Below are 115,343 nucleotides of genomic sequence, written 5' to 3'. Positions count from 1 at the left end.
GGAAGGGTTGTTAAAGCAGCGTTGGATCGTAGATGGCGAAGTGTCTGATTCTGCGCTCTACGGCCTGCTGGCGGCAAATCGCTAACTGCGGCTTTCTCATGCCAGTCAAAAATACTGTCCGACTTAATGAAAATTTTGTCATTTTCTCTTTTCACACTGCTGTTACCATTTCAAGCCTACAATAATGACAGGTATCCACCCGCATCACATGCGTGGCACAGGTTATCTGCAACACGATTGATTTTTCAACGCCATTGGTTTTGAAAGCAATTGATTTGCAAGCAATTGACCTGCAAAACAGTTGCTCTTCAAAAGAATGTGATTTGAAAACAATAGACAGGGGAAAATATATGTCAGGCTTAGTGAATGGCAAATGGGTTAACGGCGATGTTGCGGCTGAAGAGATCAAAAACGGGGCATTCCATCGCGAAGAAACTAAATTTCGACAAACCGAGTTGGTGCCAGAGGCCGGTCGTTACCAGCTTTTTGTTTCCTATCTCTGCCCGTGGGCATCACGCACGCTGATATTTCGCAAGCTGAAAGGGCTGGAGAACATTATTTCGCTCTCGATTGCCAATCCGCGTATCGCAGATAACGGCTGGGAATTTGCAACGCCACAGGATGCCGGTGAGCATGCAGGCGAGATTCACTATCTGCACCAGTTATATACCGTGAGCGTACCCGACTATACCGGAAAAGTGTCCGTGCCTGTGCTGTGGGATCGGGTGGAAGGCCGTATCGTGAACAACGAATCGGCGGATATCATCCGCATGCTGAACAGCGAATTTAACGACCTGACCGGCAATCACCTCGATTTCTACCCATCGGAACTGCACAGCGAGATCGACCGCTGGAACGAAACCGTCTACCACAACGTCAATAACGGCGTGTATAAGACGGGATTCGCCAAAACGCAGGAACACTATAACGATGCAGTCACCACGCTTTTCACCACGTTGGACGAACTAGACGATCATTTGGGCAGTCATCGTTACATACTGGGCGACACGCTGACCGAAGCCGACTGGCGTTTATTTGTGACGCTGATACGTTTTGACGTGGCTTACCACGGCGCGTTCAAATGTAACCTGAAACGTATTGCCGACTATCCACACTTATCACATTACCTGCGCGAACTGTATCAGTGGCCGGGTATTGCGGAGACGGTCAATATCGACCACATCAAAGCGGGTTATTACGGCATTGCCTGGCTGAATCCGACACAGATCGTACCGGTTGGCCCACAGGTTGATTTATACCAGCCGCACAACCGCGAAACCCTCGGCACATCCCGTACCGCCACGCGTTAATACAGCGAAATCTGGCCTGCTCTGTTTATGGCAGGCCATTCTTTATTTAGGTCAAAAAATTGATTTACGTCAAACAATAGGCCCACGTTTCGTGTGCCGTCTACTGCAATTTCCCCCTATTAGCGCTAGAATCCTCCGCCTTTACTGCTCCCGCCGTGGAGCAGCCTGACTTGTGATCAGAATCGAGAGATACCATGTTTAAACCGGAACTGCTTTCTCCGGCCGGTACGCTGAAAAATATGCGCTACGCCTTTGCCTATGGCGCGGACGCGATTTATGCCGGTCAACCTCGCTACAGCCTGCGCGTGCGCAATAACGAATTCAACCATCAGACGCTGGCGCAAGCCATTAACGAAGCGCATGAGCTGGGCAAGAAATTCTACGTGGTCGTTAACATCGCGCCACACAATGCCAAGCTGAAAACCTTCCTGCGTGATCTGCAACCCGTCATCGAAATGGGGCCGGATGCGCTGATCATGTCCGATCCGGGTTTGATCATGCTGGTGCGTGAAAACTTCCCACAGATAGATATTCACCTTTCCGTTCAGGCCAACGCGGTCAACTGGGCGACGGTGAAATTCTGGCAACAGATGGGGCTGACGCGTGTGATTCTGTCACGCGAACTGTCGTTGGAAGAGATTGCGGAAATTCGCCAGAACGTCCCGGATATGGAACTGGAGATTTTCGTTCACGGTGCCCTGTGCATGGCCTACTCAGGCCGCTGCCTGCTGTCCGGCTACATCAACAAACGCGATCCAAACCAAGGCACCTGCACCAACGCCTGCCGCTGGGAATATAAGGTTCAGGAAGGTAAAGAAGACGAGGTCGGGAACATCGTCCATCAGCACGAACCTATCGTGGTGAAAAACGTTGAACCGGCGCTAGGCATCGGTGAACCGACCGACAAAGTCTTTATGCTGGAAGAAAATCTGCGCCCCGGCGAATACATGAGCGCATTTGAAGACGAGCACGGCACCTACATCATGAATTCCCGCGATCTGCGTGCGATCCAACACGTTGAGCGCCTGACGCAAATGCAGGTCCATTCACTGAAAATCGAAGGCCGCACCAAGTCATTCTATTATTGCGCCCGTACCGCACAGGTGTATCGCCGCGCCATCGACGATGCTGTCGCAGGTAAGCCGTTCGACTCGACATTGCTGGAAACGCTAGAAGGTCTGGCACACCGTGGCTACACCGAAGGCTTCCTGCGTCGCCACGTGCATGAAGATTACCAAAACTACGACTACGGCTATTCCGTTTCCGATCGTCAGCAGTTTGTCGGTGAATTCACCGGCGTTCGTCGCGATGGTCTGGCTGAAGTCGAGGTGAAGAACAAGTTTTCCTGCGGCGACAGCGTGGAAATGATGACGCCAAACGGCAATATTCAATTCATCATCGAATCGATGCAGAATGTCAAAGGGCAGCCGACCGAGGTTGCGCCGGGTAACGGCCATATTGTTTATCTGCCGGTGCCGGACGATGTCTCTCTCGACTATGCGCTATTGCTGCGCAATCTGCCGGGCACCACTACGCGTAACCCTAACGCGGAATAATCCCGTAATATCGCCGGATGCACAGCCATCCGGCGATGTCCTAATCAAACAGCGCTTCCTTACGGTACCCCCCCACCATCGCCTTTTCCCGGCCACGAGTAAGTACGCTTAACCGTCTGAGGTTATCGTTACAAAGCTCAGGGTTTTTTAACGAATATTAGAAACAGATCACATCAATTCGCTGGTCTTGTGGTTAGTATTGCGTCGCTGAGAAAACATAGAACGAAAAATAAGCGTAGTGATACTACTAGGAACCACCTCCTTGGCCAGCTCAATCTCCCTTGAGCTGGCTTTTCTTTTTCTCTCGATCACGTATTTCCCACCGCAAACATACCCTAAATAATTCGAGTTTCAGGACAAAACGTTAGCGTTTTGAACAGCGCTTGCGCTGACCCCGAAGGGGTGAGGCCATAAGGCCAAATAACGCGGCAAGAGAGGGACAAATTCGTCGGGAACGAATTTGACCAGCCGACGGCTGGCCTCCGGTGAGAGACTGGATGTCTCTCATTTCATCCCGATGAGCTTACTCAGGTAAGTGATTCGGGTGACTGACAAATCTGCCAGAGGTAGATTTAAACGCTGCTTGCAGCGGCCCCAACGGGGCGAGGCACACACCAGTGTGCCGAGTAGCGCTGCCAACGCACATGCAACTTGAAGTATGACGGGTATATTCACCGATTCTTCTGATGTCTACCTGCCGATTTAATGACTATGATTAACTGCAACGTTTCGTATTAACAACATCGCAGCCAGAGAAAGACGACATGGAAAAAAATCCAATCACACTGCTGATTTTGAATGGGAAAAGTTCAGGTAATGAAGAACTTCGCGAAGCCATCGGTGAGCTACGCAAGGACGGCTCTACGCTGCATGTCCGCGTCACCTGGGAATACGGCGATGCCAAACGCTATGTAGAAGAGGCCATCCAGCTCAACGCGGATAACGTAATCGCCGCGGGTGGCGACGGCACCGTCAATGAAGTTGCCGCAGCGTTAGCGGTGCAGCCAGAAGCGGTTCGCCCATATCTGGGGATTGTGCCGCTGGGTACCGCTAATGATTTTGCCACCAGCTGTCAGATTCCGATGGAGATGCACAACGCGTTGACGCTGGCGATCAAAGGCCGCGCCACCGCCATTGATATCGCTAAAGTGAACGACAAACACTATTTCATCAATATGGCGACGGGCGGCTTTGCCACGCGTATTACCACTGAGACCCCCGCCAAGATGAAGGCGGCACTGGGGAGTGCTTCTTACGTACTACACGCGCTTTTTCGTATGGATATGCTGCAAGCCGAGCGCTGTGAGATTCACGGGCCGGATTTTCACTGGGCGGGCGATACGCTAGTTATCGCAGTAGGGAATGGCCGTCAGGCCGGTGGCGGACAGCAGCTTTGCCCAGAGGCGCTGATCAACGATGGGCTGCTGGAACTGAGCGTGCTGTCTGCAACGGAGTTACTGCCCAATATGCTTCAGGCCTGGTTTACCGGCAGCGAAAACCAGAACATGATTTCCGCAACCCTGCCCTGGCTGGAGATCACCGCCCCCGATGATATGACATTTAATCTGGATGGCGAACCGCTCACCGCTAAACGCTTCTGCATTGAGGTGCTTCCCGCAGCGATTCACTGTCGGCTACCGCCCCAGTGCTCGCTGCTGGAATAGCGGCGCGTTTTGATTATTCTCGCTTCAGGCGATTACTGTTTGCCAGATACAGCGTCACCACCAGCAGCAGGATCGCCGCGGAATACACCAGCGTATCCGACGGGCTTTTGTGATCGACAATAATCAGGCGAATGATGGCCGTAATGCCGATGTAGATAAAATAGCGTAGCGGGAAGTGATAGCCGGACTGGAAATACTTCACGATCAGCGCAATAAACTCAAAATAAAGGAAATAGATCACGATGCCTTCTATCAGTTGATAGGAGGAATCTTTCTCGCTGGAGATCAATAGCACCTTCGCCAGATGAAACGTTTCCTTAACTAAAAAAATCACCAAAATGGTTGCCAGCGCCAACAGGCCGATATTGAGTATCGTCTGAAGCGCCTTGGCAGCCATCGCACTGCGAGCAGAACCTGCCATATGTTATCCCCACATCCCATTTCATATTAACGCTAAGATTTCAGAGCAAAATAACCGGACACACTCGCACTGTCACGCCGAAATACGCTTAATTTAGTTTGAAATTACTGACAAATATGTCACGCAAAATACAAGTCGATTTACTTATACCCGTCATACTTCAAGCTGCGTGTGCGTTGGCTTCACTTACTCACCCCAGTCACTTACTTGAGTAAGCTCCTGGGGATTCGTGCGATTGCCGCCTTCACGCCACTCGAATTATTTAGGGTACGCAATATTTACCACCAGTGATGGAAGTGATGAACGGGGCCGATTCCGTGCCCAACCTCCAGCGTGTCGGCCTGCTGTAACGCCAGCTGTAAATACGCCTTCGCCGCGTTGACCGTCTCGCCCCAGCTATCGTGACGTGGTCGCAGCGCCGCCAACGCGGCAGACAGCGTGCAGCCGGTACCGTGCGTATGACGTGTATTAATACGTGGGGAGCTAAAACGCTGTGGTTCAGCCTGCCGACTGAACAACCAGTCCGGGCTTTCCGCTTCACTAAGGTGACCGCCTTTCATCAATACTGCCTGACAGCCCATCGCCAGCAGCGCTTCCCCCTGTTCGCGCATGTCCCGCTCGTTGGCGGCAGGCGACGTATTCAACAGCGCAGCGGCTTCCGGCAGGTTGGGCGTAATCAGGGAAACCAGCGGCAGCAGCTCACGACGGATCGACTCTACCGCCTCCGGCGCGAGTAGCGGATCGCCGCTCTTCGCCAACATCACGGTATCCAGTACCACGAAAGGAACCGCGTAATGACGCAGGCGCTCGGCAACAGTTTCGACAATATCGGTCTGCGCCAGCATACCAATCTTGGCGCTATCGATACGCACATCGCTCAGTACAGAATCCAACTGTGCCGCGACGAAATCCGGCTCAATCCGGTAGACCGACTGCACGCCACGCGTATTTTGCGCCACCAGCGCGGTAATGACCGACGTGCCGTAAGCACCCAGCGCAGAAAACGCTTTTAAATCCGCCTGAATACCCGCCCCACCACTCGGATCGGTACCTGCAATCGTCAACGCATTGATACGTTTCATGCCAGATCCTCCGCGCGCAGGGTATAGAGTCGATCGAGGAAATTAGGGATAAAACTTCCTGTGCCTTGTGACACTGAAGCCGCCTGCTGCCCTGCTAACGCCATGACATAGCATGCCGCCGCAACATGGGATAAGCGATCACCTTCCAGAGAAGAAAATCCCGCGACCACCGCAGACAGCGCACAGCCCGTACCAACCACGCGCGTCATCATGCTATCACCACCCGTTACCGCGATATCGCGCTCACCGTCTGTGACATAATCCACCGCTCCGGTCACCGCGACAATCGTCCCCACCTGCCGAGCCAGTTCACGCGCAGCAGGAAGCGCAGCCAACGAATCATCAGCACTATCCACACCTCTTCCCTGCGCAGCTAACCCGGCAAGCGCCATGATTTCGGACGCATTACCGCGAATCGCCGCGGGTTTCCATGCCAGCAATTCGCGGCAAAATTCAGTACGAAAGGTTAAACCGCCTACAGCAACCGGATCGAGCACCCACGGCGTACCCGCCTGATGTGCGCTGTTCACCGCCGCTCGCATCGCTTCAGCACGCGTACGATCCAGCGTCCCGACATTAATCAGCAGCGCATCGGCGACTGCACTAAACTGCGCGGCTTCTTCAGGATCGACCACCATCGCAGGCGACGCATTCAGCGCCAGCAGTACGTTAGCAGTAAAAGATTGCACCACATCGTTGGTCAAGCAGTGCACCAGCGGTGAAGCAGAACGAAATTGGGTGAGTGATGTTGCTGCCTGAGCGGCAGAAAAGTCGGCGGGTTGCGTGTTCATAGGTCTCCCAACCGGCGTGGAAGAAGGCGGCAACCGGTGGGCATACCGTGACTTCCCTACGCTGGCATTATCCAGATCAGGTGGTACGGGTATTTCTCAGCCTTCACAAAGAAGGGCACCCCGAGTCATTACAGTAAATTCCTGTATACTAGCAGATTACGTGAACTGGCTTGTTCGCACAAGTTTGTGTTCCAATAACCGATTACATCGACTATATAGAAAAATAATTGCTATTTTCCCAAGTTCACTACCCATATTTCAAAGTCATAACACATAATAACTGAATGTATTTTTTAATATCACATGGGGAAATATTCATGCATGCATTTGAAATATATAAACTGCAACCTATTATAAATCTTTAGCACAAATTAAAACCAATAGCCACCATTCGGCATATCGCAATAGTAAACACTCTAATGAAAATATATTTCATGCACTTACTTCTCACACAGCCAACAAGAATATAAGATTATATCTATATATTTTTTATTTAATGAGCCATGTTTTATTTTTAAAAAACATCAACAGTGAGATGAAAATTAAGTAATAAACTCACTCAGCCATATATTATATTATCCATTGTGAGCATAGAAATAAAAACCCGATAAAATCTATTAACTTATAAACCCCAAAAGAAAAACAAAACATCAAAAAATATCTCGACGCGAATAAAATTTTATAATTTATTAATAAGAATGAAAGCCACATTAAGTCGAGTAACATGGCTAATCCTGCAGAATAGTAGGATAGAAAAACCATCAGTTATTTATTTTTTTCTTATAACCCTAAGCTCTTTTAATTTACGAAATCCACTTTCAGTTAGAGTCCACCATTCCCTATCTATATCTATTAGACCAACTGCAACAAAATGAAACTTTATGGTTTTAATATCATCGTCATCTATTATCACATTATATCCAATAATACCCGCCGCCTTTAAAATTAATCTATTAAGAGATTTACTGACATCATCATAGCTACAACCATCGCCCATCGACACAGCTATACTATTAAAAATTCTAGCAATTGATATAGTTACAACGCTGTTCGTAGGGATTTTGAAATTATTACTAACCAAGCTATAATGAAGAGGAAAACTATCTGAAAAATCTGCCACATCATCCCCAAAGTCACTTATTGAATTGTTAGACTTTAACTTTTCCAACTCTCTATTTAATAAATCGACCTCATCTCTAGCCTTTATTAACTCAGATAAATTCTCTTCGTTTGAGATGCGATTTGCTCTAACCCACCCTATTGCCGGATGCATAGTACGTGCATGCATAATTCCTAATGCCACCTTTCCTGGAAGTTCATTTGCATCAGTCCAGAACTCTACTAGTCTTTTCGTTTTCACCTTATTTCTAAAGGATTGTAATTTATTTATCAGTACAGGATCTTGCTCAGAATTCTGAAATGTAATTTTTTCTGGACTACCATGAATTAATGCCACAACTTTTATATTTTTTGAAACGGCATAGTCATATTCTTTTTCGGTGAAACTGATTCCATCTTCATCTAAACTACCATATCTTCCACCAATGATAAGAAGGTAATAATCGCTATAATCAATAATACGCTGAATAAAATTCCACTGTTCCTCATCAGCGGCAGGAAAATGTTCCATCCCGGCAGGGATACAATCCATTTTCATTAGAGTAAGCATTATTGAATGGCGTTCTTCGATTAGGTCAGTATAGGTAGAACTTACAAACACCTGATATCTTTTATCCATCAGAATCTCCAGAGTGCACTAAGCAGAGTAAAACCAGTATCATAAGATAAATCAGCATGAAGAGAGAACAGCAAGGACGAATAATTTCTGTGTAAGTCTGAATAAGCTCAACAGAAACTCTCTTATCTACTCAGCATTTTAGTCTTTTTAAAGCTATCGATAACGCAGGAAAATTCAGAAGATATAACTCTTCCAACTTTAACCTGAGCTAACTAAGGCATTAAAGCAAGCGCTCCCCCCTCCCGACACAAAATGAAAAACCACAGGCACGTTGTGACATAGAGAAAAACGTCATAACCCTTTAGACTGGTTAATCAAACCCATACTGAGGAAATTGTGATGACGATAATCAAGAGTTATGCCGCACCGGAAGCTGGCGCAGCGCTGGAGTTGTATGAGTTTGATGCGGGTGAACTGCAGGCGGAAGACGTCGAAGTCGTGGTTGATTACTGCGGCGTGTGCCATTCCGATCTCTCTATGATCGATAACGAATGGGGAATGTCGAGCTATCCGCTGGTTGCCGGGCATGAAGTGATTGGTCGTGTGCACGCATTGGGTGACGCGGCGAAGAACAAAGGATTAAAAATAGGTCAGCGCGTCGGCATTGGCTGGACAGCACGTAGCTGTGGGCACTGCGATGCCTGTATCAGCGGTAGCCAAACCAACTGTCAGCAAGGCAGCGTGCCAACGATTCTGAATAAAGGCGGTTTTGCCGATAAGATTCGTGCGAACTGGCAGTGGGCTATCCCGCTTCCTGATTCCATTGATATCGAATCGGCAGGTCCGCTACTGTGCGGCGGCATCACCGTCTTCAAACCGCTGTTAATGCACAATGTCACTGCGACCAGCCGCGTCGGCGTGATCGGTATCGGCGGTCTGGGACATATTGCGATTAAGCTCCTGCATGCGATGGGCTGTGAAGTCACGGCGTTCAGCTCAAACCCGTCCAAAGAGCAAGAAGTACTGGCGATGGGTGCCGATAAGGTCGTCAACAGCCGCGATCCGCAGGCGCTGACTGCACTGGCAGGCCAGTTCGATCTTATCATCAACACCGTGAGCGTCGATCTGGAATGGCAGCCCTACTTCAACGCGCTCGCCTATAACGGGAAGTTCCATACCGTCGGCGCGGTGATGAAGCCATTTAGCGTTCCGGCTTTTACACTTATCGCAGGCGATCGCAGCGTTTCTGGTTCTTCTACGGGTTCTCCGCATGAGCTACGTTCTTTGATGAAGCTCGCCGCGCGTGCCAGCGTGAAGCCACAGACGGAACTGTTCCCGATGTCGAAAATCAACGATGCCATCCAGCACGTGCGTGACGGTAAAGCCCGTTATCGCGTCATACTGAAAGCCGATTTTTAATCGGTAAAGACGCCTGAGCGATCGGGCGTCTGCTTTTTGCACATAAGTCAGATTAACGTCATTCTCTGGACCACACTGCTCGGCACCACGCGACTGAATGTATTCAACAGGTTTCATGATAGGATTGAAAGGTGATACAAGAGGAGACTCGCAATGCCTTTTAAAGAGTATGACCACGACTTTATTGATAAGAATAAAAAGGCTTTCTCGTCTGTAAGGTTTGCCCTTTTATTGTCTGTGTTAATCATTATATTTAATCTCCTGTTCTTCAAGCATCGAGATTTTCAGGAGCAGTTACACAATAATCCGGGGTCTTATACGGATGCGATTGCGCTGGTTTTTCTTTTTTTTATCTTGTCATGTACCAGTAAAATCTCGCTTAACCATACTTCAGCCTTATCTATTCGGCTTGGGCTACATGTCTGGATATGCTCCGCCACATTTGACTTCATGGATGAGTTTATCTATCAGCCCAAGCTAATTGGATATTATGTTGAGGATATGCTGAGAATCATTGGTATGTTTGGCGTCGGATTCGGTGTTTATACCCTGATACAGCAAATCAACAATAAGTATGTCGAAGCCAGAATACAGTCATTCAGCGATGAACTCACACAGCTCCCTAACCGTCGATTTTTTATTAACGAATTAAAAAAACTCGAAGCGAAAACACCCTATTTATTTATTATCGACATCGATAATTTCAAAGTCATCAATGACAAATACGGGCATACGAAAGGTGATGAGATATTAAGTAAGTTCGGCCATATTCTTTCCCGTTTCGATAACAGTGAAGTGGTCGCCACGCGAATAGGTGGGGAAGAGTTCGCCATTATTCTGTATGGCGGGACACAGGCTCGGGCAGAGAAGCTGGCAAGAGAAGTCTTAAAAAATGCGAACAAAATCATTATTAAAAATATGCACCATCTTTCTGTCAGCATTGGAGCGGGGAAAAAGCAGCTTCAGGAACCCACAGAACACTTTATGAAACGCGTGGATGTTGCACTTTACCAAGCCAAAAATACCGGCAAAGGCAAAGTGGAATGGGCTCTGGAGCCGAAAGAAAAAACGCAGTAACCCAACGTAACCTCATTCGATAACACGGTCGCACGGACGCGCCACCGCCCTTAATCATCATAAAAAATTACTGAAACGACATTCCCGCCACAGAAAGCCATCGTTCAAACCACCCATCATTCTGTAACAAAATTAAACACATCCTGATTAATCAACTTGCTGATCAGCGTGTACTCTTTTATAGGTAGAACATAAATACATTAACCCCACGACACATTCAGTAAAAGGAAGACTAATGAAAGCAGCCATCGTTACGAAGGATCATTCCGTTGAGATTCAGGACAAAAAACTGCGCCCTCTCCAACATGGAGAAGCTCTGTTAAAAATGGAATGCTGTGGCGTATGCCATACCGACCTGCACGTCAAAGACGGTGATTTCGGCGATGTAACCGGCATCACCCTCGGCCATGAAGGTATCGGTATCGTTAAAGAAGTGGGCCCGGGTGTGACATCACTAAAACCCGGCGATCGCACCAGCGTAGCCTGGTTTTATCAAGGCTGTGGCCACTGCGAATATTGTAATAGCGGTAACGAAACGCTGTGCCGCTCGGTGAAAAATGCAGGTTATTCTGTCGATGGTGGAATGGCAGAAGAGTGCATCGTCGTTGCCGATTACGCGGTAAAAGTGCCGGATGGTCTGGATTCTGCCGCGGCGAGCAGCATTACCTGCGCAGGCGTGACGACGTACAAAGCGGTGAAAGTCTCGCAAATCAAACCGGGACAGTGGATCGCCATTTATGGCCTGGGCGGATTGGGTAATCTGGCACTGCAATATGCCAAAAATGTCTTTAATGCGAAAGTCATCGCGATTGATGTGAACGACGCACAGTTAGCCTTTGCCAAAGAAGTGGGTGCAGATCTGGTCATTAATCCGGCCAAGGAGGATTCCGCCAAGATCATTCAGGAAAAAGTCGGCGGCGCACATGCCGCCGTGGTCACCGCCGTTGCCCGTGCGGCATTTAACTCCGCTGTGGATTCTGTTCGCGCAGGCGGGCGTATTGTTGCCGTCGGCCTGCCACCAGAGTCAATGGATCTGAATATTCCGCGTCTGGTGTTGGATGGTATTCAGGTATTGGGTTCGCTGGTCGGCACGCGTGAAGATCTGAGAGAAGCGTTCCAGTTTGCAGCCGAAGGGAAAGTAAAACCGAAAGTGACCCTCCGTCCGCTGAAAGACATCAACACTATTTTCGCTGAAATGAAAGGCGGGAAAATCACAGGCCGTATGGTGATCGACCTGTCAATGTAAGCAGTGGTTAGCAAGCGGGTATTAAGCGGGATAACATTATCCCGCTTAATACCGCTTATTTTTCTTCATATCTTAGCTAAACGTTTGTGTATTACCGGGGCACACAAGCTGCTTACTTTTAATATGGTAAACCTCGACATCAGGACGTGTGAAAAAGGCAATTTCCCACGGATTCTTGGTAACGAATTCATGACGCACTTTTTCATAGAGCGGATTGTCGCGCGCGATAATAAACGCTTCCCCTTCAATAATGGTGTAGTTCCATTCAATTGCCCGCTCGAAGGTATAATGGCTGCGCTCATCCATTGCAAAAAAGCAGTGCGGATTACGTTTGAGCAGTTGAGATTTAAAGGTTTCGGGGAATGTAATCAGGAAGATATCGTTATCCACGGACGACAGAAATGCTAACACCGTGGTATGCGGCTGCTCGGCCGCCATGGTGATTAATACACCGACCTTGTTGGAGAAATCCTGCTTTTCCGTTGGCGGAAAATCTACCATCGGCGTCAGAGGCACTGGCATCGACGGGCGATCGTCTTGTGGAAACTGATAGGCCGGCTCACGGATGTCCAGCACCGGCGTGAAACCGTGTAAAAGCTGGCATTCTCTCGGTTCGAGTACCACCCAATCGCCTTCGCTTGCTATCACGCGCCCTTTGTAAGAAGCGCGATAAACCTGAATATTGGCATCAAACTCATCAACCCCAGAGCGATTATCAAGGTGAATGGTTGCCAGGTCGCCAACGACAAACTCATGTCCGTGCGGGAAAAAAACGCGCAGGCTGTTATCCGCATTGGGATAGACGCCGCAAATATGGATGACCATGCCACCCTGCTTATAACCCGCCAGTACACCGAGAGTTTGCTTTCCTAGATAGCTCACGAGACTCATACATCACGCCTTATTCAGATTGGGCTTCAGAGAGGATGCCGACCCTGATTCGTTCGGGCCGTTCCAACAACGGTCAGGAATCTGAGAAAAACCATCAGTCTGGCCGTATGACTTCCTACCTATCAACGGAGAAAGCGCTGAAAACTTTAGGCTTAATACCTATCTATTTAAAGGGCTATAACCCAGAAAGCGTAAACAGCGCGGTCATAACGGCAACCGACAGTACTCCAATCCACACTTTCCATTTTTTCATCTGTCGGGTTCTCATTTCGCTGCAAAAGCGCATTGCTTTAGCGGTTATTTCAGCACCAGCATAGCGATTCCCACACCGACCAGCATCAAACAAAACGCGCCGCGTAGATAAGCTACTGGCAGCTTATGGGCCACCGCAACGCCCCAAGACACGCTGACAATCCCCCCCAGCGCCAATGGTAAACCGATACTCCAATCAACGTTACCCGCCTGCGAATAGGATAACAGCGCCGCCAGTGCGCCCGGCACCACAAGAATCAGTGCCATACCCTGCGCCTGCGTTTGTGCAAAGGCAAACAGCGTAACCAGTACTGGCACCACTACCAAACCGCCGCCGACGGTAAAAATACCAGACATAAACCCACTCGCGACACCGAGCAGCGGCAGATATTTGGTCGACAAGACAATCTCTGACGTTTGGCTGCGCTTTTTGTTATACCACTGCCAGATATAGTACGCCGCCAGCACCAGCAGGAAAGTGGCAAAGGCGCGCTGAAGGTTGTGAACATCAATCGATGAAGCGATGTGAGCGGCAAGATAGGCCGATCCCGTCGCAAAAGCACACATAGTCAGCGCCACCCGCGTATCAATGCGGTTACGCTGGCGATAGCGCAGAAAACCAATCAGCACGTTTGGCGTTATCATCACCAATGCGGTTCCCTGTGCCATATGCTGATCCATCCCGAATAACACACCCAGAATCGGAATCGCGATAAGCCCACCGCCAATTCCCAGCATTCCTCCACAAAATCCCAGCCCGATCCCCAAAAGCAAACACAATAAAATATCGCTGAACATCATTAAGCTAAACATAAAAAATGCGTGACCTATATATCATAAGACTATCTGGAAAACCGCGTTTCAGGCCGGCAGGCAGACAATGGTTTTAGGGTAAATACTCAGCGATTTCGATCAGGTTAAGATCGGGATCGCGCAGGTAAATAGAACGAATTGGCTGCGTTGCGCCGGTTCGCAGCACTGGCCCTTCATGAATCGGCCAGCGACAACGAGTCAAATGATCAATCATCTGCTCCAGCGGTATCGAAGCAATAAAGCACAGATCAAGTGAGCCAGGAACAGGCAAATGCGCCTTGGGCTCATGCTCTGCCCCGCGCAGATGTACATTGATTTTTTGATGACCAAAATGAAAAGCTACGCGCCCGCTTGCAAATGTTTCCTCCCGCATTTGCAGTACATCGGTATAAAAATGCCGGGTCGCAGCAAGATCAACACAGGTCAATACCAGGTGATCGACATGATCGATAAGTGACACTTATAAGCTCCATCTTAAATGAGACTTCACACATCCTAGGAGTAACGTGGTCTTTTGATAATCACTGAATCGTCAATGACCCTTTCCTGTCAGGAAAACCTCCAACTGTGTTAGCCTACAGCGTGACATAAGACATGTGACGACATGCTGCGCGGAATCAAACTGCCAGCTATTGTGCTGCTTTCCAGCCCGACTGAGAACTCTCAATAAACCATGATTAATCCTGCGCATTTTGACCTTCAGTCGCTCCGCATATTTTTGCAAGTTGCCCAGACGGGCAGCCTGACCAAAGCCGCAGAAAAGTTTCACATCACGCTTTCGGCCTTGAGCAAGCGTATCGCCGAGCTGGAGCGTACCGTGGACTGTGCGCTGTTTATCCGAATGCCGCGTGGCCTGACGTTAACGCCAGCAGGTAAGGAATTGGTCAATCTCGCGGGCAATGTGTTGAGCAACGTGGAGCGAATGGCGAGCGAAATGAATGACTACGCCGTTGGCGTGCGCGGTCACGTACATATGTGGGCAAATACTTCAGCGATTATTCAGTTTCTTCCGCAGGATCTGGCGTCATTTCTTCCGACACGGCCGCTCGTTCGTATTAACCTAGAGGAAAAGCTCAGCAAAACCGTGGTGACGGCACTCGCGATGGGTGAGGCCGATATCGGCATTTTCGTGGACAATGTCGGCTCGCAAGGAGTCGAGAAAATTCCTTACCGTAAGGACAAGCTTGTCGTACTCGTTCCGCCCCAACACCCGCTTTCCGCACTGTCAGACGTGAGCTTTAACGACACATTGGGCTACGATTACGTCGGCCTCAATAGCGGTAGCTCTTTGCTGAAACAGCTGAAAGACGCCTCGGATGAACTGGGAAGAGTGCTGCGCCTGCGCGTGCAGGTCAGCAGCTTTGACGGTATTTGTCGCATGATCGAAGCGGGACTGGGCATCAGCGTCTTGCCGGAGGGCGCGATTCGCCCGGAAGTGCTTGGCACCGGGTTACGTGCCATCAATCTTACCGACGAGTGGGCTTCACGCCAGCTCTGGCTGGGCGTGAAATCCGGCGCAATTCTGCAACCCGAAGTGATCAATCTGCTGACGCATTTGCGCCAATGTGGGGAGTAAGGAGGAAATCTACTTTCAGCCTTCGTCGCGACCCGTTTTTTCATATCCGAGGCGGCCAATAAAGGGTAAACGCAGCGCGGGCGGATTGACATCTACGCCCATGTTCAGCCCTAGAATATTAGCTTCAATGCCCTCTTCGACCCCCATCGTGATACCCAGTACGCCCAACAGTGAAATCTGCACGCCACTCCCTGATGGCGACAGCCCAACGGGGCGCGTTATCGGGCGGTAATCTTTACCAATCGCATTGGCTGGCATATCCAGCTTGAGCGCGGGCACTTCGCGGCCAATATGTGCCAGAAACGTATTGCTATTCGGCCCCGGCCAGGCGTGATAGGTATTCGGCCACGGGTAGCTTTTAATGGCGGCCTCAATCTGCGGGATCATCGCCTCCGCCTTGTCACCACGGTGTTCTACCAACAGCTTAGGCATCGCCCCGTACCAGTAAGCATCCGCCGCCGAACGATTCAGACGGACGACGTTATCACTTCCCCAGCTTACAACCTCGTAGCGACGATATTGGGTTTCCCCTGCTTTCTTGAAAATGATCCACGGATGCACCGCCACCAGCCCGCGCCAGCCGTAAGTCGGTGCCGCATAAACCTGCACGATAGCGGTCTGGCGGAACTGCACAGGGTTCGGCGCTAGCCCTGAAGAATCACGTTTGGCAGACCACCAGGTTTGCCCACTAAACGTCTCGCCGTTGCGCGTCGACTGCGCCCAGCTTTGCCAAAAAGACAGCAACAGCACACAAATAAACCCAATCCCCAAGAATTTGAGGTACGTCATAGGCCAACTAGCTCACTGAAAAGAGGTGGAACGGAATCGATGCACATGCGGGCGAGCGCCCACAGTGAAAATCGGTCAAAAAATCATTTCGCTAGTTTACTGCCAGTTGGCGGTAAGGTTAAGACATTCGGCGAAACCTTGACCTACTTTTACGTTATGCAGAGGCTAGCAGGTGAAAATCTTCCTTTTATCCAGTCTTGATGTCACATTCTATATACGACACACGCTACGTTAAACATGCTAAGGAACAACGAGATGAACGATAATGCGTCTCTGGCAGCCGCTTTCTATCAGGCCTTCAATACCAATGACCGTGAAGCTTTCGACCGCCTGCTAGCAACCGACTGGATCAATCATCCTGCCGATCCGGGCCACCCTAATACACCTGCAGGGTTCAAACGCGCGGTGTCACATACTCATGCGGCTTTCGAAGACTTTCATATCGATATCGAGACCGTGGTTGCCGAGAACGATTTGGTGGTTTGCCGGATTGCCATGAGTGGCCGTCATATCGGTGATTTCGACCGCTGGAAAGCCTCCGGTCAGCAGGTACGTTTTTCTGGTATGGATATGCACCGTATTAAGGGAGGACGTATCAGTGAAACCTGGCACTTTGAAAACTTCGATGGATTAAAAGCGGAAGAAACCGCCTGACTGGCTGAGTCTGCTATCAGCGGTTACCCGAGTGAGATAACATTTACTCAGGGCGAGTAATCCAACAAAAACAAGTGAATGTAAAAATGATTTGCACAGAAAATTACAGAAAAAACGAAAAAGAAGCCGGTAAGGCGCTGGATGCGTACACGGAAAATAAGCTAGGAGATAAGTTCTGTTTCAAAGAGAAGAAGCTAAGCCTCATTTATAAAGAAGGCGATCACGTTGTTGGTCGAATCGTCGGATCCATATTTTTCAATTATCTCCAAATAGAGATGATCGTCGTGGATGATCGTTGCCACGGAAAAGGTATCGGAGGAGAGTTGCTGGCTGCCGCAGAAAAAATGGCTTCAGAGGAAGGCTGTGTCTTCGTCTATTTAGAGTCAATGAGCTTCAATGCTCCCGGTTTCTATGAGAAGAAAGGATATAAAATTATTGAAAAGGTTGAAAACTCCCCCTTACCAGGGGAATCACATTACTTTTTTATCAAGTATCTAAAAAAATCATCACAGAAAGTAGCATAAGAAAATGTAAAACCATTACCATGAAAATAATATATTTACGAAACATAATCATTAAACAATCAACAAACATGCTTCAGTTTATTTTAATTTCTCCATGCCATTAAAAAACTACCAACTATAATAAATCTGAAAATTCAATTAACAACACACCCGTGGTAGAAAACGGAGAAATTAAATGATAAAAAATAATAAGCGTATTAAGCCTATGATATGTGCATTATCATTGGTCGCATTAACACTAGGCTCAGCGGTTTCGCTCGCCTGTACGCGGTTCGTTTACCTGGATGGCGATGCCAATCCGATTACCGCACGTTCAATGGATTGGGCATTTGATACCGAAACCAACCTCTGGATTTTCCCACGAGAATTAAAGCGTTCTGGTGCCGCAGGCCCACACTCTCTGGTATGGACATCAAAATACGGCAGTGTCATTGCCTCTGCTTTCGACAGTAACGCAAATATGGCCTCCACAACCGATGGCGTGAATGAAAAAGGGTTGGCGGCTAACGTACTCTGGCTGGTGGAATCTGAATATCCTAACACCGCACCGACGGCAAAAAACCCGGGCTTGAGCATCGCAGCGTGGGCACAATACGTGTTGGATAATTTTGCTACCGTCGATGAAGCGGTAACGTCGCTGCAAAAGGAAAAATTTACACTGGTAACCAAAAGTATGGATGAAAAGGGGAAAAAGGCAACGCTTCACCTCTCCTTATCCGATTCATCCGGTGACAGTGCAATTATTGAATATATCGACGGCAAGCAGGTCATTCACCATAATAAGGACTATCAGGTGATGACCAATTCTCCGACTTTCGATCAGCAGTTGGCGCTGAATGCCTATTGGGATCAGATAGGCGGCAATGTGATGCTGCCGGGAACCAACCGCGCCGCCGATCGCTTTGTTCGCGCCTCATTCTATGTAAAAAATGTTGCCCCCAATAAACTCATTCCAGGGGTGGCTGAAAAAAGTAAAATAGAAAAAGATAAAGCGGACTTAGCGGCCGCATTCAGTATTATACGTAATGCATCCGTTCCTTATGGTTATTCCTTACCAGACATGAAGAATATTTCCTCAACGCGCTGGCGCACCGTTATAGATCATAAATCGCTACAATACTTTTTTGAATCTGCCGTATCGCCTAATATCTTTTGGGTTGATTTGAAAAAAATCAACTTTGCGCCGCGCGGAGGTAACGCCGCCAAACTAGATTTGGGGCCTGACCAAAGCATCATTTATTCTGGGGAAGCTTCCGGAAAATTCAATGCAGCTACGCCGTTTAAATTCGCAGGACTATAACTCGGGAAGTTATTTTTCGATACGCTGTTTATTCCACGATGATATTAAAGCGCCATGATCCCATGGCGCTTTCTTGTTATTATCATTAGTTATGGATACAATATATTGCGTTATAACGCCTTCGCATTCCCTGCCCATTCGGTATAGAAATGGCTCGAACAAATCCCTGGCTCAATCGATTTTATTTCTGTTTTGACTAATCCCAAATTGACAAACGGATCGTCGTCCAGAATATCTTCCATATCAGAAATCTCTAACCCGCAGGCTAAAATAAACCCACCGGCGCCATCGTCCAGCGGGCCAGCAAAAATAACATTTCCCTTTTTAATATTATCAGCTAGCCATTTTTTGTGTGCGTCAATACTCTTTTCAAGTTCATCTTTCGGGCTGGTGTAATACAGTGTAATGGCATAGAGCATGATTACTACCTCAATAATTATTGATCGGCTATATATTGTTTAAGCTATGGATGTAATCACAGAATGGATAGAGGACTTCGCATTTTGGATTTCACGATTCTTGATTTCATCCCCTTTTGAAGCGCCTTCCACACGGACAAAATGAATATCGGTAATACCAAGAAACCGGAAAAAGCCCTGAAGATAGCGTTCCTGGAAATCCATATCTAAAAAAGGCGGTGTGGTATAAAAACCACCGCGGGACGAAATCACAATGACCGTTCTTCCACCCGATAAACCTACTGGGCCTTTCTCTGTATATTTAAAGGTCTTCCCCGCCTGTGCAAGACGATCCAGCCACGATTTCAATTGGCTCGAGACGGAAAAATTATACATCGGCGCACCAATAACAATTACGTCATGCGCCAGAAATTCCGCGACCAACGTTTCAGATAATTGGTGTTCCCGCAGCGTTGCCTCGTCCACTGAAGCCGATGGGATCGTACGAAATCCCGCAGCAATCGGCCCGGTTAAGTGGCGTATTTCATCCTTAACCACATCACGATAAGAGACGACAGCGTTCGGATGCTGCTGAACTAATTGATCGACAACGTCAGCAGAAATCTGTCGGGAAACGGAACCATTCTCAAGAATACTGGAGTCTATATGTAAAATGTTCACAATAACTTCTCCTACATTGAGTTTCAGAGCTCACTCATTTAACTGCTTTAGCCGCGCTATCAATAAAATCCGCGACGACTTCCGGGTGTGACACCAGAGACATATGGCTGGACGAAATAGACTGTGTCTTTGCTCCGATATGACTCGCGATTGCTTTCTGAATTGATGGGTTTAATGCCTTGTCATTCTCCGTTAGCAAATACCAGGTTGGTTTATTTTTCCATGCCGCCTGCTGAATACGATCGCCAAACGCTTTTGCGGCAATCGGTTGTTGCACCGCAGCCAACGCCTGTGCTTTGTCTAGCGGTACATCGCCCGCCATAACCGCACGATACTGCTCAGGATTATCTAGCCAAATTAACCCGTTGGCATCGGGCACCATGCCTTCCATCGGCGCTTTCAGGCGCTGCAATAAATCAGAGGCTGACTCTCCGCTGTCTGGCACAAGAGCAGATAAGTAGACAATACCGCGGACATTGGGAGAATTGCCGGCCTCAGTCACGACGACTCCCGTCCATGAATGTCCTACCAGCAGCACATCACCCTGCTGCCTTTGCAACACACGGTTCGTTGCTTCAACGTCATCCGCTAAAGAGGTGAGAGGGTTTTGCACCGCAGTAACGTGATATCCCATCCCTTGTAGTCGGGCCGTGACAGCAGACCAACTGGAGCCATCGGCAAAAGCACCGTGGACCAAGACGATATTGTTAATTTTTGCCGCCTCCGCAACATTGTGAACGCTGGCAGATAGCACCAGACCTAACGCGATAGCCAGATGGCCAAGCCATTTAATTCGGTAATGCGTCATACGCACTCCTCAGAAAGGTTGATACGACTGCCAATTTCCCCGATGAGTGTTGTCACTCTTTGGGTAACTAATGGTTGAATTTTAATCGTGGTTGATATTTGTGGTAAGATGGCAAACTTGACATAGTTCATGCAAAATCCGCCAAATATTGTCTGACTGGAAAATTCACTATGCACATCTCTATTCTGGCACTGCCGGGCAGTATGCAGTCGGCGATATCCGGGCTTTCCGATATATTCTGGATGGTCAATCAGGCACTGATTACACAACCTGACAACGCGCTTCCCTCTTCTGCACCGTCGTTTAAAACATCCATTATTAGTGTGGACGGCAAGCCAGTGCGTGATGCTCAGGGCAGGCTAATTCACGTAGACAGTTCATTCGACGCAGTTGGTAAATCGGATGTCGTATTGGCGACCGGAATGATGCTCGGGCCTGACAAATTACCGCTGTCGGCGTCATCCGTCAGTGAATCCGCAATTTGGCTCAAGGAGCAATATCGGCAAGGTTCTCTGATAGGCGGTGCCTGTGCGGGTGGTTTTATTCTGGCTGAAGCTGGGCTGTTGGATGGTCGGTTTTGCACCACAACATGGTGGCTCTACCACACTTTTAAACAGAAATACCCGAAGGCAAAACCGGTGTGGGGCAAAGCGCTGGAAGAGCAAGATGGCATTATTACCACCGGAGGACCATTATCCTGGGTGGAACTTGCCCTGCATATTATTCGCCGCAGCGCAGGCCCTAAGATTGCCAAACTAGCGGCGGATATTGCAGTAGCGGATAGCCAGCCCCTCTCTCAACGTATTTATGCCCCGCAGGGGTTTATTAATACCGTACATCCCCTACTGCTGCGTGCTGAACAGCTTATCCGCTACGAGAACCCAGCGATCACCGCAGAAGAATTAGCCAGCGCCCTGAATTTTAGTGACCGAACGCTTCACCGAAAGCTCAAAGGACTCACCGCTGAAAGCCCGAAAAACTTTATCACCCGCGTCAGAATCGAAATGGCCTGTCTGCTGCTTGAAAACCCGATGACCAATATCAAGCAAGTTGCCGCTGAATGTGGTTACAGTGAAGACACTGCTTTCAGACGTGCCTTCTCCCAGCAGATGGAGATGACGCCGACCCAGTTCAGAAAATGGGCGCTATTGAGAAATAATAAACCGAACGCGTTAGATAATGAGGATAGTGATTAAGGCTGTGGCTCTGGAAGACACGAACTACCGTCTTGATTTACGCCATCGCTACACATTGCTATTCACCGTTCGAACAAGCGTATAAAAATGACGTTCGTGGTGCTAGCAACTATTTATCCCAGATGTATTACAACGGGCAGTATGTTGAGGCAATAGGAAAAGCGTTAACACTCACGATTAATACTCGATTTCCCATGCTGATAGCCCAACCCCTGGGCTATTTAGCCTTTTCAACGTATTCATCTGCGTGGCTAAACAGAGCGCTCTAACGCACAGAGAGGAAATAAGTTCCGGCTTAGAACATCTCGTCTTCCGTATACGTGGAGATGAACAGCAACATGGGAAAATGGCCTCAGGCGACTATCACGGATTCAGTTTTCACTGTTTCCCTGAAAGGGCCATCAACGACTGATGTCGCTCCAACAATTATTCATCGTCACGTTCTTTTCTTGCTCGCTGACGTTCATAGAACTCATCTTCAGCCGCAATGATTTCATCAATAAGTGAACCCATATCCACCTCATGCGTCGCTTCGACGAAGAGACCGGTTAGCGCTGTTTCTGGTGTCAATTTTCCGTCTTCATATAACATCCAGATTTCTTGCGCATACCGCGTTTGCAATAATTGTGGCGCGAACTGACCGTAGTAAGCGGTGATGTTATTAACATCACGTGTAAACATTGATTCTGCATGGTTGTTGGCGGCGGCGTCCACAGCTTGTGGCAAGTCGATAATTACCGGCCCCTGCGCATCGAGCAGTACGTTAAACTCCGATAAATCACCATGTACAATACCTGCACACAACATGCGCACGATATTGCGGATCATTGTATTAAAATCAGCAACTGCAGTCTCTTCCGTGAGAGTCACATCGCTAAGACGTGGAGCAACAGCGCCCTCAACATCTGTGACCAACTCCATTAACAGCACACCGTCAAGACAGATATAGGGCTGTGGTACGCGAACACCGGCATTAGCAAGGCGGAACAATGCATCGACTTCCGCCGTTTGCCAGGATTCCTCTTGTTGCTTGCGTCCGAATTTTGAGTTTTTTTGCATTGCACGGGCATTACGCGTGTTACGGACTTTGCGCCCTTCCTGGTACTGCACTGCCTGTTTAAAGCTACGCTGCATTGCTTCTTTGTACACTTTGGCACACTGGATTTTGTCACCACATAAAACAGTGTAAACGTCAGCTTCCTTGCCGCTTTTCAAGCGTTGGAGCACATTGTCTATCAGGCCATCATCGACCAGAGGTTGTAGTCTGTTTGGGATTTTCATGCGGCTTTACACCTTATTTCAGCCGCTTTTCGTATCAATAACAAAGACGGTGATACTGGAAAAAATGGCAGAGTCTGAAGAAAGATTTTAATTTTACCAATAATCACCGGATTTTGCTTGCCTACTCCCCGTTGAAATCCTCTTCTTTGCTTCATTCGGCCATTCATGTGCCTCTGAACGAGTCATCCCGCCAACACCATATAGATAAAAGGTGATAGTTTCTTGTCTGCCGTGGATCGAGTCGTTGTAGCGAAATGAGATCTCTTTGGGGCGTTTATTTAACGCTTCAGTGATCAGACGTTCACCTTTCGGCCAGTACTGCGAGCGCGTTTGCCAATGTGGATGATGCCAGCCCTACAGCTCTGGAAACGGCCGCCAGCGTCATCTCTTTTTCCTTAATCCCGCGATAATATCCGCCGGGTGCCAGTCAGTGTGATCTATTCCATTTCCCTCCACCTATCAAAAATCATTTTTGATTTCCCGTGTGGATAGGATCATTTTTTGTGATGAGTAAGACCACAGACGATGAGTCACATCTTTAACGGATTAGCCTGTGTCTAGCTAAACCGCTGCCGTATTTTAGGCCGGCGCACGAGGATGGGGCAAACGCTTAGGGCATATCAAATCACAGTAGCCCCATGTATCTAGGGATGTAAAACAACATGGAAAACTGACGTTAGACTATAACTATTATTCTGGAGATACCCTATATTACTTGAGTACATAACGTGACAAAGGACCTACGAATACTCCAGTAATACCCCATCCCCCAAGAGGCAAAAATTCTTTCTAATATTAGAATGGTTTTAATATCTTGAAAATTTCTAAAACTGTGACATTCTAGGTAAGGTTAATTTGTAAAAAACGTATCTTGTACGCCCAAACTTAAACAACAGATCGGTTCGTCCAAGGAAAGAAGGTTAAGTCAAATTCAAGAAATGTTGCTTTGCTGACCTAATGCCGAACCAAAACTAAACCTCGTGGTCTCCTGCTGATTGGTTTAAATATTGGGTAAATTTCTGCTACAGAGTATGATTACCACTTTGAGAAAAGGACTCGCTATGCATGACACGACGTCTGGATATAAAAAAAGCTGTGCTGATGAACTAGATTTTTCATCTATCAATCAATATCATGAATCGACAATGCAAATTAGCAATCAGTGTTTCGAATATAAAAAATTATGTGTTGGCGCTCTTGGCATAATTATAGCAGCAATGTTGAAAATTGGACCAGAAACAAGTCTGGTACAACTTTCTCTGACCTGCCTTTTTATTACCATCGGATTTTGGATGTGTGATACTACAGCATATTATTATCAAAGAGTGAATCGGCAAAAAATCCATGATATTCAAAAGAAAATTTCAAATAGAAATTCTGGGCAGAATGAAGTAGCAACTCAGCTTAAAAATTCTTGGGCTGTAGCTATTTTTAACAAATCAATGATACTTTACATATACTGCACAGCAGTATTTATATTTACTTTTTCAATCTCCATAATTATTTTTTTATTAAAAAACTGCATTAACAGTTACTCAGCATGAAAATATTCATTAGCTACACAACTAGAGATAATGTAATAACAAACGATTTTCTTGTTGAATTAGAATCAAAAATATCAGATCTAGGATGTTTATATATTGATCTTTTGCATAATAACTCTGAGGATAAACAAGCAAGGGTTGAAAATGAACTTCAACAAGCAGATATTTTCCTCCTACTGAATACAGCCTCTACTGGCATTTCACCATGGGTGAAATGGGAGATAGAAACGGCAAAGTCGAATAACATCTACAATATAAAAATCAACATCCCCACTTCAAACAAAAACATCATCTTCAATGAAATTCGTTTAGCCATTACAAATGCAATTAATCGGAAAAGTAAGCTGTAAAAATAAATTGGGTTCCCAGGAAAACCCCATAATTTAAAAACCTGTAATATTAATAATATATTACTCACCAATGTGAGTATAATTTTCTTATAAAAAAACACCAGCAGCAACAAAGCATGCTGGTGTTTTCACTGGTACAAAAATTAGAAAGAACTTATTCCCACTCAATCGTTGCCGGTGGCTTGCCCGATACGTCATAAACGACGCGGGAGATGCCGTCGACTTCGTTGATGATGCGGTTGGATACACGGCCGAGGAAGTCGTATGGCAGATGTGCCCAGTGCGCGGTCATAAAGTCGATGGTTTCTACCGCGCGCAGCGCGACGACCCAATCGTATTTACGGCCATCACCCATCACGCCTACAGAGCGAACTGGCAGGAAGACGGTGAAGGCTTGGCTAACCTTGTTGTACAGGTCGGCTTTGTGCAGTTCTTCGATGAAGATCGCATCCGCACGACGCAGCAGGTCACAGTATTCTTTCTTCACTTCACCCAGTACGCGCACGCCCAAACCGGGGCCAGGGAACGGATGGCGGTACAGCATGTTGTACGGCAGACCCAATTCCAGACCGATCTTGCGCACTTCGTCTTTGAACAGCTCTTTCAGCGGCTCAACCAGACCCAGCTTCATCTCTTTCGGCAGGCCACCCACGTTGTGGTGTGACTTGATTACGTGCGCTTTGCCAGTAGCAGACGCCGCAGATTCGATCACATCTGGATAGATGGTGCCTTGCGCCAGCCATTTCACTTCGGCTTGCTTGTTAGCTTCTTCATCGAACACTTCAACAAACACGCGGCCAATGATTTTACGCTTGGCTTCAGGCTCATCTTCACCCGCCAGCTCGTTCAGGAAGCGATCTTCTGCCGCCACATGAACAATGTTCAGACCAAAATTATCGCCGAACATTTCCAGAACCTGATCGGCTTCGTTCAGGCGAAGCAGGCCGTTGTCGACAAACACGCAGGTCAGGCGGTCACCAATCGCACGGTGCAGCAGCATCGCGGTAACGGAAGAATCCACGCCGCCAGACAGACCTAGAATCACGTGGTCGTTACCCACCTGCTCGCGAATACGGTTCACCGCATCGTCGATAATCTTGGCTGGCGTCCACAGAGCTTCACACTGGCAAATATCAAGGACAAAACGCTCTAACATGCGCTGACCTTGACGCGTGTGCGTCACTTCCGGGTGGAACTGCACGCCGTAAAAACGTTTTTCTTCGTTAGCCATGATAGCGAACGGACAGGTATCCGTGCTGGCAACGGTCTCAAACCCTTCAGGGATCGCCGTTACTTTGTCGCCGTGGCTCATCCAGACATCCAGCAGCGGTGCGCCCGTGGCACTCAACGCATCCTGAATATCACGCACCAGCGCGCTATTAGTTTTAACTTCGACCTGCGCATAACCAAACTCGCGCTCGTTGGAACCTTCAACGTGGCCACCCAACTGCATCGCCATCGTTTGCATGCCGTAGCACACGCCTAATACCGGTACACCAGCGTTGAAAACGTATTCTGGCGCGCGCGGGCTGCCAAATTCGGTGGTGCTTTCCGGGCCACCGGACAAGATGATCCCGTTCGGATTAAACCCGCGAATCTGCGCTTCCGTGACATCCCATGCCCACAGTTCACAGTAAACGCCCAGTTCACGCACGCGACGTGCGACCAGTTGCGTATACTGCGAGCCGAAATCCAGAATAAGAATGCGGTGTTGATGAATGTTTTCAGTCATGAGGAGCGTGTTCCAAAAAGCTAAAAAATAAGTAAACCCGGCGAATAGCCCTAAAAAGGTAGGCAATAGTACCGGGTTTATCGGGTTAAATCAGCCCGCAAATTACCTTATGAACCCATACGGTAGTTTGGTGACTCTTTAGTAATGGTAACGTCGTGAACGTGGCTTTCCTGAATGCCAGCGCCGCTGATGCGCACAAACTCAGCCTGCGTACGCAGCGCGTCGATGGTGGCGCAACCGGTCAGCCCCATACAGGAGCGCAAGCCGCCCATCTGCTGGTGAACGATCTCTTTCAGGCGACCTTTATAGGCTACGCGACCTTCGATACCTTCCGGCACCAATTTGTCAGCAGCATTATCGGTCTGGAAGTAACGGTCTGATGAGCCTTTGGACATCGCGCCCAGTGAACCCATACCGCGATAAGATTTGAATGAACGACCCTGATACAGTTCGATTTCACCCGGTGATTCTTCCGTACCTGCCAGCATAGAACCGACCATGACACAGGCTGCGCCTGCTGCGATGGCTTTGGCGATGTCGCCGGAGAAGCGGATACCGCCGTCGGCGATGACCGGAATACCCGTGCCTTCCAGCGCTTCAACTGCATCGGAGATCGCAGTAATCTGCGGTACACCCACGCCAGTAACGATACGGGTCGTACAGATAGAGCCAGGGCCGATACCGACTTTTACTGCGCTAACGCCTGCTTCAACCAGCGCTTTCGCCCCAGAACCCGTTGCAACGTTGCCGCCGATGATTTCGAGGTTCGGGTATTTAGCGCGTGTTTCACGAATACGCTGCAATACGCCTTCGGAATGGCCGTGTGAGGAGTCGATCAGCAGTACGTCAACGCCGGCAGCAACCAGCGCATCAACACGCTCTTCGTTACCTGCGCCAGCACCAACCGCCGCGCCTACGCGCAGACGACCGTGTTCGTCTTTACAGGCGTTGGGTTTACGTTCTGCTTTCTGGAAATCTTTTACCGTGATCATGCCGATCAGGTGGAATTGATCGTCAATCACCAGCGCTTTTTCAACGCGTTTTTCGTGCATTTTTTGCAGCACGACATCACGCGCTTCGCCTTCTTTAACGGTGACCAGACGCTCTTTCGGCGTCATGAACGCGCTAACCGGTTTTTCCAGATCGGTAACAAAACGCACGTCACGACCGGTAATGATACCGACCAGTTCGTTGTCTTTTGCTACAACCGGATAACCCGCAAAGCCGTTACGCTCAGTCAGTTCTTTCATTTCACGCAGCGTCGTTTCTGGCGTGACTGTTTGTGGATCAACCACAACGCCGCTTTCATGTTTTTTCACGCGGCTAACTTCTTCAGCCTGACGTTCAATCGACATATTTTTGTGAATAAAGCCCAAACCGCCTTCCTGCGCCAGCGCAATGGCCAGGCCGGATTCGGTAACGGTATCCATTGCTGCGGACAGCATAGGAATATTCAGGCGAATGTTTTTCGTCAACTGCGTAGACAGATCGGCAGTATTAGGCAGAACAGTAGAATGAGCAGGAATCAGGAGGACGTCGTCAAACGTCAGTGCTTCTTTAGCGATACGTAGCATGGGCAATATCTCACCAAGGTGGATGTAAGAATAGATAAAATATTGCCGTGGCATTATACAGAGCGTAATCGGTTGCCTCCAGCATTATTTTACTAAAATGCTTGATTACCTGTTTCAGGTAGGTAGTATCAATCGATTAAGTGACTGTTTTAAAATTTGATCTGGCTCACAATGTCTCAATTTCCCTCCTCTGCAATTTTTACCGTTAGCCGCCTGAATCAGACGGTTAGACAACTGTTGGAAATGGAAATGGGCCAGATTTGGCTCTCCGGCGAAATTTCCAACCTTTCTCAGCCCTCATCCGGCCATTGGTATTTCACGCTGAAAGACGAACGGGCACAGGTGCGCTGCGCGATGTTCCGCACTAGCAACCGTAAAGTGACGTTCCGCCCGCAAAATGGTCAGCAGGTTCTTATTCGCGCGAGCATTACGCTGTATGAACCCCGTGGCGACTATCAGCTGCTGGCGGAAAGCATGCAGCCTGCTGGCGACGGCCTGTTACAGCAACAGTTTGAACAGCTTAAGCAGCGTCTCGCCGCCGAAGGGCTGTTCGACCAGCAGTTTAAGCAAGTGCTCCCCTCTCCCGCCAAACAGGTCGGTGTGATTACGTCAGCCAGCGGTGCCGCCCTGCACGATATCTTGCAGGTGTTACAGCGTCGCGATCCGTCGCTGCCAGTTATTGTGTACCCCACGTCGGTGCAAGGGGCAGAAGCGCCGCTACAGATTGTCCGCGCCATCGAACTGGCTAACCAGAGAGATGAGTGTGACGTATTAATTGTTGGGCGTGGCGGCGGTTCGCTGGAAGATCTCTGGAGCTTTAACGACGAACGCGTAGCTCGCGCTATCTTCGCCAGCCGCATTCCAATCGTCAGCGCCGTCGGCCATGAAACCGATGTCACCATTGCCGATTTCGTCGGCGACCTGCGCGCACCTACGCCGTCCGCCGCTGCCGAGTTAGTGAGTCGTAACCAACTTGAGCTGTTGCGCCAGATCCAGTCCCAGCGCCAGCGTCTGGAAATGGCGATGGACTACTACCTTGCCCAGCGCAATCGAGAGTTTACCCGTCTGCACCATCGCTTACAGCAGCAACATCCGCAGCTCAGGCTGGCACGTCAGCAGGCTCAGTTGGTCAAACTGCGCCAACGGCTGGATGATGCCATGCAACAGCAACTTCGGCAGACCTCGCGCCGGAGTGAACGCTTACAACAGCGTCTAATGCAACAGCAGCCGCAGACCCGAATTCATCGTGCACAACAGCGTTTGCAGCAACTTAGCTATCAGATGCAGAGCGCGGTCGAACGTCAGTTGAATCAGAATAAACAGAAGCTGGGCATAGCCTGTTCACGACTGGAAGGCGTTAGCCCGCTGGCAACGCTGGCACGCGGCTATAACGTCACCACAGCACCGGACGGTAAAGTGCTGAAAAACGTCGCGCAAATTACCCCCGGTGAAACATTGAAAACCCGTTTGCAGGACGGTTGGGTGGAAAGTCAGGTCACGACACTGGTTCCAAATCCAAGTTCGGTGAAAAAACGGCGAAAACCCTCATCTCAGTCATAAAAATCACGCGATTAGCATAAAATGTACGGCATGGGGATTTATCCTAAAACGACGGCGATCCCCCATTCTTGCCCCTGGCATCTGAACTATACTCATTTCTAGCTCACTAAAATTTATGCCCGTCATACTTCAAGCCGCATGTTCGCGGTGAAGCAGGTGGGATAACAATACAGTGAGCTTTATTGATCGTCTGTGTTACCCCTGATGAGCGTTTTCAAGGAGATGAGGTATGAAGTCCAGACCGATTTGTAGTGTGATCCCCCCTTATATTCTGCATCGTATTATCGCAAACGGTACCGACGAGCAGCGCCACTGCGCGCAACAAACGCTGATGCACGTTCAATCATTAATGGTCAGCAACAATCCGCGCCCGGAACCTCATGAGAAATTGCCCGCTGGGCAGGCAAATCGTGATATCCACGATGCCGAACAGCAGCAACAGTTGCCTGGCAAGCTGGTACGTGGTGAAGGTCAATCAAGCAACGGTGATGTCGCCGTAGATGAGGCCTATGACTATCTAGGCGTAACCTATGACTTCTTCTGGAAGGTTTTCCAACGTAACTCGCTGGACGCTGAAGGGCTGACACTAGCTGGCACAGTACATTACGGCCAGGATTACCAGAATGCCTTCTGGAACGGGCAGCAGATGGTGTTTGGGGATGGTGACGGGAAAATATTCAATCGCTTCACGATTGCGCTTGATGTGGTTGCGCATGAACTCGCTCACGGCATCACCGAACATGAAGCGGGGCTGATTTATTTCCGTCAGTCCGGTGCACTCAATGAATCGCTGTCCGACGTCTTTGGTTCCATGGTCAAACAGTATCATTTAGGGCAAACCGCTGAGCAGGCCGACTGGTTTATCGGTGCTGAGCTTCTGGCAGAGGGTATCCATGGCATGGGGCTACGCTCTATGTCTCATCCAGGCACAGCGTATGATGATGAGCTGTTGGGTATCGATCCCCAACCCTCCCACATGAATGAATATGTGAACACGCGTGAAGACAACGGCGGCGTACATTTGAATTCAGGTATTCCCAACCGAGCGTTCTATCTGACAGCCATCGCGCTAGGCGGTCATTCCTGGGAAAAAGCGGGCCGAATCTGGTACGACACGCTGTGTGACAAAACGCTACCACAAAATGCGGATTTCGAGATTTTCGCACGCCACACGATTCAACATGCAACCCAACGCTTTAACCACACCGTTGCTGACATCGTCCAGCAATCGTGGGAAACCGTGGGCGTGGAGGTACGGCAGGAGTTCTTATGAAAACGCTACCGGATCTCAACGACGACGCCACTATTGAACTGGCGCGTGAAGGAGGTTTTGCCTGGATCCCTAAACTGGCGGGGACGCGACACTTCGCGCTCGCCAGCGTCCCTTCATCCGAACGGGCGCGTATTTGTAATGCGATCCGTGATGCTTTCCCTCAGGCTCGCGAACCCGGCGAACCTGAGGGTCCAGGCCGTGGCGACCAATTTTATTACCGTATCAGTATTCGCTACAGTCACCCGCAGCAGAATCAGTATGCCGATATTATCTTGCTGATCCCTGAAGACAGCGCGCCGCCGGAGTTGGCTGATCTGTGGCGCAACGGCCTACCGCAGTAACAGCGGATTAGTAGTAACGCTGAATTTAATCGGCAAGCGTGTAGCTAAACACTACCCGTCGCTTAGAAATCATCCCGTGCTGCTGGCAGAAATAATCCACCGCGCCGCAGGCTTTCAATTCCTGAAGCAAGTGCTTACATTCAGGACAGGCAGCCTCACGCAGATAACGCAGCTGGCAGGCCTCGCACAGGAAAGCCCCATCAGTCTGCCACATCATCGTGTTGTGACAATCAGGACAAAGCACATCCATATTTTCCCCCGTTGCGGTTATCAGTGGCTCACTAATCGCTATCAGGCATTAGATAACGCTGAGCGAACGCAGCACATACAACCCAATGGCAATCATGAAAAATGCACCAACCGTCGTCAGCCCAATGATATTCGCCGCCAGCGTCGCATTTCCGCCCATCGCACGCGTCATGGCATAGCTACCTGCTGCGGTTGGCGTTGAGGAAAACAGAAAAATAATTCCCAGCTCAACACCGCGAAAACCAACAAGCCATCCACCTACGGTGAGCAGTCCCGGTACAACGAATATCTTCGCAACGGAAGACAACACAGCAACATTGGATGAGCGGAACATGCTGCGCCACTCCAGACTGGCACCCGCACACAGCAGCGCCAACGGTAACGCCATAGAGGAGATAAAGCCGCCAGTTTGCTTAATCACACTTGGCATCGGCAGGTGGCTTTGCCCATATGCTGCCCCGAGAAGCAGACCAATAATCAGCGGGTTTGTCACAATTCCCCGCAGCAGTTGGCTTACGGGGATTTTTTGCTCAGGGGATTGCCGCTGCAAGCTACGCGTTAACGTGATAACGGACAGCGCATTGAACATAATTACTGTCACCATCAGATACATTGACCCGACAGCAACGCCCTCTTCACCATAGGCGCTCATCGCAAAAGCCAGCCCCATGACCCCCGTATTCGAACGGAATCCCCCTTGCACAAAGATGCCACGTTCCTTTGGATCCTTGACTAGCCTCACCGCCGCGATTTCCAGCAGCAGAAACGTCGCTAATGTCCCTATCGTCCCATAAACCACCAGTGGCCACTGGCTTGCGAAAGACGTGTGATTACCTGCAACACTAAAAAACAGCAGACAGGGAAGAGAAAGGTTGAATACAACCCGCATTGCCGTATCACAAAACGCATCATTAAGGAGATTAAACTTGCGTAACGCGATACCTATCAACAACATAAGCACATTAGGCATCGTGACGTTGAATGCAAAACTCCAGGTTTCCCAGGACATGACTTTCCTTAATTATTATTCGTTTCGTCTCTGACAAAACGGGGCGAATATTGCTATTCGCCCCGTTAATAAATCACTTACTTTTTTTAAGATGCGACATCAAGCGCTTGCGCTTGCGTAGCTGAGTTGGCGTCAGCTTGTTGCGCTTGTCTGCAAAGGGGTTTTCCCCTTCTTTAAACTGAATACGAATCGGCGTGCCCATCACTTCCAGCGAACGGCGATAGTAGTTCATCAGGTAGCGCTTGTAGGAGTCCGGCAGGTCTTTCACCTGATTACCGTGGATCACCACAATCGGTGGGTTATAACCCCCAGCGTGAGCATATTTCAGCTTCACGCGACGACCACGCACCAGCGGTGGCTGGTGATCGTCTGATGCCATTTGCATGATACGGGTCAACATGGCCGTACTCACGCGGCGGGTGGCGCAAGAGTACGCTTCGGTAACAGATTCAAACAGGTTACCTACGCCGCTACCGTGTAGCGCGGAAATAAAGTGAATACGGGCAAAATCGATAAAGCCGAGGCGCAGATCCAGCGTATCTTTCACTTGGTCACGTACTTCCTGCGACAGGCCATCCCATTTGTTCACCACGATCACCAGTGAGCGCCCACTATTGAGGATAAAGCCCAGCAGCGAGAGATCCTGATCGGAAATGCCTTCACGCGCATCGATGACCAGCAGCACTACGTTGGCATCTTCAATCGCCTGCAACGTCTTGATGACGGAGAATTTTTCTACCGTTTCCGTGACTTTTCCGCGCTTACGTACCCCAGCGGTATCAATCAGAATATATTCACGTTCGTCGCGCACCATAGGGATGTAGATACTGTCACGCGTCGTGCCCGGCATGTCGTACACCACCACACGCTCTTCACCCAGAATACGGTTAGTCAGCGTAGATTTACCCACATTCGGACGCCCGACAATCGCCAGTTTGATCGGCAAATCTTCAGGATTAAAATCGTCTTCCGCTTCTTCTTCGCTGGCCTGCTCTTCCGCTTCTAACGCTGCCCAATAAGCCGCGTTCTCTTCTTCTTCGGTTAGCTCGACCGGCTCTTCTATTTCATCTTGTACGAACGGCAGCAGAACCGTTTCCAGCAGCGATGTCACACCACGGCCATGAGATGCAGCGATAGCGTAAACTTCGCCCATACCGAGTGAATAAAAATCTGCCGTGACCATATCTGGGTCAAGACCATCAGTTTTGTTAGCAACCAGCACCGTCGTCTTTTCGCGGCTGCGTAAATGCTTGGCAATGCCTTCATCCGCAGGCATCAACCCCGCGCGAGCATCGACCATGAACAGCACGATGTCCGCCTCTTCAATCGCCACCAGCGATTGACCGGCCATACGCGTTTCCACACCGTCTTCCGTACCATCGATACCACCAGTATCGACGATAATAAATTCATGCCCTTCCACTTCTGCACGACCATACTTGCGGTCACGAGTCAGCCCAGGGAAATCCGCCACCAATGCATCACGAGTGCGCGTTAAGCGGTTAAATAGCGTGGATTTCCCCACATTCGGGCGCCCGACCAGCGCGACGACAGGTATCATTGTTACAACCTCATTACTTATATTTCAATACGTTACAGCGAAACACTCGCTGACGATAAAAAGACGAAACGGCCCCTGATAGTGTCAGGAGCCGTTATGGGAACGCATCCAAAAGCGCTGCGCTCCAAATCAATACGGGGTTACCTAGCGAGTGAACGCGTAGACATCACCGTTTTTCGCCTGAATCAGCAGCTTGTCGCTGGCAACTACAGGCTTGCTCAGGAAACCAGAGCTATCCACTTTTTGTTGCGCCACAAAGCGGCCATCTGCCGTATTCAGCCAGTGCAGATACCCTTCGGCATCACCCACAACCAGATAACCGTTATACAGCGCCGGAGCCGTTAGGTTACGGTGCAACAGATCGCTTTGGCGCCACAGGCTCACGCCGCCGTTGGTGTTCAACGCCACAACGCGATCGTCCTGATCGACCAGATAGATGCGGTCGCCGTCAATGAGGAAATCATGCACTGAACCCAGTTCACGCTTCCACAGAACCTGACCAGAACGCAGATCCAGCGCGGTCATGTTGCCATTGTACCCTAGCGCGTAAACCACTTCGCCCGCGACAACTGGCGTCGTGTCAACATCGTTCAGACGATCGATTTCGGTTGCGCCACTCGGCTGTGAAATACGCTGTTGCCAGATGAGCTGACCCTGATTGATCATCACGGCATTCACACGACCGTTGTCACCGCCGACAATCGCCGCACCAAATGCGGTTGTCGGTGCAGATTCACCACGCAGAGACAGCGTCGGCATATCGAGGTTAACGCTCCACTTGATTGCGCCATCGGCTTCATTCAAGGCCTGCAACATACCGTTGCTGGTGTGAATCAGCACGACACCATCGCTAACGACAGGACGAGACAGCGCTTCACCTGCCACTTTCGTCTGCCATACTGGCGTACCATCTTCCGCATTCAGCGCATAGACCTGCGCCTTTTCGCTGCCGACATAGACATGGTTACCAGAAACCGTTACCCCACCAGACAGCAGCGCCGGGTTATTGCGAGAGAAGAAATTGGTCTTCTCTGACAGATCCGCGCGCCAAATCTCTTTGCCGTCACTCAGATCCATCGCTTTCACCGTGCCACGACGATCGGCGGCAAAAACGCGATTATCCTGCCATGCTGGGTGAAGGTTGGAATAAAACTCACCAATCCCACTTCCCACCGAGCTGTTCCACACCTTGGTTGGCGTGAACTGGTTTTCCACCTGCGGCAGTGGAGACATAGTGACGACATCTTCTTCGCTGTTAAACAGCGAGCATCCGCTCAGCAGGGCAACAGAAACCAGTCCTACCAACAGTGTTTTACGCAATTGCATGGAATTCCTCTTAGCTGGACAGGTTATTCAGTTTCATGCGCAGTAACGCTTGCTGTGCCTGCGATGGATTGGAAGACAACCCTTTGTTGTAGGCATCGCGCGCAGCCTGATTATCCCCTTTGCTAGCCAGGATATCGCCACGCACTTCAGCAGCCTGTGATGCCCAGCCTTCCAGCTTGATGGCATCCAACGTTTTCAGTGCGTCATCCGCTTTGTTTTCCTGTAGCTGAACCCGCGCCAAACGCAGATTCACCACCGCCAGCAAATCGGCATCTTTAGTTTGCGACTGTGCCTGTACCAACTGCTGTGCTGCTTTAGCAAAATCTTTCTGATCAACGTAATGACGAGCCAGTTCCAGAGAAGCGAGCGCACCATAGGTATTCTTATTCTCGGCCGTAAATTTCTCTGTTGAAGCAATTGCTTCAGCTTTACCTTCGGCCAATTGCTCCGTTACCTGCTGATAAGACGCAGATGCCGCCTGCACGCTGTCATTTTGATGACTTTGCCAGAAACGCCAGCCAACCAGTGCACCGACGCCCAAAACAACACCGACAACTAACGCCTTTCCGTTCTCCGCGAGGAAACGACGTAGTGCATCAACCTGCTCATTCTCTGTGGTATAGACTTCCACGGTGTCTCTCTCCTCAATCCAGTAACGTTGCCAGCCGCGATGCGACGTCGGCCTGTGCCAATGTATCCTGCTCGCCATTACTCAGGTTTTTAACTACAACCTGACCGGCCGCCACTTCATTTTCGCCTAATACCAATGCGACGCGTGCGTCCCATTTATCAGCGCGAGCGAATTGTTTCTTAAAGTTGCCACCACCGTAGTTGGTCATCAGCTTCAACTGCGGCAGCGCATCACGTAATTTCTCCGCCAGTTGCATTGCGGCAACCTGCGTTCCCGCACCGGAAGAAATCAGATACGCATCTACGCCTGACTGTGCTTTGAAATCCGGGTTCACAGACTGAACCAACAGAACCAAACGTTCCAGTCCCATCGCAAAACCGACCGCTGGCGTCGCGTGTCCGCCCAGTTGTTCCACCATACCATCATAACGCCCACCGGCACAGACCGTGCCCTGAGCACCCAGACTGGTCGTCACCCACTCAAATACGGTGCGGTTATAGTAATCCAAACCACGGACCAGACGCGGATTAACGGTATATGGGATACCGGACTGCGTTAAAAGTTCACCCAGCGCTTCAAAGTGTGCACGCGATTCGTCATCCAGATAGTCCGTCAGCACTGGCGCGTCATTCAGCAATTCTTGAATCTGTGGATTTTTCGTATCCAGAACGCGCAAAGGATTGGTGTACATCCGGCGCAGGCAGTCTTCATCAAGCTGATCTTTATGCTGTTCGAGGAACGCCACCAGCGCTTCGCGATAGCGGGCACGCGCGTCTAACGAACCAATCGAATTCAGTTCCAGTTTCACATGATCGGAGATGCCCAGCACTCGCCACCAGCGAGCCGTCATCAGGATCAGTTCGGCATCAATATCCGGCCCTTGCAAACCAAAAACTTCACAGCCTAACTGATGAAACTGGCGATAACGCCCTTTCTGCGGACGCTCGTAGCGGAACATCGGGCCGACATACCACAGCCGCTGTTCCTGATTGTAGAGAATACCGTGCTCAATACCGGCGCGAACACAGCCTGCTGTCCCTTCTGGGCGCAGCGTTAGGCTATCGCCATTGCGATCGTCAAAGGTATACATCTCTTTTTCGACGACATCAGTCACTTCACCGATAGCGCGCTTAAACAGCGGCGTTTGCTCGACAATCGGCAAACGAATTTCATTATAGCCGTAGCCACTGAGCACCTGTTTCAGGCTGTTTTCAATACGCTGCCACAATGCCGTTTCGGCTGGCAGGTAATCGTTCATGCCGCGAATGGCTTGAATATTTTTTGCCACGTCAGTTCTCTATGCGTTTTTCAAAAAATAAACCCGATTATAGAGGGATTGTCGTCGCATCTTCAATGCGGGGCATCCCCATCGGGTTCAGGAATCGTGAATTATGCGGGTGACGGCATACCGTCACGCCGTCAGGGTTACTTATCCACCAGATTGACAGTAATACGCTGATTTTCGTCCATCATGGAGGCTTTCGCGCGGATCTTGGCTTCTAACTGATCGATCATCTGTTCGTTATCGAAGCGCTCTCTCTGCCGCACGCCGTCTTCATAGAAGCCGCTCTTATTGTGCCCACCTGTTACGCCAATGGTAGACACCAGCGCTTCACCGGGGCCATTTACCACGCAACCGATAATCGAAACGTCCATCGGCGTGATGAGGTCTTCCAGCCGTTGTTCCAGCGCGTTCACTGTACCGATCACGTCAAATTCCTGACGAGAGCATGTCGGACAAGCAATGAAGTTGATTCCACGTGCCCGAATGCGCAGTGACTTCAAGATATCGAAACCGACTTTCACTTCTTCAATCGGATCGGCCGCTAATGAGATACGCAGCGTATCGCCAATACCTTCAGACAGTAGCAAACCGAGGCCAATAGCCGATTTCACCGCACCGCTGCGCGCGCCACCCGCTTCGGTGATACCAAGGTGCAGCGGCTGATCAATACGTGATGCCAGTAAGCGATAGGATTGCACCGCAAGGAAAACATCCGAGGCTTTAACGCTGACTTTAAACTGATCGAAGTTCAGGCGATCAAGGATATCAACATGGCGCATCGCCGATTCCAGCAATGCTTCCGGCGTTGGTTCGCCGTATTTTTCCTGTATATCTTTTTCCAGCGAACCGCCGTTAACACCAATGCGGATCGGGATATTGTTGTAACGTGCACAGTCGACAACCGAGCGAATACGCTCTTCGTTACCAATATTGCCGGGATTGATACGCAGACAGTCGACACCGTATTCCGCGACTTTCAGCGCGATGCGGTAGTCAAAATGAATGTCGGCGACGAGCGGGACATTCACCTGCTGTTTGATAAGCTTAAAGGCTTCCGCCGCGTCCATAGTCGGCACGGAAACGCGGACGATATCGACGCCAACACGCTCCAGCGCTTTGATTTGATTGACAGTTGCTTCAACGTCGGTGGTTCGGGTGTTGGTCATGGATTGCACCGCAATCGGCGCACCATCACCAACAGGCACCTTGCCGACGTAAATCCGTGTTGATTTTCGACGGGTTATGGGTGCAGCGTTATGCATTACTTCATCTCCAACATTGCAGTCTTACCTGAACAACACGTTATTCTGCGGTCAACGTCAGGCGTGCAACCTGACTGCTGCGCACGAATCGGGTTAAATCGACTGGCTTACCTTGAAATTGAATCTGTACCGCAGCAGGTGCACCAATTTTTAGCTTATAGGGTGACTGACCATCCAGATTCAGCGTGCCGCCATTGCGCTGCATGCCACTGAACAGTGTCTTACCGCTGGCATCCGTGACTTCCAACCAGCAATCGGCAGTGAAAGTCATTACCAATGCATGCGCTGCAGAGACTGGGTTGCTATCCGCTACCGTAGCAGTCGGTGCAACTGCCCCAGCGCCTAACAATGCGTTACCCGCAGCCTGCGGCTGTGTGGCGTTCGCCTGTGAAGGTGATTGGCTGGAGGATGCAGCAGAGGATGCGGTTGTAGAAGAAGGAGACGTTGTCGCCGCGATAGTAGCGGACAGATCGACTGGCGTTGAAGGCGGTGTCGCTACGGAACCCGGAGCCGCCGTTTCCTGCGGAGCACTGTTATCCATCAGCGGAACAGACTGCCCTTCCGTTTGCGCCTGCATCGAACTGGCGTGATCGACCATGCTATTGATCTCAGCCTGTTGAGCCTGATGGTTTTGCCACCACCACGCGCCTGTCAGTCCAAGAACAACCAGCACGACCAGCCAGGTGATTGTCATCAACCAGCCATCACGCTTTTTGCGGCTTTTTTTCAGCGAAAAACTCTGCATCGGCGAAACCGAGATCGTTTTAGGCGCAGCTTGTTTATCCACTACGGGAAGCAGGTCACCTTCAGGCAAATGAACCAGCTTGGCATAAGAACGGATATAGCCGCGCAGAAAGGTCGGCGCTAAATCAGCAGGAGTCGTACCGTCTTCAATATCACGGACGGTGGTGATTTTAAGGCACAAACGCTCGGCAATAGTTTGCTGAGTCAGACCAAGGCGTTCACGCGCCTCACGCAGACGTTCGCCGGGTAGTTTTGCTTCTGTTGTATCTTGGGTGGTTTCAGTATTCATTAGCTAAGAAATGCTGGTACTGTTTAGATTGTGGAAAACTTCGCGCCAGCACGTTGCCATAACGTTCTTTATCGCCATCATGGCCCGCTAACGCGGCGAAACGAATCTGTAACCATAAACTTTCGGCACTGGCCGGAAGACTATGCTGATAAACATCAAGCAGCAGCCGCGTTTGCTCATTTTTCCCGGCAGAAAACTGTTTGTTTGCTTCTGCCAGCAAAGCACTGCCTTTCGTCGGGTCATATTTCAGCGCCCGACTTAATAAATTGCGCGCGTCTTCAGTCTGTCCAGCATTGAAAAAGCAGTATCCCGCATTTTCCAACGCATCAGCAACCTGACTGTAATCAGGAAGTTGTGCAGCCGCACTAAACTGTCGCTGAGCCGCTACATACTGCCCTAAACTACACAGAAACGCACCGTAATTATTCATGACGCTGCCATTTTCCGGTACCCTGTTCAACACACGCTGATAACGCTGTTCAGCCAAACGGTTTTCACCTATCCGCTGCTCGTAAAGCGCCATCCCCAATTGTGTTCGATAATCCTGCGGAGCAATCGCCACCGCCTTCTCAAGATTCTGCCGAGCCGAATCCAGATTATTATGCGCCAGATACGCCAACCCCAGCTGTAAGCGGGTTTGGGCGACGGCTGGATTTGTCGTCTGCTGAGGCGAATGTACACACCCCGCCAGCAGCAACATCGCAAACAGGCTACTCAGCCAATACATTCCCTGCGTTAACGCTATTCCGTGTAATAAAGACAGTCCCTGCGCTAGAGGCTTTGCCATCCCTGTTCTCCCTCATTTGTCATCCTTGCCAAAGAGGTTACCTGAATATGCGCAGAGTGCGCCGTCGTACCTGACAACAACGCGGCGCGCTTCGCAGTTTGTCCGTATTTGCCCTACAAGTTGCGTTGGTGAAACGACATCGGCGACAAGACGTCGGGTTAGCGCTTCCGCGTTAACCCACGCCATTCGTTATCAGACCGCTTTCACCGTGATAGGTTCACCCGCCATTTTCTTCTTCAGTGTACGTTTGGTTCTGTCCACGACTTCACCCGCCAACTGACCGCAAGCAGCATCGATGTCATCCCCACGGGTTTTACGTACAATCGTCGTGAAGCCATATTCCATCAGCACTTTGGAGAAACGGTCAACGCGGCTGTTTGAGCTACGGCCATACGGCGCGCCAGGGAACGGGTTCCACGGAATCAGGTTGATCTTGCACGGCGTATCTTTCAGGCATTCAGCCAGTTGATGCGCATGTTCAGTGCCGTCATTGATATGATCCAGCATTACATACTCAACGGTCACGCGGCCCTGATTGGCATTGGATTTTTCCAGATAGCGGCGCACCGCACTCAGGAACATCTCGATGTTATATTTTTTGTTGATCGGCATGATTTCGTTGCGAATGTCGTCGGTCGGCGCATGCAGTGAAATCGCCAATGCAACATCAATCATATCGCCCAGTTTATCCAATGCAGGCACGACGCCTGACGTGGACAGCGTCACGCGACGCTTGGACAAACCAAAGCCGAAATCATCCAGCATGATTTCCATCGCTGGCACCACGTTAGTCAGGTTCAGCAGCGGTTCGCCCATGCCCATCATCACCACGTTGGTGATCGGGCGCTGACCGGTAACTTTAAAAGCACCGATGATCTTCGCTGCACGCCACACCTGACCAATGATTTCCGATACACGCAGGTTACGGTTAAAACCCTGCTGCGCCGTTGAACAGAATTTGCACTCCAGCGCACAGCCAACCTGAGACGATACGCACAGTGTGGCGCGATCTTCTTCTGGAATATAAACCGTTTCAACCCGCTGGCCGCCCACCAGAATCGCCCACTTAATAGTGCCGTCGGAAGAGCGCTGTTCGTCTACCACTTCAGGTGCGCGAATTTCAGCGATCGCCTGCAATTTGGAACGAAAGACTTTATTGATATCCGTCATCTGGTTGAAGTCATCACAGCAGTAGTGATACATCCACTTCATGACCTGATCGGCACGGAATGGTTTCTCTCCCATCGACATGAAGAGGTCACGCATTTGCTGACGATTAAGATCCAGCAGGTTAATTTTTTCCGCATTGGCTTTGACGGATTGAGGGGCATCAGCAGACGCCGGAGAGAATTCAGACACGGTTTGCTCGGATACAGTAGTTGTTGTAGATGCTGTCGTTTCAGACACGATGATTTCAGACGCGATTTGCTTAGACATTGTAAATCCTGGCCTCGTTGTTACACGTTATGGCGCTAAAAAAGAAGGTGGAGTTCGATGGTAATGACCAAAGAAACGCCCCGGACAAGTGCGGGCTCATCCGGGGCGCAGCATTGTACAAAGTTTAAAACAGGTAAGCTACCATCACCGCTTTTTTTCTGTGTCATCGCTTCAGTGTCACACACTGACTCGGTAAAAAGGGCAACATCACAGGTGCTCATCTGTTATTACGCATAAAAACCAATCATGCGTAACAGGGCACACACGCAGAATTACGCGCGCGGGCAGATTTCGTCGTCGCTGAAGAAATAAGCGATTTCACGTTGAGCAGATTCAATAGAATCTGAACCGTGCACCGCGTTCGCCGTGAAGCTGTCCGCGTAATCAGCACGCAGCGTTCCCGCCAGCGCGTTGGCTGGATTCGTAGCACCCATGATGTCACGGTTACGTTGGACGGCGTTTTCACCTTCCAGCGCCTGCACCATGATCGGGCCAGACATCATGAATTCAACCAGGCCATCAAAGAACGGCTTGCCTTTATGCTCAGCGTAGAAGCCTTCCGCTTGCTCGCGGTTCAAGCGCAGCATTTTAGCCGCAACGATGGTAAAACCGGCGCTTTCAAAGCGTGCATAAATCGCACCGATGGCATTCTTGGCAACCGCATTAGGTTTTACGATGGAGAAGGTACGTTCTATCGTCATATTGACCTCATTAACTAAACTGTCAGATTGCAGCCGGATTATAAGAATTGTATACCCGGCCGGTGAAAGTGGCGCAAATTATAGGGGTACTGACCTTTGTTGCCTACCAAGTAGATAACATTTTATTAAAAAAATATTACCTCTCATTTTCTCTTCATTAACGATTACACATCGCGTTTTTTCGTTCCCCACAGCTCCTGTACGGAATGTAACAAATCATCAGCGATCACAGTTCTGAAGGTTACTTGTAACGTTATAGGTTATTTGTTTTTAAAACAATAAGATAACTGGAATCTCGTTGTCATTCACTGCTAGCCTGCTGCTGTACCCACCATAATGGCCAGTAAGAGGGCTGATAATGAAAAGAGCGGTCAACGCATTACAAAATTTCGGCAAGTCCCTGTATGGGCCAGTGCTGATACTCCCGATTGTCGGGTTATTCATCGCATTTGGGAACGTGTTCGGTAACGGCAATTTAGCAGGCTATGTCCCTTTACTTAATCACCCCTTAATTCAAGATTTTGGTCAACTGGTTTCCAAATCTGCCGTGGCGATTCTGGCTAACCTGGCGCTGGTGTTCGCCGTCGGGATTCCTATCGGGCTGGCGAAACGTGATAAGGGCTATGCCGCACTGATCGGTCTGGTGATGTTCATCATCTTCATTAATGCCATGAATATCACACTGCAATTACAGGGCAAACTCGTGCCAGCCGCCGAGATGCGCCCCGCTGGGCAGGGGATGGTGCTGGGCGTTCAGGTGCTGGAAATGGGCGTTTTCGCCGGTATTCTGATCGGCGGATTCGCAGGCTATTTATATAACCGCTATTCCAGTAAACAGTTTAACGGCGTCATGGCGATCTATTCCGGCCACTGCTTCGTCGCTATTCTGGTGATTCCATTAGCAATTGCGCTGGGCTTTGCAATGAGCACCCTGTGGCCTTTTGCTCAGCACGGCATTACCTGGCTGGCGTTCGCCATCAAAGGCGCAGGCCCTGTTGGCATCGCGATTTATGGTTTTCTGGAACGCATTCTGATCCCTACCGGGCTGCATCATCTGGTCTATACCCCGTTCTTGTACACCGAACTGGGCGGCACCGCCGAGGTGTGCGGCAAGCTGTATCAGGGCGCACGCAACATCTACTTTGCTGAAATGGCCTGTCAGGACGTCAAACAGCTCAGCTCGACCGTAGTCTGGGATGCGCGCGGCATCAGTAAAATGTTTGGTCTCACTGCCGCAGCGTTGGCGATGTATGTCACGGCGAAGCCAGAAAAACGACTGGCAGCGAAAGCCATCCTGATTCCGGCCGCTTTTACCTCTTTCTTACTGGGCGTCACCGAGCCGCTGGAGTTCTCCTTCCTGTTCGTCGCGCCGATGCTGTTTGCCGTTCACGCGGTGCTCACCGGCATAGGCATGATGCTGTTCTCCATCATGGGCGTGCACGCGATTGGTGCCAACGGCGTCATCGACTTCCTACTCTATAACCTACCGCTGGGCGTCGAGAAATCCAACTGGCCGATGTATATCGCGGTCGGGCTGATCATGTCGGTGATTTACTTCTTCGTCTTCCGCTTCCTGATTCTGTATTTCGACATGCCAACACCAGGGCGTGAAACCGATGAGGAAGAAACGAAGCTTTACTCCAAAACCGAATATCAGTCCAAGACCGAGAATCAGGCGAAAACGCAAGACGCAGTGAAAGGTGATGCTCAGCTTGTCGGAGCCACCATCATCGCGGGGCTGGGTGGCAAACCCAATATCGAGGTGGTGGATAACTGCTACACCCGCTTGCGGGTAACGCTCATCGACCCAGCTTTGGTAGACGAACAACAGCTTAAGAACACCGGTGCGAAAGCCGTTATCCGACAGGGTAACAACGTACAGGTGGTTTACGGACTTCACGTCAAAACTATACGCGAAGCAGTTGAAAACGCGCTTTAACAGGAGACTGACCATGACGAAACCCCCATTCATTCTGACGATTGCCGGTGGCGGCAGCACCTATACCCCAGGCATCGTAAAAAGTCTGATGGTACGTCTTGCGGATTTCCCGCTGGCAGAGATTCGTTTGTATGACATCGACGGCCAGCGGCAGGACATCATCGCGCCAGTGGTAGAAAAGGTGATTCGCGACCACAGTGACAGCATCGTATTTACCGTTACGACCGATGCGGAGACCGCGTTTACCGGTGCTCATTTTGTCTTTGCACAGATGCGCGTCGGCCAGTACAAAATGCGCGAACAGGACGAGAAAATTCCACTACGCCACGGCGTCGTCGGGCAGGAAACCTGTGGCCCCGGCGGTCTGGCTTACGGTCTGCGCACGATTCTGCCGATGGCTGAACTAATCGATCTGGTCGAACGCTATGCGCATAAAGACGCGTGGATCGTCAATTACTCGAACCCTGCCGCGATTGTTGCCGAAGGCGTTCGTCGCCTGCGACCCAACGCCCGCGTGCTGAACATTTGCGACATGCCAGTTGCCGCGATGCGTAACATCGCAGCCGTGCTGGGCGTCGATCGCCACGACATCACGGTGGATTATTTCGGGCTAAATCACTTTGGCTGGTTTACCCGCGTGCTGGTCGACGGCGTCGATCGTATGCCGGAACTGCGCGAACATATCGCCCGCTACGGCCTGTTGACCGCCGATGCCGCCGACACCGATCCGCAACACGCCGATCCGTCATGGGTGAAAACATGGCGTAACATCAAACCGGTCATGGATCATTTCCCAGAGTTCGTGCCGAATCCCTACTTGCAGTATTACCTGATGCCTAACCAGATCGTAGAACATCAGGACCCAGACTACACTCGCGCCAACGAAGTGATGGACGGACGTGAGAAGAAACTGTTTGCGGCCGCCGCCAGCTACAAGGAAACCGGTATTCTGCCGGACGCGTTCCACGTTGGCGTACACGGTTCGTTCATCGTTGACGTCGCCTGCTCGCTGGCGTTCGATCTCCGCCAGCGTCATTTGGTCATCGTCGAGAATAAAGGTGCCATAGCCAATCTACCTTACGATGCAATGGTGGAAGTCCCGGCTTATATCACCGCCCAAGGGCCGGAACCCGTGCGCATGGGGAATGTCCCGCAGTTCCATCGTGCCTTGCTGGAGCAGCAGTTAGCGTCCGAACAATTACTGGTGGAAGCTACGTTGGAAGGCAGCTACGAGAAGGCCTTGCAGGCATTTACCCTGAACCGTACCGTGCCGACCATGCAGCACGCCAAAGCAATTCTGGATGACATGATCGAGGCCAATCAGGATTACTGGCCGCAATTAAAACAAGCATATAGAGACGGTATCGCCCAATAATCTGCGACTTGTCGGATTAAGGAAAATCGCTGACAATGAATCTATCATTGCACATCAATGATAGATTCGGGGCCGAATTCGTCGGCCCCAACGTGGAGGATCTATGTCAGCATCGTCTTCTGATTTGCCCGTTTCTCATGAGCGGTTTGTTTCCGCAGACTGGCTTGCCAGCCACCTGAACGACAGCAGCATCACGCTCATTGACGCCCGAATGTTGCCACCGGGTAACGATACCCGTGATATTCATGCCGAATACCGCGCCGCTCATCTGCCTGGCGCGGTTTTTTTTGATATTGAAACCCTGTCCGATCACAGCACCGATCTGCCGCATATGATGCCGACTCGCGAAGACTTCGTACGCGCGATGAGTGAGCTAGGTATCGATAACCAACAGCATCTGGTGATTTACGATGAAGGCAACCTCTTCTCCGCCCCCCGCGCATGGTGGATGCTGCACACCTTCGGCGCGACATCCATTTCAATCCTGAGTGGTGGTTTGGCTGGCTGGAAAGCGCAGAATCTGCCGCTGGAACAGGGAGATGTGACGCGTAAGCCCGTTACGTTTCACGCCACATTGGATGAAAACGCCATTCGCTCACGCGACGACGTGCTCTCAATCAGCCGAGATAAATCAGAGCAGATTGTCGACGCCCGCCCCGCCTCGCGCTTTCATGCCGAAGTAGACGAGCCTCGTCCCGGCCTGCACCGTGGTCATATCCCCGGTAGCCTGAATGTGCCGTGGACCGATTTGGTAAATAACGGTGCACTGAAACCCAATGCTGAACTGGCGACCATTCTGCATAAGCACGGCGTGGATTTCACTCGCCCCATTGTCGCCAGCTGTGGTTCCGGCGTAACGGCATCCGTCGTGGTGTTGGCGCTAACGCAATTAAATGTGCCGAATGTGACGCTGTACGACGGATCCTGGAGCGACTGGGGCAGCCGCGATGATGTCCCAATTGCGCGCGATTAACCCCGCACGGTATTGTGTTGTCAGTCTATTTATTCCTTGTCTATCAGGAATCGCTCAGGAGTAGCAGGTGGATAATCGGCTGACATCGTTAATGCAGCACGGTCAGGCTCTGACGCGCGCGGAATATCGCGTGCTGGCTTTTATCGCCGAACATTCATCGCTGATCGGCAAAATCACGGTGCGGGAACTGGCGCAGAAAACCTATGTGTCCACAGCGACGATCATGCGCCTGTGCCAGAAAATCGGCTTTAGCGGCTACAGTGAATTCATTTATCACTGCAAAACGCTGCTCACAGACAATCCGCGTCTGGCGCCCTCACCTATCGTCACGCCCGATGATGCTTTGCTACCAGATGCTTTCCAGCATTTTATCGACAATTACCAGCGCACGTTTGCCTACATTAGCTATCAGGATAGAGCAGCCTTCAGCGCTATCCTGCGGCAGGAAAGCCACTTTTTCCTCTACGGGGCAGGGTTTTCTCACCTATTTGCCGAATATTTAGCAAAGAAACTTCAGGTGCTGGGGAAGGATGCATTCTCTTCGGGGCTAGGTGACAGTCGAGGCATTTTTCTCAATAACGCGCCGAAGTATCAGGTGTTTATCGCGATCTCCCGCAGTGGGGAAACCGAGCAGGTGCTGGATAAGGCGCGTATCGCCAAAAACATTGGTATGAAGGTGATTGCCTTTACCCGCGCGTCGTTGAACTCATTAGGTGAGTTGGCCGATCTACATTTCCGGCTCTACGATGATGCGGTTCACTATGCAGCGGAAGCGGGCGAGATTAGCTCATTTGAATCGAATCTGGTGATGCTGATCGATTTACTGTTGTTACAGGCAACAGCGGAAAAATCGTAATCCGCCGTTGCCTGTATCAAATTTATATACCCTAAATAATTCGAGTTGCGTGAAGACGGCCAACGCACAAGCAGCTTGAAGTATGACGGGTATTACGCGTTGCCGCTTCCCTTAAACTCTCTCAGGAAACTCCCCCACTTGCGCTCGTAGAACGGCGTGGTGTGTTTAATCATGTAATGACTGATGCCCGATTCTCCTTCCTTCACCAGACACAGATCGACAGGACGCTCGTCCGGTAAAGTATCGCTGGCGACGCTGCCTGCTTCACGAATGATAGTTTCCTCATCCTGATCGGCATCAATGCCAATCAACAGGTGCGGCTGTTCTTCACCCGGTTCCTGAATCTGTGCCAGAAACGCCCGTTTTACATGGCGATGCTTGGTAAACAGCTGTGTCAGGGAATCAATCATCTGTGCTGGCATCTCGGCTGGCTGACTCAGCATGACCTGCATCTCTTCTTCAACAACGCGCTGCTGAACAAAGCCGTTACCTTCTCCAGACAGAATATGTTCAATTTCCTGCGGCAAAAACTCTTTGCCATACGGCAGCTTAGGATTGAGGAACAGCGTGACACCCTGCGTCATTTCAAACAGCGAACGTACTGGCAGCGCCAAAAAAGACGCTTCTTCCGTAATCACGCTCTGTAATGCTTCCAGAGAAGAGAAGAAAGGAATGGCGGATGAACCATCGTCTTTTTCCCAGTGCTGAATATTCACATTGCTGCCCGCATGCAACACCGTCTCACCGGATTGATCCCCGTCATCAGTCGTGCCCAGTACGAACACCGTGGCTTCCATCAGTTCACTGAAAAATTCAGGGCGATGCGCCGGCTCCGTTGCAGCCAGAATCAGCACTTCTTCCAGTTTATTACGTGGCGAAAACTCCATACTTCCCTCAACATGATTACGTTAAAAACCCGCGCTTTGAGACCTGGATAAAATGAATGACAACAGCCATCAATTTCAAACGGGTCTCAGCGCGGCTTTAATTCTCAACACATTCTGTAAATAGCAAACCTGGACCGACTACTTGGCGTTGCTCAGCAGGAGATTCGCTAGCGTACGCACGCCGAGTCCCGTTGCGCCCGTCGCCCACTGATCTACCGCACCTTTACGATACGTTGCCGAACAGTCGATATGCAGCCAGCCCTGCTGGTAATTTTTCACAAAGTGCGACAAGAACGCGGCTGCCGTGCTGGCACCGGCGGTGTGTGCGCCACTGGCAATATTGTTCAGATCGGCAAAGCTGGACGGCAGATGGCTGCGGTGAAACTCTTCCAGCGGCAGACGCCAGAACGGCTCATTTTCTTCTTTCGCGCTTTCCTGCAATGCCGCAACCAGCTCATCATCAAAGCTGAACAGTGCGTGATAATCGTTGCCCAGCGCCATTTTCGCGGCACCCGTCAACGTCGCGCAGTCAATGATCCACTGTGGATTCTGCTCGGAAGCATCAATCAAACCATCCGCCAGCACCAGACGCCCTTCCGCGTCGGTGTTCATCACCTCAACCGTTTTACCATTGCGGTAGCGAATGATATCGCCCAGACGGAATGCATTGCCGCTCACCATGTTGTCTGCGCAGCACAGATACAGTTTCACACGCTGTTGCAAACCGCGTGACGCCGCCAGCGCCAGTGCACCAGTCAGAGTGGCCGCACCGCCCATGTCTGACTTCATGGAATCCATTGATCCACTCGGTTTCAGGCTGTAACCACCGGTATCAAACGTAATCCCTTTGCCGACCAAACAGGCGAACACAGGCGCATCTGGATTACCCGTCGGGTTATAGTCCAGTGCCAGCAGCACTGGCTGACGTTCAGAACCGCGACCGACCGTATGCAGACCGGCATAATTCTGTTCACGCAGATCTTCGCCTTTGGTGATACGGTAGCTGATGGAGTCACAGGCCACGTCACACAGCAGGTCAACCGCACGGGTCGCCAGTTGTTCTGGCCCCAAATCTTCAGCAGGCAGGTTGATGGTGTCACGCACCCAGTCAACAATCTTCAGGCGGTCGTTCAGCTCTTTCTTGTCGGCGTCGTTCAGTTCCGCCCATTCAACCGTTCTTTGCCCTTTCGGCCCACGATAGCCCTGCCAGAATGCCCAGCTGTTTGCCAGATCCCAGCCTTCACCCGCTAACGTAACGTGTTTAATCCCCTGCCCATCGATTTTGCGGGCGGCACGCTGGATCGTTGCCAGTGCAGCTTTGCCATTCAGTGACATCGTCCCAACATGAATGGTAAAACCCTGCTCATTCACACTCAGCGTCGCTTTTTCTCCCCAGCGCGCGTCAGCTGGTTGAGTGGAGAGTGAAATCAGCATGGTATTGTTCGTCATAGTGCTTCTCCGATAATGGATATTCCTGCCACTTTTCATGTTTGCAGGTGCTTTTCATATTTGCAGATACATAAACCGTGCATCATGACATGAAAATGTTACGAATTTTGGCACGAAAATAAAATGGGCCATCAGCCTAATGCTGGTCACGTAAGTCTCATACCAGGAGCAACGCGGGGATGAGGTTCCCGCGGGGATACCTCGCCCCGTGGTCACTCCATGTATCTCGGTTCTCAAACGCTCGGCATTAACCTGGTAGCCCCGTCATATTACTTAGTCGGCTTCATCTAACCAGACCAACAGGATCGCTTCCAGAATTTTTTCATTGGAGGCATCCGGCCGATCGTCAAATTCATCCAGCTCGCAGATCCACTGGTGCATATCGGTGAAACGCACCGTTTTCGGATCGAGATCGGGAAACTGGTCGTAAAGTGCTTCGCCAATAGCCCGACTGTCTGTCCATTTTAATCCCATAACGGCTCCTCCCTATTCAGATCAATGCTCACGCGCATGGTTGATCGTATAGCGCGGGATCTCGACGACGAGATCGTCTCCAGCGATACGCGCCTGACAGCCCAGACGACTTTCCGGTTCCAGCCCCCAGGCCTTATCCAGCATGTCATCTTCTTCTTCCGTGCTTTCTGCCAGCGAGTCAAAGCCTTCACGCACGATACAGTGGCAGGTGGTGCAGGCACATGATTTCTCGCAGGCGTGCTCAACATCAATACCGTTACGCAGGGCGACTTCCAGAATACTTTCACCGCGTTCCGCTTCCAAAACCGCGCCTTCAGGACACAGATCCTGATGCGGTAAAAAGACTATCTTAGGCATGTTACACCTCATCCACAGAATGGCCTGCCAGCGCACGCCGGATAGAAGCATCCATGCGACGGGCGGCGAATTCCTGGGTTTGTTGATCGACTGTTTTAATCGCGGCTTCAATTGCCACGGGATCGCTTCCCTGCATCATCGTGTGCAGGTGTTCGGATGCCGCGACAATGATACCTTTTTCGTTATTGCTCAATAACGCTGCATCAGCCACCAGTGCGCTGTGCAAGCTTTCCAGCACGCGAGCCGCTTCCACTTTTTGCTCTGCCAGACGACGCGCCCCGACATCTTCCTTCGCATTCAGCATCGAATCGGTGATCATCGTGGCAATTTCCGTATCGCTCAAACCGTATGACGGTTTAACCTGAATGGAGGCTTCGACGCCCGTCGATTTTTCCATCGCCGTAACGCTCAGCAGGCCATCCGCATCGACCTGAAAGGTCACGCGAATGTGAGCCCCACCGGCAGGCAACGGCGGCAGACCGCGCAGTGAAAAGCGAGCAAGCGAGCGGCAATCCGCCACCATTTCACGCTCGCCCTGCAAGACGTGGATCATCATGCCGCTCTGGCCGTCTTTAAAGGTTGTGAATTCTTGCGCGCGAGCAACGGGGATCGTGGTATTGCGCGGAATGATTTTTTCCACCAGCCCGCCCATCGTTTCCAACCCGAGCGACAAGGGGATCACATCCAGCAGCAGCATTTCACTGTCTGGCTTGTTGCCTACCAGAATATCCGCCTGAATTGCCGCGCCGATCGCCACGACCTTGTCGGGATCGATAGACGTCAGCGGTGTACGACCAAAAAATGTCCCCACCTGCTCACGCACCAATGGAACACGCGTCGAGCCGCCGACCATCACCACTTCCTGCACGTCTTCTGCCGTCAGTTCCGCGTCTTTCAGCGTACGACGACAGGACAGCAGCGTGCGTTTCACCAACGGGGCAATCAGTACATCAAGCTGTTCGCGGGTAATAGTTCCCTGCCAGCCAGCAACATCCACATCGATCGCATCGGCGCTGCTGAGTGCAATCTTGGCTTTCACCGCCGCATCACGAAACGCATGATCCAACTGGCGATCGTTCCGATCGTGAACACCTGCCTGCTCACGCAGCCACTCCGCCAGCAGATGATCGAAATCATCACCGCCCAGCGCAGAATCACCGCCGGTTGCCAGCACTTCAAAGACGCCACGGCTTAAACGCAGAATGGAAATATCAAAAGTGCCGCCACCCAGATCGTAAATGGCGATCACCCCTTCTTTACCGGAATCCAGACCATAAGCAATCGCCGCAGCGGTTGGCTCGTTGAGCAGACGTAATACGTGCAGCCCAGCCAGACGCGCCGCGTCTTTGGTACCCTGACGCTGTGCATCATCGAAATACGCAGGAACGGTAATCACCACGCCATCAGGCACGCCGCCTAACGCCGCTTCCGCACGCGCAGCCAGCGCAAACAAAATATCCGCAGACACCTGAACGGGATTCAGGCTACCAGCAGAGGTCTGAATCAGCGGCAGGCCATTATCACTGGCGTGAAAACGATAAGGTAAATGGGAGTAACGCAGTTGAATGTCGGCCAGAGAACGCCCCATCAGGCGTTTGACTGAACTGACGGTATTTTCAAGATCGTGGGCAGCATTGTCGCGTGCTTGCCAGCCGACGCTGTGGCCATCGTGACGATAGTGGACAACTGACGGCAGTAGATCGCGCCCGTCGCTATCCGCCAGCGTTTGAGCTTCGCCGCTACGCACGGTGGCAACAAGAGAATGGGTGGTGCCTAAATCAATACCAACAGCCAGACGTCGCTGGTGCGGTGCCGCACTGAGTCCTGGCTCACTAATTTGTAATAAGGCCATATTGAGCTTCCATCAATTGGCTGGCGAAAAACCTGAATGGCAATCACCATCGGCTTTCCCACCGGATTAACGAGTTATCTGTCCAGCAATTGTTCTTCGAGTTCTTCAACCTGTTGCTGGAGTTTGTCTAAAAAGCGTAGCTTGCGCACGGTATCCGCAGCGTCTGTCCACGTCTCATTATCCAGTTCATGACGCATGTGAGAACGACGAGTGCCAATCATTACCTGCAACCGCTCGGCGAAGATCGTCAGCGCATCATCAGCATCAGACCGTTGTGAGATCGCCTCCAACTCTTCGCGCAGTTCAAGCTGTTCCATAAGGAATGCGGTGTCACGCATCGTATGCTGCTCATTGTTCACATCAAAACCGTGCAACGACAGCATGTATTCCGCGCGTTTCAGCGGATGTTTTAGCGCCTGATAGGCGTTATTGATCGTCGCTGCCTGCTGCACCGCCAGCATACGCTCGCGCTCTGGGCTGGCAGCATAACGGTCAGGATGGAACTGCCGTTGCAAGTCCTGAAAACGGGATGCAAGCAGGCCACCATCCACATCATAGCGAATAGGCAGCCCGAATAACGTAAAGTAATCCATAGTGGTACTCTGGGAGTTCTGGGTAGCAGCGCGTGTCATGAATCGATCGCACGCTCACTACCCAAGAGGGGTCAGACGTTGAAACTTTCGCCGCAACCACATTCGCCGGAAATGTTAGGATTATTGAACTTAAAGCCTTCGTTCAGCCCTTCTTTAACGAAATCCAACTCGGTTCCGTCAAGATAGACCAGGCTTTTGCCGTCCACGATGACTTTGACGCCTTTGTCTTCAAAGACGGTGTCACCGTCGTTCAAATCATCAACAAACTCCAACACATACGCCATACCGGAACAGCCGGATGTCCGTACGCCAAGACGCAGCCCAAGGCCTTTGCCCCGGTTTGCGATGAAAGCGCTCACGCGTTGTGCCGCACTTTCGCTCAGAGAAATCGACATACTGTTACCTCGATCGTTCGCCAACTCGACGGTATCAGGCACCGATAGCCACGGTGCCCCGACGAGTTCAGCCGCAGAGATTACTGCGCGTCGCGTTTACTTTTGTAATCCGCAATCGCTGCCTTGATAGCGTCTTCCGCCAGAATGGAGCAGTGAATCTTCACTGGCGGTAGCTCAAGCTCTTCGGCAATCTGCGTGTTCTTAATCGCTTCAGCTTCATTCAGCGATTTGCCTTTTACCCACTCTGTGACCAGCGAGCTGGAGGCAATGGCAGAACCACAACCGTATGTCTTGAAGCGGGCATCTTCGATGATACCCTCGTTGTTGACTTTTATCTGCAACTTCATCACATCGCCGCACGCTGGCGCGCCGACCATGCCGCTGCCGATAGAAGGATCGGCGTTGTCAAATGAACCCACGTTGCGTGGATTTTCATAGTGATCAATTACTTTTTCGCTGTAAGCCATGATAGTCGTCCCCGCTCTGGTGAATTAATGATGCGCCCATTCGATGCTGCTGATATCCACGCCCTGCTTGAACATTTCCCACAGCGGAGAAAGATCGCGCAGACGGCCGATAGATTTACGCACCAGCTCGATGGTGTAGTCGATCTCTTCTTCGGTGGTAAAACGCCCCAGCGAGAAACGGATCGAACTATGTGCCAGCTCATCATTCATACCCAACGCACGTAGCACGTAGGAGGGCTCCAGACTGGCCGACGTACAGGCAGAACCGGACGATACCGCCAGATCCTTGAGTGCCATAATCAACGATTCACCTTCAACATAGTTGAAGCTGACGTTCAGGATGTTGGGCACACCTTGTTCGATATCACCATTCAGATAGACTTCTTCAATATCATTAATACCGTTCCACAGACGATCGCGCAGCATACGCAGGCGATCCATTTCTGCAGTCATCTCTTCTTTCGCGATGCGGTAGGCTTCGCCCATACCGACAATCTGGTGCACAGGCAAGGTGCCAGAACGCATACCGCGCTCATGTCCGCCACCGTGCATCTGCGCTTCGAGGCGGATACGGGGTTTACGGCGAACATACAGTGCTCCGATCCCTTTCGGCCCATAGATTTTATGGCCGGAGAAAGACATCAGATCCACTTTTAACTGGCTGAGATCGATAGGCAGTTTGCCTACGCTCTGCGTGGCATCGACATGGAACACGATGCCGCGGCTACGGCACATGTCGCCGATGGCTGCGATATCCTGCACAACGCCGATTTCATTATTGACGTGCATGATGGAAACCAGAATGGTGTCCTCACGCATCGCAGCTTCAAGTTCAGCCAGGTCAATAATGCCGTTGCGCTGCGGTGCCAGATAAGTGACATCGAAGCCTTCACGTTCGAGTTGACGGCAGGTATCCAGCACGGCTTTGTGTTCGGTCTTACTGGTGATGATGTGCTTGCCCTTCTTCTGGTAGAAGTTGGCAGCACCTTTAATGGCGAGGTTATCGGCTTCGGTCGCGCCTGACGTGAAGACGATCTCACGCGGGTCGGCACCAACCAGCTCAGCAATTTGGTTACGGGCGATATCAACCGCCTCTTCCGCCTGCCAGCCAAAACGGTGTGAACGGGAAGCCGGATTGCCGAACATACCGTCCAAAGTCAAACACTGCATCATTTTCTCAGCGACGCGCGGGTCAACCGGCGTGGTAGCTGAATAATCGAGATAGATAGGTAACTTCATTGCTCATAAACTCCGTACATCACTTCAAAACGTACAATGCGTTTTGTTTTATTGACAGGCTGTTTATACCCGCAACCTCTCGGGCCAATGCAAAAAATTTGACGATGTTATCGTCAGAACAATTTATCGTCAGAATACGCCGTGACAGTCGGATTAACGCCAACCCCACATTGGGTAATGTGGTCAGAATTATGCGGCTATCAGAAAGGCAAAACGTGACGAGTAAAGGTTACTCGTCACAAAGAGCCTGTCACATTGAAGGTATATCAGGCGCGCAGGTTAACGTTGATCGTTTCCTGGATACGTCCATTGGCGGTGCGGCGTGTGTCAGCATCCTGACGATCCGCAACGTTCAATACTTCCTTATTATTCACCAGCTCATCCAGCGTGATGTTATTCAGGAAGTCAGTAATACGGTCGCTCAGATCGCGCCACAGCGTGTGCGTCAGGCAACGATCGCCGCCCTGACAGCCTTCGCGACCCTGGCAACGCGTTGCGTCAACAGACTCATCGACGGCAGAAATAACCATACCAACAGCAATTTCATTCGCGTTTTTACCCAGCAGGTAACCGCCGCCTGGGCCACGAACACTGGCAACCAGTCCGTTCTTACGCAAGCGCGAAAATAGCTGCTCCAGATAAGACAGTGAAATACCTTGGCGTTCGGAAATATCCGCCAATGGAACTGGCCCTTCCTGGGAGTGCAGAGCCACATCGAGCATGGCGGTAACGGCGTAACGGCCTTTGGATGTCAGTCTCATGATAGTGGTACCTGTAGGTAAAACATGTATTATGAAAACATGTATTGGCAGAACATACCGCGAGTCTGACATTCCCGAGTATTTTAGTCAACTATTTAACCGAGTAAAACACTCAAGTATTATTCGTCGTGTGTTTTTTGTACCGAGCTGAGTATTCCACGCAGGATGTTAAGTTCCTGAGCTTCAGGTCTGGCGCGGGTAAACAAGCGACGCAGCTTGTTCATCACCTGCCCTTGATGTGCCGGTCGGATAAATCCGGTTTGCAGCAATGTCTGCTCAAGATGCTGATAAAAGCGTTCCAGATCGTCGACCAGCGGGTACGGCGATTCTTCATGCTCAGGCTGCTCGGCCTGTAACCGATCCAAATGCGCGATACGCACTTCATAAGCGATGATCTGTACCGCCATCGCCAGATTTAGCGAGCTGTATTCTGGATTAGCAGGAATCGCCACGTGGTAGTGACATTTTTGCAGTTCATCATTCGTCAGCCCCACACGTTCACGCCCAAACACCAGCGCTACCGGCGCGTGCTCCGCTTCCTGTGCGCTGCGAACACCGCACTCACGCGGCTCCAGCATCGGCCAAGGCAAAGTTCGGGAACGCGCACTGGTGCCAACCACCAGACTACATCCTTCGAGCGCCTGATCGAGCGAATCAACCAAGGTGGCATTGCCGATAACATCGCTGGCGCCTGCGGCCAACGCAATGGCCTGCGAATCAGGCTTAACCAATGGATTGACCAAATAAAGTTTGCTTAACCCCATGGTTTTCATCGCCCTGGCCACTGATCCCATATTGCCAGTGTGCGACGTTTCAACCAGAACAATGCGAATATTGTCTAACATTATGTACTCTGTTGTGCGAAAGGAAGTCATGCGAAAAGGAAACCGCCATACCTTAACACAAACTTATACACTAAATAATTCGAGTTGCAGGAAGGCGGCAAATGAAGGAATCCCGATGAGCTTACTCAAGTAAGTGATTCGGGTGAGTGAGTGCAGCCAACGCACATGCGGCTTGAAGAATGACGTGTATAGATATTTTACTTTCCTGCTGCTATACTCTGCGCCGCTTTCCGTTCTTTAACATTCCAGTGGACCGATACCATGCATCCGATGCTCAACATCGCTATACGCGCTGCGCGTAAAGCCGGTAATTTGATTGCCAAAAACTATGAAACGCCAGACGCCGTCGAAGCTAGCCAGAAAGGCAGCAATGATTTTGTGACCAACGTCGATCGGGATGCAGAACGTCTGATCATTGAAGTCATCCGCAAGTCTTACCCACAGCACACCATCATTGGTGAAGAATGTGGCGAGCTGGCAGGTGAAGATCCGGCAGTACAATGGGTTATCGATCCTCTGGATGGCACCACCAACTTCATCAAACGTTTACCCCACTTCGCTGTTTCTATCGCGGTTCGCATTAAAGGCCGTACCGAAGTTGCCGTTGTTTACGATCCTATGCGCAATGAACTGTTTAGTGCTACCCGCGGTCAGGGCGCACAACTGAACGGCTATCGTCTGCGTAGCAGCACTGCCCGCGATTTGGAAGGCACCGTACTGGCAACAGGCTTCCCCTTCAAATTAAAACAACACAGCAAAAGTTATATCAACGTCGTTAGCGCACTGTTCACCCAGTGTGCGGATTTCCGTCGCACGGGTTCTGCCGCGCTGGATCTGGCCTATGTGGCCGCAGGTCGCGTTGATGGTTTCTTTGAGATCGGTCTGAAGCCGTGGGATTTTGCGGGTGGCGAACTGCTGGTACGTGAAGCTGGCGGGATCGTGACGGACTTCGTTGGCGGCCATAACTATCTGGCATCCGGCAATCTGGTTGCTGGTAACCCGCGTGTGGTGAAAGCTATTCTGGGTACCATCCGCGAAGAACTGAGTGACGCGCTGAAGCGCTAATCTCGGCCCACTCCGGCCCATTCTCATAAAAATGAAATCGGGTCGGAGTTGTTATTTTTCTTTACATATGAATCCTGTATACGCATTGTTTATCATTATACGATAATAATTATCAAACTCATTACACTGATAACTTCATCACATTGATAAATTGTGAATTAGGATCGCCACCATGTTAAGAAAATCAGTAAGATCGTTCCTCCTAACTGCCTTACTCTCCGCTCCACTCTTCAGCTACGCGACCCAATACCCTCTCACCGTTACCGATTTCGACGGCAGAAGTGTCACCATTAAACAAGAGCCGCAGCGCATCATTCTTCAAGACGGCCGCGATATTATGACGATGGCATTACTTGACCGCGATAATCCCTTTCAGCGTCTGGTCGCCTGGAACAATTTAGCGAAAAAACAGGACACGGCAACCTGGGACATGCTGAAAGGAAAATGGCCTCAGTCCGTCGGCATTCTGGATATGGGTTTCAGTGACAAAGGCAACGTCGATTTGGAAAGTGTGCTGTCAAAACAGCCCGATCTGATGATTGCCCAGTTACGAGCCAAACCGGCACTAAAGGAAAGCGGTGTGATTGACAAGCTCAGCGCGCTGAATATTCCCGTACTGTTTGTCGATTATGAAGTGAATCCGGCTAAAGATACCGCCCCCAGTGTCGATCTGTTAGGCAAGGTTCTGAACCGCGAAGCCAACGCCAAAGCATATACCGATTTCTACCGTAAGCACCTTGATGCTATTCAGCAGAAAACTGCCACGATAACCCCAAAACCTAGCGTTTTTATTGAGCCGATTGCCGGAAATTCGGATTCCTGCTGCTTCACGCACAGCAGCAGCGGCTGGGGCGGATTGGTGGAAGCCGTCGGCGCGACAAATATTGGTTCGGGTTTGCTGCCAGGTGCATCAGGCTTTGTCTCGCTGGAAAAAATCATCAGCATGAAACCTGACGCCTACATCATGACAGGCTCTAAACGTGGTAACAGTCAGGTACTGCCGTTAGGCTATGGCGCGACTGTCGAAGACGTTAGCACTCAGGCGAATGTGCTGCTAAGCCGCACCGGTATTAGCCAGATCCCAGCGGTTCAAGCTAAGCGCGTCTATGGCGTTTACCACCATTTCTACAACCATCCCTACAACATTGTCGGTATGGAATATCTGGCAAAAGATATTTATCCTCAGGCGTTTGCCAACCTGAATCCTGATGACACGTATCACCATATTATTCAAAATTTCACCTCGCTGCCTGACAGCGACTTTATCTTTGCCTGGAAACAAGGTGAGTAATTTTTCATGAGTACAACCACTGAACCGGGTATCCGCAATACTGCCGCGGGTGCCAACACCATTATGGACAACTATCGCGGCATCATCCGACGCCGCGTGGGTGTGATGGCGATACTGCTGTTGATCATCATCGGCTCGTTGTTGCTGGATTTCACGATGGGACCTTCGGGACTCACGCTTGATGTGCTCTGGAACACGCTGACCGACCCGGCCAGCGCAGATGCAGGCACACGCGTGATCGTCTGGGATATTCGTCTGCCTTATGCGTTGATGGCCATTATCGTCGGGCTAGCGCTCGGCCTGGCTGGCGCAGAAATGCAAACGATCCTGAACAACCCGCTGGCCAGCCCGTTTACGCTTGGCGTTTCCTCCGCCGCCGCATTCGGCGCGGCGTTGGCTATCGTCCTAGGAATCGGCATCCCCGGCATTCCGGCTCAGTGGTTTATTTCTGCAAACGCCTTTATCTTTGCTCTGCTGGCAGCGTTGCTGCTTGATGGCATTACGCGCTGGACGCAGGTCGCCACCTCCGGCGTCGTGCTGTTCGGTATCGCGCTGGTGTTCACCTTCAATGCGCTGGTTTCCATGCTCCAGTTCATCGCCAACGAAGACACGCTGCAAGGTCTGGTGTTCTGGACGATGGGCAGTCTGGCTCGCGCCTCGTGGGAAAAGCTGGGCGTCCTGCTGCTGGTGCTGGTCATCGTTATGCCAATTTCACTGATGAGTTCATGGAAACTGACCGCACTGCGGTTGGGTGAAGATCGCGCCGTTAGTTTTGGCATTAACGTTCGCCGTTTGCGTTTGGCGACGCTGCTGCGTATCAGTATCTTGTCTGCCATTTCGGTCGCGTTTGTCGGCCCGATCGGCTTTATCGGTCTGGTTGCTCCGCATATCGCACGTATGATTTTCGGTGAAGATCACCGTTTCTATCTGCCTGCCAGTGCATTAACGGGTGCGCTGGTGCTATCGATGGCGTCTGTTGCCTCGAAAAACCTCATTCCCGGCGTCATTATCCCGGTCGGCATCGTCACCTCACTGGTTGGCGTACCCTTCTTCCTGAGTATCATCCTGCGTCACAGAGGGAACGTATGAGCCAGCAAACCGCTTCTGGATTACGACTTTCCCACTTTCGCGCGGGTTATCCTAAACGTCAGGTAATCCGCGATCTGTCCGTACCGCAATTACCACGCGGAAAGATAACGGTGCTACTCGGCCCTAACGGCAGTGGAAAATCAACGCTGTTACGCGCTATGGCGGGTTTGAACGCTTCCGAAGGCGAACTGTGGTTGGATGACACCAACCTGATGACACTCCCGTTCGCTCAACGGGCGGAAAAAGTCGTTTATCTGCCGCAGTCCTTGCCCGCTGGCGTTCACCTGCACGTGCTGGAATCTATTATCGTCGCACAGCGCGCGTCCGGCGGCATGCATAACGCCGAAAAGCAAGATGAAGTCATGACCCTGCTGCGTCAGTTGGGTATCGAGCATCTGGCGTTGAGCTATCTTGATCAGCTCTCTGGCGGACAGAAACAGCTGGTTGGGCTGGCGCAGTCGCTAATCCGTCAACCCTCGTTGCTTTTGCTGGATGAACCGCTCAGTGCGTTGGATCTGAATTATCAATTCCACGTGATGGATTTGGTACGAAAGGAAACGCGTAAGCGCAATATCATCACTGTTGTGGTAGTACATGACATCAATATTGCTTTGCGTCATGGCGACCACGTACTGATGCTGCAAAACGGTAATCTGATTGCCGATGGCGCACCGGCCGAGGTCATTAGCCCAGAAAGCCTGTCAGCAGTCTATGGCGTACGCGGACGTATTGAGCGTTGTTCGCAGGGCGTACCGCAGGTGATTATCGACGGGTTGGTCAGCGAGCCCACTATCTAGGTAATTGACCGCTCAAATAGCCTCCGGTAAGCGAATGCCCCGGAGGCATAAGATCGCTAGTGTAAACGCTCAGTTCCCATCATATCGCGCATGTTCGTCAGCATGTTCTCAAATAAACGTAATGCCAACCCAACACTGTTTACGTTGTAGTAAAGCGCCGCATCATGATGTTTTAAATAATCCTCAAACTCTGGCTTACCGATCAATTTATAAATAGCCGTAAATCGCAAAATCAGATGACTGCAATTATTGAGATACAGATCAAGCGTGCGGTAATCGCTGTTCATTAATTGAGTCAGTAGCGTCGTCATATGCTCGAACTCCGTCAGTAACGACGCATAATTCCCCAGATTTTCCGCACTATGTTCGATCAACTCCATACCGTCATCTCCCTTGGTCTTCTCTTTTCTCCATCTGTCATCGACTCCTTTGGCTACGTGCCGTTTGGCACGTGGCTCTATAGATTAAAAACGCTGCCAGCCCGCGTCATCCTGAGCAAGTGCATTTTTTTTCTTCGCGGAGGCGAGACGAGGTGCAGATAGGCCAGATGGCGCAGAAGCAAGGGCGGGGATCAACGTCGATGAAGCGATTTGTCCCACAATGAACTGCCCTACCAATTGGCTCAATGTGCTCGCCTGTTCCTGCAATGACTGCGAGGCAGCAGAAGCCTCTTCGACCAATGAGGCATTTTGCTGAGTCACATCGTCCATCTGGTTAACCGCCAGATGTACCTGGCTGATACCCTGACTTTGTTCTTCCGTCGCCGCAGCGATTTCATTGACTAAATCCGTCACCTGCTGGATCGCGTCTTTCATCGCCGACATGTTTTTCCCTACATCACTAGCTTGCTCAACACCCGCCGACACCAGCGAGTTTGAAGCACCAATCAAGTCCTTGATTTCACGTGCCGCTTCCACCGCCGCATTGAGGGCGAGGATATTAGTTTGAAACGCTATCCCTTCGATGAGCGCAATGATGTCGGTAATCTTGCCTGAGCTAGTACGAATATGTTCCATCGTACTCAACATCGTACTGACTGAATCGGCACTATTGATAGAAATCCGGCTGGCATTGCCCGCCAATAGACTAGCCTGCTGCGTGTTTTCCGCATTTTGGCGTACCGTTTCACTGATTTCCGTCATACTGGCCGCGGTTTGTTCCAGCGAAGCAGCCTGCTCCTCAGTACGCGCTGACAGATCCTCATTACCTGCCGCAATCTGCGTTGCCGCACTGCTTACCGACTGCGATGAAGCATTCACCGAAGCCAGTGCCGAAGAGACGCGATGCATCAGGCTATTAAAGGCACGGGCAGTATTCCCAATCTCGTCTTTTCTGCGATCGTCGGCTTGAATCGTCAAGTCGAGGCTGGTACTGGCCATCGTCATCGCTCGGCTCATGTGATTGAGGCTCTTTCTAATGCCCAATATCGTACTGACAGCAAACAGACCGGTAAGCAAGAGTGTCAAGAGGCCGCCAGCCAGCAATCCCGTGAACGTCATGTCATAGATGCGTGTATTCTCATCGCGTAACACATCTCCCAGTTTGAGGTTAAGCGAAATTTGTTCGCGATAGCCATCAATCAATTTACGAATATTGGCTCCCACACCATTTTGTCCCTGAATCAAATCGAGGGAAATCAGGTCCTGATGGGCTACAGAGGCTGCCAAAAAAGCAGGTAGCGCCGCACGAATCGCTTTAACACTGTCAAAACCAGCCAGGGTCAAACGTTTATCGTTTTCTTCATTTTCCGAAACGTTATTTTTCAGGTAATACTCATTAAGTTCGTTGATTTCATTGAGTGTTTTGGCGATATCCTGTTCGATAGGCGGTAAATAGCTATTATCTGTTGTACTCTGATGTTTATAGAGCAGAAGGGATAGTGCATTCGCTTTATCCACTTGGGCATTGAGATCCCGAATACTGGGAATTGCATTATCCTGAACATATTCAAAACGAGACTGGAACCCTGATAATAATGATAAAGTAACGATAACCAATGAAATAAGTGCTAGCGACATTAACGAAAACGTCAACAGCAGGCGTTGCGTGATATTCATAACCGCTCCATTTTTGAGTTTTTATACTGCATCTTTCTTCCTGATTCCGGTATGTCAAAATAAACACCCTCGTCCTCCAGACATGGCATTTTGCGTAAAAATCAGACATACCTTTATCACGCTCAATTATCGACACAGAAGCGAACAGCCTGATAGCAATGATCGCTTAAACCATTCAATAATCTCAAATAAATAGCCAAAAACTATCAAACAAAGATAATCGATCGTCAGAAACATCCATTCATCGGTAATGAAATAAAGTGAAAGAAAAACGTTTGCGTGGCTACCTCGGTGGGCGAACGATCTGGCGGCACAGAACACCAGTTATATTGTGATGAACGGTAGATATCTCTTTGCGTCGTGCATGTCGCGGAACGATCGATAAAATGCATAAAAAAAGCACTGACCAATAAGGTTCAGTGCTTTTTTATTATCTGTGATCCGTCCTGAATAGCGTTGACACGTCCCTGACTTAAATACGGAGAACGTGATGATGACTGAGTTCAAACGTACCCAACGTGATTATCCTCTATCCTTTAAAATAGCCGTCGTTGAACAGGTCGAAAAAGGCGAGATGACCTATAAACAGGCCCAGCAGCGATATGGCATTCAGGGGCGCTCCACCGTTCTTGTCTGGCTGCGTAAATATGGCCAGCTTGACTGGAGTCCCGGACTTCCTGACCTGATGAAAAGGAAACTGCTTGTGGCTCAGACAAATACCCCACTTACACCCGAGCAAAGAATCAAAGAACTTGAAGAGCAGCTTAAGCTGGCGAATCAGAAAGCTGAGTTTTTTGAATCTGTTATCAACGTCCTGAAAAATGATTACGGGGTAAGTGTCGTAAAAAAGCGGCCCGGCAAGTCCTTGCGCAGAGTCAGGCCCCAAAAGTCACCGTGACACGCGCATGCCAGCTCCTGGGGCACAGCAGACAGGCATGGTACCAGCATAATGCAAGGTGCAATAAACGACATGAACACAATAGTCAGGTTCTTGATTTTATTGCCCGAGTTCGGTGCCGTCAGCCACGTATAGGCACACGCAAACTCCACTCTCTGTTGAACCGTCAGGCAGGTGAAACACTCAATATCGGGCGTGACCGCCTGTTTAGCCTACTGGGTAAACACCGGCTTCTGGTACCCGTAAAGCGGGCATACCACAAAACGACCAACAGCCATCATCGTTTTTACCGGCATCCGAACTTGCTGAAGTCTGGCCCCGAACAGGTTACTGTCCTTCAGCCGGAGCAAGTCTGGGTCGCCGATATTACTTATCTACCAGTACGCAGTGGCACGGTCTATCTGAGTTTGGTCACGGATGCCTGTTCCAGAAAAATCATGGGTTACCATGTAGGGGATAATCTGCAAACTGAAAATGTGGTAAAAGCCTTCAAACGTGCGTTACGACAAAGAAAAACAAAAGGGCCGTTGATACACCACTCTGACAGAGGGCTACAATACTGTTCAGCGCTTTACCAGTCGGTACATGAGAGAAATGGGATAACCTGTTCAATGACAGATGGTTATGACTGCTATCAGAATGCGCTGGCTGAACGGATAAACGGCATCCTGAAAAATGAGTTTTTACTCTCTCGCCCAGCTAATCTGGCACAAGCGAGGAAAATGGTAAAAGAATCTGTGGCGATTTATAACCATGAGCGGCCACATCAGGCCCTGAAATACAAAACGCCCGATGAGGTTCATCAGGCGTTTTACAGGCAGAAAACTGTCAACCCATATCAGGACTAGTCACTGACCAGCTACCTAATATATCCTAAATAATTCGAGTTTCAGGCAGGCGGCAAGTGAGGGAGTCCCGATGAGCTTACTCAAGTAAGTGATTCGGGTGACTGACAAATCTGCCAGAGGCAGGTTTGAACGCTGCTTGCAGCGGCCCCAGCGGGGCGAGACACACATCAGTGTGTCGAGTAGTGCAGCCAACGCACATGCAACTTGAAGTATGACGGATATCGCGTTATTTCTTCGCAGGCAGCGTGACCCAATAGCCTGGCTGATAAGGCAGCGGCAGGAACTTCTCATGGAAGGTACGGAATGTAGCATCAGGATCGAGGTCTTTAAACAGTTCAGGGTGCATCCATTTCGCTAATACCTGAATCGCCACAAACTGATACGGGCTGTCATAGAACTGATGCCAAATAGCATGAGCGTTGCCATTGGTTGCGACCGGCAGCGTTTTAAATGCTGAGCGTTCCATCAGTTTTTGCAGGCGTTGCAGCGCTTCTTTCTGATCGGCTCCCGGTCCGACGCCAACCCAGCCATTCGCCGTGTTGTAGTTTTTCCAGTTAGCGCCAGTCACCACCACCACATCCGGGCGAGAGCTGATAATCTGCTCAGGATTCAGCGTACCAAAGGTACCAGGGATGATGTTCTTGGCAATGTTGTCACCGCCAGCAGCCTCGACCATGCGACCAAAGTTCTCATCACCGAATGACATGCAGCATTCTTCGTCATAGCCACCCGCGCGATCAATCATCACTTTAGGACGTGGCCCCTGATAGTTTTTCAACCGATCGGTGACGATCTCAATCTGCTCACGGCGGAATTTAATAAGCGCTTCTGCACGCTCTGGTTTGCCCACCAGTTGCCCCATGATGTGAATACTTTTCTCTGCATTCTCAAACGGCTTCTCGCGGAAATCGATAAACACCACAGGAATACCCAGCGAACTGAGTTTTTCAATCAATTTGCCTTCATCTGTTGCGGCCTTGGACTCCAGATTCATCAACACCAAATCGGGTTTCAGCGTTAATGCTTGCTCAACGTTAAACGTGCCGTCTTTCGCACCACCAAAGGTTGGCAGTTTTTTGATTTCTGGGTATTTATTTTCATAGGCCAGATAGCCGTCATAATCGGCTTTCGGCAGGTCATCACGCCAGCCAACCACACGTTGGAATGGTGCTTCGGTATCAAAGGCAGCCAGCAGATAAATCTGTCGACCTTCCCCTAAAATAATCCGCTTCACTTCGGATTTGATTTCTACCTTCCTGCCACTAACGTCTTCAATAACAATAGGGTTAGCGCTGGCAACAACGCTTGCACTCAACCCCAACAGAACAACGACTGAGAACAGCCATTTTTTCATTATTATTCCCTTCTGCGATTATGGTTATAGATGATAATAGTTATCATTATTGAAATGATATCCCGCCGTGATTATCGGAGGCAATGGGTTTTTAATGCGAGGTTAATAAAAAGTGAAATCAGCCGGAGAATGGCCGAATACCGCCCATCATCGCGGGCTGTGCGCTGAGGTAAAGCAGGATACCGGAGCCAACCAAAATCATCCCGCCAGCAAGAGCCAGAAGAGAAAAAGTCGCACGCTGCCACACGGGTGATGCGCGATTCGCACCTAACCGTTCAATGACGCGACGGCAGTAAAAGACCAGAACAGCCAGTGCTGAGATCGTAATTGCAGTTCCGGCGGCCATCACCAGCGCAGAAGCTACGCCCCACAGATAAACGCCGATCACTTTAGAGAAAAGTAGCACCAGAATGGCACCTGAGCACGGGCGCATCCCCATCGCCAGCACAATCATCAGACGTGTACGCCAGTTGCTATCGCGCTCAAGCTCTTCATTGCTAGGGACATGGCGGTGCCCGCAGCCACAATCGGCATCGTGCTGATGAAGGGAGTGAGACGGCGCAGAAATCGGGCTAAGCGTCATACGTCCATGAGCTGGCACGTTAAACTGGGTTACAGGTAAAGGAATAATGCGCAAAATAGTCGCAGGCTTGGGTTGCCGAACTAATACGATATACAGCTGTTTCAGCGCACGGAAACAGAGCAGCAGCCCCAGTCCCGCCACCAGCACGAAGCTTCCTTTTTCCATCCAGAAACTGCTGTTATGCAGCGTTCGGCTCGACAGTTGCAAGATCCCGAGTACAACAGTCACCAGCGCTACCGCCATCAGCCCCTGAACCAGCGAGGCAGCAAGCGTTAACTTCAGGCTGCTTTTCAGCTTCGACGGATGCGTCGCTAAATAGGTCATGATGACGACTTTGCCGTGCCCCGGCCCGACAGCATGGAGCACGCCATAGACCAGGCTGAACATCATTAAACTCAGCCCAGCTTGATGCGGCTGCTGTTCTACCATCTGCAACAGATGCGACATCTGCTGGTGCAGCGACTTCTGCCAGATCGCACTTTGTAGCACGATTTGCGGCCAGTATCCCACGATGTAATGCAGTACCGAGGCAAACAGCGCCAAAAATAGCCACAGCGGCCATAGATCGCGCAGTCGGTTCAACAGCAAACGTGGACGCGGCAGCGAGCCAAGGTTCACTGACATTGCAACGTCACCCGCTGTGCAAACTGTTTCCCCAGATCCATGTCTTCATCCGGTGCATCATTCTTATCTAGCGACAACGCATAAGATTGCAATTCAGCGTTAGGTTTAGGCGTGACAAGCGTGGTTTTACAACGTGACGCCAGCGCGGGTGCCAGCTTAACGGCCTTGTCGTTCTGATAGGACATATCGACAAAGTAGGTAGGATCGTAAGTAGAAATTAGCAACGGTTTTCCGGCCAGCGGCTGTGGATGTGCCAGCGGCAGCACAAATTCCAGTACCGCCTGATTACCTTTGCGGGAAAGGTGATACTCGGTTGGCAGCAGCGTATATTTCACGGGCTGATTATCACGATAAATATCGGTGAAATAGTGCTGCCCCCAGACATTAGCCATAACTTCCGCCGCCAGTTTTTTCCAGACTTCAGAACCGATTTTCGCCTTTCCAGCGTCATATAGCAGGTCAGCCGACGTGATCGGATCCATCGTCCATTGCATACGTAAACCGGTGATGTTGTCGTTCTGACTCTCGACTGTCGTCTGCATATCAATAAAACTGTGTGGGTGAGCGAAAACGGGCTGACCAAACGCCAGACCTGCCATGAGCCACGTTATCCGTCCGGACCACCCGTTAAAAGCGTTATAATGTAACATTATTTTTACCACGATACGTTATATTGACAGTACGCGCCATTTGCTTAGGCTTTTTCGACAGCACGATGGTGGCTGACAGAGGGCCGGATAAACAGTGCAGGAACCGCCAACAGCGCCATCACCCAAAACGTGCCGCTCTGCAAATGCTCAAACAGGAAACCGGACACCATTGTCATCACAGCAATACTCCCGCCCATCGCCAACGCAGAGTACACCGCCTGTAACCGCAATACGTCACCACCGCTGCGAGCCGCAATAAAGCGCATGGCGGCCAGATGGCAAACGGTGAACGTACCACAGTGCAATATCTGTATCACAATCAGCCACGGCAGGGCCACCGTCGCCCCCATCAAACCCCAACGCACCACGCCGCATACTGCAGAAAGCAGTAAAAGCTGTCTGGCACTCCAGCGTCGGAACAAACGCTGACTGAAGGTGAAAATGACAATCTCCGCAACGACGCCCAGCGACCAGAGATAGCCGATAATCGAGGCGGAATAGCCTGAATCCTGCCAATAAATCACGCTGAAACCATAATAAGCCGCGTGTGCGCCCTGTAACAGAGACACACAAAGCAGGAAACGCCATACCGCCGGTTCACTCAGCAACGTTTTCCACGGCGTGACGCTGGACGAGTGCGCTGTTGAGGCTGCGGCCTGCGGCATCACGCTGGGCCGAAACAACATGCCTAACAACATGACAGCCAGCCCGGCGCTGAGGATTGCCAGAATCGCGGGATGCCCCCAGATAGCAACCAGTTCGCCCGTCGCCGCCGAGGCGATAACAAACGCGATCGATCCCCAAACCCGTACCTTGCCATAATCCATCACCACCTGCCGCTGCCAGGTCGCCGCTAACGCATCGGTTAGTGGCACCAAAGGTGCAAAAAACAGGTTAAACCCAATCATGACGATCATCAGCCACAGCCAGGCACTGCCCAGCCAAAAACCGATGGCCAGCGCCAGTGACAACAACGCCAGTCCACGTAATACCGTAATCAGTTTGGATGGATCTTTCACGCTGGGCGTAATCACCAGACTGCCGACGAAGCGCGCCACCAGCCCGGCCCCCAACAGCATACCAATCGACTCTGCCGAGAGCCCTTCACCTTTCAGCCATCCGCCCCAAAACGGCAGAAAAACGCCATAACAAAAAAAGTATGTGAAATAGCTCAGCGCCAGCCAGCGCGTCGATTGCAACACCATGATTTCTCCCTTTCGGCGGCGAACACACCCGTTCACCATCCTACAAACCGTCGCAAACACGGCGTTGATAATTTTTCACTGAAAATGCACCAACGTTTTTTGCTGGCGATTCTTTTTACCAGTGACTTTTTTGCCGATTACTTTTTTTGCTGGTTACTGTGTCAGACTGCATGCAGCGGCGCAACGCGTTATTCGTTATTAAACGCGAATGAAGGTATCAGCTTGATCAACAGGCATAAAAAATTTCTGGGAGAAATTTTTAACGTTACGTCAGCAATGGCCCGTAAGGGTGGCGACCAAGGATTGCACGCCATAAAAAAACGTGGGGAACGTTTTTCAACGTCGCTTGCGACGGCCCGCAGGGTGGCGGCCAGGGATGGCACGCCATAAAAAACGCCAGCACACAGGCTGGCGTTTGAGACATTTTCCGACAGTGATGTCAGAGAAAAATGCCGAATTATGCGTAAACCGGGAAGCGGGCGCAGATATCCAGAACTTTTTGCTTCACGCGCTCGATGGTTGCTTCGTCGTTGATGTTATCTAACACATCACAGATCCAGCCAGCCAGTTCACGCACTTCCGCTTCTTTAAAGCCACGACGCGTTGCCGCTGGCGTACCGATACGGATACCGGAAGTCACGAAAGGGCTCTTCGGATCGTTAGGCACGCTATTTTTGTTCACGGTGATGTTCGCACGACCCAGAACAGCATCGGCTTCTTTACCCGTCAGGTTTTTGCTGACCAGATCCAGCAGGAACAGGTGGTTGCTGGTCGCGCCAGACACCACGTTGAAGCCACGTGACAGGAAGACTTCTACCATTGCTTTGGCGTTTTTCGCAACTTGCTGCTGGTAGACTTTGAACTCAGGCTCCATCGCTTCTTTCAGTGCGACAGCTTTACCCGCGATAACGTGCATCAACGGGCCACCCTGACCGCCAGGGAAAACAGCAGAGTTCAGCTTTTTATACAGCTCTTCGTCGCCGCCTTTCGCCAGAATCAGGCCACCGCGTGGGCCAGCCAGCGTTTTGTGCGTCGTCGTGGTCACGATGTGAGCATGAGGAACCGGGTTAGGATAAACATCTGCGGCAATCAGACCAGCAACGTGCGCCATATCAACAAACAGGTAAGCACCGATGCTGTCAGCGATTTCACGCATTTTCGCCCAGTCAACTACGCCAGAGTAAGCAGAGAAACCGCCAACAATCATTTTTGGCTGGTGCGTACGCGCCAGTTCAGCCATTTCGTCGTAGTCGATTTTACCGCTTTCATCGATGCCGTAAGGGATGACTTTATACAGTTTACCGGACAGGTTAACCGGAGAACCGTGCGTCAGGTGACCACCGTGTGCCAGGTTCATACCCAGAATGGTGTCGCCCGGCTGCAGCAGCGCGGTGTAGACGGCAAAGTTAGCCTGAGAGCCGGAGTGCGGCTGCACGTTGGCATAATCTGCACCGAACAGCGCTTTAGCACGATCGATCGCTAATTGCTCAACGATGTCCACATACTCACAGCCACCGTAGTAACGTTTGCCCGGATAGCCTTCAGCATACTTGTTCGTCAGCTGAGACCCTTGAGCCTGCATAACGCGTGGGCTGGTGTAGTTTTCTGATGCAATCAGTTCAATGTGCTCTTCCTGACGCACCACTTCTTGCTCCATTGCTTGCCACAGGTCGGCATCATAATCGGCAATGTTCATTTCACGCTTTAACATCCGGATCTCCTGACTCAGCTAACATAAATATACTGGGAATTAATGACCCATTTGGGAATTGGGCTACCCTTTTGGGGAATGGCGTATAGTGTAAACCGTTTTTCCCTAATGAAGATAGGTCTTGACAGAGGTTTTTACGCAAACGATTAGCTATAGGCAGCACAAGGCCTCAGCAGATATGAGCTGCGTGACGGCAAACAGATTTTTCTTCATTCTCAACCTGCTATTTCTTCATGTTATTCCCGCTGACTCACGCTAAAAAACCCCTACCACCAAAAAGGTAATTTACAGAGACAGACAAACTCAATAAGATGCATATAAAATACAACTTATAAATAACATCAATAAATAGGAGTCACCATGCTCGATAACCACACTATCGCCATCGTTAAATCAACCATTCCTCTACTGGCGGAAACCGGCCCGAAACTGACCGCCCATTTCTACGATCGCATGTTTACGCATAACCCCGAGCTCAAAGATATTTTTAACATGAGCAACCAGCGCAATGGCGATCAGCGGGAAGCGCTGTTCAATGCCATTTGTGCTTATGCGGCGAATATTGAAAACCTGGCCGCGCTGCTGCCTGCGGTTGAGCGTATCGCCCAGAAACATGCCAGCTTTAATATTCAGGCAGATCAGTATCAGATTGTAGGTAGTCACTTATTGGCCACGCTGGATGAAATGTTTAGCCCCGGCCAAGATGTACTGGATGCCTGGGGTAAAGCCTATGGCGTGTTGGCAAATGTCTTCATCCAGCGCGAAGACGATATCTATCGCAGCACCGAAGCGAAAAATGGCGGCTGGAGCGGCGTGCGACCTTTCCGTATTGTGAACAAGCAGCCGCAAAGCTCTGTGATTACCAGCTTCACACTGGAACCCACCGACAGCCAACCTATCGCAGACTTTCAACCGGGTCAGTATCTGGCGATTTATATCAAGCATGACAGTTTCGCCAATCAAGAGATTCGCCAATACTCTCTGACCCATGCACCGAATGGAAAATCCTATCGAATTGCGGTTAAACGTGAAGTACAAGGCACTGTTTCCGGCTATCTGCATGATACCGCTCGCGAAGGCGATATTGTTCATCTGGCGGCTCCACACGGCGACTTCTTCCTTGATATTCCAACCGACACACCGGTTGCCCTGATTTCCGGCGGCGTAGGGCAAACCCCTATGCTGGGCATGCTACATACGCTAAAACAGCAGGATCATCAGGCGAAGGTGTTATGGCTCCACGCGGCAGAAAACGGTACAGCACACGCGTTTGCTGATGAAATCAAAAAAACGGGACAGTCGCTGCCACAGTTCGAGCAGCATATTTGGTATCGAGAGCCTCAACAGGCCGATCGTCCGGGCGAAGATTATCATCATAGCGGACTGATGCAGTTGGCCTCGCTAAAAGGCGAATTAACCACGCCCGCTATGCACTATTACCTGTGTGGCCCTGTAGTTTTCATGCAGTTTGTCGCACAACAGCTGCTGACAATGGGCATACCCGCAGAACAGCTACATTACGAATGTTTTGGTCCACATAAAGTCGTCTAACCCTCATTGGTGACGGATCGAACCCAAAGGTCGCTTTTGCGACCTTTTTTCATCTTTCAGAAAACCACCAACATATACCCTAAATAATTCAAGTTGCATGACAAAACGTTAGCGTTTTGAACAACGCTCTGCGTTGACCCTTTAGGGCAAGGCCCATTTTTGGCCTTGTAACGCGGCAACTGCGCGAAAAATCGGTCTTAGACCGATTTGAACAGCGCTAGCGCTGGCCCGAAGGGTGAGTCTCATTTATGAGGCTCATTAGTCCCCAAGAGCTTACTCAGGTAAGTGACTGGGGTGAGTAAGGGCGGCCAACGCGCAAGCAGCTTGAAGTATAACGGGTATAAAACACCTTATTGATCACAAATCTATATGCCAATACGGCAGTGCTCCGCTAAAAAAGAGGTGGGTCACAAAAACCCAAGCCTTATTAAAATAACATTTCATTTTTAATGAATAGTTATTTCACCAAGGATCTCTGCGTTTATAGCCTAAATAATTCGAGTTGCAGGACAAAACGTTAGCGTTTTGAACAACGCAAAGCGTTGGCCCGTCAGGGCCAACGCTTTGCGTGCCGAGTATCGCAGCTAACGCACCTACAACTTGAAGAATGACGGATATAGGCATCGCCCTTGAATCGGCTTAGGTGCACAATAAAAGCCCCGACGTTTTCTCTGAAGGTCGTGACAAGAACGATAAAAAATAGCGGCCTTCTTTTGATAACGCTTGGATTCATTAACCGTTTTCGATTAACCAACAAGGGATATGTCTGACCATGGCAAAACGTTTTTCAGAAAGTGTAGCTTTAGCTCTGATACTTTCCGCCCCTTTCACACTGGTACACGCTAAAACGCCAGCAGCGGCGCATCAGACCGCCGCGCCAGAGAGCGTTAAATTACTGTCGGGTTCAACGCTGGGTGAAAAAACCGGATTATCCGGCAATGTCACCGCGCGGGATATCCATCTACCCGCCACCATCATTATCAGAGACCAACAGGGCCAGAAGCGACAGACACAGAGTGATGATCAAGGTAAATATCACCTTGATATCTCTGGCCTAACACCGCCGTTACGCCTTTTAGCCATCGAGTCCGGCGGCAATAACTGCCTGCTGAATAATATTTCTCGTGCAATTTGTCTGTCCGCCGTCGCCCCTTCATTGCATGACGGCAAAGAAAATATCGCCAATATCAACCCACTGACTGACCGCATTACCTCAGATATCGCGGTGGCAGCAGGCTACATTGGCCCACAGCAGTTAACGGATGATACTGCATCACCAAAACTGGACGCCGCAGCATGGAAATCAGCCTATGCAGATTTCCATGCTGGCTTTAATAGCGCGTTAAAACAGGCGGGTATCAGCGCCCCTACACGCTTCGATCCCCTTACCTACCCCGCAGGCCAACAGGAAGCCGTCACCAAAATCATCAACGTCATTAACCATAACCGCAACTATCACAACAATACAGGTTACTCCGGCCACACCGTGCTGACTGACAGCGCATTTCACCCGATTGTCGGCCTGAATGATAAAGGCGACTATGAACCGTTAGACTATCGCTCTGCCCGCCAGAGTCTGGATGCCATCCAGAAAGCACAAACCCGCATTTTCCTCGTTGGCGATTCAACGGCAGCAACCTATGAAAAAATGCGTTTCCCGCGTATGGGATGGGGTCAGGTTTTTGAACAGCAGTTCAGTAAAAACAGTAGTGTGAAGGTCGTCAATGGCACGCGCGCAGGACGTAGCTCACGCGACTATTTTTACGAGGGCTGGTTCCGCCAGATGCAGCCATTGATGAAGGAAGGTGACTTCCTGTTTATACAAATGGGACACAACGATCAAAATTGCAACGGTGCGAAAGAAGTACGTGGCCCCGCTGACGTCGCGAACTTGTGTACTTACCCGAACGATGCCGCAGGGAAAAAGCAGGCACCACAGGGGAAAGCCGATATGTCATTCCAGACCTCGCTGGAACGCTATATCACTTTCGCTCGTCAGCACAAACTCACGCCGGTTCTGCTTACTCCGACCACTCGAGTGAAAACAGCTGAAGGGAAAAACGGCACACCTGCCGTACATAGCCACTTCACCAAACAAAATGCGGACAACGGTTATGCCTTCGTTGGCGATTACAGCCAGACCATCAAGGACACCGCTGAGGATAATAAAGTCATTTTGCTGGATGTTGAGTCCGCCACTATTGCATTGGCAAATCAGGGCAACAGCGACCATTGGAAACAATACTGGCTGGTGATCGATCCCAAGAAATACCCTTACTATCGCGATCAGGCAGGTAGCCTGAGCAAACCGGACACCACCCATTTCCAGCAAAAAGGCGCTATTGCCGTGGCAGAGATTGTCGCTAACGCCATTCGGCAAGAACCCGCTTTAGCAGCACTGGCGGAGAAAACCGTCAGCAAACACAAGTAGTCATCAGTCAGGCAAAACGATAAGACAGAACCACGCGCGGTGTTATTTAGCCGCGCGTTATAAACCTTCCTCTTTCCCTTACCGATTACAGGACTCTGGACATGATAAACGCCCCACGCCTCTGCAAGACGCTGACCTTAGCCATGTTAATTTCCTCATCCTGGGCGTTAGCACAGGCAGCCGACTACAATGCGCTGGTTTCCGCCAATGCAACAGACGCCAAAGCCTACAAAACCATTACTGAAGCTATCGCCAGCGCCCCGGCAGACAGTTCTCCGTTTGTTATCTATGTGAAAAATGGCGTGTACCATGAGCGTCTGACCATTACGCGCCCCAACATTCATCTCCAGGGCGAAAGCCGCGACGGCACCGTCATCACCGCAACCACCGCCGCAGGGATGCTCAAAGCCGATGGCAGCAAATGGGGAACCTATGGCAGCAACACGGTGAAAGTCGATGCCCCCGATTTCAGTGCCCGTTCGCTGACCATCAGCAACGATTTCGATTACCCAGCCAATCAGGCAAAAGCGAATGAAGATCCAACCAAATTAAAAGACTCGCAGGCCGTTGCATTATTAGTTGCCGAAAATAGCGATCGCGCGTGGTTCCATGATGTCAGCCTGACGGGCTATCAGGACACGTTGTATGTGAAAGGTGGGCGTAGCTTCTTCTCGAAATGCCGAATCAGTGGCACCGTTGATTTTATCTTTGGCAACGGTACTGCGCTGTTTGACGATTGCGACATCGTCGCGCGTAACCGTACCGACGTGAAAGATCAGCCTCTTGGCTATCTCACCGCCCCCAGCACCGACATTAAGCAAAAATATGGTTTGGTCATTATCAATAGCCGGGTGATTAAAGAGAAAGATGTCCCAGCGAAAAGCTATGGCCTGGGCCGCCCTTGGCACCCGACGACCACCTTTGAGGATGGCCGCTATGCCGATCCTAACGCTATCGGCCAGACGGTCTTCCTGAACACCAGTATGGATGACCACATCTATGGCTGGGACAAAATGTCAGGCAAGGATAAACAAGGTGAGAAAATCTGGTTCCATCCGCAGGACTCACGCTTTTTCGAGTTTAAATCCAGCGGGGCAGGAGCAGAGAAAAACGATCTGCGCCGTCAGTTGAGCGAGGCGGAAGCAGCAGAATACACCGAAGACAAGGTATTGGCGGGTTGGGTTCCAACTGCACCTAAAGGGAAGTAAATGCAAGAAAGCCAGCCTGATGAGGGCTGGCTTTCTGAAACTCGAATTATTTAGAGTATCTACGATATTGACGGAGTGAGGCGAAACGATTAAATCGCTTCCTCGTCCTCTTCACCGGTACGAATACGGACAACGCGAGCCACATCAAAGACGAAGATTTTACCGTCGCCGATTTTACCCGTCTGCGCAGTCTGTGTGATGGTTTCAACACAGGTATCGACGATATCATCTGATACCACAATTTCGATTTTTACTTTCGGCAGAAAATCGACCATGTATTCTGCGCCACGATATAGCTCGGTGTGGCCTTTCTGACGACCAAAGCCTTTCACTTCCGTTACCGTCATCCCTGTGATGCCCACTTCAGCTAACGCTTCACGTACATCGTCCAGTTTGAACGGCTTAATAATCGCATCAATTTTCTTCATGGAGGAACCTTTGTGTTATCTATGTTGCGGCCAAAGCCGAGCATCAGCGAGTCAACAGCATGTCAGAACTTAGGCAGACAATCTATATCCGTATACTTTACGCTGCTTGTGAGTTGGGTACTTAACTCTTCCGCATCGCACTGCCTGTTCTCTCAGCACTAGTCTTTAAAATCGTTGGCATCCAGCTCGTGACGGCCCAACAGTTTATAAAATTCGGTTCGGTTACGCCCGGCCATTCGCGCCGCCTGAGTCACGTTACCTTTTGCAATCTGTAATAATTTTCGCAAGTAATTAAGCTCAAACTGATGCCGCGCTTCAACAAACGTCGGCAACGCAGTGTTTTCACCTTCCAGCGCCTGCTCAACCAGCGCATCGCTGATCACCGGTGCGCTGGTCAATGCCACACACTGTTCGATGACATTCACCAACTGGCGCACGTTACCCGGCCAGCTTGCCGTCATCAAGCGCTTCATCGCATCAGTTGAAAAGGTGCGCACAAAAGGCTTGTGACGATTGGCGGATTCGCGCAGCAGATGGTTTGCCAGCATCGGGATATCTTCGGCACGTTCATGCAGCGCTGGCAGCTTCATATTCACGACGTTGAGCCGATAATACAGATCTTCGCGGAATTCGTTCTTTTCCATCGCCTTCGGCAAATCACGGTGTGTGGCGGAAATAATCCGCACATCAATGTCCAGATCGCGGTTACTACCCAGCGGACGGACTTTTCGCTCCTGCAAAACACGCAGCAGCTTAACCTGTAAAGACAGCGGCATATCGCCGATTTCATCTAAAAACAGCGTACCACCTTCTGCCGCCTGAAAAAGCCCTTCACGGCTGCTGACCGCGCCAGTAAAGGCCCCTTTCGCATGACCAAACAGCTCCGACTCCAACAGGGGTTCCGGCAGCGCACCGCAGTTAATCGCGATAAAGGCTTTCTTCGCTCGCGGGCTTGCCGCATGAATCGCCTGAGCCAGCACCTCTTTCCCGGTTCCGCTCTGGCCATTAATCAGTACACTGACGTCCGACTGTGCGACCATTCTGGCCTGCTCCAGCAGGCGCAGCATGATTGGGCTGCGCGTTACGATCGTTTCACGCCAGCTTTCATCACCTGCTGGTGCAGACAGCGCCATCGCGTCATCTATCGCTTTGTAGAGCGCATCGCGGTCAACGGGCTTCGTGAGGAAACTGAATACCCCTTGCTGCGTCGCTGCAACCGCATCGGGAATAGAGCCGTGAGCGGTCAAAATGATCACAGGCATACCTGGCTGATAACGCTGGATTTCGGAAAACAGCGCCATACCATCCATCTCATCCATACGAAGATCGCTGATAACCAGATCGAATGTCTCACGCGTTAACAGACGCAGTGCCTCTTGGCCACTCTCCGCCGTCATCACGCTAAATCCTTCGCTGGTCAGACGCATTCCCAGTAGTTTTAGCAGGCTAGGGTCATCATCCACGAGCAATAAACTCGCCGTTTTTCTGGCTGTCATTGTCTTGCTGACTCCTTCTTGGTCGGCGGCGTGTAGGTGTCATCCGCATCCACGGATTCATTTCTGGATTTCGTTGCCGAATTACGCGAGCCGTCTCTATTCGTAGCCGCACCACTGCGACGCTCAGCATCATTATCTGGCATCTCTCCCGACAATTGCTTACGGGACGACAGTTGACGCTCAATATCCGTCAGATTTTCCAGTTTCTGTGTGGTTGTTTCTAACTGGTATTGCAGGTGACTTTGCTGCACTCGTAACGCATCTAGCTGTTTATCGCTGGATTCCTGTAAACGCTTATAGCGCAGACGTTCATCCGATAGCGCCAGAAACAGCGTTTGTCTGTCACGCCAGGTTTGCATCAGCGGACGCAGCGCCGCAGGGAAAGCCAGACGATATAAATTGATCTGTGCCAACACCTGACGCCGCTCAGCCTGGGTAATACCGGCGTTATCCAACAAAATGCCCTGCTTAAACACGCTCTCCCATCCGTCACCCGCAATCTGTCCGGCTTCCTCACGGGCCTGAAATTGTGTCAAACGCCCAGCACAGTCCATCGCCCGTAGCCAGTACAGCGCGTTGTTCATGGATTCACGATCGTCTATCTGCCAGAGATGCTCGCATTGTGCGATACGGAAATCGGCAACCTGCTCTTTCGGCGGTATTGCTTCTGCTTCTAGCAACGCAGTGCCGCTGTTCACATGGCTATTACACGCAGCCAAAACGAGCGGCGACGACGTCACCACCGTTTTCAACAGACGGTAAAACCCTCTATTTGCAAACCATCCCTTCATAAATCCTATATTCATTATCTATTCATTCTCGGAATTTATTTATTCTCGGACTATTCGTTATCAGGCAATAAGGGTAACTCGATGCGGAAACACACATCAGCATAATCCACGGTAATTAGGCTAAGCTCACCACGCATACGACGAATGCAATCACGCGCAATACTCAGCCCCAACCCACTTCCTTTGACTGCGCCACGGCGCTGATGGCTTCCCTGATAGAAGGGCTCGAAAATCATGCCTCGTTCTGCATCAGGAATGGGCGTACCACTGTTTGCGACATCAATCTGAACGCGATTGCCAACCTGACGGCTATAAACCCAAATGTTACCGGATTCCTTACCGTAGTGCACCGCATTGGAATAGAGATTATCAATCACTCGCATTAACAACGTCGTCTCCGCCCAACAGTGTTCGACGGCCAGCGTCACATCGGTATGAATCATTTTGGCACGGGCAGGCAGACTGTGGGATGAAACAACAATATCGACGATCTCTTCGATTTCAACCCGCTCCAGTTCGGTCGGTGTATCCGCCAGCTTGCGGTTATAGTCGAGCAGTTGATCGATCAGCTGTAGCAGGTGGCGGCTGCTGCTATCGAGGATATCAACCACCTCTTTCTGATCGGCAGTCAGCGGACCAACCACCTCATCGGCAAGCAGTTCTGTGCCTTCCCGAAGACTCGCAAGCGGTGTCTTGAGTTCGTGGGAAATATGACGCAAGAATTCATGCCTCTGCGACTCCAGCCACGACAGACGCTCACTCAGCCAGATAATGCGCTGCGCCAGTGTCCTAATCTCACGCGGCCCCTTGAAGGTGCTGGTGTTACCCAACGAGCGCCCTTCCCCGAGGCGATTAATCATCCGCTCTACGCCATTCACTGGACCGATAATCATCCGCGTAAAGAGAACCACCAGCAGTACGCTAACCAGGAATAGCAGTAGCGCCTGCCAGCCAAAGAACTGGCCGCGTTCAGAAATGGCCTGCTGGAGCTGTTGCCCACGGGAGAAAACGACGTCACGCGTCACCTGAACCATCTGTCCGTTGGCACGGGAGAACCCTTCCAGCAGGCTGGATGCCGTTTGTTCTGGGCCGCTATTGTGGCAGCGTATTTCGCTGAGCTGAGTAAGGAGTTGACGTAACGTCTGGTAATAACGGGGATCGGGCAGCACCTGCGCGTGGGAATCCAGCATTTGCGAATACTGTTTACGCTGGTTCTGATAGAGCGTCGCCAGCGTCTGATCGTCCAATACGCAGTATTGCCGGTAGCTGCGCTCCATCGCCAACGCAACGCTGGTCATCGCTTCACTGCGGCGAGCATCCGTCAGCGTTGTCCGGTTAATATCCGCCGCCTGTTCGCTCAGCATGTTCAGGCTCTGATAAGCCTGATAGGCCAGCACCAACAGCGGCAGCAGCACTAACAAGAACGCCATAATTACTAATTGCCGCAAAGAACGCGGGAATAAACGCCATCGTTTCAAAGAAATCATCTCGTTACCTATCGAATCCGCTCTGATGCTAACTGAGTCTTATAAAAGTTCAACGTTTTCCCTTACGGCATGCGTAACGCTTCGCAATACGGCATGAATACCGATGTAACACTGTAGAAAGTAATACTGTAAAAATAACGCCGTAGAAAGTAACGCCGTAAAAAGCAATCAGGGGGATTTTCTGGAGGGGATGTGGTGATAATAAAGCATCACGCGGCCAGAAGAATCGCTCCCTCTGGCCGCGTAACTGAATAGGCGGTGCCTCACTCAACGTGTCGCCCGATGCTTGATAAAGTTCGTTTTCACGCCCTGTTATCGGTCTGGTGGACGATAGGCACCCTTTCTTTTGGCATCATTCCAGATGTTATGAGCGAAAATATTTGCCAGTTAGCAACGCAATCATAACCAGTTGAATGAGCAACACTGATTAAAATGCACGTATCATGCCAACTTGAATAAACTAAAATCAAAATATTGATTATTAACGACTTTTACTTTAAACATCATTGAAAGATAAATATTCCAGAATGCAAATAGCGAAAACACACGCAAAAGAGACGATTTATGTCGCTAAAAACAGACAGCTTTATCACACCATCATGCCATGCATATAAATCAATGCGTTAAATGTCACCAATTAGAGACAACGAAAAACCAGTTCGTCGCAAAAAAACGACAAACCAAGAAAACAGACGTAAAAAAGGGGCCGAAGCCCCTTTCCCTAACAGACGTTAACTCAGCCCAGCTGTCTGCGTGCGTTACGGAACATACGCATCCACGGGCCATCCTCGCCCCATTCTTCTGGGTGCCAAGAGTTACTGACGGTGCGGAACACGCGCTCAGGGTGTGGCATCATGACAGTTGCACGACCGCTAGTGCTAGTTACCGCCGTAATACCGTTTGGCGAACCATTCGGGTTAGCCGGATAGTTTTCGGTTACCTGCCCGTAATGGTTGATATAACGCAATGCGACCAGACCATGCTCTTCAATCGCCGCTAAATGTGCATCATCACGGACTTCAACTTGTCCTTCGCCGTGTGAAACCGCAATCGGCATACGCGATCCTGCCATGTCATTCATGAACAGCGACGGACTTTTATCCACTTCGACCAGACTGAAGCGCGCTTCAAAGCGATCGGATTTATTGCGGACAAAACGCGGCCAGAGATCGGCACCCGGAATCAGCTCACGCAGATTCGACATCATCTGGCAGCCGTTACATACGCCCAGCGCCAGCGTCTGCGGACGCAGGAAGAATTCAGCGAATTCATCACGCACGCGGGCGTTGAACAGGATGGATTTAGCCCAACCTTCCCCCGCACCCAGCACATCACCGTAAGAGAAACCGCCACAGGCAACCAGGGCCTGGAAGTCCTGCAAGTTACGGCGATTAGCCAGCAGGTCGCTCATATGGATATCGATGGCATCAAAGCCAGCACGGTGGAACGCCGCCGCCATTTCTACATGGGAGTTCACGCCCTGCTCACGCAGGACAGCCACTTTAGGCCGGACATTCTTAATAATGTAAGGCGCAGCAATATCTTCCTTCGGATCGAAGGTCAGCGATACATTCAGACCGGGATCGTTATCATCCTGTCTGGCGATGTGTTCCTGATCGGCACACTGCGGATTATCGCGCAGGCGCTGCATTTGCCAGCTAGTTTCAGCCCACCAGCGTCGTAGCGTCGAACGGCTTTCCTGATAGACTGCTTCTGCACCCTGATTGATGGTGAAGCGCGTTCCTTCTTCAGCCTGACCGAGATAATGCACACAGTTAGCCAGACCATGCAGCGCCAGAATGGCTTCCACTTCAGCACGGCGCGCGGCAGGAATCTGAATAACGGCACCCAGTTCTTCGTTAAAGAGCGTCGCCAGCGTATCCTCGCCCTGAGACGCGATATCGACAGTGATGCCGCAGTGACCAGCAAAGGCCATCTCAGCCAGCGTCACAACCAAGCCACCGTCTGAACGGTCGTGGTAAGCCAGAAGCGCCTTAGCAGCGACCAACTCTTGGATAGCATTAAAGAAGCCCGCCAACTGCTCTGGACTATGCACATCTGCCGTTTTACGACCCAACTGGCGATAAACCTGTGCCAGCGCCGTTGCGCCCAGCGCTTTATTACCCGCACCCAGATCGATCAGCAGCAGCGCATTATCCTGACCGGTACGCAGCTGTGGCGTTACCGTATTACGCACGTCCTCTACACGGGCAAACGCAGAAATCACCAGCGACATCGGCGAGGTGACCGCGCGATCTTCGCCTTCTTCCTGCCAGCGGGTTTTCATCGACATGGAGTCTTTACCCACTGGAATCGTCAGACCCAACGCCGGACACAGTTCCTCACCCACGGCTTTCACCGCATCGTACAAGCCAGCATCTTCGCCCGGATGCCCTGCTGCAGCCATCCAGTTCGCAGACAGCTTCACGCGGGTCAGTGGGCCAATGTGCGTGGCAGCAATGTTCGTCAACGCTTCACCCACGGCCAAACGCGCGGAGGCGGCGAAGTTACGCAGCGCGACTGGCGCACGTTCGCCGATAGACATCGCTTCACCGTAATAGCTGTCGAGGCTGGCAGTAGTCACTGCACAGTCAGCCACAGGCACCTGCCACGGCCCGACCATCTGATCGCGCGCGACCATACCGGTAACAGAGCGGTCGCCGATGGTGATCAGGAAGGTTTTTTCCGCAACAACTGGCAAGTGCAGCACGCGCTCGACTGCTTCGGCCAGATAGATGTCGTCACGCTGTAGTGGCGTACCCTCTACCTGTTTGCGCTCAACATCACGCAGCATCTTCGGCGTTTTACCCAGCAGTACATCCAGCGGCAGGTCTATTGGTTTGTTGTTAAAGTGACGATCGTTCATCGTCAGATGCAGTTCTTCCGTCGCTTCACCAATCACCGCATAAGGTGCGCGCTCACGACGGCAAATTTCATCAAACTGTGCCAACTGTTCTGGCGCAACCGCCAGAACGTAGCGTTCTTGCGATTCGTTACACCAGACTTCCAGCGGGCTCATGCCCGGTTCGTCGTTCAGAATATCGCGCAGTTCAAAGCGACCACCGCGACCGCCGTCACTCACCAGTTCCGGCATGGCGTTAGACAAACCGCCCGCACCGACATCGTGGATGAACAGGATCGGGTTGGCTTCGCCTAATTGCCAGCAGCGGTCGATCACTTCCTGACAGCGGCGTTCCATTTCCGGGTTATCACGCTGCACAGAAGCAAAATCCAGATCCGCATCGGACTGACCTGATGCCATAGAAGAGGCCGCGCCGCCGCCCAGACCGATATTCATGGACGGTCCACCCAGCACAATCAGTTTGGCTCCGACGATAATTTCGCCTTTTTTGACATGATCGCCACGGATGTTACCAATACCACCCGCCAGCATGATCGGCTTATGGTAGCCGCGCAGTTCTGCGCCATTGTGGCTATCAACACGCTCTTCATAAGTACGGAAATAGCCAGTCAGTGCAGGACGGCCGAATTCGTTGTTGAATGCCGCACCGCCCAATGGGCCTTCGGTCATGATATCCAGTGCGCTGACAATACGATCTGGCTTGCCGAACTCTTCTTCTTCCCACGGCTGGATAAAGCCAGGAATCCGCAGGTTCGATACAGAGAAGCCCACCAGACCCGCTTTCGGTTTGGAACCACGGCCCGTTGCGCCTTCATCACGAATTTCGCCACCTGAGCCTGTTGCTGCGCCCGGCCACGGTGAAATTGCGGTTGGGTGGTTATGCGTTTCAACCTTCATCAGGATATGCGCGTCTTCCTGATGGTAATCATATTGCCCGCTAGCATTGGTATAGAAACGGCCGACGGCGGAACCTTCCATGACGGCGGCGTTGTCTTTATAGGCAGAGAGAACGTGGTCAGGTGTGTGTTCAAAGGTGTTTTTGATCATTTTGAACAGGGATTTCGGCTGAGTTACGCCATCGATCACCCAATCCGCGTTAAAAATCTTGTGGCGGCAGTGTTCAGAGTTCGCCTGCGCGAACATATACAGTTCGATATCGGTCGGATTACGGCCCAGATTGGTGAAGGCTTCCAGCAGATAATCAATTTCATCTTCTGCCAATGCCAGCCCCAGACGGATATTCGCCTCTTCCAGCGCCTGACGCCCTTGCAGCAGAATTTCGATGCGTTTGAAAGGTGCAGGTTGATGGTGAGAGAACAGGGCTTCGGCCTGTTTCAGGTCGCTAAATACGCTTTCCATCATCCGGTCATGCAGCAATGCCCCCAGTTGCTGCCACTGCTCATCGCTCAACGTTGGCGCATGAATATAAAAAGCCAGACCGCGCTCCAGGCGCAGTACTTTGCTTAATCCACAGTTATGGGCGATATCGGTAGCTTTGGAAGACCACGGTGAAATGGTGCCGGGACGTGGCGTCACCAGTAACAGATGACCTTGCGGTTCGTGCTCCGCGAGAGAAGGACCATACTTCAGCAAACGTGTCAGTTTGGCCTGTTCATCGTTGTTCAGCGGAGCGCTGACATCGGCGAAATGTACGTATTCAGCATAGATATCGCTGACTGGCAAAACGTGCTCTTTGCAGCGGACCAGCAGTTTATTAATACGAAAAGCCGATAAGGCAGGTGAACCACGCAGTATTTCCATAATCTAAAGTTCTCTCGTCTTCGATGCACTGGCTGCGATACAGCCACTGGGTACAACAGGGGGAAACGCACATATTATAGAGAATCCTTCCCTCGGACGAAACCGTTTGCGTGGCGATAATTTCACTTCGCACCCGCCGAATGATTAATCGGTGACCAAATCAATAAAAGTTGCACACTGGCGGTTTGTTAAGCAAAATGCCCCCACTCTGGGAAATGACGTATAAAAAAACTGCCGTTACAGACAGCCTGGCCACATGGCCGCCGAGAGATAACTATTTGAAGCCTTTAAAATTAAATTATTTTTTCATCGGGATTATCACGTTACTGCTGGCGTTAGCGCTATGGCCTAGTATTCCCTGGCGCAGTAGTCAGGATGTACAACTCAGGCAGATCCTCTCACGCGGTGAGTTACGTATCAGCACCGTTAACTCACCGCTGACTTATGCCATGAGCAACGGATCCCCGACAGGTCTGGACTATGAACTGGCAAAACGTTTCGCCGATTATCTCGGCGTCAAGCTGGTGGTCTCGTCACGCAAGAATCTTGACGAATTGTTCGACGATCTGGACGGTGACGATGCCGACCTGCTGGCTGCTGGGCTGATTTACAATCACGAGCGTCTGGAACGCTTCCGTGCCGGCCCGACCTACTACTCCATTTCGCAGCAGATGGTCTACCGCCTCGGATCGCCTCGTCCAAAAACGCTGGATAAGCTACAAGGCCGATTCGTTGTTACGTCGGGTTCCGCTCATGCAGCGACCCTACGCGATTTAAAAGCCGCGAAGTACCCGCAGTTGAGCTGGGAATCCGCCTCGGATCAGAGCACGCAGGAATTATTGAAACAGGTTGCCGACGGCAAACTGGACTATACGCTGGGTGATTCGGTCACCATCGGTTTGATGCAGCGTATTCACCCACAGCTCGCCGTCGCCTTCGACCTCAGCGATGAAGAGCCTGTTACCTGGTATATGCGCCGTTCACACGATGACAGCCTGTCCGCCGCGCTGCTGGATTTTTTCAGCCAGATTGTCGAAGACGGTACGCTCGCGCGTCTGGAGGAGAAATATCTCGGTCACGTTGGCGAATTTGACTATGTTGATACCACCACGTTCCTGAGTGCGATTGATGAAACACTGCCGGATCTGCGTCCACTGTTTGAAAAGTACGCTACCGATATCGACTGGAAGCTGCTGGCGGCCATCTCCTATCAGGAGTCACACTGGAACCCGCTGGCGACCTCCCCTACCGGCGTGCGTGGGCTGATGATGCTCACGCGTAACACCGCAGAAAGCCTGAACGTGACTGACCGAATCGACCCAGAACAAAGTATTCGCGGCGGCGCACAATATATGTCGCATATGATGCAGAAAATGCCGGATACCATCCCGGAAGATGAAAAAATCTGGTTTGCGCTGGCGTCCTACAACATGGGATACGCCCACCTGCTTGATGCACGTAAATTGACTGAAAAACAGAAAGGTAACCCCGACAGTTGGGTGGATGTAAAAATGCGCCTGCCGATGCTGAGCCAAAAGCGCTATTACACCCAAACCACCTACGGCTACGCGCGCGGACACGAAGCCTATAACTACGTGGAAAACATTCGGCGATATATGGTGAGTCTGGAAGGTTATCTGATAGAAAAAGAAGCTAAAGTGCAGCAACAAACCCAGATTGCACTGGGCTATCCAGCCGTTCCTCTCACCAAGGTGCCGGAATAACAGTACCGTAATAGATCTGCAAAGGAAGAAAAAACGCCGCGCCCCCTGCGTTAATGCGGATCACATCAGCCGCCGTTTAGGAGAAACACGGGGATGGGGTTCCATAGTGACACCTCGCCTCGTGGTCGCTCCGTGTATATCGATTCTTAAACGTTCGGCATTAGGCTATTCCTGCGCTGCGTTTTTATCTTTCTCTGCGGCACGACGGGCTTTATGCTGCTCACGGCGCAGACGGAAGAACGCGCTGAGCGTCGCTGAACATTCATCAGCCAGAACACCAGATTCAATCACGATCTGATGATTCATGCCAGGATGGCGCAGAATATCCACTAGCGACCCCGCAGCCCCCGTTTTCTCATCTGACGCACCGTAAACCAGACGACCGATACGGCTGTGTATCATCGCGCCCGCACACATAATGCACGGCTCCAGCGTGACATACAGGGTGGTCTCCAGCAGGCGGTAGTTTTGCAACACCTGCCCTCCCTGCCGCAGCGCCATAATCTCGGCGTGCGCGGTAGGATCATGATGTCCTATCGGCCGATTCCACCCTTCGCCAATCGCTTCGTTATCCAGCACCAGCACTGCACCAACCGGCACTTCGCCTTCATCCTGAGCACGCTGAGCCAGCGTCAATGCATAGCGCATCCAGTATTCATTATCACGCAGGCTAACCACATTTCCTCACTTAGAACCGATCCCATTAGGGCTATTTCACTTACCATTTTGGCGGCGCATTATACCTATATGGATGGCGTATTGAAGGCGTTACTCTAACTGTTGCAGACTACCTTCCGGCGTCACTCGCCAGCGGTGTTCGCAAAAATAGAGCAGCGGATTGTCCTGCTTGCTGTCGCTGTAACCGCTGTAGAGCTTAAGCGGTGCGCCAAGGCGCTGCTCCATCTGCGTCACTTTCTCATGTCCGAGACAGCGCAGCGTTAATACCCAACCACCGTAGCGGCGTGTAATTTGGCTACCCATCAGACGAACACCGGGCAGAAAAGGTGAATCGTGATAAACCCCTTCAACCAGTCGCTGTGGCGATCCGGTCACCAGCCAGACCTGCGCATCGCTGTCTTCAAGATAGGTTTTCAGCCGCTGCTGAACCTGAGGAAACGGTATGACATCGCGACGAAACACGCCGACGAACTGCTTTTCAAGCTGAACGAGGTCGTCTTCGTCACGCCCAAACGTAATCGCCCACAGCAGCCAGCTCATTGGCCAGCGAGCCGCTCGACCGCGAATCAATAATCCCATCCCAATAACGGGCAATAGCGGAATAACCAGGACGAGGTTTAACGGCAACCTACGAAGCAAGAAACGCAAAAAGCTGCCAAACATATCCTGCTGATGCAGCGTGCCATCCAGATCAAAAAAAACAATGCGTTGCTCTCGCTTATCACTCAAAACGTTTCCCCCGATTTACCTCAAGATAGATCGACACCAAAATAGTCTTACCCGCCAAGTAACGCCTCACGCAGATAGCCGTTGTGCTGTTTCAGACGTTCACGCGCCACTTCCACATCAATATTAGCCAGAAGCATCAGAATCGCTGGCTTAACGTCGTTATCCGACTGCACCAGCGCCTGCCGTGCCCTGTCCAGATCGGCTCCCGTCGCTTCCACCACGATGCGACAGGCACGATCAAGCAGCTTCACGTTAGTTGCCTTCACATCAACCATCAAATTCTGGTACACCTTGCCCAGCTTAACCATTACGCCAGTAGAAATCATATTCAGGACTAACTTTTGCGCTGTACCCGACTTCAGCCGCGTCGAACCCGTTAATGCTTCTGGGCCAACGACGGGGGAAATCGCCACTTGTGCTTCCTGTGCAATAGGCGAGTGCGGGTTGCAGGAGATCGCCGCCGTCCGGCAGCCAACGTCACGCGCATAGCGCAATGCGCCAATCACATACGGCGTCCGACCTGATGCAGCAAGACCGACCACCATATCGGCAGCCGTTAAACTCAGCGATTTCAAATCAGCTTCACCGAGCGCAGGATCGTCTTCCGCCCCTTCTACCGCCTTGAGTAACGCTCCCGGCCCGCCAGCAATCAGGCCGATAACCAGCCCATGCGGCACACCAAACGTCGGAGGACACTCGGAAGCATCCAATACGCCCAAACGGCCGCTGGTTCCCGCCCCCAGATAGATCAGACGCCCACCCGCCTGCAACGACGCCGTTGCCAGATCGACAGCCTCGGCAATCGCGGGTAAAACCTGCGCAATGGCTTCGGGGACTTTCCGGTCTTCCTGGTTAAATACGTACATCATCTCCAGCGTAGAGAGCTGATCCAGCGTCATCGTTGCCGGGTTCCGCGTTTCGGAAACCAGCATCCCCAAATTAAGGTTCTCTCTATCCACTACGCCTGAACTCATTCTGATACCTCATGCTTTATGTCAGCGTTCTTTCAACGTTCTTCACACGCCTATGACAAACCACTATTTTCACCACTATACCCCAAATAATTCGAGTTGCAGGAAGGCGGCAAGAGAAGGACAAATTTGTCGGGAACGAATTTGACCAGCCAGCGGCTGGCCTTCGGTGAGAGACAGGATGTCTCTCATTTCATCCCGATGAGCTTACTCAGGTAAGTGATTCGGGTGACAAATCTGCCAGGAGCAGATTTGAACGCTGCTTGCAGCGGCCCTTTAGGGCGAGGCCACGATGGGCCGAGTATTTGAACGTAGCCAACGCATATGCAGCTTGAAGTATTACAGGTATATACTGCTTTTGAGACCTATGAAAGTACGCTATTCTGCATCGAATTCACTCTCCACATTCATCTCGCAAGGTAAGCAGAAAAACCTCAGTGCAACTCTCCGGGTTCAGCATCTCCAGTTACAAGCTCTTCTTTATTAGCTGTCTGCTGTTTCTGCTGGCGGGTTCCCTGCGTGCGGACTGGGATTTTATTACCATTAATCAGCGAACCGAGCAGCTTTATGGTCCGGCAACGCCCGATGCTCGCCGCCGGATAGATGAATGGCAGGCGCTGTTGGTGAATTCCCGTAATAAAGATGAAAAAACTCTGCTGAGTAGCGTGAACCAATTTTTCAATGACCGAATGCTGTTTCGCGATGATATCGTCGTCTGGAATCAGGAAGATTACTGGGCAACCCCGATTGAAGCGCTACGTAAAGGCGCCGGAGACTGCGAAGATTATGCGCTTGCCAAGTATTTTACACTGCGTCATTTAGGCGTCTCTGCGGACAAATTACGCATCACCTATGTTAAAGCCCTGCGTCTGAATAAAGCACATATGGTGGTGACCTATTACCCCACGCCAACCTCGATTCCGCTGGTGCTGGATAATCTGACCGACAAGATCCAACCTGCGACAGAGCGCAACGATTTAGTTCCAGTGTACGCCTTTAATGGCGGTGGCCTCTGGCTGCCGGGGGCAAGCGGCAGCAACAAACGCGTCGGCGACAGTAAACGACTTTCACGCTGGCAGGATGTCTTAACCAAAATGCGTGCCGAAGGGTTTTCAATTGAGGAGTAAAGGTAGGCTATGTCTCTATACAAACAACTACTGATAGCCATCTGCCTGTTTGTGCTAATTATTTTCAGCGGAAGTTTTTTCGTCAGCCTGGAAAATTCGCGTGAACAATACAATAACCAGCTTCACTCTCACGCACAGGATGCCGCGACCGCACTCGGGCTTTCCCTAACGCCGAATATTGATGACCCGGCGATGGTGGAACTGATGGTTAGCTCAATTTTCGACAGCGGCTATTTTTCCAGTATCCGCGTGCGAGATTTAAAAACCGGCAACGTCACGCTGGAACGCACCGCATCGCCGGATATCCCTGACGTACCACTCTGGTTTGTCCGATTAGTGAACCTTCAGCCCGGTGCAGGTGAAGCCATCGTCATGCGCGGTTGGGAGCAGGCAGCAAAAGTCGAAGTGGTCAGCCATCCGATGTTCGCGGTAACTCGACTGTGGCGCAGCAGCACGGCGACCTTCCTGTGGCTACTTGGCTGCGGCACGCTGGGTGTACTCATCGGCGCGTTGTTTCTGCGTCGCCAGCTACGCCCGCTCGACTACATTGTCGATCAATCGCTGGCAATTACCCGACGTGAATTCCTTAGCCAACCGGATTTACCCAATACGCCCGAATTCCGCCGCGTCGCGCAGGCGATGAACTTGATGGTTAGCAAACTCAAGACGCTATTTGAAGAGGAAGCGGAGCGGAGCGAGCGCTTACGTCAGGAAGCCTATCAGGATCCACAAACTGGATTGAATAACCGCCGTGCGTTTGACATGCAGTTCAATGACAAACTGGCCGATGAAGAAACAGCTCCCGGCTTTCTTATTATGATTCGCGTGCAGGATCTGGCGGGTATGAACCAGCGGCTGGGTGGTCAACGTACCGATGCACTGTTAGCCTCCGTCGGACATATTCTGCGCAAAACGCAAAAGCAGAATACCAATGCAGAGAGCCTGTTGGCGCGTATCCGCGGTGGGGAATTTGCGCTGTTCTGCCCGGGACTGGTCGATAAAGAAGCCTATGCACTGATTGGTGAGCTGACGCGTAACATCGAAACCTTGCATCTGACAGGTGAAACCGATGTCTCCCCTGTCGCCCAATTCGGCATGGTACCGTTCCGCCCCGGCGACACCGCGCAATCTCTGTTTATTCAGGGCGATCAGGCGCTTACACAGGCCGAAAGCAATACCGATACCACTGCCCCTCACACGATGCCATCCGTCAGTGCCGAACAGGTCGAAACCGATCGTCACATGTGGTTTAACCTGCTCGATCCCATCCTTGAGCAGGAGCGTTTACAGCTTTTCCTGCAACCCGTCGTCGCGTGTGACGACACCAGTCAGGTATTGCATCACAAGGTACTGGCTCGTATTCAGGATGAGCAAGGGAACAGCATCGCCGCAGGCCGCTTCCTGCCGTGGATTCAACGCTTTGGCTGGGATACCCGTCTGGATCAGACCATGCTGCGTGAAGTATTGGATTATCTCCGCCAGCACGACGGTAACCTCGCGCTAAGTTTGTCTGGTACCACGGTTCTGAATCTTCATCTGCTCGCCGACCTGCTAGCCCCACTGAAGCATCAGCCAGAGGTCGCCAAGCGACTGATTCTGGAACTGGATGAGAATCAACTGCCAGACAGCGCCCAACTGGAAGCCTTAATCAAGCTGTTAAATGAACATGGCTGTGCACTAGGGTTACAACATTTTGGTGGGCGGTTTAATATGATTGGTAACCTGTCCCAGTGGGGGCTGGCTTACCTGAAAGTCGATGGCAGCTACATCCGCAATATCGACCAGGAAGGCGATAAGCAAATGTTTATCGAAGCGTTGTATCGCGCCACCAACAGTATTGCCCTGCCGCTCATCGCCGAACGTGTTGAAACCGCAGGTGAACTGAAAGTGCTTCAGGAAATGGGCTTACAGGGCGCAATGGGACGGTTGCTGGGTGAACCGATGCCAGCGGTCAGAACCTGACGCCACATCGTTTGGATTCATTGCGTTTTAACGACCCAGCTTCTCGCTATTCTATTGAGAAGCTGGGATCGACGTTAACATATTATCTATTCAGAACATCGTTTCTTCATCATCGCCAATCAGCTTGTTCAACCCGCCATTCAGCGCTTCACGCGCCTGCGCACGATTGATCAATTTCAGCTGAGCTGCCTGTGGGAAATCAGTAATGCTGACCACGCCTTTCTGAATCAAAACCTGAATTAAATCCTCCAGCACGCGCACCATTTCCAGATCGCTTTGCCGCAGTTGCTGCAAGCTGGACATCGCCGCCTGATGGCTACGGATCCAGGCCAGCGCCTCGCGCGAATCATCGGGTAATTCGCCATTCATTTCAGGAAAAGGACTCTTTTCTACCTTCATCAGGTGGCCATCACTGTCGCGCTGGATATAAAACATGTTCGGAGCCCCTTTAATTTTTTGATAAAGAAAGGAGCCAAATAGGCTCCTTTTCCCCTTCCCTATCAGCTAGATGGTTCAGGCTTGCTGACCAGACTCTCCAGCGACGGTAATGCACCGTTATAATGTTCCAACGTAATCGACACCGCAACTGTTCCGCCTTTATCCGCAGTAAAGTTCCCCGCAGTGCTGACTTCAATCGTCGGCGAGCCGTGATTATCCGTGATGCGAATATAGCGGCTAATATCAGTGCCTTCTTCCAGTTCGCCAACCAGATCGGTTAAATCAATCCGGTCGCCCTCTTTGGCATTAAAGTCTTTGATCACATCATTGCCGATATCACCAGCCTGCCACTTAAAGGTATCCGCGCCAGCGCCACCGATGAGCGTATCGCTCCCTGCGCCACCAATCAGAATGTCATCTCCACTGCCGCCGTAGAGCAGGTCATTTCCCGCACCGCCATAAAGGGTATCATTGCCTCCCTGGCCGAAAAGGATGTCATCTCCATCGCCGCCGTTGAGTATGTCATTCCCCCCTTTCGACGACGACAGATCAAACTCTGCGCTGTGCGAGGCAATATAGTTATGCATGTCCTTCGTGGTCGGTACACCCGTTTGCATACCCAATTGCTTACCGATGTAGTTTTGTAAGGCAGCGATGCCGCTACCGTCGATATTAGGGAACGACACAACATCGCCGAACAGAACATCATCATTATACGTGCCAGATATCGTATCGTTACCTGCCGCACCGACACTCAATCCATACTGCTCAGCGCCTTCCGCCGAATAACCGGTTGCCGTATCGTGGTTGCCCATTTCTGTCGATGTCGCCTGCGCCACGACATTCAATTTACCCGCATCGGCTGGGACCTCAAGCGTAATCTTCCCGGCCAGCGTCTGGGCATTGTGCGCATTTTGAATCAGGTACGAACCATCAGCGCCAACGGTATACTTCACGTTATTGATTTGGTCAGTCAGCACCGTTCCCGTCGGAATCCCCGTCAGCCTGATTCCTGATAGCGTTTCACTGCCATCACGGTCGGTCAGTGCCGCTGACACATCGAGCGTATAGGTCTGTTTCCCCGCCTGCCCAGGTACTTTTTCCACCGTCGCACTATTGGTGCCGGGGGTATACGTCGAACCATCGCTGTAGATAACACCTTCGATATTGTTGCTGACCTGCTTCGTAAACGAGCCTGACTTGCCAGTGCTATCGGTATAATTGACCTTCAGCCCATCCAACGTGTTGACCGACGTATTCGCGTTGTTGTTCGTGCTGTTGGTCGCGTTATAGGTGTAACCCGCTTCCTTGACGACAAAAATGTAGTCTGCATGCGCATTGCTGCCGTTACTGGTGCGGTTGCCGTTGAAGGAATCCAGATCGCGGTGATCCTTGCGATCGGCCGCCCAGTCGCTCTGCCGATAAAAATAGCCGCTGGTAGAGTGCACAACGAAGATATCGCTGTAATTACCGTCGCCGCTGGTGTTGCCCTGACTGTAATACGCCACCTTGCCAGTTCCAACCACGGTAGGCACCGAGTCCCCTTCGGTCAGCCAGACGCGGACACCGTTGCCGACCGCGACAATTTTTCCGTTCTGCACGTCAAAACCACCGTTAGCGCTTCCCCCATTCACCTTAATAACTTCCGCAGAGGCTGGCGTCGTGGTACCGCTGGTGGTGTTCAGGCTCACGACTGGTGCATCAGCAACTGGCGTAATGCCAATATGCAGTGCGGCTTTATCCCCCGTATTGCCTGCGCTATCGACAGGTCGGTAAGCAATGTCGCCCAGCGATGCTCCAGAGACATTCGTCGCAGGCGTAAAGCGCAGATCGGTGTTACCCGCCGTAAAGGTTTGACCAGCGATGACCGCTTTCCAACTCCCACTATCGTTAAAATAGAGCGTGCCAACGCTGGCTGGAGGCAGAGACGAAATTACGATGCTTGTGGTATCACTTGATACGCCCAGATCGCTCCAGCCAATATGCAGCTGTGTGTCTTCCATACCCGACGCCGTGTTGTTATGTGCGACTGGCGGCGTAATATCCATGGTCGCCTGGCTGTTATCATGCGCTTGGTTACCTGCTGCATCGGTCGCCGTTGCCCCTGCGGTAATCTTGCCTTCCGATAACGTACTCAGATCAACATTCGTCTGCCATTTACCGTTCGTCACGGGCACATCATGCAGCGTAACCGACTTACCATTCACATCGGTAAAGACCAGATCAACCGTCTTCTCGTTGCTGGTACCGCTGACTAGGGTATTTTTCGACTCACTCTGGCTGACATATCCATCGTTACCGGCAAAATTCGTAATATCAATTTCTGGTGCAATGGTATCCACAGCGTATGCATGATGGGTATTCGCCGTCGTGGCGTTGCCCGCCGTATCACGCGTGGTCACGCTGGCGCTAATGTCACTATTACTCGCCAGTACAGAACCCGGAACATTCACGCTCCAGGTTTTACCATCAGGATTCACCGTGGTCTGGTAGGTTTCCGTGCCCACTTTAACGGTGACCGCATCGCCCGCTTTCACTTCATTACCGACGTTACCGGTCACTGCAATCGTCTGTTTGGATTCGGCAGCGTTAATCACGTTATCCGAGGTGACATTGTCGATAGTAATCGACGCCGTTGGCGCAACGGTGTCAACGCCGTAAGCGTGACTGGTGTTGGCGGTAGTCACGTTGCCCGCAGGATCGCGGGTCGTCACGGTCGCACTCACATCTCCGTTCACCGCTAATACCGATCCCGGAACGTTGACGCTCCAGGTTTTGCCATCGGTATTCACCGTCGTCTGATAGGTCTCGGTGCCCACTTTAACGGTGACCGCATCGCCCGCTTTCACTTCATTGCCAACCTTACCCGTCACCGCAATGGTCTGGCCGGATTCAGCAGCGTTAATCACATTATCGCTAGTGACATTGTCGATAGAGATTGAGGCAATCGGCGCCACCGTATCCACACCATAAGCGTGGCTGGTATTGGCGGTGGTCACGTTACCTGCCGCATCGCGGGTAGTGACGGTCGCAGAAACATCACCGTTCGCCGCTAATACCGATCCAGGAACATTGACGATCCAGGTTTTACCATCGGTATTCACCGTCGTCTGGTAGGTCTCGGTGCCAACTTTAACGGTGATCGCATCACCCGCTTTTACGTCGTTATCAACCTTACCCGTCACCGCAATGGTCTGGCCGGATTCGGCTGTATTAATCACGTTATCGGACGTCACATCGTCGATAGAAATGGACGCTATTGGTGCAACGGTATCCACGCCGTAAGCGTGATTCGTGTTGGCGGTGGTGACGTTGCCCGCAGGATCGCGGGTAGTGACGGTCGCACTCACATCGCTGTTCGCGGCCAGCACCGAGCCCGGAACATTGACGCTCCAGGTCTTGCCATCAGGATTCACGGTGGTCTGGTAGGTTTCGGTACCGACTTTCACCGTCACCGCATCACCCGCTTTCACGTCGTTGTCGACGTTACCCGTCACCGCAATGGTCTGACCGGATTCGCTGGCATTAATGACGTTATCGGACGTAACGTTATCGATTGAGATTGACGCGGTTGGCGCAACGGTATCGACACCGTAAGCGTGAGTAGAATTGGCCGTGGTGACATTGCCCGCCGCATCGCGCGTGGTGACCGTTGCACTGACATCACCATTCGCTGCCAGCACCGAACCCGGTACATTGACGCTCCAGGTCTTGCCATCGGTATTGACGGTGGTCTGGTAGGTCTCGGTGCCCACTTTTACCGTTACCGTATCACCGGCTTTCACTTCATTGCCGACGTTACCCGTCACCCCGATGGTCTGACCCGACTCGCTGGCATTAATGACGTTATCTGAAGTGACATTATCGATAGAGATAGAGGCAACTGGCGCCACCGTATCTACACCGTAAGCGTGATTGGTATTGGCGGTGGTCACGTTGCCTGCGGTATCGCGGGTAGTGACGGTCGCACTCACATCACCGTTCGCCGCTAATACGGAGCCCGGAACGTTGACGCTCCAGGTTTTGCCGTCCACATTCACCGTCGTCTGGTACGTCTCGGTACCGACTTTCACCGTCACCGCATCACCGGCTTTGACGTCGTTATCGACTTTACCGGTCACCGCAATGGTCTGGCCGGATTCGGCTGCGTTAATCACGTTATCGGACGTCACATTGTCGATAGAGATAGAGGCAACTGGCGCAACGGTATCGACGCCGTACGCGTGGCTGGTATTGGCGGTGGTAACATTGCCGGCAGGATCACGGGTAGTGACGGTCGCAGAAACATCACCGTTCGCCGCTAATACGGAACCCGGAACGTTCACGCTCCAGGTTTTTCCATCGGTATTCACGGTGGTCTGATAGGTCTCGGTACCGACTTTTACCGTCACCGCATCGCCCGCATTCACTTCATTACCGACGTTACCCGTCACCGCAATGGTCTGGCCCGATTCGGCTGCGTTAATCACGTTATCGGACGTCACATTGTCGATAGAGATAGAGGCAACTGGCGCAACGGTATCGACGCCGTACGCGTGGCTGGTATTGGCGGTGGTAACATTGCCGGCAGGATCACGGGTAGTGACGGTCGCAGAAACATCACCGTTCGCCGCTAATACGGAACCCGGAACGTTCACGCTCCAGGTTTTTCCATCGGTATTCACCGTCGTCTGGTAGGTCTCGGTACCGACTTTAACGGTAACTGCATCGCCCGCTTTGACATCGTTATCAACCTTACCCGTCACCGCAATGGTCTGGCCGGATTCGGCTGCGTTAATCACGTTATCGGACGTCACATTGTCGATAGAGATAGAGGCAACTGGCGCAACGGTATCGACGCCGTACGCGTGGCTGGTATTGGCGGTGGTAACATTGCCGGCAGGATCACGGGTAGTGACGGTCGCAGAAACATCACCGTTCGCCGCTAATACGGAACCCGGAACGTTCACGCTCCAGGTTTTTCCATCGGTATTCACCGTCGTCTGGTAGGTCTCGGTACCGACTTTAACGGTAACTGCATCGCCCGCTTTGACATCGTTATCAACCTTACCCGTCACCGCAATCGTCTGGCCGGATTCGGCTGCATTAATCACGTTATCCGACGTGACATTGTCGATAGAAATCGACGCCGTTGGCGCCACCGTATCCACGCCATAAGCATGACTGATATTGGCAGTGGTCACGTTGCCGGCAGGATCGCGGGTGGTCACAGTCGCAGAGATATCGCTATTGGTTGCCAGCACTGAACCGGGAACATTGACGCTCCAGGTTTTACCATCAGGATTCACCGTTGTCTGGTAGGTCTCGGTGCCCACTTTAACGGTGATCGCATCGCCCGCTTTGACGTCGCTATCAACCTTACCGGTCACCGCAATCGTCTGGCCCGACTCGCTGGCGTTAATCACATTATCGGACGTGACATTATCGATAGAGATGGAAGCCGTTGGTGCAACGGTGTCGACACCGTAAGCGTGATTCGTGTTGGCAGTGGTCACGTTGCCTGCGGTATCGCTCGTCGTCACGGTCGCAGAGATATCACCGTTCGCCGCTAATACCAAGCCCGGAACGCTGATGCTCCAGGTTTTGCCGTCGGTATTCACGGTGGTCTGATAGGTCTCGGTGCCGACTTTAACGGTAATACTGTCGCCTGCTTTCACTTCATTGCCGACGTTACCCGTCACTGCAATCGTCTGGCCCGACTCGGCTGCGTTAATCACGTTATCCGAGGTGACATTGTCGATAGAGATTGAGGCCGTTGGTGCCACCGTATCCACGCCGTAAGCGTGACTGGTATTGGCGGTGGTCACATTACCTGCAGGATCGCGGGTCGTCACGGTCGCGGAGATATCGCTGTTCGCGGCCAGCACTGAACCGGGAACATTGACGCTCCAGGTCTTGCCATCGGTATTCACCGTGGTCTGGTACGTCTCGGTGCCCACGGTGACCGTCACTGCATCGCCCGCTTTGACGTCGTTATCGACTTTACCGGTCACCGCAATCGTCTGGCCGGACTCGGCTGCGTTAATCACGTTATCCGACGTCACATTGTCGATAGAGATCGATGCCACTGGTGCAACGGTATCAACACCGTAAGCGTGATTCGTGTTGGCAGTGGTCACGTTGCCTGCGGTATCGCTCGTCGTCACGGTCGCAGAGATATCACCGTTCGCCGCTAATACCGAGCCCGGAACGTTGACGCTCCAGGTTTTTCCATCAGGATTGACGGTGGTCTGGTAGGTCTCGGTACCGACTTTTACCGTCACCGCATCGCCCGCTTTCACGTCGTTATCAACCTTACCGGTCACCGCGATGGTTTGGCCCGATTCGGCTGCATTAATCACGTTATCGGACGTCACATCGTCGATAGAAATCGACGCGGTGGGTGCAACAGTATCCACACCGTAAGCGTGACTGGTATTGGCGGTGGTCACATTGCCGGCAGGATCACGGGTGGTGACAACCGCGCTCACATCACCGTTCGCCGCCAGAACCGAACCCGGAACATTGACGCTCCAGGTCTTGCCGTCAGGATTCACCGTCGTCTGGTAGGTCTCGGTGCCGACTTTCACAGTGATCGCATCACCCGCTTTCACGTCGTTGTCGACTTTACCGGTCACCGCAATCGTCTGGCCCGACTCGCTGGTGTTAATCACGTTATCGGAGGTGACGTTATCAATAGAGATAGACGCGACTGGGGCGACGGTATCCACGCCGTACGCGTGGCTGGTATTGGCGGTGGTGACGTTGCCCGCAGGATCGCGGGTAGTGACGGTCGCACTCACATCACCGTTCGCCGCTAATACGGAGCCCGGAACGTTGACGCTCCAGGTCTTGCCGTCAGTATTCACCGTCGTCTGGTAGGTTTCGGTGCCGACTTTTACCGTAATTGCATCGCCCGCTTTCACGTCATTGTCAACGTTACCGGTCACCGCGATGGTTTGGCCAGATTCAGCAGCGTTAATCACGTTATCGGACGTCACATCGTCGATAGAGATCGACGCCGTTGGTGCCACGGTATCGACACCGTAAGCGTGACTGGTGTTTGCGGTGGTGACATTGCCCGCAGGATCGCGAGTCGTCACGGTCGCACTCACATCACCGTTCGCCGCTAATACCGATCCCGGAACATTGACGCTCCAGGTTTTGCCATCAGGATTCACGGTGGTTTGATAGGTTTCGGTACCGACTTTCACGGTGACCGCATCACCCGCTTTAACGTCGTTATCAACCTTACCGGTCACCGCAATCGTCTGGCCCGACTCGGCTGCGTTAATCACGTTATCGCTGGTGACATTGTCGATAGAGATTGAGGCCGTTGGTGCCACAGTATCCACGCCATAAGCGTGACTGGTATTGGCGGTGGTGACGTTGCCCGCAGGATCGCGGGTAGTGACGGTCGCACTCACATCACCGTTCGCCGCTAATACGGAGCCCGGAACGTTGACGCTCCAGGTTTTGCCGTCCACATTCACCGTCGTCTGGTAGGTCTCGGTGCCGACTTTCACAGTGATCGCATCACCCGCTTTCACGTCGTTGTCGACTTTACCGGTCACCGCAATCGTCTGGCCCGACTCGCTGGTGTTAATCACGTTATCGGAGGTGACGTTATCAATAGAGATAGACGCGACTGGGGCGACGGTATCCACGCCGTACGCGTGGCTGGTATTGGCGGTGGTGACGTTGCCCGCAGGATCGCGGGTAGTGACGGTCGCACTCACATCACCGTTCGCCGCTAATACGGAGCCCGGAACGTTGACGCTCCAGGTCTTGCCGTCAGTATTCACCGTCGTCTGGTAGGTTTCGGTGCCGACTTTTACCGTAATTGCATCGCCCGCTTTCACGTCATTGTCAACGTTACCGGTCACCGCGATGGTTTGGCCAGATTCAGCAGCGTTAATCACGTTATCGGACGTCACATCGTCGATAGAGATCGACGCCGTTGGTGCCACGGTATCGACACCGTAAGCGTGACTGGTGTTTGCGGTGGTGACATTGCCCGCAGGATCGCGAGTCGTCACGGTCGCACTCACATCACCGTTCGCCGCTAATACCGATCCCGGAACATTGACGCTCCAGGTTTTGCCATCAGGATTTACGGTGGTTTGGTACGTTTCCGTGCCGACTTTAACGGTGACCGCATCGCCAGCTTTCACTTCATTACCGACGTTACCCGTCACCGCAATCGTCTGGCCGGATTCAACAGCGTTAATCACGTTATCGCTGGTGACATTGTCGATAGAGATAGAGGCAATCGGCGCCACCGTATCCACAGCGTAAGCGTGATTCGTGTTGGCAGTGGTGGCATTACCTGCCGCATCGCGGGTAGTGACGGTCGCAGAAACATCACCGTTCGCGGCCAGCACCGAACCCGGAACGTTGACGCTCCAGGTTTTGCCGTCAGGATTCACTGTTGTCTGGTAGGTTTCTGTGCCCACAGTGACCGTCACCGCATCACCCGCTTTGACGTCGTTATCGACGTTACCCGTCACCGCAATCGTCTGACCCGATTCGGCTGCGTTAATCACGTTATCTGACGTCACATCGTCGATAGAGATCGACGCCGTTGGTGCAACCGTATCCACACCGTAAGCGTGGCTGGTATTGGCGGTGGTCACGTTACCTGCAGGATCGCGGGTGGTCACCGTGGCAGAGATATCGCTATTGGTTGCCAGCACTGAACCGGGAACATTCACGCTCCAGGTCTTGCCATCGGTATTCACCGTCGTCTGGTAGGTCTCGGTGCCGACTTTTACCGTAATTGCATCGCCGGCTTTCACATCGTTATCAACTTTGCCCGTCACCGCGATAGTCTGGCCCGATTCGGCTGCGTTAATCACGTTATCGGACGTCACATTGTCGATAGAGATAGAGGCAACTGGCGCAACGGTATCGACGCCGTAAGCGTGACTGGTGTTGGCGGTGGTCACATTGCCGGCAGGATCGCGAGTCGTCACGGTCGCAGAAACATCGCCGTTCGCCGCTAATACCGAGCCCGGCACATTGACGATCCAGGTTTTGCCATCGGTATTTACCGTGGTCTGGTACGTTTCCGTGCCGACTTTAACGGTGATCGCATCGCCCGCTTTGACATCGTTATCAACCTTACCGGTCACCGCAATGGTCTGGCCGAATTCGGCTGCGTTAATCACATTATCGGATGTGACATTATCGATAGAGATCGAGGCAACAGGCGCAACCGTATCCACGCCGTAAGCATGGCTGGTATTGGCGGTGGTCACGTTACCTGCCGTATCGCGCGTGATCACGGTCGCACTCACATCGCTATTGGCTGTCAGCACTGAACCGGGAACATTGACGCTCCAGGTTTTACCATCAGTATTCACCGTGGTCTGGTAGGTTTCCGTGCCCACTTTTACCGTCACCGCATCACCAGCTTTCACTTCATTGCCGACGTTACCCGTCACCGCGATAGTCTGGCCCGACTCGCTGGTGTTAATCACGTTATCGGAGGTGACGTTATCAATAGAGATAGACGCGACTGGGGCGACGGTATCCACGCCGTAAGCGTGGCTGGTATTGGCGGTCGTGGCATTGCCTGCGGTATCACGGGTGGTGACCGTCGCAGAAACATCACCGTTCGCGGCCAGCACTGAACCTGGAACATTGACGCTCCAGGTCTTGCCATCGGTATTCACCGTCGTCTGGTAGGTCTCGATGCCGACTTTTATGGTGACCGCATCGCCCGCTTTGACGTCGTTATCAACCTTACCCGTCACCGCAATCGTCTGACCGGATTCGGCGGCGTTAATCACGTTATCCGACGTGACATTATCGATAGAAATCGACGCAGTGGGTGCAACGGTGTCGACGCCGTACGCGTGACTGGTGTTGGCGGTAGTCACGTTGCCCGCAGGATCGCGGGTAGTGACGGTCGCACTCACATCACCGTTCACCGCTAATACGGAGCCCGGAACGTTGACGCTCCAGGTTTTGCCGTCCACATTCACCGTCGTCTGGTACGTCTCGGTACCGACTTTAACGGTCACCGCATCACCCGCTTTGACGTCGTCATCAACCTTACCGGTCACCGCGATGGTCTGACCGGATTCGCTGGCATTGATCACGTTATCGCTGGTGACATCGTCGATAGAGATCGACGCCGTTGGCGCAACTGTATCGACACCGTAAGCGTGACTGGTATTGGCGGTGGTGACATTGCCCGCAGGATCGCGGGTCGTCACGGTCGCAGAAACATCACCGTTAGCCGCTAATACGGAACCCGGAACATTCACGCTCCAGGTTTTGCCGTCGGTATTCACCGTCGTCTGGTACGTCTCGGTGCCCACTTTCACCGTCACCGCATCGCCGGCTTTCACTTCATTGCCGACGTTACCGGTCACCGCGATGGTCTGACCCGACTCGCTGGCGTTAATCACGTTATCCGACGTGACATCGTCGATAGAAATCGACGCGGTGGGTGCAACCGTATCCACACCGTAAGCGTGACTGGTATTGGCGGTCGTGGCATTGCCTGCGGTATCACGGGTGGTGACCGTCGCAGAAACATCACCGTTCGCGGCCAGCACTGAACCTGGAACATTGACGCTCCAGGTCTTGCCATCGGTATTCACCGTCGTCTGGTAGGTCTCGATGCCGACTTTTATGGTGACCACATCACCCGCTTTGACGTCGTTATCAACCTTACCGGTCACCGCGATGGTCTGACCGGATTCAACTGCGTTAATCACGTTATCCGACGTCACATCGTCGATAGAAATCGACGCGGTGGGCGCCACGGTATCCACGCCGTAAGCGTGATTCGTGTTGGCGGTCGTGACATTGCCCGCAGTATCGCGGGTGGTGACGGTCGCAGAAACATCACCGTTCGCCGCTAATACGGAGCCTGGGACGTTGACGCTCCAGGTCTTGCCGTCGGTATTCACCGTCGTCTGGTAGGTCTCGGTACCGACTTTCACCGTCACCGCATCACCGGCTTTGACGTCGTTATCAACCTTACCGGTCACCGCAATCGTCTGACCCGATTCGGTCGCGTTAATCACGTTATCGGACGTGACGTTATCAATAGTAATGGACGCGGTTGGCGCCACGGTATCGACGCCGTAAGCGTGACTGGTATTGGCGGTGGTGACATTGCCAGCAAGATCGCGAATCGTCACGGTCGCAGAAACATCACCGTTCGTGGCCAGCACTGAACCGGGAACATTGACGCTCCAGGTCTTGCCATCAGGATTCACTGTTGTCTGGTAGGTTTCGGTGCCCACGGTGACCGTCACCGCATCGCCCGCTTTGACGTCGTTATCGACTTTACCGGTCACCACGATGGTCTGGCCGGATTCGCTGGCGTTGATGACGTTATCCGAGGTGACATTATCGATAGAGATAGAGGCAACTGGCGCAACCGTATCCACACCATAAGTGTGGGTGGTGTTCACTGTGGTCACATTGCCTGCAGTATCGCTCGTCGTCACGGACGCAGAGATACCGCCGTTCGCGGCCAGCACTGAACCGGGAACATTGACGCTCCAGGTCTTGCCATCAGGATTCACCGTGGTCTGGTAGGTTTCGGTGCCCACGGTGACCGTCACCGCATCGCCCGCTTTGACGTCGTTATCGACCTTACCGGTCACCGCGATGGTCTGACCCGACTCTCTGGCGTTAATCACGTTATCCGACGTCACATCGTCGATAGAAATTGAGGCAACAGGGGGCAAGGTATCGACGGTTACCGCTTCGCTTCCCCCAGTACCAGGAATGCCCGCAGCATCGGTATAGCTGCCGTCAGGGATGCTGACGCGGACCTCTCCCTCAAAATTGGTGGCTGGCCTCAATGTCGCCGTCCAGCGGGTAGAATCGTTAGGATCTTGTACCAAATTCGTTATGGAGCCGTTTGTGACAGTGACATCACTGAGATCAAAACCGACGGGAGTTCTTGTAAAAACGAAACTTATTGTGCCGTCACTGTTTATAACAATGGTGACAGAAGGCGGTGTGGTATCGGTAGTATCCGTTGCTGCAATAATTGAGGTGGATGAATCTATGCCATCCAGCACAGACGAGGCTCTGTCAGTAAACGATATGCCTGCCGTATCATAACCAATCGGGGTAGTAACAACGTCGCCCGTTAAATTCAGCACCACCGTTGAATTGAAATGCCCACCGCCGCCGTCACCCGCGTCTCCCGAGTCGTCATTACCCGCGGCAGTGGCCTCTAATACTTGCGTTGGGTCGGCACCCTGAGCGATGGCATCTTGTATAGCAGCGACATCATTGGCGACATCCACATTTTTCTGAGAAGACGCACTACTCACATCACTCCAGCGACTATCACGCCCCAGATCCAATGTTTTACCATCGGGTAATGTGATTGAAACCGCGCCGTTAGCGCCGGTAACAACTTCTTCCCCACTGTAAACTCGATCGCCAGCAACCAGCAGCCTCTGGCTCCCATCAAGCGCAACGATAAAAACCTGTCCAATAACGAATTTAATAACACCAATCACACTATTCAAAATACTTTCTCCTTGATATCTATAATTATTTTTATGATATTGCGATATTGCGGCTATAGATCTTGGCTATCATCCTGATAAGGTTGATTTGCTGTGTGTCGTCCTGACATTTTATGAAAAAAAGCGTTACGATAGTGCTGTTGTTATGCGTCAAACGCTTGACTCAATGAACGATATAATAAAAAATTCAGAATATTCTTTCCAGAACTTTACTCATTTAGAGTAACCCTTATTTTTCTTGCAGTAGGGTCCTTCCGGAATGAAAATTAACATATTGATATTAAAGGAATAAAAGCAAATCAATTCGTTAAGCGTTTATATAACACTCAAACACTTTAATAGGAATAATCACAAATAAAGTTTTTGTGAAGGAAAACTGCTGATGATTCATAGATACCGTTTTGCTTTATTATCTTTTATTACCGTTTTTTCCACAGCGACGCATGCCGATACGCTCCAAGAAGCAATAAAAAATACGCTCTATACACATCCCGAAGTGAGCGCATCCATCAATAGTCGTTTTTCTGCCGAACGCGATTTACGTGCGGCAAAAGGGGGATACCTTCCTTCCATCACGCTGAGTGCCGGTGTTGGCCGCGAAGAAACAGATAGCCCCTCAACACGTGCCAGTATCAATAAACGCGTTGAACTCAGCCGCCAAGAATCAAGTATCAATCTGAGCCAGACGGTATTTGATGGTTTTGCCACCTCCAGCGAAGTAGGCAGACAGCGTGCCACCGTTAATTCACGTGCTTATAAAGTATTAAATACCAGTGAGGCAACGGCGTTAGACGCTGTTCAGGTGTATCTCAGTGTGCTGCAACGTCAGGAATTCGTACGTTTGGCAGAAGCCAACCTTGCAAGCCATGAACGTATTTACGATCAAATAAGGCTGCGTAGCGAGCAAGGCGTTGGGCGATTGGCAGACTTGGATCAGGCTGAAGCACGTTTGGCACAAGCACGAAACAACGCACTGACAGAAAAAACCAATCTTGACGATGCCAAAATCAACTATATGAGCATTGTGGGTAAGGTGCCGGAGAATTTGGTGATGCCCGATGCATCAGCGATAAAACTCCCCGTCTCGTTGGAGGAAGCCCAGCGCATCATGCTGGCAAACAGCCCGACGCTGAAATCCGCAGAGTCGGATATTGAAGCGACTCAGCAACAGTATGAGACGTCAAAATCAACGTTTTACCCGCGCCTTAATGTTGAACTCTCTCGCACAATGGATAATAACGTTGACGGGACACGCGGCCAGAACAATGAGTGGCAGGCGATGCTGCGGATGCGCTACAACCTGTATGAAGGCGGTAGCAGCAAGGCCAACATGGAATCCAAAGCCTATCAGATAAAAGAAGCACAGGATGTCCGAAATAATGCCCTGCGCCTGCTCAATGAAGAACTCAAGCTAGCCTGGTCAGCATTAAGCAACTCGCGTCAGCAGGTTCCGATTGCTGCCGAATATGCCGATCGCAGCATGAAAGTACGTACCGCCTATCAGAAGCAATTTGGTCTGGGGGAAAGGACGCTATTGGACTTGCTAGATAGTGAAAACGAGTTGTTCACCGCGCAACGCCGCCTGGTTGAGGTTCGCTTCATCGCCCTCTATACCGAATACCGGATCACATCACGTATGGGAGAGCTATTAAACCGTTTAGCAATCCCTGCCCCTGATGCGGGTACCAGTTTGACAAACGTAACAACCCACGCAGAGTTACCGAGCCTCAATTAATATATTTCATTAGTCAGACGGCGATAAATTATGGTTTATATGCGAGAGAATTACGTTGCGTAAGGGAACGTTCAGTTAAATGAAGTTGCATTCAGTAGAAGAGACGAAGGGTTCTGATGAATCGGTCACCCATGAGCCTATCGTTCATGAACCCATCGTCCATGAAAATAGTGACCCTCGCAGCCGTCACGACGATCCCTTATTGGATAGTTTGCTGATCCTTTGTACCTTGCAGGGGAAATCCGTCAGCCGTACAACACTCACCGCTGGGTTACCATTAGCCAACCAGCGGTTGTCTGTAAAATTGCTTCCAAGAGCCGCTGCGCGTGCGGGGTTGCAAGGGCGGGTTCTCAAGCGTTCTCTGAATAAAATTTCTGAGATGTCGCTCCCCGCTATGCTGCTGTTACGGGAAGGACGAGCGGCGATTCTGTTAGGCTGGAATGCAGACGGCAGTGCACGCCTGATGCCCAGTGAAACAGAAGGCGGAGAAATTTCCGTTGAGCACAATACGCTGCAACAGAATTACCTTGGTTTGGTGATGTTTGCCCAGCCTCGTCATCAGTTCGATCTGCAGAATCCGTCTCTGATTCCTCGCACCAAATCCTGGTTCAAGGATACGCTTAAGCTTTCACGTTCACTTTATCTTGATGCCATCCTCGCTAGCTTGCTGGTCAACATTATCGCGCTTGCCACACCGCTATTCGTGATGAATGTCTATGACAGAGTTGTCCCGAATCAGGCAACGGCGACATTGTGGGTGCTGGCTATCGGCGTTACTGGCGCTTTCGTTTTCGATTTAATACTCAAAACGCTGCGCGGCATTTGCCTCGATATGGCGGGCAAAAAAACCGATCTGATTATTTCTGCCACGTTATTTGAACGTATCACGGGTATGTCGATGAAAGCTCGGCCAGCACGGGTCGGTAGCTTTGCGCAGAATATTCATGAATTTCAGTCGCTAAGAGATTTCCTTTCTTCACTAACGCTGACGACGCTGATCGATTTTCCCTTTACCCTGCTTCTGCTGTTGGTTATCGGCATTATCGGCGGCCCGCTCGTCTGGGTTTCCATACTGGCCTACCCTATTGCCCTGCTGGCAAGCTGGGCGATGCAAAAACCGCTGTCCGCGACGATCGAGAAAACGATGCACCTTGCCAGCGAACGGCAGGCTACGTTGATCGAAACTTTGAGCTGTCTGGATGCCATCAAGGTCAACAATGCGGAAAGTGAACGACAGCACCAGTGGGAACAGACGATTGGCAGTCTAGGCAAGCTGGAAATGCGGGCAAAAGCGTTATCATCACTGGCGGTAAACCTGACACAGTGGTTCCAGCAATTTGCTGGCGTTGCCATGATTGTCGTCGGCGTCTATATGCTGATTAACGGTAAACTCAGTATGGGTGGACTTATTGCCTGCTACATGCTGAACGGCAGAGCGTTGATGCCTTTAGGTCAGCTGTCTGGCTTGGTCAGCCGTTACCAGCAAGCGCGCTTAACCATGCAAACCACCGAACAGATGATGCAGTTGCCGCAAGAGCGCAGCGATAACGAGCGCCCACTGAAGCGCGAAAGCATCCGAGGCGGTATCGAATTTCGCGATGTGACGTTCAATTATCCAGAACAAAAAACCAGTTCACTTCAAAGCATCAGCCTGACTATCGCTCCCGGTGAGAAAGTGGGCGTCATTGGCCGCAGCGGCTCGGGTAAAAGTTCGCTACAAAAATTGATCGTGAACCTCTATCAGCCCAATGCGGGCAATATTCTGATCGACGGCGTCGATGCTCGTCAGTTAGATGTCAGCGATTTGCGCCACAATATCGGCTATGTTCCTCAGGATATTCAGCTATTCAGCGGATCGCTACGCAACAACCTCATTAGCGGCGCACGCTATGTCGAAGACGAAGCCATGTTGCGAGCCGCAGAAATTTCTGGGGTGAACGAGTTTGCACGTCTACACCCCGATGGTTACAACCTTCAGGTTGGCGAACGCGGCCAACAACTCTCCGGCGGGCAGCGTCAGGCTGTCGCAATAGCCAGGGCGTTATTGCTCGACCCACCCATTCTGGTGCTCGATGAACCCACCAGTTCGATGGATAACACCAGCGAAGATCGACTAAAGCAGGCTCTGGCTCCCGTGATTGCGGAAAAAACGCTCTTGCTGGTCACGCATCGGGTTTCCATGCTGGCGCTAGTCGATCGCTTAGTGATTGTCGATAGAGGTAAAATTATTGCTGATGGGCCGAAAGCGATCGTGATGGATGCGTTGAAGAAGGGGCAGATCAATGCGTCTCGGTAAATATATCAAACGAATCAAACGATATTTTGTCGGCGGAGACGAAGAAAGCCTGCAAACAATGCCAGAGGTGAGCCGAGCAATGGCTGAGGATTCGCCACGCTCTATTCGCTTCACGCTGTGGGCTATCGGTGCTTTTTTCCTGTTTTTTATCCTGTGGGCAGGGCTCGCGAATATTGATGAAGTCACTCGGGGTGACGGGAAAGCGATCCCTTCCTCTCGGCTGCAAAAAATCCAAAACCTGGAAGGTGGCATTATCACGGAAATGTTCATCCGTGAGGGTCAGGTCGTCAATGCTGGCGACCCTTTGCTGCGCCTTGATGATACGCGTTTCGCTTCTAACGTCGGTGAAACCGAAGCCGATCGGCTTGCGCTGCTGTCGCGAATTGAGCGCCTGAGTGCCGAAATCAGCGGCCAGGAGCTCGTGCTTTCCGAAGAAATTACGACGCAAGCACCGAAAGTCGCGGCAGGAGAAAAAGAGCTTTATAACAGCCGCCGCCAGCAGCTTCATAATGAGATATCCGGCCTGGAAGAGCAGTTGATTCAGCGCCGTCAGGAACTACGGGATTTCTCTGCCAAAGAGATTCAGTTCCGCAATAGTCTGGGTCTGCTTCAGCAAGAAATTAAAATGTCAGAGCCGCTGATCGCAGAAGGCGCTATTTCTAAAGTAGAAGTTTTGCGTCTGCGCCGTGCTGAAGTTGAAACACGTGGTCAGCTTGATTCCATCAAACTCTCCATACCGCGGGCGGAGTCTGCGATTAAAGAGGGTGAGAATAAAATAGAGGAAACGCGCAGCCGCTATAAAAGCGAGGCGTTATCTCAACTTAGCGAAGCACAAACCAACCTGAACAAAATTGAAGCCACAGGTAAAGCACTTGAAGATCGGGTAAACCGAACGCTGGTTGTATCCCCTGTTCGCGGTATCGTGCAGCAGGTTCTGGTGAATACCATCGGTGGCGTGATTCAACCGGGTAGCGATCTGGTGGAAATTGTCCCGCTGGATGACAAACTGCTAGTGGAGGCTAAAATTCGTCCTCAGGATATTGCCTTCTTGCATCCAGGTCAGGATGCCATAATAAAATTGACAGCCTATGACTACACTATCTACGGTGGCTTAAAAGGTCAGTTGGAACAAATTAGCCCAGACACGGTAACGGATAAAGAAGGGAACAGCTTTTATATTATTCGGCTCCGGACTGATAAGAATTATTTAGGTTCAGCCGATAAACCCCTTCTTATCATTCCTGGCATGGTGGCTTCTGTTGATATAATAACGGGAAAGAAAACGATCCTCAGTTATTTGTTAAAGCCGATTATTCGGGCAAAAGCAGAAGCACTACGAGAAAGATAAATAAAAAGGTGCTCAGTTGAGCGCCTTTTTTCTATTCTATACTCCAAATAATTCGAGTCTCAGGACAAAACGTTAGCGTTTTGAACAACGCAAAGCGTTGGCCCTTTATGGCGTGGCTCATTTATGGGCATCGTAACGCGGCCAACGTACATGCAGCTTGAAGTATGACGAGTATATTTATCAGTGATCGTTCATGCTGTGATAAATCTGAGTTTGACTCCGCCCCATGGCTTTAGCCTGATACATGGCAGAATCAGCATTAATTGCCAGCGTCAGAGAATCAGAGCCATGCTCTGGGTACAGAGCAATGCCGATACTGCATGAGATATCAAGCGCTTTACCATTGATCTCAAAAGGTTTATTCAACGCGTTATGAATTTTATCTGCGACATAAAGTGTATTATCAATTTCTTTAATGCCTTGAAGCAGAATAATAAATTCATCACCGCTACGGCGATATACCGTATCCGAATCCCGAACTGCACCACGCATACGCGCAGCGGCTTCTTTTAATAGTAAATCGCCGACGGCATGTCCGAACGAATCGTTTATCTGTTTAAATTTATCGAGATCCAAGAACATCAGCGCGATTTTCCTGCCTGTTTGTTTAGATAACAAAATCGCTTGTTCCATTTGTTCGGCGAACGTCAGGCCGTTAGCCAATGACGTTAATGAGTCATAGTGCGCCAACTGCCGATAGTGTTCCTCGCTGCGTCGCAGCATATCGATAGCATGATAGCGCTCTATGGCGATCGCAATCAGCTGTGCCGATTTCTCTATAGAGAAAATCTCGTCTTCGGTCGGCACGTACACTTTGCGGTGGTAAACACTTAAAACACCTAAAATTTCTTTATTTTGACCGATGATAGGTTCAGACCAACAGGAACGCAGCCCAGCATATAATGCGAGCCCTTTGTACAACGACCAGTGTGGATGAACAGAGATATCGTCAGCGATTACGCGTTTACCGGTATAAGCCGCGGTCCCAAAAGACGCGACACCGTCGGCAATTTTCACGTTGTGAATGGCATTTTTATAAAAACCCGGCAAGCTCGGCGCAGATCCCAGCGTCAGACATTTTTTGTCTTTATCGACCAGCAGTACGGAACAGACAATACGGCCAGGATTTTTTTCCTCAACGCTGAAAATGATTGCATCCAGAATATCCTTCAGCGGCGCGCCGCTTGATAACAACTCCAGTGCACGATTGTATGAATTATCATGATGTTCCTGTGATTTCCGTTCCGTAATATCTAACTTAATACCGACATACTGAGTCGCGTTACTCGCCTTATTATATATTTTAACGATATTGGCCTTTTCCCAATACAACTGCCCATCTTTACGTCGGTTAACGAACTCACCACTCCATACATTACCTTTATTTATGGTCGCCCACAGATCTTCATAGACGCTGGCGTTAGTCATACCGGAGTTTAATATATTCGTTTTTTTGCCAATAACCTCATCCGGCATATAGCCAGACATGGTAATAAACTGACGATTTACATAAATAATTTCACAATTTTCATCTGCGATCATAATTGAGGCAGGACTATATTCCATTGCAAAGAAAGTCATGTTGAGAAAATCTTGTTTTTTCTGCTCAGTTTTAAACTTTTGTTTAATTTTTCTATTTTTGACAGAAGAAAACAATAACAACAACAAAAGTAGGGTTATTATAATTTCATACACAATAACACTCTCCTCAGGCCCGAGCGGTCCTGATCGTACAAATCACAACGCTGATGACGAAAAATCCCGGCAACAAACCCCCACCCCGTAGATTTTCAGGGTTGGTGCATTTCCGGAGAGCAGAAAGGATGAAAGAAAAAATGCTCCATGAAGCAGGAGTATTTAGAAACATAGCAACGTCAGCATAAAGCCCTCGCATATCACTGTGCGCAAATAAAAACAGCAAATTCAAAAGAGTATCTTAATTTAATAGTAGTAATTGTTCGGGTTATAAGCTTCTCTAATGGAATAAAAGAATATTCCTAAAGGTACATGGCGATATATTCTGAACGTCAATTTTTTGTAAGCAAATCAATTATACCAATAAGTATCATTGTTTTAATCAACAAAATCTATCACAAAATGATTTTTGATCGTTAACAGTAAACATTATATTTTTTTACCATTAAAAATCAAATAATTAAAAGAAAAAAATAAAATCATTAACGCAAACCTCTGATTATATATGTCATAATTTGATGCAAAATCTACCACCTCTCTTCCCTTCTCTTTTTTGAAATTAAACACTGCCATAACAAATAAAACAAGAATCAAACAACAAAAATAAAACAAAAAACAGCATTTTCCCTTATCACCTAGAGGATAAAGCGAGATACATTAAGTGGCTATTTTTTATACGGCAATGAAACATTAGGGAATATAATGAATTGATGCGAAGGAGGGAAAGCGAGGAACAGACAGCAGGACTTTAATAAGTAAATTAATAGCCTAAACAACAGGTTATCACCTATAAGTCAAGTTTCAATGCTTCAAAATTCTCAAATGGCTGGGGACGCGAGAGGTAGTAACCTTGGGCAGCATAAGCATGTGATGCCTGCACAATCGCCCACTCCTCCTGCGTTTCAATGCCCTCAATTACCACATAATTGCAAAAGCGCGATAGTAAAGCGATCAGAGCAGGAAAAACGGTCCGCCCTTCGCCACTTTGTTGCAGGAGAATAAAAAGCTCACGCGCCACTTTGATGCAGTCATACTGAGCCAGCATAAGTGATGAAAAATTCGCCATACCGCAGCCGAAATCATCCAGCCACAAGGTTTGCGCTTCAGGAAGCTTGGTCAGTACTTCTTTCGGCAGCCCTCCCTGATTTTCAACCATTTCAAAACGAATCCAGGGCATTGCTGCGATCAGGCGCTTGGCTTCTAAATTATTTTGCAACGCCAATAAAGTCATACCATCAATGTTGACGGAGGCAAAAAGATCGTCGCGAATAAATCGAAAATTCCACTGAGATAAAAGTTGCAGTTGTTCTACAATAATTAGAAGGCGGGTTTCAACATCAATATTAGCGAAGTATTTTTCAGGAGAGATGAACTTTTGCGGCAGGGTAGGAGAAAAAACGGAAGTCAGTAACTCAATAGCCATTAATTTACCTGATGTTCGGTAAATGGGCTGAAAAGTATACCGCCGTTGGCATTGGTGCCAGTAATCAGCGCCTAATGCTTCTGCGCTTCCTTGTTGGAAAAATCCTGCCCCAACCAGATTAAGATGACCTTCCTGCTGCACTATGAGTTCCGCCATTAAACTGACACTATTAGTTATAAAATTATATCATATGGACATGCACCGTCATCGACTCTCCAGATGCAAACGTCATCGGTAATACCGATTAAATCGATGTCCATCGATATTACAAAAATAAGTGGTTCAATATCACAACTAAATTTATTTAAATTGTAAATCAATAAATTAAAACCCAAGACACACAGTCGCACTGGCTGATTCGTACATTTTAAAGCATACGTATAAAACCAATTTAACGAACAGATGGTAATTTTACCCTGTAACCTCACTATTTATGCAGACAATAGGTTGCATGCTGAAGGCCTCCGAAAACGCAAAAAAACCACAGTAAGCCGGCTCGGAAGGAAGATGTGTCGAAGACAACGGGGGGCAGTCTGGCTGTATATCATCGATCAATGACAGTTACGCGTGTCTAAATGGGCCCTAGCGGGTATAATCTGCGCCCTGTTTGTAAGGTAGAAGAACATCATGGCGTTACTCATCACCCATAAATGCATCAACTGTGACATGTGCGAGCCTGAGTGTCCTAACCAGGCCATTTCCATGGGCATGGACATTTATGAAATCGATACCACTCTCTGCACTGAGTGCGTTGGCCACTACGATACGCCTACATGCCAGAAAGTTTGTCCCATCGACAATACGATCGTCAAAGATCCAAACCATGTTGAAGGTAATGAGCAGTTGTGGGAGAAATACGTACTCATGCATCACGCCGACAGCATTTGAGAGTCTGTTTACGAACGGTCAGCTTTCGATAATCACCGTCGCACAGGCATAGCGTCTTTCATCAGCCAGTGTCACATGTACATGTCTGACACCCATCTGTTCAGCCAGCTCTGCCGCTTTAGCAAA

93 protein-coding genes, 2 pseudogenes and 1 riboswitch (2 of these 96 only partly in view) are annotated in these 115,343 nt (G+C 50.9%); of the genes and pseudogenes, 37 read left to right on the top strand and 58 right to left on the bottom strand.

Annotated features, from left to right (window positions below; all coding sequences use genetic code 11):
• The 4 genes from DUT67_RS06565 to yegS all read left to right on the top strand — a co-directional run.
• On the top strand, positions 1 to 85 hold the end of the coding sequence (locus tag DUT67_RS06565) for a GNAT family N-acetyltransferase (RefSeq protein ID WP_113632927.1). Its footprint begins 467 nt before the window's first position; only the last 85 of its 552 coding nucleotides appear in the window; the start codon falls outside the window, past its left edge; it ends in the stop codon at positions 83 to 85.
• Between the two features lie 265 nt (positions 86 to 350).
• Positions 351 to 1,310, top strand: a complete 960-nt coding sequence (locus DUT67_RS06560) for a glutathione S-transferase family protein (protein ID WP_113626635.1) — start codon at positions 351 to 353, stop codon at positions 1,308 to 1,310.
• 194 nt (positions 1,311 to 1,504) lie between these two features.
• Complete coding sequence (gene yegQ / locus DUT67_RS06555) at positions 1,505 to 2,866, top strand: tRNA 5-hydroxyuridine modification protein YegQ (protein WP_113626636.1); 1,362 nt, start codon at positions 1,505 to 1,507, stop codon at positions 2,864 to 2,866.
• Between the two features lie 764 nt (positions 2,867 to 3,630).
• A complete protein-coding gene (yegS, locus tag DUT67_RS06550; protein ID WP_113632928.1) occupies positions 3,631 to 4,530 on the top strand; it encodes a lipid kinase YegS in 900 nt (299 codons plus the stop codon).
• Positions 4,531 to 4,543: 13 nt separating this feature from the next.
• Here the strand turns inward: yegS and psiE are convergent, their stop codons facing one another.
• The 4 genes from psiE to DUT67_RS06530 all read right to left on the bottom strand — a co-directional run bounded on the left by psiE (position 4,544) and on the right by DUT67_RS06530 (position 8,562).
• Positions 4,544 to 4,951, bottom strand: coding sequence for a phosphate-starvation-inducible protein PsiE (gene psiE, locus DUT67_RS06545; protein ID WP_005970095.1), 408 nt, complete (start codon positions 4,949 to 4,951; stop codon positions 4,544 to 4,546).
• Positions 4,952 to 5,229: 278 nt separating this feature from the next.
• The gene (gene thiD / locus DUT67_RS06540; protein ID WP_113632929.1) at positions 5,230 to 6,033 is read right to left on the bottom strand and encodes a bifunctional hydroxymethylpyrimidine kinase/phosphomethylpyrimidine kinase; all 804 of its coding nucleotides are present in this window, start codon (positions 6,031 to 6,033) and stop codon (positions 5,230 to 5,232) included.
• The gene (gene thiM / locus DUT67_RS06535) at positions 6,030 to 6,824 is read right to left on the bottom strand and encodes a hydroxyethylthiazole kinase (RefSeq protein WP_113632930.1); all 795 of its coding nucleotides are present in this window, start codon (positions 6,822 to 6,824) and stop codon (positions 6,030 to 6,032) included. Before thiM ends, thiD begins: the two co-directional genes overlap by 4 nt.
• Before the next feature lie 36 nt (positions 6,825 to 6,860).
• A riboswitch (TPP riboswitch) is annotated at positions 6,861 to 6,957 on the bottom strand.
• A 636-nt stretch (positions 6,958 to 7,593) separates the two neighbouring features.
• Positions 7,594 to 8,562 (bottom strand): DUF4062 domain-containing protein, encoded by a 969-nt coding sequence (locus DUT67_RS06530; protein WP_113626640.1) that lies wholly within the window; start codon positions 8,560 to 8,562, stop codon positions 7,594 to 7,596.
• A gap of 339 nt (positions 8,563 to 8,901) precedes the next feature.
• Here DUT67_RS06530 and DUT67_RS06525 point away from each other — a divergent pair, with 339 nt between their 5' ends.
• The 3 genes from DUT67_RS06525 (at position 8,902) to adhP (ending at position 12,244) form a co-directional block, all read left to right on the top strand.
• Positions 8,902 to 9,921 carry an NAD(P)-dependent alcohol dehydrogenase gene (locus DUT67_RS06525; RefSeq protein ID WP_113626641.1) on the top strand — a complete coding sequence of 340 codons (1,020 nt, stop codon included), beginning with the start codon at positions 8,902 to 8,904 and terminating at the stop codon, positions 9,919 to 9,921.
• 153 nt (positions 9,922 to 10,074) lie between these two features.
• Positions 10,075 to 10,998 (top strand): GGDEF domain-containing protein, encoded by a 924-nt coding sequence (locus DUT67_RS06520; RefSeq protein ID WP_113626642.1) that lies wholly within the window; start codon positions 10,075 to 10,077, stop codon positions 10,996 to 10,998.
• Positions 10,999 to 11,233: 235 nt separating this feature from the next.
• Positions 11,234 to 12,244 carry an alcohol dehydrogenase AdhP gene (gene adhP / locus DUT67_RS06515; protein WP_113632931.1) on the top strand — a complete coding sequence of 337 codons (1,011 nt, stop codon included), beginning with the start codon at positions 11,234 to 11,236 and terminating at the stop codon, positions 12,242 to 12,244.
• Positions 12,245 to 12,316: 72 nt separating this feature from the next.
• Here the strand turns inward: adhP and DUT67_RS06510 are convergent, their stop codons facing one another.
• The 3 genes from DUT67_RS06510 to DUT67_RS06500 form a co-directional block, all read right to left on the bottom strand.
• Positions 12,317 to 13,135, bottom strand: coding sequence for a hypothetical protein (locus tag DUT67_RS06510; RefSeq protein WP_113632932.1), 819 nt, complete (start codon positions 13,133 to 13,135; stop codon positions 12,317 to 12,319).
• Positions 13,136 to 13,432: 297 nt separating this feature from the next.
• Positions 13,433 to 14,200 (bottom strand): sulfite exporter TauE/SafE family protein, encoded by a 768-nt coding sequence (locus DUT67_RS06505; protein ID WP_048261417.1) that lies wholly within the window; start codon positions 14,198 to 14,200, stop codon positions 13,433 to 13,435.
• 73 nt (positions 14,201 to 14,273) lie between these two features.
• The gene (locus DUT67_RS06500; RefSeq protein ID WP_113632933.1) at positions 14,274 to 14,660 is read right to left on the bottom strand and encodes a VOC family protein; all 387 of its coding nucleotides are present in this window, start codon (positions 14,658 to 14,660) and stop codon (positions 14,274 to 14,276) included.
• 213 nt (positions 14,661 to 14,873) lie between these two features.
• On the opposite strand from DUT67_RS06500, the gene DUT67_RS06495 reads away from it, so the two are divergent.
• Complete coding sequence (locus tag DUT67_RS06495; RefSeq protein WP_113632934.1) at positions 14,874 to 15,776, top strand: LysR family transcriptional regulator; 903 nt, start codon at positions 14,874 to 14,876, stop codon at positions 15,774 to 15,776.
• Positions 15,777 to 15,791: 15 nt separating this feature from the next.
• Here DUT67_RS06495 and DUT67_RS06490 read toward each other — a convergent pair whose 3' ends face one another.
• Positions 15,792 to 16,565: a DUF3750 domain-containing protein gene (locus tag DUT67_RS06490; RefSeq protein ID WP_113626647.1), complete on the bottom strand. Its 774-nt coding sequence runs from the start codon at positions 16,563 to 16,565 to the stop codon at positions 15,792 to 15,794.
• A gap of 255 nt (positions 16,566 to 16,820) precedes the next feature.
• On the opposite strand from DUT67_RS06490, the gene DUT67_RS06485 reads away from it, so the two are divergent.
• The 3 genes from DUT67_RS06485 to DUT67_RS06475 all read left to right on the top strand — a co-directional run bounded on the left by DUT67_RS06485 (position 16,821) and on the right by DUT67_RS06475 (position 19,043).
• The gene (locus DUT67_RS06485) at positions 16,821 to 17,219 is read left to right on the top strand and encodes an ester cyclase (RefSeq protein WP_113626648.1); all 399 of its coding nucleotides are present in this window, start codon (positions 16,821 to 16,823) and stop codon (positions 17,217 to 17,219) included.
• An 86-nt stretch (positions 17,220 to 17,305) separates the two neighbouring features.
• Positions 17,306 to 17,743, top strand: coding sequence for a GNAT family N-acetyltransferase (locus DUT67_RS06480; RefSeq protein WP_113626649.1), 438 nt, complete (start codon positions 17,306 to 17,308; stop codon positions 17,741 to 17,743).
• A gap of 175 nt (positions 17,744 to 17,918) precedes the next feature.
• Entirely contained in the window at positions 17,919 to 19,043 is a 1,125-nt protein-coding gene (locus tag DUT67_RS06475; RefSeq protein WP_113632935.1) for a linear amide C-N hydrolase, read from the top strand.
• A gap of 110 nt (positions 19,044 to 19,153) precedes the next feature.
• Here DUT67_RS06475 and DUT67_RS06470 read toward each other — a convergent pair whose 3' ends face one another.
• Genes DUT67_RS06470 through DUT67_RS06460 form a run of 3 tightly spaced genes read right to left on the bottom strand, consistent with a single transcriptional unit; the run spans position 19,154 to position 20,930 of the window.
• Complete coding sequence (locus tag DUT67_RS06470) at positions 19,154 to 19,462, bottom strand: YciI family protein (RefSeq protein ID WP_113632936.1); 309 nt, start codon at positions 19,460 to 19,462, stop codon at positions 19,154 to 19,156.
• A 39-nt stretch (positions 19,463 to 19,501) separates the two neighbouring features.
• Complete coding sequence (locus DUT67_RS06465; RefSeq protein WP_048261431.1) at positions 19,502 to 20,122, bottom strand: FMN-dependent NADH-azoreductase; 621 nt, start codon at positions 20,120 to 20,122, stop codon at positions 19,502 to 19,504.
• A gap of 34 nt (positions 20,123 to 20,156) precedes the next feature.
• Entirely contained in the window at positions 20,157 to 20,930 is a 774-nt protein-coding gene (locus DUT67_RS06460; RefSeq protein WP_113626653.1) for an alpha/beta fold hydrolase, read from the bottom strand.
• A gap of 170 nt (positions 20,931 to 21,100) precedes the next feature.
• Between DUT67_RS06460 and DUT67_RS06455 the strand changes: the two genes are divergently transcribed.
• On the top strand, positions 21,101 to 22,126 hold the full coding sequence (locus tag DUT67_RS06455) for a GlxA family transcriptional regulator (protein ID WP_113626654.1): 1,026 nt from the start codon (positions 21,101 to 21,103) through the stop codon (positions 22,124 to 22,126).
• A 426-nt stretch (positions 22,127 to 22,552) separates the two neighbouring features.
• On the opposite strand, the gene DUT67_RS06450 is transcribed toward DUT67_RS06455, so the two are convergent.
• The 3 genes and pseudogenes from DUT67_RS06450 to DUT67_RS06440 form a co-directional block, all read right to left on the bottom strand.
• Positions 22,553 to 23,407 carry a PA4780 family RIO1-like protein kinase gene (locus DUT67_RS06450; protein WP_048261444.1) on the bottom strand — a complete coding sequence of 285 codons (855 nt, stop codon included), beginning with the start codon at positions 23,405 to 23,407 and terminating at the stop codon, positions 22,553 to 22,555.
• Between the two features lie 126 nt (positions 23,408 to 23,533).
• Positions 23,534 to 23,668 (bottom strand): annotated as a pseudogene (locus tag DUT67_RS06445) (integrase); the annotation flags it as partial.
• Positions 23,666 to 23,848: pseudogene (locus tag DUT67_RS06440) on the bottom strand (helix-turn-helix domain-containing protein); the annotation flags it as partial. The pseudogenes DUT67_RS06445 and DUT67_RS06440, both read right to left, overlap by 3 nt.
• A 620-nt stretch (positions 23,849 to 24,468) precedes the next feature.
• On the opposite strand from DUT67_RS06440, the gene DUT67_RS06435 reads away from it, so the two are divergent.
• Both DUT67_RS06435 and DUT67_RS06430 read left to right on the top strand, forming a co-directional pair.
• Entirely contained in the window at positions 24,469 to 24,951 is a 483-nt protein-coding gene (locus tag DUT67_RS06435; protein ID WP_131701682.1) for a hypothetical protein, read from the top strand.
• Entirely contained in the window at positions 24,948 to 25,301 is a 354-nt protein-coding gene (locus DUT67_RS06430; RefSeq protein WP_113632938.1) for a TIR domain-containing protein, read from the top strand. The genes DUT67_RS06435 and DUT67_RS06430 overlap by 4 nt, the downstream gene beginning before the upstream one ends.
• Positions 25,302 to 25,455: 154 nt before the next feature.
• Here DUT67_RS06430 and guaA read toward each other — a convergent pair whose 3' ends face one another.
• On the bottom strand, positions 25,456 to 27,033 hold the full coding sequence (gene guaA / locus DUT67_RS06425) for a glutamine-hydrolyzing GMP synthase (RefSeq protein WP_048261448.1): 1,578 nt from the start codon (positions 27,031 to 27,033) through the stop codon (positions 25,456 to 25,458).
• Positions 27,034 to 27,140: 107 nt separating this feature from the next.
• On the bottom strand, positions 27,141 to 28,607 hold the full coding sequence (guaB, locus tag DUT67_RS06420; RefSeq protein WP_014698969.1) for an IMP dehydrogenase: 1,467 nt from the start codon (positions 28,605 to 28,607) through the stop codon (positions 27,141 to 27,143).
• A gap of 171 nt (positions 28,608 to 28,778) precedes the next feature.
• Between guaB and xseA the strand changes: the two genes are divergently transcribed.
• The 3 genes from xseA to DUT67_RS06405 all read left to right on the top strand — a co-directional run bounded on the left by xseA (position 28,779) and on the right by DUT67_RS06405 (position 31,781).
• Positions 28,779 to 30,167 carry an exodeoxyribonuclease VII large subunit gene (gene xseA / locus DUT67_RS06415; RefSeq protein WP_113632939.1) on the top strand — a complete coding sequence of 463 codons (1,389 nt, stop codon included), beginning with the start codon at positions 28,779 to 28,781 and terminating at the stop codon, positions 30,165 to 30,167.
• A 229-nt stretch (positions 30,168 to 30,396) separates the two neighbouring features.
• A complete protein-coding gene (locus DUT67_RS06410; protein WP_113632940.1) occupies positions 30,397 to 31,440 on the top strand; it encodes a M4 family metallopeptidase in 1,044 nt (347 codons plus the stop codon).
• Positions 31,437 to 31,781, top strand: coding sequence for a protealysin inhibitor emfourin (locus DUT67_RS06405; protein WP_113632941.1), 345 nt, complete (start codon positions 31,437 to 31,439; stop codon positions 31,779 to 31,781). The genes DUT67_RS06410 and DUT67_RS06405 overlap by 4 nt, the downstream gene beginning before the upstream one ends.
• A 25-nt stretch (positions 31,782 to 31,806) precedes the next feature.
• Here DUT67_RS06405 and DUT67_RS06400 read toward each other — a convergent pair whose 3' ends face one another.
• From DUT67_RS06400 to ndk, 11 genes are all read right to left on the bottom strand, one after another.
• Positions 31,807 to 32,031, bottom strand: a complete 225-nt coding sequence (locus DUT67_RS06400) for a zinc ribbon domain-containing protein (RefSeq protein WP_048261456.1) — start codon at positions 32,029 to 32,031, stop codon at positions 31,807 to 31,809.
• 48 nt (positions 32,032 to 32,079) lie between these two features.
• Positions 32,080 to 33,039: an AEC family transporter gene (locus DUT67_RS06395; RefSeq protein WP_048261458.1), complete on the bottom strand. Its 960-nt coding sequence runs from the start codon at positions 33,037 to 33,039 to the stop codon at positions 32,080 to 32,082.
• A gap of 73 nt (positions 33,040 to 33,112) precedes the next feature.
• Complete coding sequence (gene der / locus DUT67_RS06390) at positions 33,113 to 34,600, bottom strand: ribosome biogenesis GTPase Der (protein WP_048261460.1); 1,488 nt, start codon at positions 34,598 to 34,600, stop codon at positions 33,113 to 33,115.
• A gap of 144 nt (positions 34,601 to 34,744) precedes the next feature.
• On the bottom strand, positions 34,745 to 35,926 hold the full coding sequence (bamB, locus tag DUT67_RS06385; protein WP_048261462.1) for an outer membrane protein assembly factor BamB: 1,182 nt from the start codon (positions 35,924 to 35,926) through the stop codon (positions 34,745 to 34,747).
• A gap of 10 nt (positions 35,927 to 35,936) precedes the next feature.
• Entirely contained in the window at positions 35,937 to 36,557 is a 621-nt protein-coding gene (locus DUT67_RS06380; RefSeq protein ID WP_048261464.1) for a YfgM family protein, read from the bottom strand.
• A 13-nt stretch (positions 36,558 to 36,570) separates the two neighbouring features.
• Complete coding sequence (hisS, locus tag DUT67_RS06375; protein ID WP_113632942.1) at positions 36,571 to 37,845, bottom strand: histidine--tRNA ligase; 1,275 nt, start codon at positions 37,843 to 37,845, stop codon at positions 36,571 to 36,573.
• Between the two features lie 137 nt (positions 37,846 to 37,982).
• Positions 37,983 to 39,104, bottom strand: coding sequence for a flavodoxin-dependent (E)-4-hydroxy-3-methylbut-2-enyl-diphosphate synthase (gene ispG / locus DUT67_RS06370; RefSeq protein ID WP_113632943.1), 1,122 nt, complete (start codon positions 39,102 to 39,104; stop codon positions 37,983 to 37,985).
• A 40-nt stretch (positions 39,105 to 39,144) separates the two neighbouring features.
• On the bottom strand, positions 39,145 to 40,137 hold the full coding sequence (gene rodZ, locus DUT67_RS06365) for a cytoskeleton protein RodZ (protein WP_113632944.1): 993 nt from the start codon (positions 40,135 to 40,137) through the stop codon (positions 39,145 to 39,147).
• Positions 40,127 to 40,924, bottom strand: coding sequence for a type IV pilus biogenesis/stability protein PilW (pilW, locus tag DUT67_RS06360; RefSeq protein WP_189339549.1), 798 nt, complete (start codon positions 40,922 to 40,924; stop codon positions 40,127 to 40,129). Before pilW ends, rodZ begins: the two co-directional genes overlap by 11 nt.
• A 192-nt stretch (positions 40,925 to 41,116) precedes the next feature.
• A complete protein-coding gene (locus DUT67_RS06355; protein WP_113632945.1) occupies positions 41,117 to 42,361 on the bottom strand; it encodes a bifunctional tRNA (adenosine(37)-C2)-methyltransferase TrmG/ribosomal RNA large subunit methyltransferase RlmN in 1,245 nt (414 codons plus the stop codon).
• Positions 42,362 to 42,633: 272 nt separating this feature from the next.
• Positions 42,634 to 43,062 (bottom strand): nucleoside-diphosphate kinase, encoded by a 429-nt coding sequence (gene ndk / locus DUT67_RS06350; protein ID WP_048261474.1) that lies wholly within the window; start codon positions 43,060 to 43,062, stop codon positions 42,634 to 42,636.
• Positions 43,063 to 43,420: 358 nt separating this feature from the next.
• Between ndk and DUT67_RS06345 the strand changes: the two genes are divergently transcribed.
• The 4 genes from DUT67_RS06345 (at position 43,421) to DUT67_RS06330 (ending at position 48,205) form a co-directional block, all read left to right on the top strand.
• On the top strand, positions 43,421 to 45,001 hold the full coding sequence (locus tag DUT67_RS06345) for a PTS transporter subunit EIIC (RefSeq protein ID WP_113632946.1): 1,581 nt from the start codon (positions 43,421 to 43,423) through the stop codon (positions 44,999 to 45,001).
• A 13-nt stretch (positions 45,002 to 45,014) separates the two neighbouring features.
• The gene (locus DUT67_RS06340; protein ID WP_113632947.1) at positions 45,015 to 46,376 is read left to right on the top strand and encodes a 6-phospho-alpha-glucosidase; all 1,362 of its coding nucleotides are present in this window, start codon (positions 45,015 to 45,017) and stop codon (positions 46,374 to 46,376) included.
• Positions 46,377 to 46,479: 103 nt separating this feature from the next.
• A complete protein-coding gene (sseA, locus tag DUT67_RS06335; protein WP_113627580.1) occupies positions 46,480 to 47,349 on the top strand; it encodes a 3-mercaptopyruvate sulfurtransferase in 870 nt (289 codons plus the stop codon).
• A gap of 67 nt (positions 47,350 to 47,416) precedes the next feature.
• Positions 47,417 to 48,205, top strand: a complete 789-nt coding sequence (locus DUT67_RS06330; RefSeq protein ID WP_113632948.1) for a MurR/RpiR family transcriptional regulator — start codon at positions 47,417 to 47,419, stop codon at positions 48,203 to 48,205.
• A 92-nt stretch (positions 48,206 to 48,297) separates the two neighbouring features.
• Here DUT67_RS06330 and sseB read toward each other — a convergent pair whose 3' ends face one another.
• The 11 genes from sseB to trmJ all read right to left on the bottom strand — a co-directional run bounded on the left by sseB (position 48,298) and on the right by trmJ (position 57,524).
• Positions 48,298 to 49,092, bottom strand: a complete 795-nt coding sequence (gene sseB / locus DUT67_RS06325; RefSeq protein WP_113627582.1) for an enhanced serine sensitivity protein SseB — start codon at positions 49,090 to 49,092, stop codon at positions 48,298 to 48,300.
• A 138-nt stretch (positions 49,093 to 49,230) separates the two neighbouring features.
• Entirely contained in the window at positions 49,231 to 50,541 is a 1,311-nt protein-coding gene (gene pepB / locus DUT67_RS06320) for an aminopeptidase PepB (RefSeq protein WP_113632949.1), read from the bottom strand.
• Positions 50,542 to 50,814: 273 nt separating this feature from the next.
• A complete protein-coding gene (gene iscX, locus DUT67_RS06315) occupies positions 50,815 to 51,015 on the bottom strand; it encodes a Fe-S cluster assembly protein IscX (RefSeq protein ID WP_005970169.1) in 201 nt (66 codons plus the stop codon).
• Positions 51,016 to 51,036: 21 nt separating this feature from the next.
• Positions 51,037 to 51,372: an ISC system 2Fe-2S type ferredoxin gene (gene fdx, locus DUT67_RS06310; RefSeq protein WP_005970171.1), complete on the bottom strand. Its 336-nt coding sequence runs from the start codon at positions 51,370 to 51,372 to the stop codon at positions 51,037 to 51,039.
• A 1-nt stretch (position 51,373) separates the two neighbouring features.
• Complete coding sequence (gene hscA, locus DUT67_RS06305; protein WP_113632950.1) at positions 51,374 to 53,224, bottom strand: Fe-S protein assembly chaperone HscA; 1,851 nt, start codon at positions 53,222 to 53,224, stop codon at positions 51,374 to 51,376.
• A 74-nt stretch (positions 53,225 to 53,298) separates the two neighbouring features.
• Positions 53,299 to 53,817: a co-chaperone HscB gene (hscB, locus tag DUT67_RS06300; protein WP_113632951.1), complete on the bottom strand. Its 519-nt coding sequence runs from the start codon at positions 53,815 to 53,817 to the stop codon at positions 53,299 to 53,301.
• Between the two features lie 71 nt (positions 53,818 to 53,888).
• A complete protein-coding gene (gene iscA / locus DUT67_RS06295; protein WP_010307854.1) occupies positions 53,889 to 54,212 on the bottom strand; it encodes an iron-sulfur cluster assembly protein IscA in 324 nt (107 codons plus the stop codon).
• Between the two features lie 80 nt (positions 54,213 to 54,292).
• A complete protein-coding gene (iscU, locus tag DUT67_RS06290) occupies positions 54,293 to 54,679 on the bottom strand; it encodes a Fe-S cluster assembly scaffold IscU (RefSeq protein WP_005970177.1) in 387 nt (128 codons plus the stop codon).
• 24 nt (positions 54,680 to 54,703) lie between these two features.
• Complete coding sequence (locus DUT67_RS06285; RefSeq protein WP_113632952.1) at positions 54,704 to 55,918, bottom strand: IscS subfamily cysteine desulfurase; 1,215 nt, start codon at positions 55,916 to 55,918, stop codon at positions 54,704 to 54,706.
• Positions 55,919 to 56,184: 266 nt separating this feature from the next.
• A complete protein-coding gene (gene iscR / locus DUT67_RS06280) occupies positions 56,185 to 56,679 on the bottom strand; it encodes a Fe-S cluster assembly transcriptional regulator IscR (protein ID WP_039306127.1) in 495 nt (164 codons plus the stop codon).
• A 119-nt stretch (positions 56,680 to 56,798) separates the two neighbouring features.
• Positions 56,799 to 57,524, bottom strand: coding sequence for a tRNA (cytosine(32)/uridine(32)-2'-O)-methyltransferase TrmJ (trmJ, locus tag DUT67_RS06275; RefSeq protein ID WP_113632953.1), 726 nt, complete (start codon positions 57,522 to 57,524; stop codon positions 56,799 to 56,801).
• 261 nt (positions 57,525 to 57,785) lie between these two features.
• Here trmJ and suhB point away from each other — a divergent pair, with 261 nt between their 5' ends.
• The 4 genes from suhB to DUT67_RS06255 all read left to right on the top strand — a co-directional run bounded on the left by suhB (position 57,786) and on the right by DUT67_RS06255 (position 61,766).
• A complete protein-coding gene (gene suhB / locus DUT67_RS06270; protein ID WP_048261498.1) occupies positions 57,786 to 58,589 on the top strand; it encodes an inositol-1-monophosphatase in 804 nt (267 codons plus the stop codon).
• Positions 58,590 to 58,761: 172 nt separating this feature from the next.
• Positions 58,762 to 59,880, top strand: coding sequence for an ABC transporter substrate-binding protein (locus tag DUT67_RS06265; RefSeq protein WP_113632954.1), 1,119 nt, complete (start codon positions 58,762 to 58,764; stop codon positions 59,878 to 59,880).
• A 6-nt stretch (positions 59,881 to 59,886) separates the two neighbouring features.
• A complete protein-coding gene (locus tag DUT67_RS06260; protein ID WP_113632955.1) occupies positions 59,887 to 60,969 on the top strand; it encodes an iron ABC transporter permease in 1,083 nt (360 codons plus the stop codon).
• The gene (locus DUT67_RS06255) at positions 60,966 to 61,766 is read left to right on the top strand and encodes an ABC transporter ATP-binding protein (protein WP_011094762.1); all 801 of its coding nucleotides are present in this window, start codon (positions 60,966 to 60,968) and stop codon (positions 61,764 to 61,766) included. The genes DUT67_RS06260 and DUT67_RS06255 overlap by 4 nt, the downstream gene beginning before the upstream one ends.
• A gap of 56 nt (positions 61,767 to 61,822) precedes the next feature.
• On the opposite strand, the gene DUT67_RS06250 is transcribed toward DUT67_RS06255, so the two are convergent.
• The gene (locus DUT67_RS06250) at positions 61,823 to 62,146 is read right to left on the bottom strand and encodes a hypothetical protein (protein ID WP_113632956.1); all 324 of its coding nucleotides are present in this window, start codon (positions 62,144 to 62,146) and stop codon (positions 61,823 to 61,825) included.
• 84 nt (positions 62,147 to 62,230) lie between these two features.
• Positions 62,231 to 63,823 (bottom strand): methyl-accepting chemotaxis protein, encoded by a 1,593-nt coding sequence (locus tag DUT67_RS06245; RefSeq protein WP_113632957.1) that lies wholly within the window; start codon positions 63,821 to 63,823, stop codon positions 62,231 to 62,233.
• A gap of 490 nt (positions 63,824 to 64,313) precedes the next feature.
• Between DUT67_RS06245 and DUT67_RS06240 the strand changes: the two genes are divergently transcribed.
• Positions 64,314 to 65,569 (top strand): IS3 family transposase gene (locus DUT67_RS06240; protein ID WP_113628139.1). Its coding sequence is split into 2 segments (ribosomal slippage): positions 64,314 to 64,665 and positions 64,665 to 65,569, totalling 1,257 coding nucleotides; the frame shifts between segments, so codons are not numbered across the junction.
• 226 nt (positions 65,570 to 65,795) lie between these two features.
• Here DUT67_RS06240 and DUT67_RS06235 read toward each other — a convergent pair.
• The 4 genes from DUT67_RS06235 to DUT67_RS06220 all read right to left on the bottom strand — a co-directional run bounded on the left by DUT67_RS06235 (position 65,796) and on the right by DUT67_RS06220 (position 69,985).
• Positions 65,796 to 66,923, bottom strand: a complete 1,128-nt coding sequence (locus tag DUT67_RS06235; RefSeq protein WP_048261505.1) for an ABC transporter substrate-binding protein — start codon at positions 66,921 to 66,923, stop codon at positions 65,796 to 65,798.
• A 118-nt stretch (positions 66,924 to 67,041) separates the two neighbouring features.
• Positions 67,042 to 68,130, bottom strand: coding sequence for a nickel/cobalt transporter (locus DUT67_RS06230; protein ID WP_113633074.1), 1,089 nt, complete (start codon positions 68,128 to 68,130; stop codon positions 67,042 to 67,044).
• The gene (locus DUT67_RS06225; protein ID WP_113633073.1) at positions 68,121 to 68,780 is read right to left on the bottom strand and encodes a DUF1007 family protein; all 660 of its coding nucleotides are present in this window, start codon (positions 68,778 to 68,780) and stop codon (positions 68,121 to 68,123) included. Before DUT67_RS06225 ends, DUT67_RS06230 begins: the two co-directional genes overlap by 10 nt.
• 44 nt (positions 68,781 to 68,824) lie before the next feature.
• On the bottom strand, positions 68,825 to 69,985 hold the full coding sequence (locus DUT67_RS06220; protein ID WP_113628136.1) for a 3-phenylpropionate MFS transporter: 1,161 nt from the start codon (positions 69,983 to 69,985) through the stop codon (positions 68,825 to 68,827).
• Here DUT67_RS06220 and DUT67_RS06215 point away from each other — a divergent pair.
• Positions 69,974 to 70,375, top strand: a complete 402-nt coding sequence (locus DUT67_RS06215; RefSeq protein WP_145962316.1) for a hypothetical protein — start codon at positions 69,974 to 69,976, stop codon at positions 70,373 to 70,375. The genes DUT67_RS06220 and DUT67_RS06215 overlap by 12 nt on opposite strands.
• Positions 70,376 to 70,442: 67 nt before the next feature.
• On the opposite strand, the gene glyA is transcribed toward DUT67_RS06215, so the two are convergent.
• Complete coding sequence (gene glyA, locus DUT67_RS06210; RefSeq protein WP_113633072.1) at positions 70,443 to 71,696, bottom strand: serine hydroxymethyltransferase; 1,254 nt, start codon at positions 71,694 to 71,696, stop codon at positions 70,443 to 70,445.
• 360 nt (positions 71,697 to 72,056) lie between these two features.
• On the opposite strand from glyA, the gene hmpA reads away from it, so the two are divergent.
• The 3 genes from hmpA (at position 72,057) to pemA (ending at position 76,886) form a co-directional block, all read left to right on the top strand.
• The gene (gene hmpA, locus DUT67_RS06205) at positions 72,057 to 73,247 is read left to right on the top strand and encodes an NO-inducible flavohemoprotein (protein WP_113633071.1); all 1,191 of its coding nucleotides are present in this window, start codon (positions 72,057 to 72,059) and stop codon (positions 73,245 to 73,247) included.
• Positions 73,248 to 74,019: 772 nt separating this feature from the next.
• Positions 74,020 to 75,678 (top strand): pectin acetylesterase PaeY, encoded by a 1,659-nt coding sequence (gene paeY / locus DUT67_RS06200; RefSeq protein WP_113628132.1) that lies wholly within the window; start codon positions 74,020 to 74,022, stop codon positions 75,676 to 75,678.
• Between the two features lie 101 nt (positions 75,679 to 75,779).
• Positions 75,780 to 76,886, top strand: a complete 1,107-nt coding sequence (gene pemA, locus DUT67_RS06195) for a pectinesterase PemA (RefSeq protein ID WP_113628131.1) — start codon at positions 75,780 to 75,782, stop codon at positions 76,884 to 76,886.
• A gap of 89 nt (positions 76,887 to 76,975) precedes the next feature.
• On the opposite strand, the gene glnB is transcribed toward pemA, so the two are convergent.
• From glnB to purL, 5 genes are all read right to left on the bottom strand, one after another.
• Positions 76,976 to 77,314: a nitrogen regulatory protein P-II gene (gene glnB, locus DUT67_RS06190; RefSeq protein ID WP_005970202.1), complete on the bottom strand. Its 339-nt coding sequence runs from the start codon at positions 77,312 to 77,314 to the stop codon at positions 76,976 to 76,978.
• Positions 77,315 to 77,472: 158 nt separating this feature from the next.
• Positions 77,473 to 78,810, bottom strand: coding sequence for a two-component system response regulator GlrR (gene glrR / locus DUT67_RS06185; RefSeq protein WP_048261519.1), 1,338 nt, complete (start codon positions 78,808 to 78,810; stop codon positions 77,473 to 77,475).
• The gene (qseG, locus tag DUT67_RS06180) at positions 78,807 to 79,616 is read right to left on the bottom strand and encodes a two-component system QseEF-associated lipoprotein QseG (protein WP_113628130.1); all 810 of its coding nucleotides are present in this window, start codon (positions 79,614 to 79,616) and stop codon (positions 78,807 to 78,809) included. Before qseG ends, glrR begins: the two co-directional genes overlap by 4 nt.
• A gap of 35 nt (positions 79,617 to 79,651) precedes the next feature.
• A complete protein-coding gene (locus DUT67_RS06175; RefSeq protein ID WP_039297538.1) occupies positions 79,652 to 81,088 on the bottom strand; it encodes a HAMP domain-containing sensor histidine kinase in 1,437 nt (478 codons plus the stop codon).
• 736 nt (positions 81,089 to 81,824) lie between these two features.
• On the bottom strand, positions 81,825 to 85,712 hold the full coding sequence (gene purL / locus DUT67_RS06170; protein ID WP_113633070.1) for a phosphoribosylformylglycinamidine synthase: 3,888 nt from the start codon (positions 85,710 to 85,712) through the stop codon (positions 81,825 to 81,827).
• Positions 85,713 to 85,990: 278 nt separating this feature from the next.
• Between purL and mltF the strand changes: the two genes are divergently transcribed.
• The gene (gene mltF, locus DUT67_RS06165) at positions 85,991 to 87,436 is read left to right on the top strand and encodes a membrane-bound lytic murein transglycosylase MltF (RefSeq protein ID WP_189339558.1); all 1,446 of its coding nucleotides are present in this window, start codon (positions 85,991 to 85,993) and stop codon (positions 87,434 to 87,436) included.
• Positions 87,437 to 87,601: 165 nt separating this feature from the next.
• On the opposite strand, the gene tadA is transcribed toward mltF, so the two are convergent.
• The 3 genes from tadA to murQ form a co-directional block, all read right to left on the bottom strand.
• Positions 87,602 to 88,084 carry a tRNA adenosine(34) deaminase TadA gene (gene tadA / locus DUT67_RS06160; protein WP_368350137.1) on the bottom strand — a complete coding sequence of 161 codons (483 nt, stop codon included), beginning with the start codon at positions 88,082 to 88,084 and terminating at the stop codon, positions 87,602 to 87,604.
• Between the two features lie 120 nt (positions 88,085 to 88,204).
• Positions 88,205 to 88,843 carry a phosphatidylglycerophosphatase C gene (yfhb, locus tag DUT67_RS06155; protein ID WP_113633068.1) on the bottom strand — a complete coding sequence of 213 codons (639 nt, stop codon included), beginning with the start codon at positions 88,841 to 88,843 and terminating at the stop codon, positions 88,205 to 88,207.
• 47 nt (positions 88,844 to 88,890) lie between these two features.
• Positions 88,891 to 89,817 (bottom strand): N-acetylmuramic acid 6-phosphate etherase, encoded by a 927-nt coding sequence (gene murQ, locus DUT67_RS06150; protein ID WP_113633067.1) that lies wholly within the window; start codon positions 89,815 to 89,817, stop codon positions 88,891 to 88,893.
• 434 nt (positions 89,818 to 90,251) lie between these two features.
• Between murQ and lapG the strand changes: the two genes are divergently transcribed.
• A complete protein-coding gene (gene lapG, locus DUT67_RS06145) occupies positions 90,252 to 90,941 on the top strand; it encodes a cysteine protease LapG (protein WP_113628124.1) in 690 nt (229 codons plus the stop codon).
• A gap of 9 nt (positions 90,942 to 90,950) precedes the next feature.
• Positions 90,951 to 92,903, top strand: a complete 1,953-nt coding sequence (gene lapD / locus DUT67_RS06140) for a cyclic di-GMP receptor LapD (protein WP_113633066.1) — start codon at positions 90,951 to 90,953, stop codon at positions 92,901 to 92,903.
• A gap of 90 nt (positions 92,904 to 92,993) precedes the next feature.
• Here the strand turns inward: lapD and DUT67_RS06135 are convergent, their stop codons facing one another.
• Both DUT67_RS06135 and DUT67_RS06130 read right to left on the bottom strand, forming a co-directional pair.
• Positions 92,994 to 93,338 carry a hypothetical protein gene (locus tag DUT67_RS06135; RefSeq protein WP_048261536.1) on the bottom strand — a complete coding sequence of 115 codons (345 nt, stop codon included), beginning with the start codon at positions 93,336 to 93,338 and terminating at the stop codon, positions 92,994 to 92,996.
• 65 nt (positions 93,339 to 93,403) lie between these two features.
• Positions 93,404 to 105,823, bottom strand: coding sequence for an Ig-like domain-containing protein (locus DUT67_RS06130; protein WP_368350136.1), 12,420 nt, complete (start codon positions 105,821 to 105,823; stop codon positions 93,404 to 93,406).
• A 391-nt stretch (positions 105,824 to 106,214) separates the two neighbouring features.
• Here DUT67_RS06130 and DUT67_RS06125 point away from each other — a divergent pair, with 391 nt between their 5' ends.
• The 3 genes from DUT67_RS06125 to DUT67_RS06115 all read left to right on the top strand — a co-directional run bounded on the left by DUT67_RS06125 (position 106,215) and on the right by DUT67_RS06115 (position 111,211).
• Positions 106,215 to 107,567, top strand: a complete 1,353-nt coding sequence (locus DUT67_RS06125) for a TolC family outer membrane protein (protein ID WP_113631584.1) — start codon at positions 106,215 to 106,217, stop codon at positions 107,565 to 107,567.
• A gap of 79 nt (positions 107,568 to 107,646) precedes the next feature.
• Positions 107,647 to 109,863 carry a type I secretion system permease/ATPase gene (locus DUT67_RS06120; RefSeq protein WP_048261540.1) on the top strand — a complete coding sequence of 739 codons (2,217 nt, stop codon included), beginning with the start codon at positions 107,647 to 107,649 and terminating at the stop codon, positions 109,861 to 109,863.
• The gene (locus DUT67_RS06115; RefSeq protein ID WP_048261541.1) at positions 109,850 to 111,211 is read left to right on the top strand and encodes an HlyD family type I secretion periplasmic adaptor subunit; all 1,362 of its coding nucleotides are present in this window, start codon (positions 109,850 to 109,852) and stop codon (positions 111,209 to 111,211) included. The genes DUT67_RS06120 and DUT67_RS06115 overlap by 14 nt, the downstream gene beginning before the upstream one ends.
• Before the next feature lie 180 nt (positions 111,212 to 111,391).
• Here DUT67_RS06115 and DUT67_RS06110 read toward each other — a convergent pair whose 3' ends face one another.
• Positions 111,392 to 112,906, bottom strand: coding sequence for a bifunctional diguanylate cyclase/phosphodiesterase (locus DUT67_RS06110; protein ID WP_048261543.1), 1,515 nt, complete (start codon positions 112,904 to 112,906; stop codon positions 111,392 to 111,394).
• Positions 112,907 to 113,693: 787 nt separating this feature from the next.
• A complete protein-coding gene (gene pdeH, locus DUT67_RS06105; RefSeq protein WP_145962407.1) occupies positions 113,694 to 114,485 on the bottom strand; it encodes a cyclic-guanylate-specific phosphodiesterase in 792 nt (263 codons plus the stop codon).
• 471 nt (positions 114,486 to 114,956) lie between these two features.
• Here pdeH and DUT67_RS06100 point away from each other — a divergent pair, with 471 nt between their 5' ends.
• Positions 114,957 to 115,217: a YfhL family 4Fe-4S dicluster ferredoxin gene (locus DUT67_RS06100; RefSeq protein WP_113631583.1), complete on the top strand. Its 261-nt coding sequence runs from the start codon at positions 114,957 to 114,959 to the stop codon at positions 115,215 to 115,217.
• Positions 115,218 to 115,235: 18 nt separating this feature from the next.
• Here DUT67_RS06100 and acpS read toward each other — a convergent pair whose 3' ends face one another.
• On the bottom strand, positions 115,236 to 115,343 hold the 3' portion of the coding sequence (gene acpS / locus DUT67_RS06095) for a holo-ACP synthase (protein ID WP_113631582.1). The gene runs 273 nt beyond the window's last position; 108 of the gene's 381 nt are visible here — the last part of the coding sequence; its start codon lies beyond the right edge, outside the window; its stop codon occupies positions 115,236 to 115,238.

The sequence above is a fragment of the Pectobacterium peruviense genome, assembly GCF_003312355.2.
Lineage (GTDB): Bacteria > Pseudomonadota > Gammaproteobacteria > Enterobacterales > Enterobacteriaceae > Pectobacterium > Pectobacterium peruviense.
Note: the sequence above shows the minus strand (reverse complement) of the source record. Positions and strands in the feature narration are given on the sequence as shown.

What these genes read in the sequence shown, in the direction of transcription:
- DUT67_RS06560 (WP_113626635.1), top strand. Translation starts at nt 351, where the DNA reads ATGTCAGGCTTAGTGAATGGCAAATGGGTTAACGGCGATGTTGCGGCT.
- yegQ (WP_113626636.1), top strand. Translation starts at nt 1,505, where the DNA reads ATGTTTAAACCGGAACTGCTTTCTCCGGCCGGTACGCTGAAAAATATG.
- yegS (WP_113632928.1), top strand. Translation starts at nt 3,631, where the DNA reads ATGGAAAAAAATCCAATCACACTGCTGATTTTGAATGGGAAAAGTTCA.
- psiE (WP_005970095.1), bottom strand. Translation starts at nt 4,951, where the DNA reads ATGGCAGGTTCTGCTCGCAGTGCGATGGCTGCCAAGGCGCTTCAGACG.
- thiD (WP_113632929.1), bottom strand. Translation starts at nt 6,033, where the DNA reads ATGAAACGTATCAATGCGTTGACGATTGCAGGTACCGATCCGAGTGGT.
- thiM (WP_113632930.1), bottom strand. Translation starts at nt 6,824, where the DNA reads ATGAACACGCAACCCGCCGACTTTTCTGCCGCTCAGGCAGCAACATCA.
- DUT67_RS06530 (WP_113626640.1), bottom strand. Translation starts at nt 8,562, where the DNA reads ATGGATAAAAGATATCAGGTGTTTGTAAGTTCTACCTATACTGACCTA.
- DUT67_RS06525 (WP_113626641.1), top strand. Translation starts at nt 8,902, where the DNA reads ATGACGATAATCAAGAGTTATGCCGCACCGGAAGCTGGCGCAGCGCTG.
- DUT67_RS06520 (WP_113626642.1), top strand. Translation starts at nt 10,075, where the DNA reads ATGCCTTTTAAAGAGTATGACCACGACTTTATTGATAAGAATAAAAAG.
- adhP (WP_113632931.1), top strand. Translation starts at nt 11,234, where the DNA reads ATGAAAGCAGCCATCGTTACGAAGGATCATTCCGTTGAGATTCAGGAC.
- DUT67_RS06510 (WP_113632932.1), bottom strand. Translation starts at nt 13,135, where the DNA reads ATGAGTCTCGTGAGCTATCTAGGAAAGCAAACTCTCGGTGTACTGGCG.
- DUT67_RS06505 (WP_048261417.1), bottom strand. Translation starts at nt 14,200, where the DNA reads ATGTTTAGCTTAATGATGTTCAGCGATATTTTATTGTGTTTGCTTTTG.
- DUT67_RS06495 (WP_113632934.1), top strand. Translation starts at nt 14,874, where the DNA reads ATGATTAATCCTGCGCATTTTGACCTTCAGTCGCTCCGCATATTTTTG.
- DUT67_RS06490 (WP_113626647.1), bottom strand. Translation starts at nt 16,565, where the DNA reads ATGACGTACCTCAAATTCTTGGGGATTGGGTTTATTTGTGTGCTGTTG.
- DUT67_RS06485 (WP_113626648.1), top strand. Translation starts at nt 16,821, where the DNA reads ATGAACGATAATGCGTCTCTGGCAGCCGCTTTCTATCAGGCCTTCAAT.
- DUT67_RS06480 (WP_113626649.1), top strand. Translation starts at nt 17,306, where the DNA reads ATGATTTGCACAGAAAATTACAGAAAAAACGAAAAAGAAGCCGGTAAG.
- DUT67_RS06475 (WP_113632935.1), top strand. Translation starts at nt 17,919, where the DNA reads ATGATAAAAAATAATAAGCGTATTAAGCCTATGATATGTGCATTATCA.
- DUT67_RS06470 (WP_113632936.1), bottom strand. Translation starts at nt 19,462, where the DNA reads ATGCTCTATGCCATTACACTGTATTACACCAGCCCGAAAGATGAACTT.
- DUT67_RS06460 (WP_113626653.1), bottom strand. Translation starts at nt 20,930, where the DNA reads ATGACGCATTACCGAATTAAATGGCTTGGCCATCTGGCTATCGCGTTA.
- DUT67_RS06455 (WP_113626654.1), top strand. Translation starts at nt 21,101, where the DNA reads ATGCACATCTCTATTCTGGCACTGCCGGGCAGTATGCAGTCGGCGATA.
- DUT67_RS06450 (WP_048261444.1), bottom strand. Translation starts at nt 23,407, where the DNA reads ATGAAAATCCCAAACAGACTACAACCTCTGGTCGATGATGGCCTGATA.
- DUT67_RS06435 (WP_131701682.1), top strand. Translation starts at nt 24,469, where the DNA reads ATGCATGACACGACGTCTGGATATAAAAAAAGCTGTGCTGATGAACTA.
- DUT67_RS06430 (WP_113632938.1), top strand. Translation starts at nt 24,948, where the DNA reads ATGAAAATATTCATTAGCTACACAACTAGAGATAATGTAATAACAAAC.
- guaA (WP_048261448.1), bottom strand. Translation starts at nt 27,033, where the DNA reads ATGACTGAAAACATTCATCAACACCGCATTCTTATTCTGGATTTCGGC.
- guaB (WP_014698969.1), bottom strand. Translation starts at nt 28,607, where the DNA reads ATGCTACGTATCGCTAAAGAAGCACTGACGTTTGACGACGTCCTCCTG.
- xseA (WP_113632939.1), top strand. Translation starts at nt 28,779, where the DNA reads ATGTCTCAATTTCCCTCCTCTGCAATTTTTACCGTTAGCCGCCTGAAT.
- DUT67_RS06410 (WP_113632940.1), top strand. Translation starts at nt 30,397, where the DNA reads ATGAAGTCCAGACCGATTTGTAGTGTGATCCCCCCTTATATTCTGCAT.
- DUT67_RS06405 (WP_113632941.1), top strand. Translation starts at nt 31,437, where the DNA reads ATGAAAACGCTACCGGATCTCAACGACGACGCCACTATTGAACTGGCG.
- DUT67_RS06400 (WP_048261456.1), bottom strand. Translation starts at nt 32,031, where the DNA reads ATGGATGTGCTTTGTCCTGATTGTCACAACACGATGATGTGGCAGACT.
- DUT67_RS06395 (WP_048261458.1), bottom strand. Translation starts at nt 33,039, where the DNA reads ATGTCCTGGGAAACCTGGAGTTTTGCATTCAACGTCACGATGCCTAAT.
- der (WP_048261460.1), bottom strand. Translation starts at nt 34,600, where the DNA reads ATGATACCTGTCGTCGCGCTGGTCGGGCGCCCGAATGTGGGGAAATCC.
- bamB (WP_048261462.1), bottom strand. Translation starts at nt 35,926, where the DNA reads ATGCAATTGCGTAAAACACTGTTGGTAGGACTGGTTTCTGTTGCCCTG.
- ispG (WP_113632943.1), bottom strand. Translation starts at nt 39,104, where the DNA reads ATGCATAACGCTGCACCCATAACCCGTCGAAAATCAACACGGATTTAC.
- rodZ (WP_113632944.1), bottom strand. Translation starts at nt 40,137, where the DNA reads ATGAATACTGAAACCACCCAAGATACAACAGAAGCAAAACTACCCGGC.
- pilW (WP_189339549.1), bottom strand. Translation starts at nt 40,924, where the DNA reads ATGGCAAAGCCTCTAGCGCAGGGACTGTCTTTATTACACGGAATAGCG.
- DUT67_RS06355 (WP_113632945.1), bottom strand. Translation starts at nt 42,361, where the DNA reads ATGTCTAAGCAAATCGCGTCTGAAATCATCGTGTCTGAAACGACAGCA.
- ndk (WP_048261474.1), bottom strand. Translation starts at nt 43,062, where the DNA reads ATGACGATAGAACGTACCTTCTCCATCGTAAAACCTAATGCGGTTGCC.
- DUT67_RS06345 (WP_113632946.1), top strand. Translation starts at nt 43,421, where the DNA reads ATGAAAAGAGCGGTCAACGCATTACAAAATTTCGGCAAGTCCCTGTAT.
- DUT67_RS06340 (WP_113632947.1), top strand. Translation starts at nt 45,015, where the DNA reads ATGACGAAACCCCCATTCATTCTGACGATTGCCGGTGGCGGCAGCACC.
- sseA (WP_113627580.1), top strand. Translation starts at nt 46,480, where the DNA reads ATGTCAGCATCGTCTTCTGATTTGCCCGTTTCTCATGAGCGGTTTGTT.
- sseB (WP_113627582.1), bottom strand. Translation starts at nt 49,092, where the DNA reads ATGGAGTTTTCGCCACGTAATAAACTGGAAGAAGTGCTGATTCTGGCT.
- pepB (WP_113632949.1), bottom strand. Translation starts at nt 50,541, where the DNA reads ATGACGAACAATACCATGCTGATTTCACTCTCCACTCAACCAGCTGAC.
- iscX (WP_005970169.1), bottom strand. Translation starts at nt 51,015, where the DNA reads ATGGGATTAAAATGGACAGACAGTCGGGCTATTGGCGAAGCACTTTAC.
- fdx (WP_005970171.1), bottom strand. Translation starts at nt 51,372, where the DNA reads ATGCCTAAGATAGTCTTTTTACCGCATCAGGATCTGTGTCCTGAAGGC.
- hscA (WP_113632950.1), bottom strand. Translation starts at nt 53,224, where the DNA reads ATGGCCTTATTACAAATTAGTGAGCCAGGACTCAGTGCGGCACCGCAC.
- hscB (WP_113632951.1), bottom strand. Translation starts at nt 53,817, where the DNA reads ATGGATTACTTTACGTTATTCGGGCTGCCTATTCGCTATGATGTGGAT.
- iscA (WP_010307854.1), bottom strand. Translation starts at nt 54,212, where the DNA reads ATGTCGATTTCTCTGAGCGAAAGTGCGGCACAACGCGTGAGCGCTTTC.
- iscU (WP_005970177.1), bottom strand. Translation starts at nt 54,679, where the DNA reads ATGGCTTACAGCGAAAAAGTAATTGATCACTATGAAAATCCACGCAAC.
- DUT67_RS06285 (WP_113632952.1), bottom strand. Translation starts at nt 55,918, where the DNA reads ATGAAGTTACCTATCTATCTCGATTATTCAGCTACCACGCCGGTTGAC.
- iscR (WP_039306127.1), bottom strand. Translation starts at nt 56,679, where the DNA reads ATGAGACTGACATCCAAAGGCCGTTACGCCGTTACCGCCATGCTCGAT.
- trmJ (WP_113632953.1), bottom strand. Translation starts at nt 57,524, where the DNA reads ATGTTAGACAATATTCGCATTGTTCTGGTTGAAACGTCGCACACTGGC.
- suhB (WP_048261498.1), top strand. Translation starts at nt 57,786, where the DNA reads ATGCATCCGATGCTCAACATCGCTATACGCGCTGCGCGTAAAGCCGGT.
- DUT67_RS06265 (WP_113632954.1), top strand. Translation starts at nt 58,762, where the DNA reads ATGTTAAGAAAATCAGTAAGATCGTTCCTCCTAACTGCCTTACTCTCC.
- DUT67_RS06260 (WP_113632955.1), top strand. Translation starts at nt 59,887, where the DNA reads ATGAGTACAACCACTGAACCGGGTATCCGCAATACTGCCGCGGGTGCC.
- DUT67_RS06255 (WP_011094762.1), top strand. Translation starts at nt 60,966, where the DNA reads ATGAGCCAGCAAACCGCTTCTGGATTACGACTTTCCCACTTTCGCGCG.
- DUT67_RS06250 (WP_113632956.1), bottom strand. Translation starts at nt 62,146, where the DNA reads ATGGAGTTGATCGAACATAGTGCGGAAAATCTGGGGAATTATGCGTCG.
- DUT67_RS06245 (WP_113632957.1), bottom strand. Translation starts at nt 63,823, where the DNA reads ATGAATATCACGCAACGCCTGCTGTTGACGTTTTCGTTAATGTCGCTA.
- DUT67_RS06235 (WP_048261505.1), bottom strand. Translation starts at nt 66,923, where the DNA reads ATGAAAAAATGGCTGTTCTCAGTCGTTGTTCTGTTGGGGTTGAGTGCA.
- DUT67_RS06230 (WP_113633074.1), bottom strand. Translation starts at nt 68,130, where the DNA reads ATGTCAGTGAACCTTGGCTCGCTGCCGCGTCCACGTTTGCTGTTGAAC.
- DUT67_RS06225 (WP_113633073.1), bottom strand. Translation starts at nt 68,780, where the DNA reads ATGTTACATTATAACGCTTTTAACGGGTGGTCCGGACGGATAACGTGG.
- DUT67_RS06220 (WP_113628136.1), bottom strand. Translation starts at nt 69,985, where the DNA reads ATGGTGTTGCAATCGACGCGCTGGCTGGCGCTGAGCTATTTCACATAC.
- glyA (WP_113633072.1), bottom strand. Translation starts at nt 71,696, where the DNA reads ATGTTAAAGCGTGAAATGAACATTGCCGATTATGATGCCGACCTGTGG.
- hmpA (WP_113633071.1), top strand. Translation starts at nt 72,057, where the DNA reads ATGCTCGATAACCACACTATCGCCATCGTTAAATCAACCATTCCTCTA.
- paeY (WP_113628132.1), top strand. Translation starts at nt 74,020, where the DNA reads ATGGCAAAACGTTTTTCAGAAAGTGTAGCTTTAGCTCTGATACTTTCC.
- pemA (WP_113628131.1), top strand. Translation starts at nt 75,780, where the DNA reads ATGATAAACGCCCCACGCCTCTGCAAGACGCTGACCTTAGCCATGTTA.
- glnB (WP_005970202.1), bottom strand. Translation starts at nt 77,314, where the DNA reads ATGAAGAAAATTGATGCGATTATTAAGCCGTTCAAACTGGACGATGTA.
- glrR (WP_048261519.1), bottom strand. Translation starts at nt 78,810, where the DNA reads ATGACAGCCAGAAAAACGGCGAGTTTATTGCTCGTGGATGATGACCCT.
- qseG (WP_113628130.1), bottom strand. Translation starts at nt 79,616, where the DNA reads ATGAATATAGGATTTATGAAGGGATGGTTTGCAAATAGAGGGTTTTAC.
- DUT67_RS06175 (WP_039297538.1), bottom strand. Translation starts at nt 81,088, where the DNA reads ATGATTTCTTTGAAACGATGGCGTTTATTCCCGCGTTCTTTGCGGCAA.
- purL (WP_113633070.1), bottom strand. Translation starts at nt 85,712, where the DNA reads ATGGAAATACTGCGTGGTTCACCTGCCTTATCGGCTTTTCGTATTAAT.
- tadA (WP_368350137.1), bottom strand. Translation starts at nt 88,084, where the DNA reads ATGCGCTATGCATTGACGCTGGCTCAGCGTGCTCAGGATGAAGGCGAA.
- murQ (WP_113633067.1), bottom strand. Translation starts at nt 89,817, where the DNA reads ATGAGTTCAGGCGTAGTGGATAGAGAGAACCTTAATTTGGGGATGCTG.
- lapD (WP_113633066.1), top strand. Translation starts at nt 90,951, where the DNA reads ATGTCTCTATACAAACAACTACTGATAGCCATCTGCCTGTTTGTGCTA.
- DUT67_RS06135 (WP_048261536.1), bottom strand. Translation starts at nt 93,338, where the DNA reads ATGTTTTATATCCAGCGCGACAGTGATGGCCACCTGATGAAGGTAGAA.
- DUT67_RS06125 (WP_113631584.1), top strand. Translation starts at nt 106,215, where the DNA reads ATGATTCATAGATACCGTTTTGCTTTATTATCTTTTATTACCGTTTTT.
- DUT67_RS06120 (WP_048261540.1), top strand. Translation starts at nt 107,647, where the DNA reads ATGAAGTTGCATTCAGTAGAAGAGACGAAGGGTTCTGATGAATCGGTC.
- DUT67_RS06115 (WP_048261541.1), top strand. Translation starts at nt 109,850, where the DNA reads ATGCGTCTCGGTAAATATATCAAACGAATCAAACGATATTTTGTCGGC.
- pdeH (WP_145962407.1), bottom strand. Translation starts at nt 114,485, where the DNA reads ATGGCGGAACTCATAGTGCAGCAGGAAGGTCATCTTAATCTGGTTGGG.
- DUT67_RS06100 (WP_113631583.1), top strand. Translation starts at nt 114,957, where the DNA reads ATGGCGTTACTCATCACCCATAAATGCATCAACTGTGACATGTGCGAG.